The organism is Streptomyces sp. NBC_00259 (assembly GCF_036181745.1).
GTDB classification, from domain to species: domain Bacteria; phylum Actinomycetota; class Actinomycetes; order Streptomycetales; family Streptomycetaceae; genus Streptomyces; species Streptomyces pratisoli.
The window spans coordinates 3,318,472-3,433,814 of the sequence record NZ_CP108080.1; the positions used below are offsets into that span (position 1 = coordinate 3,318,472).

The following is a 115,343-nucleotide window of genomic DNA, read 5'->3' on the forward strand; positions in this document are numbered from 1 at the left end:
AGCTGTTGTCACGGAATCCGATCGGGACCTGGGCCGTGCCGTCGGAGAGTTCGATGATCTGCGTGCAGAGATCGTCGTAGAACTGCTGCACATACGCGTCCGAGTCGTCGATCCTCGCGTAACTCAGGAAGAAGTACGGCCCCACCGGCTCCCCCATGACTCCGGCTGCTCAACGCAGACTCACAGTGCCCCGGCAGGGGCTCGACACCCTTTGGGTTTGCTGGTTATTGCCCTCTCCGTGGAGGAGCTAAGCCGCCCGTCACGTTCTGGCCAGAAGTCGCCGCGTTTCTTTACCTGTCGCAGACGGCGCGGCGCAGCTCGATGACGAACTCCCGCCCGTCCTCGGTGAGTTCACCGGATTCCAGGAGGGTGTCGGCGGCTTCCAGGGTGCGGCCGCGCCAGTGCGCGTACTGCTCGGCGGCGAGAGGGCCCGACTCCCTCCGCCAGAAGTCCGACACCCCCAGATGCGCGTACGTCCCCTGGAGCAGCGCCCCGGCCGGGCGGGGGTCGGGCCGCCAGGGGGCGTGGTAGCGGGCCCCGGAATCCGGTCCGTGCAGCGGTACGAGATCGAGGAGCGCCCCGAGCTGGATGTGCAGGAACTCATGGACCAGGGCGAGCGCGAGCGGCTGCGGACCGGAGGGCAGCGACACCCCGATCGCGCCGTAGCCGCGCCGTACGGCCGACGACACGGCGGTCCCGTCGGGCGGCGGCCGCAGCGGCACCAGGGTGGACACGCCGGCACCGACGGCCTCCGCGTACCAGGGATGGCGCTCGGCGAGCAGTCGCCATGCCTCGGCGAGCAGCTCCCGCCAGGCGCGCAGCTCGTCCTCGCCGAGCGGGCCGGGCACGGGCTCGCCGTGCGCGTGCCGGTACGGGCCCCGGTCGTCGATCCGCAGCACGAGACGGTGCCCGGCGGCCTCCAGGCGTACGACGTGCCCGGTCGGCCGGAGGAAGCCGGCGAGCCCGCGCAGCCGGTCGCGGTCGGTGTCCTCGGACCGGTCCGGGTGTTGGTGCTGGTCCTGGTCAGGGGCCTGGTCCTGGTCAGGGGCCTGGTCCTGGTTCTGGGCAGGGGCCTCGTCCGCGTGGAGGCGGCGCAGACAGTCCGCCGCCCACAGGTCCAGATACGGCTGCAGCAGCACGGACTCCCACTGCTCCCGGGACCGCTGTCGGATCCGCTCGAACTCCTCGTACGTCTCGGCGAGCCGTACCTCACGGGCTTCGTCGGGCCGCCGCGCCTCTGCGGCCCGGCGCACCGCGCTCAGCAGCAGCCGTCGCTTGCTGAGCTGGCCGGCCCGAAGGACGGCGACGGCGTCGGCGCCGCCGCGCCCCCGGGCGAGGGCGAGGAAGGTCCGACGGGGGATGGTGTGCGGGGAGGCCGTGGTCATCGTGCTCCCACCTCCTGGTCGTGCGTCGCGCGTCGTGCGTTGAAGGCGGCGACATCGGCTTCCAGACGCCGCCGGATGTGCTCGATGAGAACGGCCATGTCGTGGCAGTACACGGTGGGCCGGTCGAACGGCTCGTCCGCTCCGGGGTGGTGGCGGTGCGCGTACAACCCGCCGCCGCAGACCGCCCACAGCGGGCACGCGCGGCACAGGGCCGCGGGCCGGGGCGTCCGGAACGCCGGATGCCGGGCGGCCTCGGCGAAGGAGTCACGGAAGACGCTGAGCCCGGTGTACGCGGCGCCGTCGTACGCCGCCTTCAGACTGTCCGCCAGCTCCAGCGATCCGTCCGTCTCCACGACCACCAGGTCCGCGGGTCCCGTTCCCACCATCTCGCTGCTCGCCCGGCCGCCCAGCAGCAGCACGATCAGCTCCTCGAACAGCCGGATCCCGGTCTCCCGGCGGGGCGCCCCGTACCAGCGGTCGAAGACGGCACACAGCCAGTCGGCGTACGGAGTCGGCTCCTCGGCGCCGGCGGGCGCGTGGGGGGCGGGTGCGGGAGGCGGCCCGGGCGCGGGCGGCCGCGGCACGGGAGACCCGGACGTGGGAGGCTGCGGCACGGGAGGCGCGGGCATGGGCGGCCGGTCCGGGGGCTGACGGCCCGCAAGCCCCGGTGGCGGATTGCCCCAGGTGCCGTGCGGCAGCAGCAGATCCATGCGGGGCGGCGCGAAGGCGAGAAGCGCCTCGTAGGTGGCCACGGGGTCGGTGGCCGGATCGACGGTGCACAGCACTCCGCCGAACAGGTCACGGTGCTCCTCCGTGCCGAGGATCCCGAGCGCCCCGGCGACCGCCGCATGGCTCCCCCGCCCGTCGGCGAACCGGCGGTAGCGGTCGTGGTCGGCCGCGGTCCCGTCCACGCTGACGCCGATCCGTACCCGGTGCCGTCGCAGCACGCGCAGCAGCTCGAGGTCGTCCCGTAACAGCACCCCGTTGGTCTGCACCGCGTACGCCACGTCGCCGGTGCCGTCCAGGGCGTCGCGCAGCACCGTCAGGGTCTCGTCGAGATGCCGGGGCCCGACGAGGAGCGGCTCGCCGCCGTGGAGGATGACCGCGATCGGGGCCGCGGCCCCTGGGGCACTCTCGTCCCGCCGGTACGCGGCGATCCGCTCGGCCACCCGGCGTACGGTCGCCAGTTCCATCCGCCGTGGCTTGGTGCGCCAGCTGTGGTCCGCGGCCTCGTACACGTAGCAGTACGTGCAGGAGAGATTGCACCGCCCGTGCAGTTTCAGCAGATACTGGCGGAACGTCACAACGTGTCTCAGGACACCGGGTTGAGCGCCGAGGTGAAGGCCGACACCGGCTCGCCGGAGGGATGGAGCGCATCGTCCCTGAGCCGCGCCACGATGGCCCCGAACACCGTGTCCGGAAGCTCGGCCAGTTCAGCGTCGCTCAGCTCACTGACATCCGCCAGGACGGAGACCAGTGGGGCGGAATTGGTCATCCACGATCCCCTTACCTACACGTTGCGGCGGACTATATAACACAGAGTCATTGATCGTTTGCGCACCCGGGACCCTCGTCCCCCGTGTGCGTCGAGACGCCGTCGGCCATGCGGGGGCGGCCCCGCAGGTGGTCCGCTGACAGGCGACGGGCGGGGGGTGCGGGGGGCGGGGATGCGCAGCCGGCGAGAGACCGTACTGCGGCGGCTCACGGACGAGGGCTGCAGCCTCGTCGAGGACGTCCGACCCGGCACGGCACGCGGGCGAGGCGCCTGGCGGGCCGAGAGCGGCGCCCACGAAGCTTCGACCCCGGGCAGCACACGGACACCATGATCATTCACCACGGCCACGGACCGGCGCCGCCCTGCTCAGCAGGTCCGTCGCTCCGGCCAAGATCACCCACACTCTCGCCGCCCGAGCCGGTCCGCTCGTATCCCCGTCTACGGATCATGCACCACCCGCTACACTGACCGCGGCGGCTGATCCCTCACCGGCTGCCACCACAACCTGTCGCAAGCAGGTCCGCAACAGTCCGCCCACCTCGGCAGACCTTCGGGCACGCTTTCGACGGTTCCCCGCCTTCGTAGCTCAGGGGATAGAGCACCGCTCTCCTAAAGCGGGTGTCGCAGGTTCGAATCCTGCCGGGGGCACAACGCATTTACGCCGCTGACCTGGGGTTTCTTCCCCAGGCAGGCGCTCTATTCGGCCTCGGACTCCCCGTCCGGGGCCGTTTGCGTGAGCGACGGGTACTGCTCGGCCTGTAGCGGGTCTGTATGCGCAGGTCTGGACGTCGGGCCCCTTTCCGGTTCAGGCCAGACCGAACTTCTCAGCGTGCACCTGTCGCGCAGGGACCCGCAGGTCGCGTAGGCCGGCGAGCACGGCCCTGGTCATGGCGGGCGGGCCGCAGACGTACACGTCGCGTTCGGTGATGTCGGGGACCAGCTGGTGCAGGCTGCCCGGGCCGAACGGCGGGGTGCCGCCCTCGCCGGTTCTGCCGGTGAGCAGGTGCAGCCGTCCGCCCCGTAGCGCGACCAGGTGGCGCACCTCGTTCAGCAGCACGGCGTCGGCCTCGCTGCGCACCCGGTACAGCACGACGACGTCGCCGGGCGCCGCCTCCTCCAGCATGGCCCGCACGGGCGTGATCCCCACACCCCCGGCGATCAACAGGGTGCCGGGCCGGGTCCGGTGCAGCGAGGTGAACGCCCCGTACGGTCCCTCGACGAAGGCGCGGCTGCCGACCGGTACGTTCCGCAGGCCGGCACTGGTGCTGCCCGCCGCCTTCACCGTGAGGCGCAGCCCTTGTCCGCCCGGCGCCGCCGACAGGGAGAAGGGGTTGGCCAGCCACCAGTGGTTGTGCCCGGGGAACCGCCAGATGCAGAACTGCCCCGCCCTGGCCGGGAGTTTGTCGAGGTGTCGGCCGGTGACGTATACGGAGACCACATTGTCCGACTCCGGTACCACGGCCGCGACGCGGAACCGGTGGTAGGCGTTGCGCCACAGCGGCACGGCGACACGCCCGGTCAGCAGGGCGCCGAAGGCGAACAGCCACAGAATCCACCAGTAGGCCGTGGCGAACGCGGAGGACGTGAACGTCGTGGTCTCCTGCAGCTGGTGGACGAACGACAGGCCCAGAGCCACGTAGAGCAGCAGGTGCAGACCGTGCCAGACCTCGTACCGCAGTCGCCGCCGCAGGGGCCGGGTGGAGATCACGGCGATCACGACGATGACGGTCGCGGCGAGCATGCCCAGCAGGGAGGCCGGCACCCCGCTCAGTGCGACGAACGTCTTCCCCATGGACGCGTCGTCGAGGTTCGCATAGCCGAGCACCACCAGCGTGGCGTGGGTGAGGACGGTCCACAGCAGCAAGAAACCGACCCAGCGGTGCCACACCGTGAGCCGGTCCATCCCGATGCGGCGGTCCAGCCAGGGCAGCCGGGCGACCAGCAGCAGTTGGAACAGCATCAGCAGGGCTGCGTGCAGTCCGAAGAACTTGGCGACCGTGAGCACCCCGTTCTTGCCTGAACCCGCGCTGAGGAACAGCGCCTCGACGGTCACCGCGTTGACGATGACGAAAGTCCACATCGCCCAGCGCGCCGCGTCCACCGGAAGCACGGTGCCTCTGCGCACCGTGTTACTCGCCACCGCCATGCTTTCCTCACATCCCCCGTGGCCGCTGCACTCGCGGCCGCATGCACTAACCTGATGAAGATCGAGTAATTCGTCCGGATACGCACGCCGATCGGATAAGCATACGGAGCGTGAGCCCGATCCGTTCACGCCAGAACCGTCGAATCCAACCGCTGTTCGGCGTTCGGTGCGTCCTGCGGCTCAGGGTTCCGCAATGGTTTACGTCGCCGGGTGGTGCAGCGCTCACCGGTGTGGCCAGCGCCGCGAACATCAGCTCGGCCGCGGTGTCAATCCGCTCGCAGCGTGGAGAGTTCCCACGCTGCTTCTTGCAAGACCTGCCCAGTACTGCCGTTCGAGCTCCACCGGGCTGAGGAACCCACACACGCTGTGCATCCGACGAGTGCCGTAGAAGTCCGCGATCCACGTGCCGGTCCTGATGCGCGCCTCGGCCCAGGTGCGGAAGTGCTGCCGGTGGACGTACTCCACTTCAGCACACTGTTGAATGCCTCTGAGACGGCGTTGTCGGAACACGACCCCACCCGCCCCATGGATTGCCACACGCCCCACCGGCGGCACGCGTCACCGAACCGCTTCGAGACGTACTCACTGCCGCGGTCCGAGTGGAAGATCACTCCGGAGACGTCGCCGGCGCAGGCCGCGGCCATGTTCAGCGCCGCGACCACCAGTTCTGCGTCGTGGTGGACGCCCATGGCGAACCCCAGCAGCCGGCGGGAGTACAGGTCGATGACGGTGGCCAGGTACAGCTTGCCTTCATCGGTGCCGAACTCGGTCATGTCCCCGGCCCAAACGGTGTCCGGGGCGGGCGCCCTGAGGTCGCGCCGCAGCCAGTCCGGGCGGCGCGCCGGCTGCCGGGTCTGGCCAGGCCGGGCCGGGCTCGCGGCGCACCGTGCGCGCCGCGAGCCCGAGCCCGGCCATGAGCCTGGCCACGGTGCTGCCCGACACCCGCCAGCCGGCGCGCATCAGCTCGTCGTGGGCTCGCTGGTCGGATGCTGGCGACGGGGAGGGGGGCGTGAGCGAGAGCAGCGTGCCGGACGGGTGGCAGACAGTACGCTGAATCCAGCGGGATCGGGCCCGCAGCACAGTGTCCGGGAGGCGCTTCATGACGGCCGAGATGGTGGCCCCGGCGTGGATGCATGAGCAGATCACGGCGGAGGAGTACGAGTCCTGGTCCGAGGAGCAGTGCGCCGGTATCGAGATCGTGGACGGGATGGTCGTCGTGAGTCCGAGTGCGTCCAAGCGGCACAACCGGCTGGCCCGGATTCTGGCGAACGCCCTGGATGCCGCCGCGGGCCCGGAGTGGAACGCCGACACGGACTTCGACGTCCGGCTTCAGGACGTCCCGCTCACCAATCGCCGCCCGGACGTCGTCGTGTACCACGCAGACACGATCGATATCACCCCTACCCGCCCTGAGCACGTGCTGCTGGTCGCGGAGGTGGTGTCGCCAGGCTCGGAGACCACCGACCGGATCGTGAAGGTCGACCAGTACGCCAAGGCAGGCATCGGCTTCTACTGGCGGATCGAGCAGGCCGCGACAGGCGTTCCTCTCGTGTACACCTACGTTCTCGACCCCGCGACGAAGACCTACCGGGACGGAGACATGTTCACAGGCGTCCTCAAGGTAGCGGCCCCCTTCGCGGTGGAGATCGACCTAGGCCAGGTCTGACCCACGCGCTGCTCAGCAGCTGTCAGCGCGTGAGCGATGCGTGAGCGGACGGCCCGATACCGGGCGGTATGAGCCGGATCAAGTGGCTCGCCGTGCGGTTCGGACCAGGGGAACCAGCACCGCGCGGCAGCGCCAGGCACCCCCCGGCAAGGATTCGATCCCACTCCTAAAGCGGGTGTCGCAGGTTCGAATCCTGCCGGGGGCACCACAACTCCGCAGGTCAGCATACTGAAGGCCTTCCAGGAAACCTCTCTGGAAGGCCTTCAGGCATGCAATGGGAACACCCTGGGAACACGGAACTGGGCATTGCGCATTTCGCATATCTTTGCGCTCCCTGGACCGGCTCATTTCAGTGACGGCGCTCACCGTTCACCGTGTCATTCCGCCCCGATGAGAATGTGGCGGTGTCGGTGCAGTCGGACATCCCTTCCGTGGCCATCACCACGACGAAATCCACGGCCGACGCCGTGCGCGTTTTTGTGACAGGGCCGACTGAGGGCGTCGCCGAGCCCGGCCTCACCCTCGAACCGCCATGACGTCGGCCCGAGGCGAAAGCCTCAGCACCGGGTCGAATGATCTTGCAATCCTCGGCTTGGCGACTCATCTGGCGACAGGACCGCCGCCGATCTGATCCTGGCCGCCCGACGTTCCTGGCGACAGTCGAGGGTCGGCTCAATCGCCGGACGTCTGCCCCCGGCCCGGCACCTGAGGCGCCCTCGCGGCCTCGGCCTCGGCCTTCGCGTCGCTCACTACGGCGGCAGCCTGCTTCGCGACCTCATCAGCAGCCGCGGCGGCATCGAACGAAAGCGACGAGCCCGCCTCGAGCTCCGCAGCCCCGCCTTCGTCCGACGCATCGTCGGCGTCGGCAGTGGTGGTTCCCTCCGGTTGTGCAGATGCGCGAAGACCCATCGTTGATTGATCGCCGAATGCGCTGGTGACGGCGCGAACTGCCTCGGTCAGCTCCCCCGGGATCACCCAGAACGTGTTGTTGTCGCTCTTCGCCAGGTGCGGGAGCGTCTCGAGGTACTTGTAGGCCAGGATCTTCGGGTCGGCATTGTTGCGATGGACGGCCTGGAAGACGAGCTCCACCGCCTTCGCCTCGCCGTCCGCCCGCAAGATCATTGCTTGCTGCGTGCCCTGCGCTTCCAGGATGTCCTTCTGTTTCGTGCCCTCCGCAGTAAGGATCTTCGCTTGCCGCTCCCCCTCGGCGTGCAGGATGGCGGCGCGCTTGTCACGCTCGGCCCGCATCTGCTTCTCCATGGCCTCTTTGATGGTGTGCGGTGGATCGATGGCCTTGATCTCGACGCGGTTGACCCGGATACCCCACTTGCCGGTGGCGTCGTCGAGGACGGTGCGCAGCCGGGCGTTGATCTCCTCACGTGAGGTGAGCGTCCCCTCCAGGTCCATGGAGCCGATGACGTTCCGCAGCGTGGTCACAGTGAGCTGATCGATCGCCTGCAGGAAATCGGCGACCTCGTAGGCCGCTGCCCGCGGGTCAGTGATCTGGTAGTAGAGCACCGTATCGATGTTCACCACGAGGTTGTCCTCAGTGATCACCGGCTTGGGGTCGGACGAATACACCTGCTCGCGCACGTCGAGTTTCGTGTTGACACGGTCCGCCACCGGCACGACGAAGTTCAGGCCGGGCTGCAACGTCCGCCGATACCGGCCGAACCGCTCGATGTTGTAGCGGCGCGCCTGCGGGACGATCCGCACCGTGGAGGCCACGAGGAAGACAACAACAATCGCCGCCACAAGAATCGGGATGACCACCGGATCCACACTTCCTCCGTTGAGATGTGTTCAGCCGTTCATGGCAGGAGTTCGCGGGGGTAGACGACAGCTGTAGCGCCTTCGATCTCCATGACATCCACCAGCGCGCCCACCGGGATGACCTGGCTTTCGTCGAGGGCACGGGCGGACCATTCCTCGCCGGATACTTTGATCAGACCGCGGGTCGCGGTGACCTCCCGCATGACCTCGGCCCGCCTGCCGATCAGCGCATCGCTGCCCTCACGCGTGAGTGGTGCCTGTGCCATATGCCGCAGCGCGACAGGACGGACGATGACGAGTCCCGCTGCCGCTGCCACTCCGAGCGCCACGAGCTGGCCGAAAAGGCCGATGCCCACTCCAGCGACTACAGCCGCAACCAATGCAGCCCCCGCCAGCAACCCGAGAACCAGCGTCAAGGTGAAGAACTCCGCGACACCAAGCGCCGCGGCGGCGAACAGCCATACGAACCACGGCATCGAATCAGCCTCCCTCAGGGGACTTATCCACCAACCTACCCCCCGGCACCGGGACAGATGCAGACTTGTCCCGCCTTGTTCAATGGAGCGCATCCCATCGGACGAGACGCGGAATCTGCTGGAACCCGCTTGGTCTGCGATCAGGACGCCTGGACGGCGACAAGGAGGTCCGACCGCGATGCCGGTGCTGATCGGCGCCCTCCGCCTGACGGCCGCCTGCTTGTCGTCCCGGCCGGCCGTCCGGTGCACCGGCCCAGCCGTCGGCTGAGTACAGAGCCCTCGACGGTGGGTCGGGCTGGATCAGCGAGCCCGGCAAGACCCACCGGACACCCCCTAAGCCTTCCAAGAGAGCGACCTCTCAAATGCACTGCAGTGGTCATGGAGTCAGCACTGTCGCAGCCGGGGTGGGCATCGCCTCAGGGCTTCACAACTCAAGCAGGGGTGCGGGCTCTTGTCGGACGGCACCCGTCCCCGGTCTTCTCGGGAGGGGTGCCGTCCGGGTGCCTGCCGGGCGGGCGCTCAGCTGACGAGGTACTTGACCGCGTCGACCACGTGTGGGCCGTGGCCGAAGGCCGCGGCCAGATGCTCGAGTCGCTCGTACGCCGCCGGGGTCAGTGGTGTGCCGAAACTGTTGACAGCACAGAGCAGGAACCGGAAGGCCAGTTCGGCGCAGACAACTTCTGCGCACCGCATCAGCGCGTGACGGGTGGCCGCTGACCGGGTGTCCTTGTCTCCGCCCTGGTCGAGCAGCCCGACCATGGCGACCACCTCCGCCGTCCGCCGGCGATGCTCGACCGCCGCCGGCGAGGCCCCGTCGGGCACGCACACGGGATACGTCGTGCAGGCGTCCTCCGAAGCGCCGCGTGCTCTCGCGATCGGCACGATCAGCGACAGCAGGCGGTCCACGGACGCGCGCTCCTTGCCGCCGATCTCAGGCTGGCCATCCATCGGTGTGCCCGTGGCCCGCCAGAGAACGCTCAGCTCCTCGCCGGTGAGGTCCGCATCCCGCAGCCGCAGTACGTCCTCGATGAGGAGCAGGACGCGGCCGGGTTCGAGATCCGGGTTCCGGCCACCTAGGTAGGCCAGGGCGTGATCCAGTGCCGTGTCGGCGTAGAGGATCCAGTCGCCGTGGAAGGACGTGCCGAGCTCGGTCACGCCGAAGTCGAAGGTCATGTCCTCGTGCTGTGCTGCGGGGTCGTGCATGGTTCTGCTCCCCTTTACAGCGGGTAGGCGGTCAGGACGTAGAAGCCGCCGGGCTTGTGGCCCTTTCTCGCGGCGAGGATCACCTTGAAGCCGTTGCTCGTGGTCGGACTGTAGTTGCCGAGGTGGTCCATGCTGTCGCCGAGCGATCCGGTCCCGTACGTGCCCTGGAGCGTGAGCTGCTGCGGCTTGCCCGGCTTGCCCGCGTCCTGCACGAACTTCGTGATGCGGTCCTTGTTCTGGTCGACCAGCTGGTCGACCGCCTTCTGGGCGAGGTCCGCGCTCTTCCAACGGGAGTTGGGCGTGGGCCTGCCCATCCGCCGGGTCTTGGCCTTCGCCAGGGCCTCCATCTTCTGCCGGTCGACGTTGACGTGCTCGTCCAGGGTGTGGGCGACGCCCGGGAACATCCGCTCGGCGCGCGCCAGGTCGGTGCAGTTGTGGACCAGGACGTCCTGGGCGCCGACTCGCACGTAGTAGCTGTCGATGCCGCTGACGTCGAGGTCGTAGGTGGCCTGCCGGCCGGCGGACCGTTCGGTCCCGGTGACGGTGGCCTCTGTGCCCTCGGCGGTGTGCAGGCGGTCGCCCGCGCGCAGCTCGCCCGCCGGGACCCACGCCTGCCGGTCCGGCAGCCAGTAGCGGTGCTGCTCGGTCGACGTGAGGTCGGAGACGTCGCCGTCCGCGCCGGCGACCGACAGTCGGACAAATGTCTTGTCGGTGTACTCGGAGGTATACGGCGTCGACATCACCGGGCGCGGCCGGGTCAGCTCGGCGAACTCGCCGCCCGGGTCGGTCGCGAGGACCTCGTCGCCCGGCCGGACGTCCTCGATCGGCTTGTGCGTGCCGTCCGCGAGGAGCACGGGGGTGCCGGCCGGAAAGCTGTTGCACTCGAAGACCACATCGGACTTGCGTGCCTTCGCGATGTCGTCCGGGATGAGCTTGCCGCCCAGCTTCAGCCAGCGCAGCACGGCGAGGGAACCCAGGGCCCGGTCGAAGCCGTCGACGTGCTCGCCGGTCATCATGTCCTTGCCGGTGATCGCCTCTACGATGCCCTTGCCGTCGCCGATGCCCGGCATCAGGCCGAGGACGACGGACATCCGGCGCTGCTGCTCCTCGCTGTCCAGGCCGGAGGAGCCGTCGCTCCAGGTCTCGCCGACGTTCGAGAAGTCGAACTCGAAGGCCGGAACCTCGCGGAGCTTCTCGGCGGCCTTCTTGATGCCCGGGACGACCTTGTTCATGTCGTCGACGGCCTTGTTGGCCTGGCCGATGCCCTCGTTGAGGGTGTCCATGCCCTTGTTGGCCTTGTTGATGGACTGGTTCAGCCCGCCCAGCGACTTGTTGATGTCGTCGACGGCATCATTCATGTCGCCAAGGGCGCGGTTCATCTGCGCGAACCCGGCGTTCATCTGGTCGAGCGCCTTGCCGATCCCGTCGAGGTTGTCCTTGACGCTCTTGACCGCGGCCTGGAACTTCGGGTCACCGACCAGCTGCGCGAGTCCGAGCGTCAGCCGGATCAGCACCAGGGTCATCTCGATGATCACGAGGATCGTCTCGATGGTCTCGAGGACGTCCTTGATCAGCTTGTCGATGTCCTTCTGCGCTCCGGCGGCCGTCGCGCGGATCCGGTCCTCGACCTGCTTGCGGTACTCAGGGTCCGCGATCTTGGTCGGGTCCTCCTTGAAGGCCTCCCTCAGCTTCTGGAGGCCGGCGGCTTCCTTCTTCACCGTGCCGAAGTGTTCGACGGTGTCCTTGTGGAGGTAGTGGACGCCGTACGCGAACATGCCGACGCCGGCACCGACCTTGAGGGCCTTCTGCGCGAAGTCGCGATAGCAGGCCGGTTTCTCCAGCAGCGACAGCTTGTCGCAGCCGGAGATCCTGGCGGTGCCCTTGACGATGGCGGCCAGGCGGTCGGTGTCGAGCTTCGCCTCGGCGGCCTCGAGTTGCGCCTCGGCGTGCGTCAGCCTGACGCTCTGTGCGGCCAGCGCGCTGTCCTCGCCCATCCCGAACGTCAGGAAGACGCTGAGAATGGTCAGCAGTGCGGCAGTTTTCAGTTTGAGCTGGCGGTGCATATACGTCCCGTGCCGGAGAGCAAGGCGCGCACGGATGGTCTCTCCGGCGCGGCCGGGCTCTGAATTCCCCCTGGTGGCCGTCCGCTTCAGGCAGCGACCCACCATTTACCGACCAGTAGTTTACGCGCAGCATCGATCACCGACGATCCACCCCACCAGGGGCCAGCTGGTTTCATGATGCTCTGCGGGTTTCTGTCGGCGGTGGTTCGGCGTCGTGATGTCAATGCGGCAGGTAGCGGCTTCTGCCGGCCCGGCAGGGCAAGCGGAAAGCGGCCGGCGACCTGGTGCGCCCTGCCCGCCACCCTCGGCGCGATCCGCCGGCCCCAGGTCATCAACAACGACCCACCATGCGCAACTCCGCAACACCGGCGAAAGTCGCTGACAGGCGCGCACACAGGGTGATTCAGCCGCTCAAGATCGCCCTACTGTCCCTTCCTGCTGCGTCTCGGCCGACCACCGAGCAGGACGCGTTCCGCGAGATGGCGCACCGGCGCGGATGCAGGCTCCGCACCGCCGTCCACACGCTCGCCGGCATGGAGCTGCCCCCCGCCGAAATGCTCGCCCGCCTCGACGACACGGTCCAGCGACTGGCGGAGGCGGACGCCATCGCCCCCGACCAGACCCCCGCGGTGGCGGGCGCCACCTGTCTGTATGTCATCTACGACCCGGTCACCCGGCGGTGCACGATGGCCACGGCCGGCCATCCGCCACCCGCGATCATCGACCCGCAGGGCCAGGTCACCTTCCCGGACCTTCCCACCGGGGCTCCCCTCGGCATCGGGCTGGGGATCCCGTTCGAGGCCGTGGAGCTGGAACTGCCCGAGGGGAGTCTCATCGCCCTCTACACCGACGGCCTGATCGAGGCCCGCGACAACGACATCGAGAACTCCACGACCCTGATCGTCAGCGAACTGGTCACCAACGCCGTCCGCCACAGCACCGGCCCGATCGGTCTGCGTCTGATCCAACATCAGGTCCTGACCGTCGAAGTGTCCGATGCCGGCGCCTGCACCCCGCGTGCGCGCAGCCCACGCACCATGGACGAGCACGGCCGCGGACTCTTCCTGGTCGCCCGGTTGTCCCACCGATGGGGCTCCCGCCCGGTGCCGGACGGCAAGGTCGTCTGGGCCGAGACAGACTTCGCCCGAACGCCCGGCAGCAGTGAGGTGGCTCTGCTCTCCGGGCCGTGACGGCCTCACTGTGCCGACGTCGACTTCGCAGGGCAGGCCGAACTCGGCCTGCGCTCCATGCCCATGGCCGGCCGGGCATCCGGGCCTCCCTCACGGGCGTGCCGCGCCCTCGGGTCGGGGCTCGCGGGTCAGGAGGTACGGATCGCCCGCGAGCCAGAGTCGGTTCTCGTCGTCCACGTGGCAGCCGAGGCGTTCCGGCAGGCCGCGCAGGTAGGCGATGGCGGGTCCGGTGAGGCGGACCCTGCCGTGGCCGAGGTGGGTGATGCCTTCGGGGACGTCGAGTGCGGTGAGCCAGGCGGCGTGGTCCCGGTGGAGTTCGGCGGTGTACGTGGTGTCGGAGCCGGTTGCGCGTTCCAGGGCGTACAGGACGTCGCCGTAGCGGGCGTGGTCGAGGACGGCGCGTACGGCCGTGTCGATGCTCAGCAGGTTGGCGTCGACCTGGTCGCACGTGAAGACGCGGCCGGGGCGGGCCCTGGCGTACGCGAACCAGGTTCCGGCGCGGGACGGGATGACGTAGCCGATCGGATAGCCGCCGGGAAGCCCGTCGTTCACGCATACGTACACGACCTCGGCGGCATCGCTCCGCTCCCGGGTGAGGAAGAGCCTCCGCTGTTTCAGCAACGTCGTGAGAGACCGGTCGATGACGGTCACGTTCGTGTTCCCTCCTCCAGTCGGGGCGGCGGCCGTTCCCCCGTCGACGGCCGCCGCACTTGCAAACCATCGGGGAAGGCGCTGCAATGCGGATGAAATTCTGATGATGCGCGGAGCGGGGCGGAGGCTTCGGGGTGGGCGCGGGATCTCGTCGGCGGTTACGGCTCACGGTGCTCGGGCCCGTACGGGCCTGGCGTGACGGTACGCAGCTGGCCCTCGGGCCGGTCCGGCAGCAGGCCGTGCTGGCGGCGCTGGCGCTGCGTCCGGGGATCCTGGTGAGCCGCGAGCAGTTGCTCGACGGGGTGTGGGGGGACAGTCCACCGCAGTCGGGCCGCAAGGTGCTGCCCAGCTATGTCTACGGGCTGCGCAAGACACTCGACGAGGAGGGTTCGGGGCCGGCGGATTCCGTGATCCGCGGGGAACGGGGCGGGTACCGGTTCGTCGCCGACGAGGTCCGGCTCGATGTGGCGGACCTGGCCGAGCAGGTCGACGGCGCCCGGCGCGCGAAGGCGTCCGGCGATACGGCCACCGCGGTGGACCGGTTGTCCGGGGCGCTCGCCCTGTTCGACGGTGAGCCGCTCGCCGGGCTGCCGGGCCCGTACGCCGAGGCCGAGCGGCAGCGACTCCTGGAGCGCGTGCGCACGGTGCAGCTGGAGCGGCTCGAATGCCTCGTACTGCTGGGCCGGTTCGCCGGGGCTCTCGACGAACTCGCCGCCCTGTCGGCGTCCGATCCGTGCGACGAGTCGCTGGCGGCGCTGCGCATGCGGGCCCTGTACGGCAGCGAACGCCAGGCCGAGGCGCTGAACGTCTACGAGGACACGCGCAAGCGGCTGAGCCACGAACTCGGCGTCGATCCCGGCGAGGAGCTCCAGCGAGTGCACCAGGCGGTGCTGCGTCAGGACGACGTACGCCTGCTCGGCGCGACGGCGGCGCGGTCCGTCGCTCCACCGGCTCCCCCGCCCACCCGGTCCGGGCCCCGCCGCGCCGTCAACGACCTGCCGGGCGACTCCGGTCGGCTGATCGGGCGGGAGGCCGAGCTGGCGCAGCTCGTCGCGCCTTCCGCGCCGGGGTCCGTGTCGATCGTGACGGTGGACGGTACGGCCGGGGTCGGCAAGTCCGCTCTCGTCGTACGCGCGGCCCGTGAGCTCAGCGCCCACTACCCGGACGGCTGCCTGTTCGTGGACCTGCGCGCGCACAGCACCCAGCGGCGGCAGTCGCCGGAGCAGGCGTTGCAGCGGCTGCTGCGCTCCCTCGGCGCGGCCAAGGGTGAGTTGCCCAGCGACCTCGAAGAGCTCACCGCCGCCTGGCGCGCGGCGACCAGCCCGCTACGGCTGCTCCTCGTGCTGGACGACGCCCTGGACGCCGAACAGATCCGGCCGCTGCTGCCCGCCGGGGCGGGAAGCAGGGTGCTGGTGGCCGGCCGGCGACGGCTGGCCGAACTGGACGCCGACCGACGGGTCACCCTGGAGCCCCTGCAGAGCGCCGATGCGGTGTCCCTGCTCACCCACCTCATCGGAGAGGGGCGTGCGAGCAGGGAGCCGGAGGCCACGCATCGGCTCGTCGGGCTGTGCGACGGGCTTCCACTGGCACTGCGCATCGCCGGGTCGCGGCTGCAGAACCGCCATACCTGGACGGTGGAGTACCTGGTGGGCCGCATGGCGGGCGATGAGCGTCTGCTCGGCGAGCTGAGCGTCGGGGATCGCAGTGTGGAAGCGGCCTTCCGCCTGTCGTACGACCAGCTCACACCCGAGCAGCAGCGCGGATTCCGCGCCCTGGGGCCGGCGCCGACGGTCGAGTTCGACGTACTGGCGTCGGCGGCCATGCTCGGATGGACGTCCCACGACACCGAGCGGGTCCTGGAGAGCCTGGTCGACACGAGTCTGCTGCAGCAGCCGCGTCCCGGCCGCTACCGGCTGCACGACCTGGTCCGCGTGCACGCACGACGCGTCGCGGAAGCCGTGCCCGAGGAGGCCGCCGCCACGCGTACGGCCGCGCTCCGTCTCTACCTGGACGCGGCCCGGATCACGAGTGACTGGGGCTCCAGCGGCTTCCCCACCGGGCCGGCGACCACCGGGCCCGCAACCACCGGGCCGGCGACCACCGGGCCCGCAGCCAACGAGCCCTGGTCCAACGCGCCCTGGTCCAACGCGCCCTGGTCCAGCGAGCCCTGGTCCGCCGACGCACCGTTCGCCGACTGGCAGGAGGCGGAGACCTGGCTGGACGCGGCAGGCGGGGAACTCGTCGACGTCGTCGGGCACGCCGCGGCCCTCGGCGAGGCCGACTACGCCTGCTGGATCGCCGAGGCGCTGTGCGACTACTTCGTACGCCAGGGCCGCTACCACGAGAGCCAGACCGCTCTCGAGATCGCGCTCGCGCACGTGGACGAGGCCACCGACCGGCGGATGGCGCACGCCCTGCGGAACTGCCTGGGCTACACCTGCGTGTACCAACGCCGGTACACGCAGGCGCGCACCTTGCTCACCGAGGCACTGCACCTCGGCCGGCGCCGGCCCGACCCGTACGAAGAGGCCAGGACCCTGGGCGGGCTGGGGGCCCTGTGTCTGAGTGTGGGCGAGGGCGACCGGGCGATCTCCCATGCCGCCGCGGCGGTGGACCTGTCCCGGCCGCACAACGACTGGGTCACCGCGATAGCACTCGTCATCCAGGGCCTCGCCCAGCAGTACCAGCGGCGGAACGAGGAGGCGCTGGCCAGCTTCGCCGATGCCCGTACCCACGCCGAGGCGGGCGGGCGCCCGCGCATGCTCGGCCGGGTCCTGAGCTGCGCCGCCGACATCCACCTCCGCCTCGGCCGGTACGACGAGGCCAAGCGCCTGCTGCGCCAGGCCGTCCACCTGGTCGAGCAGGGCGGGGACATCTTCCTCTGCGCGCGCAGCCTGACCCGGCTGGGCACGGCGGAGCTGGGCGAGGGGAACGCGAGCACGGCCATCGCCCTCCACCACCAGGCACTCCTGCAGCACCAGTTGCTGTCACGGCTCACCGAACCCGGCTACGACTGGCTGGAGATGGACATCCGCAGCCGCCTGGGCCGCGCGTACGTGGCGACGGGCCGTGTCCGCGAGGCGCGCAGACAGTTCGAGACCGTGGTCGAGGTGCACGACGCCCGTGCACGGCGCGCCGACCCCACAACGGGCCACTGACCTCCGAGCCCCTCGCCCGGCGGCGCTCGGACGCGACAGTGGCCCCGGCCCGACCGACCGCCGGGTGATCCGCCGCCTCGAGGAGAGCCCGGGAGCAGTCGGGCGCGGCCCGGAACGTTCAGTGCCGGCCGCGGCCCGGCCCCACCTCTCCGGTCACGCCGACGCGGATGCCCAGCCACGGGTAGGTGTGGCGGTAGAAGACGTTGTCCTGGGGCTGGAGGCCGACGGCCGAGGGCCACATCTGGAAGGCCGGCGCGTTGGACACCCCGCCGTGCAGCCGCCGCCAGACACGGGCGCCGCTCTGTCCGGCGGGGGGCGGGGTGATGGTGTCGGTCCATTCGACGGCGTTGCCGCCCTGGTCGAGGGTGCCCCATGGGGAGGTGGTCCTGGCCTCGCCGACGGTGCTGAGGCTGCCCTGGTAGACGGCGGGGTAGGTGAGAGGGTCCAGGCCGATCGGGTTGACGGTGGAGCAGACGTCGGCCGGCACCTGGGCGGGGCACCAGGTCGGGGCCGGGCTGCCGGAGGCGTGGTAGGAGGCGAGGGGCTGCGTCGACGCGTTGGTGACGGCACCGGTGCCGGGATGGAGGACGGTGGGCGCGGGGGCCGTCGCGTCGCCGTCACCGAAGACTCCGGCGTTGGTGGGGTACTTCCAGTAGGAGTACGTTCCGCCGCCCTTCGGGTCGTAGTAGGCGGCCTTGATCCACTCGTTCTGGCTCGGTACGACGAAGCCCGAGTCCTGGGTACGGGTGGTGTCGGGGCGGGCGAGGTCGTACATTCCGCGTTCGGTGCGGGCCGAGAGCCGCACCTTGTAGGTGACGTAGGTGAAGGCGCCCTCGCCGGTGGTCTCCTTGGAGAGGACCCGGCCGTTGTAGAGCGAGTTGACGAGCCGTGCCGCCTCCCGGAAGTCGGCGAAGCCGTACGGCTTGTCGGCCCACTGCGGGTAGGCGACCGAGTAGTGGCGGCCCCTTCGGGCGGCCTCGGAGAAGTCGACCTGGCCGTACTTCGGCCAGGCGGCGGCGCTCTCGTTCTCCTCGTACAGCGCGAGGCGGTCGCGGCCCTCCGGGTCGACGGTGTTCAGGAACGCCACCCACTGCCGGACGGTGATCTCGGTCCGCCCGATCTCGTAGGGGTCGTCGACCCGGCCCACCATCAGGCAGTCGTCGCCCTCGGGGGCGTCGGCGCACGACCGGTAGACGGCGTCGGTGAAGGGGACGATCCCCACGGCCGGGTTGCCGGGCGCGCCGACCCTGGCGGTGGTCAGCGTGATGACCTCACCCGTCGGGGGGCGGTCGGCGGCTGTCACGGTGGGGCCGAGCAGCGCCGACAGGCCGCCCGCCGCGAGGAAGGCCACGGCGAGACGGGGGCGGCGACGAGGACGGCGGGAAACGAGGTCCATGGGCATACTCCGCGCGTTGATCACGGCAACAGCTGGCGCCACATTAGCCCTGTATGTCACCTTTCGCCCCGAACGCTTCGTCTACGGAGCGGATTCCGTGCACCATGTGGGCCAGGTGCCGCGGGCCGGTACGCACCCCGACCTGCGGGCGGACGGCGCTACTTGTCGGACGCGGCCTGGGCCCGGCAGGTCAGTTTCATCTGGGCCGCCGCATGATGCGCCCCGAGGCGCGCCGCACTGCCCCAGTCACGGCCGCGGTCGAGGAGCTGGACCGCGAAGACCCCTTCGCCCTTGACCGGGTAGCTGCCGACCGGCACCAGTTCACCCCGGTGGGCGGTCTGGCGCACGCCGAAGCCCGTGTAGCCGGAGCGGACGTCGGTCGGGTCGGCGAGGACGCGGTAGAAGGTGGGGTCGCCGGCGGAGTCCGTGGCACGGTTCGTACGGGGCACGAACACCGCGAGCGAGCACTCCCGATGGCTCGCGTCCAGCTCCCAGCTCCAGATCGCCGTACCCCCGCGGTCCTTGGTGGCGCTGGCCGACATCGGGACGGCCGTGAAGCGGCCGTCGCAGGAGGAGTCGCGCTGGCCGCCGTCGCGGACGGTGTACCAGGCGGCGTCGCCGTTCTCGAAACGGCCCTCCTCCCGGTAGTGGCCCGTCTTGCAGCCCGGCCCCGCCCACTCCTCGAAGTCCTCGTCGCCCTCGCTGGGAAGCGCCGTCGGCCCGACCCGGGTCGGTACGCCGAGACCCGTGATGTCGTCGTCGGCGGCCTGCGCGTCACCGGTCCCGTCCGGTCCCATGAGCAGCGCCGTCGCGGCGATGAAACAGCCCAGGACGACCACGGCTCCGCCCGCCAGCAGGCCCTTGCGGAATCGGGAGAGCAGGGAGATCCGGCCGGAGAGGGTCTCCCGGGCGATCCAGGACGTGTCCGAACCACGATCGTCCCGGACCACGAATCCGCAGTCGGGACATCTCATGCCCGGCAGTGGGGTGTGCCTCTCACTGCCGCACTGTTCGCACGCCATAGCAGTTCACTATGCAGGAACCTCATGCGTCACGGGGCGGGAACGGGCTCATGATCTGCAGTCGGCCCGGATCTGGGCCGCCGCGTGATGCGCACCGTCACGGTCCCCGTACCCCCAGTCCCGGCCGCGGTCGACGAGCTGGACGCTGAACACCCCGTCCCGTACCGGAAGGTCGTGCACGACCACCGCCCCGCCGCGCATCGACCGCTGGCCGATGTCGAAGGCGGCGAGGACACTGCCGGAGTCCCGTGGGTCGGCGAGTACGTGGTAGCGCGTCGGATCACCGGCGACGTCCTCTTCGCGGGAGCTCCACGGAACACGTACCGCCACCGAGCAGCGCGCGTAACCACCGCCCGGACGCCAGGTCCAGGTGACCGTGTTGCCCCGGTCCCGGTCCGCGGCACCGGACATCGGCACGGCGATGAACCGGCCGTCGCACCCGTTGCCCTCATGGCCGCCGGAGTCCACGTCGTACCAGCCCTCGCGACCGTCCGAGTAACGCCCGTACGTCCGCGCCCCGTTCGGACAGCCCGGCCCCGCCCACTCGCTGAACCACGCACCGCGCCCGGCGGGCACGGGCCGGGGCGTCGGCTTCGCTTCCGGCTTCGGCTTCGGCTTCGGCTCGGCCGAGGGCTCCGGCTTCGCCACGGGCCCGGAGGACGAGGCGCCCGGCGCGGGCAGCTCCTCCGGAAGGAACGTCGGGCCGATCCGCTGCGGCATGCCGCCCAGTTCGATGGCGTCGACCGTCCGCACCGCGTCGTCGGCGCGGTCGTCGTCACCGCCGGCGGTCGCGAGAAGCGTGGCGCCCAGCGTCAGTACACACAGCGAGAGCACGCATCCGGCCCCCATGAGCATCTTCCGCTCGAGGACCGGCTCCCTCACCGCCGGCGCCCGACGCGCCGGCACGGCCTCCACGGTGCAGCTGTCCACCACCATCCCGGGCAGCGCGCCCCGGTGCGTGCCACCGCATCTCTCGCACACCATGCGGATCACTATGCAGGCCACCGGATACCGACCGGTAGGCATCCGCCGGTATCAACGCGGTATCGATCCACGCCCGTTGACCTTGCCCCAGGGGCAGGGCACATCGTCCTCGTGCCGGGCGGACCCCCCGCCCGGTGACGGAGGATGGGCCCGTGCACGACGACTCCCTGCTCACCATCGGCGCCTTCGCCACGCGGGCGCGGCTCTCGCCGAAGGCCCTGCGCCTGTACGACCGGCTCGGGCTGCTGGCCCCCGCGTACGTCGACGAGGCGACCGGCTACCGCTGGTACCGCACGGACCAGGTGCACCGCGCCCGGCTCGTCGCGCTCCTGCGGCAGATCGACATGCCGCTGGCGCGCATCGCCGACATGGTGGAACTGCCGGGGCCGCAGGCCGCGGAGGCGCTGGCCGCGTACTGGGCGGCGGTCGAGGAACGCCGCGCCGTGCAGGGCGCCGTCGTGGCCCACCTCCATGACCGACTTTCGGGCAGGAGACCGACGATGTACGAGATCAGGACCGTGGACGTACCCGAACAGGCGGTGCTCGCCGAGCGCCGGCACCTGCTGTCGGACGAGCTGCCCCGCTGGATCCCGGCGGCACTCGGGCGGCTGGAGGAGGCGGCCGCGGCATGCGGAGGCGTCGCGGCGGCGCCGTACGTGGCGTACCACGCCGAGGTCACCCCGGACAGCGACGGCCCGGCGGAGGCCTGCGTCCCCGTCGCCGACGCCCGCGCCGCGGCGGCCTGGACGGAGGAGAACAGAGCCGGGGTCGTGCTCCGCGTCGAACCCGCGGGCAGGCTCGCCCTCACCCGGGTCACCAAGGCGCAGGTGGCGTACCCGCAGATCGTCTCCGCCTACGACGCGGTCGAGCGGTGGATCGCCCAGGAGGGACTGACGATCACGGGCCCTTGCCGCGAGGTGTACTTCGCCGACTGGGAGGACGCCTCCGCGACGGACGAGGTCTGCGACATCGCGTTCCCGGTCGGTTGACGGGCGCGGTCCGCGGGTCGGTTGACGGGCCCGGCCCGCCGGTCACCTGACGGGCGCGGCCCGCGGAATCATCGCCGCGGGCCGCTCAGTTCCTCCGGGCACGGCGTCCCCCGCGGAAGCTGGTACGGCGCGGCCAGTCGGTACACGCCGGGGCGCGGGACGAGGAGTTCCGTCCATTCGTCGCCCTCCGCGTCCTCCTCCGCCTTCAGCAGACAGCCGGCCACGTTGACGAACGTCTTCGGCGTGTCGTCCTCCCGCAGCTTCGACGCCTCCGTCTCCTGCGGCTGCTCCACGCTGCGGCCCTTCTCGTCGACGAGGCCGAGCCACGGCGAGTACGGGACCCGGATCAGCACCCGGCCCGCCTCGCGCACGTGGATCGTCAGCTCGCCGGAGCCCGCCCGGTCCACCGTCGCCGGCGGGTCGGCCAGCGGCATCGGGTCGCTGACGGCGAACAGCTGCCAGTTCGCGTCCGACCAGACCCGCTTCAGATACGGCTGGCCGCGCTCGACCAGCTTCGCCTCACGCCCGGCGCCCGAGTCCGGTTCGCCCTTGGGCAGCACCACGTAGTGGACGGCCCAGCGGTCGAGCCACTCGCGGTAGTTGACCGCGTTGAGCGTGTCGTCGTAGAAGAGCGGATTACGCTCCATGTCCGCCTGCCGGTTCCAGCCGCGCGCCAGGTTGACGTACGGGGCGAGCGCCGACGCCTCACGGTGGCTGCTGGCCGGGACGACCTCCACCCGGCCCTTCTCCGCACCGACCTCCTGGAGCTCGTTCACCAGCGGCGCGAGTTCCCGCGTCCAGGACGCGGCCGGCGCCGTACGCACGATGTCGTCGACGCTCTTGAAGCCGATCCACGCGTTGAGCCCGACGAACGCCAGGACGAGCGCGTACCACCTGCGCGAGCGCGGCACGGCGTACGGCAGCGCCGCCAGCAGCACCACTCCCGCGAACAGCATCGCGAGCCGCGACACGTTCGAGCCGATCTGGGAGTCGACGAGGAACGTCAGCAGCGTGCCGAGGGCGTACACCGCGGCGGCGGTGCGGACCGTGCGCCAGTCCGCCGGTACGAGGACGAGGACGAGCACCCCGAAGAGGAACGGCAGCGACGTCGACCCCAGCGACATCGGCTGCGTACCGGAGAACGGGAACAGCCACGCCGACAGCGCGACGACGACCACCGGGGCGATACCGAGCGCGTACGCGCCAGGGCGGCGCCTGTTCAGGAACAGCGCCGCCGCGACGACACCGAGGAACAGCCCCGCGACCGGACTCGACGCGGTCGCGAGCCCCGCCAGTGGCGCCGCGACCGCCGCCTTCGCCCACCGTTTGCGCCGCCAGCGGTACGGCCAGCAGAACACCGCGGCGACCGCCCCCAGCGCGAACATCATCCCGAGCCCGAACGTCACCCGTCCCGACAGCGCGTTGCACAGGAACGCGAACACCCCGGCGAGCGAGCACGCCAGGGGGTTACGGACCGCACGCACCCTGGTCAGGATCAGCGCGGTCAGCGCGGCGGAGAGCGTACCGACGACCATCATCGTCGTCCGCACACCGAGGATCGACATCAGATACGGGGACACCACGCTGTACGAGACCGGGTGCATGCCGCCGTACCAGGCGAGGTTGTACGCCGAGTCGGGGTGCCGGCCGACGAACTCGGCCCAGGCGTCCTGCGCGGCGATGTCCCCGCCGCTGTTGGCGAAGTAGAAGAACCAGACGACGTGGAGGAGCGCGGCCACCGCGGTCGCGACGAGGACGGGACGACGGGAGAGCGCGCCGCCGGGACGCACGGGAGCACCGGAAGCATCGGGAGACGCCGCGGAGGCCGGGGACGCCGGGGGCGTGATCGCCCCTATTCGCGGGCCCTTCTCGGCTCCCGGCCCGCTCGCGGCGCTGCTCTCGCCCGCGTGTCTCGGCTCGACGGTGGTCACTGCGGCTCCCGTGTTCGCTTCCCGTGCTCGGGGACGCCGTCCCGGCGTCGCGAGTTGCCCCGGGATCCGGGGACGCTGGCGATCCGGGGACGCTAGCACGGTGCCGATGCAGCGGACGGGGGCACGAACGCCCGTGCCCCCGTCCGGCTGCCCGATGTCAGCCCACGCGGGTCAGCTTGGCGCCGAACCCGGGCTCCATGAGCTCCTCCTGGAGGGCGACCGGCACGGTCACCCGGCTCGCGCCCTCACCGACGGTCAGCGAACCGACGACCGTCCCGGCGGCGGCCGTGTGCGGCAGCGCCTTGCCGCCGTTCGCCAGCTTCAGCTTCACGGTCAGCCCGGACCAGCCCACCGCCTTCACGTCCTTGGTCGCGACGACCGGCACCGAACCGCCGAACCCGTCCTCGACCGTCCCGACGACCTGGCCCTTCTTGACGATCGTCGCGGACTTCAGCGCGTTCTGGGTGGCGATCATCAGGTCCCTGCTGGCATTGATCGCGGTGCCCAGGATCGGGGTGTCGTGCTGGGCGAGCACGGCGCCGACGATCAGCTGGTCCGTGTCGCCCACCATCTTGTGGGCGGCGAAGAGGAGATTGCCGCCGGCCTTGCTCGTGCTGCCGGTCTTGATGCCGAGCGCGCCGTCGAACGGGGGCAGTTCGTTGTAGTTCCGCCACTTCTTGCCCGACGGGTCCGTCCACTCGGGCAGCTTGGTGATGTCCATCAGCGCCGGGATCTCGACCAGCTTCAGACCCAGCTTGACCTGGTCCTCGGCGGTGCTGACCGTCGTCGCGTTCAGACCGGACGGGTCCGTGTACGTCGTGTTCGTCATCCCCAGCTCCTTGGCGGCGGCGTTCATCTTGTCGACGAACGCCTCCTCGGAGCCCGCGTCCCAGCGTGCCAGCTGACGCGCGATGTTGTTGGCGGACGGGATCATGATGGCCGACAGTGCGGCCTTCAGGCTGATCTTGTCGCCCTTCTTGACGGTGTTGAGCGTCGACTCGTTGTCCGTCTTGTCGAGCTGACCGTCGGACTCGCCCTTCGCGTCGATCTCGATCATCGGACCCTCTTCGCCCCGCTTCAGCGGATGCTCCTTGAGGATCACGTACGCCGTCATCGACTTGGTCACGCTCGCGATCGGCACGGGCTTCTGCTCACCGGAGGAGCCCAGCGTGCCGAGCCCGGACGCGGCCATGAACGCCTGGCCCTTGGCGGGCCAGGGCAGCTGCGGGGCCGAACCGTCGAAGCTGAACGTCGGCTTCGCCGTCAGCGACAGGGTGGGCTCGGGCAGCGGACGCACGGACTGCACGACCGCAAAGACGATCACGAGCAGGGCGACGAGAGGCGTCCAGATCTTGAACCGTCGCACCACGGTGCGGACCGGGGTCTGCGCGGGCGGCGGGGTGTTCGTCAGCTCGGCGAGCAGATCGAGCGGCGGCTTGGGCGGCAGCGGCTGCTGCTTGGTCCGCTCGGGCTCGGTGAGCGAGACGGGCGGGGCGGCGGCGACCGGCTTGGCGGGCGCGGTGGGCTCGGCGGGCGCGGTCTGCCTGGCGGGTGCCTGAGGAGCCGCGGGGGTGGCGGCGGCGGCCGGCTTGGCGGGCGCGGGTGCTGTCGGCGTGGCGGGCGTGGTCGGCTTGGCGGGCGCGACCGGCCGTCCGTCGTCGCGCCGCAGCGGCACGAAGGTGCTGGTCCGCTCGGCGTCCGACTCGGGGGCGGTGACCCTCAGAGCCGTGGTCCGCTCGGCCTCGGTCTCCGGTGCGGGCTTCGGGCGGGCGGAGGGTGCGGGGGGCGTGGGGACCTTCAGCGCGGTGGTGGGCTGGTCCACGGCAGGGCGGGGCAGCGCCTTGAACACGGCGGTCGGCTGATCGACCGGCGCGTCGTCTGCGGCCTCGTCGGCGTCCTCGGCAGCGGCGGCCTCGGGCTCGGTGTCGGACTCGGTCTCCGCGGCGGCGTCCTCGGGGCTCTCGTCTTCCTCATCGCCCTCCGAGTCGGCCTCGTCGGCGTCGGCGGGCTCCTCGTGGGCCTCGACGGCGGCCTGCGAGGCGTCGTCGTCCTCGGACGCGGCTTCGCCGGCCCCGACCTCGTCGGAAGCCTCGTCCGCGGGCTCCGAGGGCTCCTCCGGCTCCGAGGGCTCGTCCTCCGGCTCGTCGGCCGTGTCCTCGCCGGTGTCCTTGCGGGTGACCCATGCCGCCACCGCAGCACGGAGCCGGTCGTCACCGTCCGAGGTGCCACCGTCCGACGCTTCGCCGTCCGTCTCGGCGGACCCGGCCTCGGAACCGGAATCCGAACCGGAACCGGAATCCGAACCGGAACCGGACGCGGACTCGGGCGCGTCCCCGTCCGTGTCCGTTTCCGTGTCCGTTTCCGTGTCCGTTTCCGTGTCCGAAGACGACGGTTCCGACGACTCCGACGATTCCGACGGCTTCGACGGCTGTGTCCTGAACACCGCCGTCGGCTGGTCGACATGCCCCTCGGTGGACACTCCCGCCGAACGGGCCACGGCAAGCCGCGGATCACGTTCGTCCGGAGTCGTCTCCCCCGACGACTTCCGCTGCTCCGACTTGTCGGGGGACTCGCCCGCCACCGTGCCTCCTCCATGAGTCATACGTGCACCGCCCCGGCGCCGGCACCGCCCGCACCGCTGTCCGAACCATCTACCAGTGTCCTGTGTGAGCCCCTTGGCCCCCGTGCTAGACGAGAACGACATACCTACTGGTTCCCGTACGAAGCACCCAGGCGCTCTCGACAGACCAATGTGAGAGGCGTCACCCTGTCATTCATCCACGCGGGGAGGCATGGATGGGCAGGAGCCGCAGAACACTTCCGGAAGAGCTTCTGCTGCTCGCTCTGGACCCGACCACGGGTACCACAGCGCAGCCGCAGTCGCTCGACCTCGGCCTGGCCGGAGCACAGCTAGTGGAGCTGGCGCTGGCAGGACGGATAGCCCCTGACGGGGATCGTATCGCCGTGGTGATGCCACGGCCGACAGGAGATCCGACACTGGACTCCGCACTGGAGCTGTTGCGCAGACGCGGCAGCCCGGTCCGGGCCGTCCACTGGATCGGCGGGCCCCGGCTGGGGCTGCGCCAGACCTACCTTTCGCATCTGGAAAGGTGCGGCATGGTCCATGCCGTGGCCGGCCAGATGTGCGGGGTGCTGCCGACGACTCGCTACCAGGCGACGGACACGGCGATCAGCCGGGAAATCAGGGCCCGGCTGGACAGTGCGATCCGCACCGGCGTACCACCGGACCCGCGGACCGCGGCGCTCGCCGCGCTGGCCCATGCGGTCGGCCTGGGCAAGCACCTCTACCCCGGCAACGAGGGGCGGTCCTCCCGCTCCCGCCTCCGGGATCTGATCAGGCACGACCCCATGGGCGGCCTCGTGGCACACGCCGTGATGGACGTTCAGAACGGTGTGGGCGCGCAGCCACGCCGTAACCCGGCAGCGCCCGGCCGCCAGTCGGCCGTGCAGATGCCTCAGCGACGCGGCAGCATGGCCCGCGCCGCCGCGCACTAGCACGAACGAACACCCGGGCGTGAGCGCAAGTGAGCGCACGGGCACCCACTCGGTCGCGCGTACCCGTACGCGCGACCGTGATCAGGACCGCCGCACCGCCGTCGTCCCCCTGACCGGTCCGGGAGCCGCAGAGAGCGCGGAGCAGTCGTCACGACTGCTCCGCGCTCTCGCTTTGTCCCCCGCATTGTGCGCGCGTGTCGTCGTTTTCCAGCGCGAGCCGCACCTTTGGTGGCAGTCTGCTGAGACGTAGATACACACAGCAACAAGGACAACACAGCAGTCCACAGCCGGAGGTGCAGTTCCCGTGGCGTCCAACGTCAACCCCACCGTCAGGCGCCGCCGTTTGGGCCAGGAGTTGCGCCGGCTCCGTGAACTCAAGGGCATGACCGCGGAGGAAGTGGCGGACCGTCTGCTCGTCTCCCAGTCGAAGATCAGCCGACTGGAGAACGGCCGCCGGTCGATCAGCCAGCGCGATGTGCGCGACCTCTGCGGCGTGTACGAGGTCGAGGACCACCGGGTCGTCGACTCCCTGATGCAGATGGCCAAGGACTCCCGCCAGCAGGGCTGGTGGCACGCCTTCGGCGACATCCCGTACAGCGTCTACATCGGCCTGGAAACGGACGCGGCCTCGCTCCGCGTCTACGAGCCGCAGATCGTCCCCGGACTGCTCCAGACCCGGGAGTACGCGGAGGCCCTCATCACCGGCGCGCTGCCGGAGACCCCGGTCAGCGATGTGGAGAAGCGCGTCCAGGTACGGCTGCGCAGGCAGGAACGGATCTCCTCCCCCGACGGCCCGCTGCGGCTGTGGGCCGTGGTCGACGAGGCCGCGCTGCGGCGGGTGGTGGGCAACAAGGAGATGATGCGCGAGCAGCTGGAGTACCTCGTCGAGCAGTCGCAGCTGCCGCATGTCACGGTCCAGGTGCTGCCGTTCAGCATGGGCGCCCATCCCGGCATCACGGGGCACTACGCCATCCTGGAGTTCCCCGACGCCTCCGATTCGAGCGTCGTCTACATCGAGGGCGTCACCAGTGACCTGTATCTGGAGAAGGCGAACGACGTCCACAAATACACCGTGATGTACGAGCACTTGCGGGCCCAGGCGCTGAACGTGGACCAGACCCGCGAGTACATCGAAGACATCGCCAAGTCGTACGCGAAGTAAACGGAAGCCACTCGGGAAGTCGCGAGGGCGCACGGTACACCTTCGCGACCGTTTCCCGTAAGAGCGCAGCGAAATATGCCATCCGGTCGAGTGAACGGACGTTCTCAGCAGTCGAGGCTGCCAAGTAGCGTCCTGATCACGCCGTCAAGAACGTCGGCCACACCGTCGAAACACGGAACCGGAGAAAGACATGGCTATTCACCAGGGCGCCACGGACACTTGGACCAAATCCTCGTACTCCGGCGGAAACGGCGCGTGCGTCGAGGTCAAGTCCCCTGTTGTGCAGGCGATCGCCGTGCGGGACTCCAAGGCCCCTGAGGGCCCCTCCATCACTTTCGTCCCCGAGTCGTGGACCGCGTTCGTACACGGCGTGACCAAGGGCTCCCTCTAGGGTTCCGCTCCCGGGAAGCACCGGAAACGACAGAGCCCTCTCGACTGGTCCGCCGTCCCGGCCGAGGGGGCTCGGCCCTGTCCGGCACAACTCGTCACATGGCATGGTTCGTTGGACAGAGCGACTCGCCGTTCAGCGCAGCTCGTCCACGTAGCGGTCCGTACCCGGCACGGTCGGAATGAACGGCGCGACCAGCTCGACCCTTCCCCGCTCCCCCGCGTCGAGATCGGCGAAGTGCCCCTCCCAGCAGTCCCGCGGATCCCGCTCCAGGAACCACAGCAGCGTCAGCCGGGTGTCGACGCCCTCCACCTGCTTCACGTACGACATCCGGTCCAACGGCAGCGGCGTCGGCCGGAAGACCGTCACCATCGCCGCCGGGGAGCCCGCGAGCCGCTTCGGCAGCTCCCGCGACCGCAGCCACTCCAGCAGCTCGGCCCGCCCCTGCGGCCCCTCCGCGTCGATCACTTCCACGACCAGCCCCGCGTACGGATGGTCCAGCGCGTGGTAGTCACGCGGGCCCGCCGCACCGTCCCGGTAGACGGTCGCCACGTGGTCCTGGAAGGCGGTGAACACGTGGGTACGGGCCTGATGGACCCGACCGTCGCGATTCAGCCGCTTGTTGATGCCGACGGTCCACCTCATGTGGTCGTCGTAGCGCCCGTCGGTGATCCAGTACGTGGAGATGTAGCAGCCGGCCGTCACCGGCTGGGCGACCGCCGACTTCTCCGGATAGCGCAGCAGCTGGAGGTCCCGGGTGGCGACCCAGCGGCGCCCGGCGTACATCCAGGGCATCGCCATCGCGCCCGCGTAGTAGTGGTCGTCCTCGTACCAGCGGTTGTACGCGTACTCCTGGCCGGGATGCGGCTCGACCATGGTGATCAGCGCATGTCCGGGGCGAACCCCGTAGGGGCCGACGGCCGCCAGTTCCGCGTACACCTCGGACCGGGTGTCCTCACTCACGACGCTCCCCTTCCCTCCTCCGGTGGACGGACCTACTCTGACGCAGCGTCAGATAAAGGGCCAGAGCCGGGAGTCGCCGAGATGCTGCTGCAGGGGAAGACCGTCATCGTGTCCGGCGTCGGCGCCGGACTCGGACACCAGATCGCCGCGACCGTCGTCCGCGACGGGGGCAACGCCGTCCTCGGCGCCCGCACCGAGGCGAATCTCGCCAAGGCCGCCACCGAGATCGACCCCGAGGGCGCGCACACCGACCACCGCCCCACCGACATCACCGACGAGACGCAGTGCGAGGCGCTCGCGGCCCTCGCCGTGGAGCGCTTCGGCCGGATCGACGCGGTCGTCCATGTCGCCGCCTGGGACAGCTACTTCGGCGGCCTGGAGGACGCCGACTTCTCGACCTGGCAGCAGGTCCTCGACGTCAACCTGCTGGGCACACTGCGCATGACCCGCGCCTGCCTGCCGGCCCTCAAGGAGCGCGGCGGCTCGGTCGTCATCATCGGCACCCAGTCCTCGGTCGCCGCACCCTCCCAGGTCCGCCAGGCGGCCTACGCGGCCTCGAAGGGCGCGCTCACCTCGGCCATGTACTCCCTGGCCCGCGAGCTCGGCCCGCACCGCATCCGGGTCAACACGGTCCTGCCCGGCTGGATGTGGGGCCCGCCGGTCCAGGCGTACGTACAGTTCACCGCCCACACCGAGGGCGTCCCGGAGCCCGAGGTCCTCGCCCGGCTGACCGAACGGATGGCCCTCCCGGACCTCGCGACGGACGCGGACGTCGCGGAGGCCGCCGTCTTCCTCGCCTCCGACCGCGCCCGCTCGATCACGGGCCAGTCCCTCCTGGTCAACGCCGGCGAACTGATGCGCTGACAACTCCCCAGGGTCGCACGGGCAAACGCCCCGTGCGGCCCTTTTCTGCCCTCCAATCGTCCATGGATGTGAATGAAGGTCAATAACTCGAACGATTTTACCCCCTCTTGACCCAACGACTCGTTGTCGCGGGCGCTCACATGGCCACACCATGAACGGCGTTCACAAGGCGGACCCCTGGAGGGGGACATGAACAGTCTCGACTGGACCGTGCTCATCGGCTACTTCGGCGTGATGGTCGCCATCGGCATCTGGTCCCACAAGCGTGTGGACAACGTCAGCGACTTCTTCACCGCCGGCGGCAAGATGCCATGGTGGCTGTCGGGCATCTCCCACCACATGTCCGGCTACAGCGCGGTCATGTTCACGGGGTACGCGGCCATCGCCTACACCTACGGCGTGACGTCCTACGTGACCTGGTCCTTCCCCATCGCCATCGGCATCGCCATCGGGTCGCGGCTGTTCGCTCCACGCCTGAACCGGGTCCGCTCACGCCTGCACGTCGCCTCGCCGCTCGAATACCTCAAGGGGCGCTACAACCTGCCCACCCAACAGGCCCTCGCCTGGTCCGGCGTCCTTCTGAAGATCGTGGACGTCGGCGCCAAGTGGGCGGCCATCGCCACCCTGCTGTCCGTCTTCACAGGCGTCTCGCTCAACATGGGCATCCTGATCACGGGCGCGGTCACCGCCGTGTACTGCACCGTGGGTGGTCTGTGGGCGGACGCCCTGACGGAACTGGGCCAGTTCATCATCCAGCTCCTCGCCGGCATCGCGATGCTGGTGGCCGTCATGGCCGAACTGGGCGGCTTCAACAGCCTCTGGAACGTGTGGGACGAGCCGGTGCTGCAGGGCCACACCGAGCCGCTGGCAGGCCCGTACATGATGGTCTTCTTGATCGCCTACCTGTTCATCAAGACGTTCGAGTACTCGGGCGGCATGTGGAACCAGGCACAGCGCTACATGGCCACCGACTCCGCCGAGTCCGCCGAGCGTTCGGGCCGGTTGTCCGCCCTGCTCTGGCTGATCTGGCCGCTGGTGCTGTTCTTCCCCATGTGGGTGGCGCCCGTGATCCTGCAGAACGAGAAGAACGTCGTGCCGGCCGACTCGTACGCCATCATGGCCGAACAGCTCCTGCCGCACGGGCTGCTGGGCCTGGTCGTCGTGGGCTTCTTCTCCCACACGATGGCGATGTGCTCCTCGGACGCCAACGCCATCGCGGCGGTCGTCACCCGCGACATCATGCCCGCCGTCTCCCGCAAGGTCCGCGAGTGGGACACGCGTGCCGGACTGCTCGCCGCCCGCTGGTCGACGCTCCTCTTCCTCGGCCTGTCCATGGCCATCGCGACGCAGGTCAACTCGGCGTTCTTCGGCGACATCATCACCGTCGTCATCAAGTGGGTCGCGGGTCTGATGGGCCCGATCGCCATCCCGCTGATGCTCGGCCTGCTGCCCTGGTTCCGTAAGTGCGGCCCGACGGCGGCGCTGCTCAGCTGGGGCGTCGGTCTGATCACGTTCTGGCTGGTGAACTACCCGATCAGCTGGCAGGTCGAGGGCGGTGTGCCCCTGCAGTACCAGGTCTCGATCCCGCTCGCGGTCTCGCTGGTGCTCTTCATCCTCGTCGGCTACATCAAGCCGGAGGACACCCCGGAGCGCGACGGGATCCTCGCGCAGCTCAACCCTGGTGGCGGCGGCGGGCTGGCCACGGCGGCCGTCCCTGGGCCCACCCCGGCCGGGGACACGGTGGGTGACACGACGGCGCGGTCGGCGGCCAAGGAGTAGGGAGCGTTCTCACAGTCGGGGGTGGGCGGACCACGGGGCCGCCCACCCCCGACTGTGTGTCCACGGCCCGCCACGAGCGGAGGCGCACGGTACGCCGGCCCTGGCCGCTCAGCGACTCAGCGGCTCAGCCCCTCAGCCCCTCAGCCCCTCAGCCGCGCGGGTAGCGGTGCAGCCAGCCCTGGGCGGAGACCGACGGGCCGTGGAGGGCGGGGCCCTGGGTCATCTCCATGGCGAAGTCGTCGGCGAGTTCGAGGACCGTGGCGCGGCCCTCCAGCTCCGCCAGCCAGGCGGGGGGCAGGGCGGTCTCGCCGTGGAGGGCGCCGAGGAGGGCGCCGCAGAGGGTGGCGGTGGTGTGGGAGGGGCCGTCGTGGTTGACGGCGAGGCGGAGGCCGTGGCGGATGTCCTCGCTGACGAGGGTGCAGTAGACGGCGACGGCGAGGGCGTCCTCGGCGTTCTCCGGGTTGCCGAGGGCGGCGATCCTGGCCGGGCTCGGAATGCCCTGGCGTACGGCGCCGAGGGCCTGCTTGAGCGCGTCGGTCACGGGCTGGTGGCCCGGCCTGGGCGTGAGGAGCGAGAGGGCGCGCTGGACCGAGCCGTCGACGGTCTCGCCGCGGGCCAGCCCGTGCACGATGACGGCGAAGGCCCCGGCCGAGAGATACGCGGTGGGGTGGCCGTGGGTCTGCGCCGCGCACTCCACGGCGAGCTGGCAGACCAGCTGCGGCTCCCAGCCCACGAGCAGGCCGAACGGCGCGGAGCGCACCAGGGCTCCGGAGTCGCGCGCGGTCGGGTTCTTGGGCTTGTCGAGCGTGCCGAGGCTTTCGTCACCGAGCCCGGTGAGACAGGCGGGAGCCGGGTCGCGGCGGGCGTAGAGCCACTCCTCGCGGGCGAGCCAGCCGTTGTCCTTGCGGCGCTCGTCGGGCCCCCAGTCGCGCTGGGTGGCGGCCCAGCGCAGATGGGCGCGGTGCACGTCGGTGGGCGGGTGCCAGGCGCCGGTGTCGCGGCGGACCTGGGCGCGTATGAGGCCGTCGACGGTGAAGAGGGTCAGCTGGGTGGCGGCGGTGACGGCGCCGCGCCTGCCGTACGCGGGGACGAAGTCGGCGACACCGTCGGGGCCGTGGGCGGCCCGTATGTCGTCGACCGTCAGCTCGGCGACACCGGCGCCCAGCGCGTCACCGATGGCCCCGCCCAGCAGACAGCCGCGTACCCGGGCGCGGAAGTCCTGCTGTTCGGCACGGCCCCAGACTGCTGTGGCTGCTGTCGTCACGCGGCCTCCCCTCCCTTCTCGTGCGCAGAACTGTAATAGACCGCACGAGATCGCTTCATGGGCGCAATCCAGCCGGGAGGGCTTGTGAAGCGGTATGTGGGCGGTCGCCCTTCTGGCCGGTTTTGATCACTGTTCACGGTGGATTTCCGCGTGCGTCGCGCCCGGCTCGCAGGATCCGCCGCATGGCCCTGCTTACTCGTGTCACGAAGCCCGCTGTCGGCGCCTGACAACTGACCGCGGACAACTGACAGTCGCCTGCCTGCGTGCGAGCGCCGTCAGCTCGGCTCGTCCGCGATGTCGTCCGCCATGTCGTCCGCGATGTCGTCCGCGATGTCGTCGTCCGGCTTCAGCGCGTCCCGGACCTCCGTCACGCGCTGGAGCCGTTCGGCGAGCCGGGTGGTGTCGGCACGCGGGCAGCGCGCCAGTTCGGTGAGGTAGGCGGCTGCGTCGGCCAGCTCGTCGTACACGGACCCGGTGGCGAGGAAGAGGTCGAGGAGCCTGTCCGCTCGCGCCCAGTCGCCGAGCGCGCAGGCCGTCACGGCCAGCTCGCCGGCCTGGGTGCGGGAAGGCGGCGAGGCCGGCCCGGGCGGTTCCTCGTCCGTCAGGAGGAGGCGTTCGGCGTCGCGGAAGAGCGGGGCCGCGGACTCCAGGCCTTCCCGCAGGGCCAGTTCCATCGCGAGGTGGAAGGATCCCTCGCAGGGTTCGGTTTCGAGCAGGCGACGCGCCACCGCCCGCGCCTCGTCGTAGCGGCCGGACCGCCGCAGAGCCTCCGTCCTGGAAGCGAGGGCACGGGTCGAGTCGGCCCCTGCCTCCTCGGCCGTGTCCAGCGCGGCCAGCGCGTCCGGCATCCTCCCGAGCGAGAGCAGCACCGAAGCACGCCGGACGTGGGTCCGGGCCGGGTCGTGGCCGAGCGCGAGGCACCGGTCGAGATCGGCGAGGGCCCGCAGCGGCCTGCCGGTGCTCAGATGCAGGTGTGCCCGGGAAGCCAGCGCCCAGCGATACTGCGGATCCAGCTCGATCGCCCGGTCCAGATCCCGGTAGGCGGCCTCGAACTGCTCCACCGTCGCATGGACTTCACCCCGTTCGGCCAGCACCCATGCCGTCTCGGGCAACAGCCGTACGGCCATGTCCAGATCGGCGATCGCCTCGTCGTACTGCCCCAGGGCGTGGTGGGTCTGTCCCCGGCTCCCGACGGCCCAGCCGTCGTCGGGCGCCAGGGCGACCGCCCGGTCGAACGCGCTGACGGCCTCGGCCGTCCTGCCGATCAGCCGGAGGGTCTCCGCGTACTGGGAGAGCAGCCACGCGTGGTCCGGTTCGATCGTCCGCGCCCGTTCCAGGTCGGCCAGTGCCCCCGCGGTGTCCCCGGTGGCCCCCCGGCGTACCACGGCGCGGAGGACCAGCGCCCAGACATCGGACTCGTCCAGCTCCACCACCCGGTCCAGATCCGCCAGCGCCTCCTCGTGCCGGCCCAGCTCGCGCAGCGACATGCCGCGGCTCGCATACGCCCTGCCGTAGTCGGGCCTGATCGCGATGGCCCGGTCGAACGCGGTGACGGCCTCGTCGTGCCGGTCGGCGAGCGTGAGGGTCTCGCCCTGCTGGAAGAGCAGCCAGGCGTTGTCCGGCTCGATCGTCCGCGCCCGTTCCAGGTCGGCGAGCGCCGCGTCGACGTCGCCCAGGGCCCGGCGGACGCCGGCGCGGCGGATCAACGCCCAGGTGTACTCCTGGTCCAGTTCGATCGCCCGGTCCAGATCCGCCAGCGCCTCCTCGTGCCGACCCAGCTCGTGCAGTGACATGCCGCGGCTCGCGTACGCCCAGTCGTAGTCGGGCCTGATCGCGATGGCCCGGTCGAACGCCGGGAGGGCCTCGTCGTGCCGGTCGGCGAGCCGCAGGATCTCCCCGCGCTCCCCGTGGATCCACGCGTGGTCCGGCGAGACGCGGTCCGCCCGGTCCAGGTCGGCCAGTGCCGCCTCGACGTCGCCCAGGGCCCGGCGGACGCCGGCGCGGCGGATCAACGCCCAGGTGTACTCCTGGTCCAGTTCGATCGCCCGGTCCAGATCCGCCAGCGCCTCCTGGTACCGGCCGAGCTGGTTCTTGGCCTGGCCGCGTGAGGCCAGTGCCCATGCGTCGGAGGGATCGAGGGCGACCGCCCGGTCCAGATCGGCGAGCGCCGCCTCGTAGCGGCCGAACTGCCGTTTGGTCTCCCCGCGTTCGCCGATGATCCAGGCGGTGTCGGGTGACAGCCGCTCGGCCTCGTCCAGCGCTGTCAGCGCTCCCTCGACGTCCCCGGTCCTGGCCAGGGTGACGCCCAGACCGTAGTGGGCCCTGGCCAGTTCGGGGGCCAGAGTGAGCGCCTCGGTGAAGTCGGCCAGTGCCGCCTCGAACTCGTCGGCATCCCGGTGGTCACGGCCGCGGACGACGAGCGCGGTGGCTCGTGCTTCGGGGGTCAGCCGTCCCCGGGCGAGGAGGATCCCGAGCACGCGTATCGTGCCGCCCTGATCGCCCTGATCGCCCTGGTCGGACTGGTCGGACTGGTCGGACTGGGTGGACTGGTCGGACTGGTCCGACCGTCCGTGGCGTTCCTGCCCTTCGTGCCGTTCGTCGGTCAGCGCCTCCAGGCAGTCCTGCCCCCAGCGGCGGAGGACCTCCGCATCGGAGTCCTCCCCCGCCTCGGCGAGCGTCCGCGCCCAGCGGCGCACCGCGGCCGCGCCCTCGTCGCAGGCGTCGATGCCGTCACGGAGCGCCTGCGGCAGTGCGGGCGCGGGACCGGCGCACAGCCGGTGGTACGTCTCGGCGAGGCGGAGTTCGCGCCAGGGCTCGTACGCCCACAGCTCGTCGGGGTCCTGGCCCTCGGCGGCCCGCTCACGCCATCCCGCGAAGGCCTCCGCGAGGCGGGTGTGCCGCTCCCGCCAGCGCTGCGGTGAACTGATGCGCTGGAGTCGCAGCATGGGGGCGCGTACGACGTCGTGGTACTGGACCCGGCCGCCGCGTTCGCTGACGAACGGCAGCGCCCGCAGCCGGCCGAACAGCCCGGCCGCGTCGGTGTCGACCACGGCGCGGAACCCCTCCTCGTCGACCGCCACCCGGAACACGTCCTCGTCGAGCCGTCGCGGCAGGGCGCAGGCCAGCGCGGCCGCCCGGCGCACCTCGTCGTGCTCGCCCCTGAGGAAGCCCTCCACGGCGGTGACGCTCGGGTCGGCCGCGTCGTCCGGGTCGGTGGGCGGATTCTCGGCCAGGGTGCTGACCAGCACGGGCAGCCGGCCCGAGAGCCTCAGCACGTCCTGTACGACGCGTTCGTCCACCACGCCCTTCGCGGTGAGGAGCGTGCGCGCCTCGGACTCGGTGAAGGGGGCGAGCGGCAGGTCGCAGACGAAGTCGGCGCAGTCCGCCCAGCAGCGCGGGTCGAGCCGTCCCTGCCCGGCCAGGGTGATCACCACATGTGCGGGGAGTGCGCCGTACCGGTCGCTCGTCATCAGATCGCGCAGCCAGGTGTCCAGGAAGGGACCGGTGCGCTCGTACGTGTCGAAGAACAGCGCGATCCAGGGCGCGGTGTCCGTGGCGACCCTCTCCAGCTCGGAGACCAGCACGGGGGTGAGGACCTGGAGCGGATCGAGGACCAGCTGGACGTCCTCCTGTTTGCCGAACCGCGCGCTGAGCGCTGCCCGCAGCCGGTCCGTTCCCCGGGCGATCTGCGCCGGGTCGGCGGCTCCCGCGAAGGCGCCGATGGCAGGCAGCATGCCGAGGCCGATGAGTCCGGCCTGGGCCACGATCATGCTGCTCGGCGTCGGCATCGGCGGGGACAGCGGGTTCAGGGGCGCCGGGAGGGCGCCGCCCTCGGGCCCGGCGGGCGATTCCTGCTGCCCGATCAGCGCGGCGGACGCCGATTCCGCTTCGTGCCGCCGCTGTCGGTACGTCGCCAGCATCCGGTCCAGGGCCTTCAGCGGACGGCCCTGTCTGCCGAACTGCTCGCTGATGGCGGCCATGGCCTCGGGGACGCTGCTCACGGAGTCGTCGACGGTCGCGGTGACGGCGGAGCGTTCCTCCGCGAGCTGCAGCAGCTCCTGCACGAGGGAGCTCTTGCCGACCCCGGCGTCACCGTGGATGTGGAACAGGAACCGGTGCCGCTCGTCCTCCGGCGGTACGTCGAAGTTGTCCCGGAACACCGCGAGTTCATCCCGACGACCCACGAATCCGGCGCGTCTGCGGCGCCGGATCAGCTCCTGCATCGACGGTCGAGCGGAGCGCGAGGAGCGAGAAGCTCGCGACGGTGTGGAGGGTGTGGAAGGTGGTGAAGGTATGGAAGATCGTCCCCCGGCCATGCGGCCAAGTGTCCCAGCCCATAGGGGCCGTGTCAGCAGGTCTCAGCCCGAACCGGCCGGTCAAGGCCACACAACCCGAACCGGCCGGTCAACGCCACTCAGCCCGAACTTGCCGCTCAGCGGACCTCAGCCCGAACCGGCCCGTCTCGCCGGTCTGGCCGGTCTGGCCGGTCTGGCCGGTCCAGACGGCCCAGACGGCCCAGCCGGACCAGCCGGTCAGGCCGTCGCCCACGCGTCTCAGCCCTGCTCCAACACCGGCAGCAGCTCCGGCAGATGCCCGTCGGACGCCACCGCGGTCCGCTGCCGCTCGGCCGGGACCTCCCCGTACAGCGTCGTACGGGGCCTGGCCGGCCTGCCCGCGGCCTCGGCGATGGCGGTCAGGTCCTGGATGGAGCGGTACGAGCCGTAACTCGACCCGGCCATGCGGGAGATGGTCTCCTCCATCAGCGTGCCGCCGAGATCGTTGGCGCCGGAGCGCAGCATCTCGGCCGCGCCCTCCGCGCCGAGCTTCACCCAACTGGTCTGGATGTTGGGGATGTGGGGGTGCAGGAGCAGCCGGGCCATGGCCGTCACCGCGCGGTTGTCGCGGGTCGTCGGCCCGGGCCGGGCGATTCCGGCCAGGTACACCGGTGCGTTGGTGTGGATGAAGGGCAGCGTCACGAACTCGGTGAACCCGCCCGTCTCCTGCTGGATCCGGGCCAGCGTACGGAAGTGGCCGAGCCAGTGCCGGGGCTGGTCGACGTGCCCGTACATCATCGTCGACGACGAGCGGATGCCCAGCTCGTGCGCCGTCGTGATGACCTCGATCCAGGTGGCGGTCGGCAGCTTGCCCTTGGTCAGGACCCACCTCACCTCGTCGTCGAGGATCTCCGCGGCCGTGCCGGGGATCGAGTCGAGCCCGGCCTCCTTCGCGGCCGTGAGCCACTCGCGGATCGACATCCCGGTGCGTGAGGCCCCGTTGACGACCTCCATGGGTGAGAAGGCGTGCACGTGCATGTCGGGGACCCTGGTCCTGACGGCCCGCGCGATGTCGAAGTACGCCGTGCCGGGCAGGTCGGGGTGGATGCCGCCCTGCATGCACACCTCGACCGCGCCGACGTCCCACGCCTGCTGGGCCCGGTCGGCGACCTGGTCGAGCGAGAGGGTGTAGGCGTCGGCGTCCGTGCGCCGCTGGGCGAAGGCGCAGAAGCGGCAGCCGGTGTAGCAGACGTTGGTGAAGTTGATGTTGCGCGTGACGATGTACGTGACGTCGTCGCCGACGACATCGCGGCGCAGCTCGTCGGCGATGCGGCACAGCGCGTCGAGGGCGGGCCCGTCGGCGTGCAGCAGGGCGAGGGCCTCGTCGTCGGTGAGCCTCGTCGGGTCGTCGGCGGCCGTGGCCAGGGCCTGCCGTACGTCGGTGTCGATGCGCGACGGCACCATGCCGGGCGCGGCGGCCTCGCGCAGGGACTCCCAGTCGCCGTACACGTCGTCGAAGTCGTCGCGGCGGTCGGAGGTCCGCCCATCGGTGTCGATGGTGCGGTGCAGATCGGTACGGCCGCTCGCCGTGAACCCCTCGTCCGGCTCCTGCCACGGCAGGCCCACGGGCATGGCGTCCGCGTCGGCCAGGCCCGTCGCCGGGTCGGCGAGCGCCCGTACGTGCGGCAGGAGCCTCGGGTCCAGCCAGGGCTCGCCGCGCTGCACGAACTCCGGGTAGACCGCGAGTCGTTCGCGCAGCCGGAAGCCGGCGTCGGCGGATCGCTCGGCGAGCAGCTCGATCTGCGGCCACGGCCGCTCGGGGTTGACGTGGTCGGGCGTCAGGGGCGACACGCCGCCCCAGTCGTCGATACCGGCCGCGATGAGCCGCCCGTACTCCTCGTCCACCAGGTTCGGCGGGGCCTGGAGACAGCCGGACGGTCCCATGATGTGCCGGGCGACGGCGATGGTCGCGACGAGGTCGTCCAGCTCGGCGTCCGGCATGCCACGCATCGCCGTGTCCGGCTTGGCGCGGAAGTTCTGGATGATCAGCTCCTGGATGCCGTGGTAGGCACGGGAGATCCGGCGCAGCGCGAACAGCGACTCGGCGCGCTCCTCGTACGTCTCACCGATCCCGATCAGCAGCCCGCTGGTGAACGGCACCGAGCTGCGTCCGGCGTCCTCCAGCACCCGCAGCCGTACCGCCGGCTCCTTGTCCGGCGATCCGTGGTGGGGGCCGCCCGGCTCGGACCACAGACGGGTGGCGGTGGTCTCCAGCATCATGCCCATGGAGGGCGCGACGGGCTTGAGCCGCTGGAAGTCCGTCCAGGTCATCACCCCGGGGTTGAGGTGCGGCAGCAGCCCGGTCTCCTCCAGGATGCGGATCGCCATGGCCCGTACGTACGCGATGGTGTCGTCGTAGCCCTCGGCCTCCAGCCACTCACGCGCCTCGGGCCAGCGGTCCTCCGGCTTGTCCCCGAGCGTGATCAGCGCTTCCTTGCAGCCCAGCTCGGCCCCGCGCCGTGCGATGTCCAGCACCTCGTCCGGCGACATGAACATCCCGTGGCCGGCCCGCCGCAGCTTCCCGGGGACGGTCGCGAAGGTGCAGTAGTGGCACTTGTCGCGGCAGAGCCGGGTCAGCGGGATGAACACGCTCTTCGAGTACGTGATCACCCCGGCCCGCCCGGCCGCCTCCAGCCCCGCGTCCCGCACCCGCGCCGCGGACGCGCACAGGTCCGCGAGATCCTCCCCGCGCGCCTGCAACAGCACGGCGGCCTCGCCGGTGTCGAGGGCAACACCGTCCCTGGCACGCCTGAGGGCGCGGCGCATGGCGTTGGCGGTGGGACGTCCGGGCTGTTCTCCAGCCTGGTCTGCGGCCTGGTGATCCGTCATGCAGCGAGCATACGAGCGCCCACCGACGGGGAAGGTCACAGGCCCGGACGTATGCCTCGAAATCACCGGGCACGGAGGAACGCGCACCGTTCCCGGAAACCTTCCGGACGAGGCGTCCGGGGGAGGCGCTCGGGCGAGGCGTCCGGGGGAGGCGCTCGGGCGAGGCGCTCCCTGACCTCCAGCCTGGCCCGGACCGCCGGTTTTACCCCGTAAACGCCCGATACAGTTCGTTGCGTTCGGGAAGAGGCCCATGACAGCATTCCGCGTGTGACTGACAACGGGGACGACATACCAGGGCGCGACCAGCCCTCAAAACTCGCCGAGTTGGCGGACTGGACGATATCCCCTCCGTCACCTCCGCAGGCCGAGGCGCCCACACCCGACGCCGGACAGGCGCCCTCGGCGAGCGCGCCGCCGGTGACGAGCACGTCCCGCGTCCAGACTGCGGACGATGCGCCGGCCGCCGCCCGACGGGGGTTTGCGCGGTTGCTCGGGGAATTCCGGCGTACCGCCGTGCTGGTGCCCTTGGATGCTTACGGCAGCCTCTGGACCGCCGACCAGGGCGGTGTCCGCTGGATCTGCGCCTTCTCCGACGAGGAGGCTCTGGCGCGGTTCGCCCAGGTCCAGGGAAACACCCGGCGCGAGTGGAAGTACCGGACGATCCTCGGCGCGCGGCTGCTGGACGTGATGGTGCCCATGCTGGCCGGGCCCGGCGGCGTGGCGCTGGACGCGGGCAGCGACGACGGCATGTTGTTCCCGCCGGTCGAAGGCATCGTGCCCGACGCGGCGGCAGTTGATCTCGGTGATTCGGGGGGTACGTGATGAGCGGGAAAGACGCTGACCTTCAGGCGCCGCCGGAGGCGCTCGCCAACATCGTGAAGGGCATCGATCTGGCCCATTCCGAGCTGAAGGACCTCGGCATGATCGGCGAGGCGTCCGCCGGGCGCGGCTTCTCGGAGCTTGGCCTGTCGGGGCTGGAGCTGGGACACGGCGGGCTGACGGACCAGTTCCGGACGTTCTGCGACCGCTGGGAGTGGGGCGTCCGGGCGCTGACCCTGAAAGGGAACGGGTTCGCGCAGGCCGTGGGCCTCTCGGCCGGCTCCTTCGCCGAACAGGAGCAGTACGTCAAGGACTCGATCAAGATCGGCGTCAATTCGGTCAACGGGAATCCGCACCTGAGCGAGGACGAGGTCAAGGCCAAGGACTGGGACGAGATCAGCACCCAGACCTGGTTCGACGACGCGGACTGGAGTGCCGAGTCGTTCTCCGAGGCGCACGGAGAAGTGAAGGAGACCTGGAAGAACACCGGTTACGACGTCATGGACGCGCAGCTGGACTCCTGGGAGCGCTCGGGCCTGATCGACTCGAAGGAACGTGACGCCGCGGACGCACAGCTGCGCGAAGCGCTGGACCCGTCCGAGGAGACGATCGCGCAGGCCGAAGAGCCGCGGTGGGGGGAGCACGGCTGATGGTGGACCTGGGGGACTGGGGCAAAGCCCTCGACAAGGGCATCGAGATCGTCGACGACGGGATCGACACGGCCAAGGAGAAGGTCGGCGAGGGGATCGACTGGACGACGGACAAGGTCGGCGAGGGCCTGGACAAGGTCGGTGCGCACGACTGGGCGGACGGCGTCGAGGACTGGGGTGACGAAACCGCCTCCTCACTGGGTGCGGAGGTGGGCGAGCAGCAGCTCGGACAGACCGAGGAAGCCGACGAACTCATCCACGGCAACCCCGAGAAGATCGCCTCGACGGTGAAGAACCTGCGGGACTTCCAGAAGGCGTTCGAACTCGTCGGCGGAGGGATGAAGAAGCTCGACTCCAGCCACTGGAAGGGCGAGGCGGCCGACGCGTTCCGTAAGAAGGCCCAGACGCTGCCCACCGACTGGCTGCACGCCGCCGACGCCTTCGAGACCGCGGCGAAGGCCCTGGAGACGTATTCCACTGCGGTCATCAGCGCCCAGAGCAAGGCGAGGGAGGCGATCGCCCTCTACAAGGAGGGCGACGCGGATTCCAAGACGGCGGCCGACGCGTACAACAAGAAGGTCGACGCCTACAACGCCGCCCGCAACAACGACAACCCGCCGCCTCGGCCAGGCCCCTTCACCGATCCCGGCAAGGCGAAGCGCGCGCGGGCGCAGGAGGTCCTCAAGGAAGCCCGTCGGCACCGCAACGAGGCAGGCGAGACGGCGAAGACGGCCGTCACCGAGGCATTGGCCCATGCCCCGAAGGAACCCACGGGTCGCGAACAGCTCAAGCTCGAACTCCTGGACTACGGACTCGCCCAGGGCATCGAGACGACCCATCTGGCCGGTGGCGTCATCAAAGGCACCGCGGGACTGCTCAACTTCGTCCGCTCCATCAACCCGACCGACCCCTACAACCTGACCCACCCCGCCGAGTACTACAAGGGTCTCAACATGACCCTGGCCGGGCTCGCCTCCACCGCAGCGAACCCGGACCGCGCCCTGAAGGGCGCGTGGGAGTCGCTCAAGAGCGACCCGAGCGAGTTCTGGGGCCGGCTCCTCCCGGAGGCGGTCGGCACGAAGGGCGGTGGTCTCCTCCGGGGCGGGCTCAGGGCAGGCATGAAGGACCTCGCCGACAGCCCGCCGACCAAGGCACGGGACGGTCACACCAAGGATCCCGACGGCAAGGGCAAGCAGTGCAGTGAGACGAAGTGCGACGGAGACCCGGTCGACGTCGCGAGCGGGCGGGTGCTGCTGCCGCAGACGGACATCGTCCTGCCAGGCTCCCTGCCTCTGGTGTTCCGGCGTTCCTTCGACTCCTCGTACCGAGCGGGTGGCTGGTTCGGTCCGACCTGGTCCAGCACCGTGGACCAACGCCTGGAGATCGACTCCGAGGGCATCGTCTTCGCCTGCGACGAAGGCAGTCTGCTCGCCTACCCCCACCCCGCGCCGGGCATACCCGTGCTGCCCACGCACGGCAGGCGCTGGCCCTTGGACCGTACGGACGACGGCTACACGATCACCGATCCCGACACCGGACGGGTCTTCCACTTCGCCGACCACACCGACGAACTGGCGCTCCTGGCTCAGATCGACGACCGCAACGGCCACTGGATCACTTTCGACCACGACGAATCCGGCGCACCGACGTCGATCGTCCACCACGGCGGCTACCACCTGAAGATCACCACCGACGAGGACAGGGTCTCCGCGCTGCACCTCGCGGGAGCGGCCCCGGACGGCTCGGACCAGGAGATCCTGCGGTACGGCTACACGGACGGCCATCTGACCGAGGTCATCAACTCCTCGGACCGGCCCGTGCGTTTCGGCTACGACGACCTGGGCCGCATGACGTCATGGACCGACACCAACGGCAGCCACTACGACTACGTCTACGACGACCTCGACCGGTGCGTGTACCAATCCGGTACGAACGGCCATGTCGAGTCCCGCTTCACCTGGGACGACACCGACCCGGACACCGGCCTGCGGACGACCTCGATGACCGACGGTCTGGGCAACACCAAGCGCTACGTGATCAACGAGCGTCAGCAGGTAGTCGCCGAGATCGACGCGAACGGGCACGTCTCACGCTTCGAGTACGACCGCCACAACCGGCTCCTGGCCGCCGCCGACCCGCTCGGCCGTGTCACCACGACGACCTACGACGCGGACGGCAGACCGATCACCGTGAGCCGTCCGGACGGCCGGGAACTGTCCGCGATGTACGACGGTCTCGGGCTGCCGGTGCGCATCCGGGGAACGGACGGCACCGTGACCCGCCAGACGTACGACGAACGCGGCAACCGCACCTCGGTGACGGACGCGTCGGGTGCGACGACACGGTTCACATACGACGAAGTCGGTCACCTGGCATCGGTGACGGACGCTCGTGGCCACACCAGTCACGTGCGCTGTGACAAGGCGGGACTTCCCGTCGAGATCACCGATCCACTGGGCGCCACGACTCATTACGAACGGGACGCCTTCGGCCGGCCGGTCGCCCTCACCGACCCGCTCGGGGCGGTCACCCGCCTGGAATGGACGGTCGAGGGCAAGCTCGCGCGACGCGTAGAGCCGGACGGCAGTGCGCAGTCGTGGACCTACGACGGCGAGGGCAACTGCACCGGCCACACCGGCGCCATGGGCGGTGTCACCGCATACGAGTACACGGACTTCGACCTCCTCGTGGCCCGGACCGGGCCGGACGGTGTGCGGTACGAGTTCTCGCACGACACAAATCTGCGTCTGACCCGGGTCACCAATCCGCAGGGCCTGACCTGGTCGTACGAGTACGACGCGGCGGGCCGGCTCATATCGGAGACCGACTTCGACGGCAGGGCCCTCGGCTACGCCTACGATGCGGCGGGGCGGCTGACTTCCCGGAAGAACGGTCTCGGCCAGAGCGTGCGGTTCGAGCACAACGCCTTGGGCCAGATCACCCGCAAGGACGTCGAGGGCTCCGTCACCACGTACGAGTACGACATCTTCGACGAACTCGCGACGGCGGCGAACCAGGACGCGACGCTGACCCGGTTGCGCGACCGCTACGGCCGTCTCAGGTCCGAGACGGTGAACGGCCGGAAACTCGCCTTCCAGTACGACGTTCTAGGCCGCCGGACGGGCAGGACGACACCGGGCGGGGCCGTCAGCAGCTGGTCGTACGACGCGGCGGGCCGCCGTACGGAGCTGACCACCTCGGGCCGCACCCTCACCTTCGAACGTGATGCGATAGGCCAGGAGTTGGCGCGCCACATCGGCGAGACCGTCTCGTTCACCCACGCCTTCGACGCGATGGGACGTCTCGTCGACCAGCACGTCACTGGCGCGAGCGGCAGCCTCCAGCGGCGCGGCTACACCTACCGCGCGGACGGTTACCTCGTCGGCATCGATGACCAGCTCTCTGGTGCGCGAACGTTCGACCTGGACGTGGACGGCCGCGTCACCGCCGTCCACGCCGCGAACTGGACCGAGCGCTACGCCTACGACGCTGCGGGCAACCAGACCGAGGCGTCCTGGCCCTCCGCCCATCCGGGCCACGAGGCGACAGGCGCGCGTGCCTACACCGGCACCCGCATCACCCGCGCGGGCAACGTCCGCTACGAACACGACGCCCAAGGCCGCATCGTCCTGCGCCAGAAGTCCCGCTTGTCGCGCAAGCCCGACACCTGGCGCTACGAGTGGGACGCGGAGGACCGCCTCGTCTCGGCGACCACCCCGGACGGTGCGGTGTGGCGCTACCAGTACGACGCCCTGGGCCGCCGCGTCGCGAAACAGCGCCTCGCCGACGACGGCGTCACCGTCATCGAGCAAGTCTCCTTCACCTGGGACGGCGCAACCCTCTGCGAGCAGACGACCGCGTCCGCGGAGCTTCCCAACCCGGTCTCCCTGACCTGGGACTACGACGGCCTGCACCCCCTCACCCAGACGGAACGCATCCTGTCGGCCGATGCCCCACAGGCGGCGATCGACGAGCGCTTCTTCGCCATCGTCACCGACCTGGTGGGAGCCCCCACCGAACTCGTCGACGAGTCGGGCACCCTGGCCTGGCACACACGGAGCACTCTGTGGGGTACGACAACGTGGGCGAACTCAAGCACGGCGTACACGCCACTGCGCTTTCCGGGGCAGTACTTCGACCCGGAAACGGGGCTCCACTACAACTTCCACCGCCACTACGACCCCGAGACGGGGCGGTATCTTTCCGCAGACCTTCTCGGCCTGGCACCCGCTCCAAATCCGGTGGCATACGTCCCCAATCCGCACACCTGGAGTGATCCACTTGGTCTCGCTCCGTGCAACCAATACTTCGACAAACGGACTGAAGCCTTTAACACCGCGCGTGAACGAGCAGGAGTACCAAACAGTCAGCAGCCGGTCAAGCAGTGGGAGGTAGGCGCCGATCAAACGCAGCGTCACCGGACGAGCAATTACATGTACGACCCGAACCCGGGCGCCCACGGACGCTACTACCAATACGAAACGCCACAGGGCACTCGGGTGATCGCCGAGCACACAAATGACCCAAACGCCCCCTATCCACATTTCCATGCCGGACAGCCGAAGGGCGGCGGTCATAACGTGGATATGATGGGAGAGCGGTACCAACAGGTCGGCGACAAGCATCACATCTACTACAAAGAGCGATAGGACGTCGGGGCATGAGCGAGGAATTGAGAGGTAAGCTACTTCTCGCGAAGGAAAAGAAGCAGAAAGCGCAAATCGCGCAAGACTTGCCGGCGGACGTTTTCCAGGGATTTGCAACCGACTTCGATACCCCGGACTGGGTAAACGAGGCGTTGTCGATATTTCGGCGTACGGATTCTCGACCGGAATATTCGACCATGACGGAAAATCTGGTGGACCTGGGATCCTGGATTGAATCCCTGGCACGTCGCACCAACCTGGGGGACGAATTGCTCACCCAGACCGGACTGCGGAACTTTCCATGGTTGAAATGCTCCTGCAAGTCGCCAGGGTGGGCGGAGGCGCTACTCAAGACAATCGGTCGAGATCTCACTCTCCTGTCCCTGGAGCGGCACAGGATGATCGTCATCTTCGAGGAAGAGTACGAATACATCGCTTTCACGGCAACGAGCCCCAAATGATCCACGGGTCGATGGGTGCACTGCAGCTTTTCCTCTGCGCGTTGCAGCAACCGAGGGACTGATGAACAGTACTCTTGACCGGCAACGCTCCCTGGAGGAACTCGAGGGACATCGATGGCCAGAGCCTCCACCAGACGCCACCGGCCTGGTAAAGGCAGTCCATGCCCTGCGAGCCCTCCCCATAGGGAGCCTCACTGTCGAGGAACTAAGACGACTGATCGGGCAGAACGTCGGAGTTCCCTTTCTGCTTCCACTAGCACTGGAGAGCCTCCGCAAAACCGCTCCGGCACAAGCGGAGGGCGGATTCTACGATGACGACTTGCTGTCCGCGGTCCTGACTGTCAATCCAGCAGCTTGGACCCGTTCACCGCAGTTCGCGCAGGAACTCAAGTGCATTGTGGCGTCACTCAGAGACGTGTCGCCGTATATCGAGTCCGACATCCAGGCGTTTCAACGAGCACTCCCGGATGACCTGTGACAGGCCAGCATCGACGGGAGAACGAACACGCACTGCCGGCCGACCAGTTGTCGGAGCTGATTCGTCAGGTCACCGACAGGGACACGCGGCAGCGTGAGCTTGCCGCGGACAGGGTTCCGGACTGGCTCGGCAGCTATTCACTCGCCGACGGAAGGTTGCTGGCCGGTGTGCTGTCGGCCGCCGCGAGCGCGTCCAGGAGCAGAGGGATGGAGAACTGGCGAGCACTGGCGAAACCTGGTGGGGACGGCTGATCGAGCACCCCGGGGTCGCGGACATCTTCCAGTACGCCGATCTCATGCATCACCGACACACGACCCCCGCCACGTCGGGCACCCAAGTGCCCGTAATGCATGACAACGGTCCTTGTGACACCTCACATTGAGCCCAGACCGATGCCTGGAGGGAGTCCCGAGGGGCCACCGTGGCTCCGCGCGGCAACCGCGGTGGCCCCTCGGGCCACGACGTGGCACCGCGTCAGACGTACTCGGCGTACGCGTCCAGCACCCTCAGGACCTGCGCCTCCTCCGCCGGCGGCAGTTGCAGCACGACCTCCCCGAAGCCCAGTTCCGCGTAGTGGGCGAGCTTGCCCGGTGAGGGGAGGACCGCGTAGGGGACGATCTGGAGGGCGGCCGGGTCGCGGCCCGCCTTTTCCCAGGCGTCGCGCAGGACCGGGACCGATTCCGTGAGGCCGCGGCCGCCGATCGGCATCCAGCCGTCCGCGTAGTCGGCGATGTGGGAGAAGAGCTTCGGGCCCGCCGCGCCACCGACGAGCACACGCGGGGCACCGCCGCTGCACGGCTTCGGGTAGGCGTACGAGGCGCGGACCGACCCGAAGTCGCCCTTGTACGCCGTCGGTTCGGCCGCCCACAGCGCCCGCATCAGGCGCATCCGGTCCAGGCTCAGCTCGCGCCGGGTGGCCCACTCCACGCCGTGGTCCGCGGCCTCCTCCCTGTTCCAGCCGAAGCCCACGCCGAGCGTGAAGCGGCCGCCGCTGACGTGGTCGAGCGTCGCGATCTGCTTGGCGAGGGCGATCGGGTCGTGCTGGGCGAGGAGCGTGATGCCGGTGCCGAGGCCGAGGGTCGTCGTGACCGCCGCGGCCTGCGCCAGGGCGACGAAGGGGTCGAGGGTGCGGCCGTACTCGGGCGGGAGGTCGCCGCCCGCGGGGTACGGGGTGGTGCGCTCGACCGGGATGTGGGTGTGCTCGGGCAGGTACAGACCGGCGAAGCCCCGCTCCTCCAGCTCACGCGCCAGCCGTACGGGCGTGATCGTCTCGTCCGTGAGGAAGATCGTGGTCGAGATCCGCATTCCGGCGCCTCCGCCTTCGTCGACTCTGCTGCGTGGTGCGCGGGATCAAGCTACGCGCTGCGGCGGGAGATTCCGAGGGTCCCGGCGCGGCCGGGTGCCCCCGAGGGTCCCGGAACGCCATGTGGCGGCAACCGGCCAACCCCCTCCCCTTGCCGCGGGGTTCACGGCCGGGTACGAGGTTGTTCGGCACCACTGCGGCACCACTCCTGTCCCTCTCACCACCACCCCGGGGAGCCGACGGCATGTGCAACGACGACTCGTTCATCAGCAGACGCGGACTGTTCGTGACGGGAACCGCCGCGGCGCTTACGTTGAGCAGCGTGAGCTTCGCCGAAGCGGCCGACGCGGGAACGACGGCCACCACCAAGGTCGTACGCGGCACCCTGCCGCCCGGCTCGCCCGACTTCGTGTACCTCCCCGTCGAGATCCCGCGCGGCGTCGCGGAGATCCGGGTGTCGTACACGTACGAGAAGCCGCAGGTCCCGGCCGGCACCCAGGGCAACGCGCTCGACATCGGCATCTTCGACGAGCGCGGTACGGCACTCGGCGGCGAGGGCTTCCGCGGCTGGTCGGGCGGCGCTCGGAGCGAGTTCTTCATCCGGGGGGACGAGGCGACGCCCGGGTACATCGCGGGACCGGTCCGTGCGGGCACCTGGCACATCGCGCTGGGCCCGTACACGGTGGCACCGGAGGGCCTCCCGTACGCGGTCACGATCACCCTCACGTACGGCCCCCGGGCCGCGACGCCGAAGCCGGTGTACCCGCCGGAGCGGGCCAAGGGGCGCGGCCGGGCCTGGTACCGCGGCGACTGCCATCTGCACTCCTGGTACTCGGACGGCCGCCGCACGCCCGCCGAGATCGCGGCCCTCGCCCGCGCCGCCGGGCTGGACTTCATCAACAGCAGCGAGCACAACACGCATGCGGCGCACGGTGCGTGGGCGGACGTGGCCGGGGACGACCTGCTGATCCTCCTCGGGGAAGAGGTCACCACCCGCAACGGGCACGTCGTCGCGCTCGGCACCGACCCGGGGACGTTCGTCGACTGGCGCTACCGGGCGCGGGACAACCGTTTCGGCCACTACGCCCGCGAGATCCGCCGTGCCGGCGGCCTGGTCGTACCCGCCCACCCGCACGCCACCTGCATCGGCTGCAACTGGAAGTTCGGCTTCGGCGAGGCGGACGCGGTGGAGGTGTGGAACGGGCCGTACACCCCCGACGACGAGGTGTCCCTCGCCGACTGGGACAGCATGCTCGTCGCCTCCGTGCGCTCGGGCCGCCGCTGGACCCCGGCGATGGGCAGCAGCGACGCCCACCGCGATCCGGATCCCGTCGGCACCCCGCAGACCGTGGTCCTCGCCGACGACCTGACCCGTGAGGCCGTCCTGGACGGCATCCGCGCGGGCCGCTCGTACGTCGCCGAGTCGTCGGCCGTCTCCCTCTCCTTCGCCGCGTACGGCGGCCGCGGGCGTCACGCGGGCATCGGCGAACGGCTCCGTGTCGACGCCGACGACCCGGTGACGGTCCGTCTGGAGGTCACGGGCGCGCCGGGTCGCACCGCCCGCATCGTCACCGACCAGGGCGTGCTCCACACGGCGACGCTTCCGGCGGAGGGCACGGGCACGGTGGAGTGGCGTACGACGGCGGCGTACGCGGCGTACGTACGGGCGGAGGTCCGGCACCCGGCGGTCGTGCCGATCCCGGGGCTTCCCGGGCCGCTGGCGGCGTTCACGAACCCGGTGTTCCTGGGGAACGACTGACAAGGTCGACGGGCGGTGGTCGGGCGGTGGTCGGTCAGAGACCTGACCTGCGCGCGCGTATCCACCGTCCGATCGCGGCCGGTACGACGTAGAGCAGGGCCAGCGAGCCCAGGGCGAGGAAGAGTTCCAGGGCCTTGAGGAAGCCGCCGACGACGATCTGGAGGCCGGATATGTCGCTCCTGCGGCCGACGGCCTCCAGCAGGTCCTTGTCGTACTCGGCGACCGCGGACCAGCCCTGGAGGGTGAGAAGGCCGAGCGTGAGCCAGTAGGTCTGGTTGAGCCGGAACCAGCGGACGCGGTCCGTGCGGTTGCGGTCGGCGGCCAGCCAGAAGCACAGGCTCATCAGGGCCGCGGCCGCGAGCAGGCGCAGACCGCCCATGGCGCTCGGCAGCGCGAAGGCGAGGAGGAACGAGCAGACCCCGAGGGGTGCGAGCCAGATGAGCCCGATGCGGGGCCGGCCGAGGAATCCGCGGTACAGCCAGTCGCCCATGGCGGGTTTGCGCGCCGAGGGCGGCCCCGCCGCGACGGCCGCCCGAGGCGGCCATGCCTGCGCCTTGACCGGAGGGGGGCCCGGGGCGCTGGGGGCTCCGAGGGCGCTCGGATACGGGTTCTCGTACACCCGGGTCCTGGGCAGCGGAGGCGGAGCCGACAGCCGGGTCGCCGCCTCGTGAAAGCCCGCAGCGGCACCGGACGCAGGAGCCCAGACCGCGCCCGAGCCCGAGGCCGGGCCGGGGACCGGTCCCGGAAGCGGACCCGGCGCACGCCCCGGGCCCTGATCCTGATGCTGACGCTGACCCGGGCCTGTGTCCGGGGCTGCGTCCGGAGAGCGCACAGAGCCCGAGTGCCCGGCCGATGCCTCCGCCGGGAGCCGGGGCGGGGTCCCGGGTCGGTCGGGGGTCGCCTGGGCGTCCAGGTTCAGGAGTTCCTCGGACGTGCGGGCGATCAGCGACGCCACCGGCGCCGGGAGCCAGGTGTCGGTCGTGTTGTCGAGCGCCCTCGCCCGCGCGAGGAGGTCCCCGGCGGCCGGCCGGCGGCCGGGGTCCGGGTCGAGACAGTGCCGGACGAGTTCGTCCAGCGCCGGGTCGACGCCCGGCAGCGGGCCTGCGAGCGTGCCGCGCAGCGGGACCCGGCCGGTCGCCGCGAAGGCCACGGTCAGCCCGTAGCTGTAGATGTCGCTCGCGGCCGTGACCTGCTCGCCGTACGCCTGCTCGGGCGACATGTAGGCCGGGGTGCCCAGACGCTCACCGTTCACCGTCAGGACGGTGTCGAGGGCCGCGCGCACGATGCCGAAGTCGATGAGCCGGGGCCCGGCCGTGGAGAGCAGGACGTTCGACGGCTTGAGGTCGCGGTGGACGAGTTCATGGCCGTGTACGTGCTGCAGCGTCGCGGCGAGATCGGCGGCGAACCGCCACAGCGCGTCGGCGGGCAGCGGCCCGAAGGTGTCGACGGCCTCCTGGAGCGAGGGGCCCGGCACGTACTCCGAGGCGTACCACGGGTGCCGCTCGTCGACCCCGGCGTCCACGAGCGGCACGGTGCCCGCCCCGGCGACGCGCCGGACGACCTCCACCTCGCGGCGGAAGCGTTCGCGGAAGCCGGGGAGGGCCGCCATGTCGGCGTGGACGAACTTGAGCGCCACGGACCGGCCGCCGGCGTTGCGCGCGACGTAGACGCGGCCCATGCCGCCTTCGCCGAGCCGCCCCAGGATGCGGTACTCCCCCACCGTGCGGGGATCCCGCGCGTCCAGTGCCTCCATCGGCTGTCCCTCGCGTGCCTGCCTGTCGTCGGACGGGGCATTGTCACACGCGCGGGTGAAGGGACACCCTCGCGACCGGACGGGACGGGACCGGACGGGACCGAACCGGACCGGGTCGGGTCGGGTCGGGTCGGGTCAGGCCACCCAGCCGCTCGTGACGCCCAGCACCGCGGAACCGTCGAGGTCGGCGAGCTTGGTGCCGGTGAAGCCCCGCGCCCAGTCGGAGGTCTGGAGACGGAACGCGGGGCGGTCCGCGGTCAGGGCCTCCAGTACGGTCTCGGCGACCTGCGCCGGGGTCTGGGCGGCGTTCAGGAACTGGGCGACGGTGCGGTTCACGTAGGCGTCGAGCGCGGGGGCGTACGGACCGGCGTCGGCGATCTCGGCCTCCAGGTCGAGCCCGATGTTGTTGACGAACTCGGTGGCCACGGCGCCCGGCTCGACGACGGACACGGCCACACCGACGGAGGCCGCCACCGGGGCGAGGCTCTCCATGTAGCCCTCGACGGCGAACTTCGCCGCGCAGTAGGCCTCGTTGAAGGGCTGTCCGACGACACCGCCGACGCTGGTGACGGTGATCAGCCGGCCGCCGGCGGAACGCAGATGCGGGAAGGCCGCCTTGGAGAGGTTGAGGACGCCGAAGAAGTTGACCTCCATGACGTCGCGGACGTCGGCGACGGAATCGTTCTCCAGGGTGCCGAGGTGTCCGGCGCCGGCGTTGTTGATCACGGCGTCGAGCCGGCCGTAGTCGGCGATCACGCCGTCGACCGCGGCGGTCACCGAAGCCTCGTCGACGACGTCGAGCTGTCGGATGTCGAGCTCGACCCCGGCCTCGGCCGCGGCCTTGCGCAGGGCGTCGGCGCGGCCGGTGTCGCGGAGGGTCGCGACCGTACGCCACCCGGCCTGCGCGGAGGCCACGGCGGCGGCCAGGCCGATGCCGGAGGAGGTGCCGGTGATCAGGACGACCTTGGAGGAGCTGGCAGAAGACATGGGGATCCCTTTCCGCAGGAGCGAGCACCGCTCCGTATTTCAGTGCGTGTACACACACCTTAAGCATTGTGTGTGCACACACGCAACCCGGTATGATCGGAGCATGGCGACCAGGAAGCTCACCCCGGCGGAGATGTCCGAGGCCGACCACGCCTTCTACGGCCTGGTCTGGGCCGGAACCGTGCTCACCGAACGCGTGGACCGTGCCCTCACCAAGGCGCACGACCTGCCCGTCTCCTGGTTCGAGGTGATGCTGTGGCTCGCCAACAGCGAGGAACCGGTCGCCGCCTCCGTGCTCGGGAACAGCACCATGCTGAGCCGCAGCCAGGTCTCCCGCGTCCTCGACGCCCTTCAGGCACGTGGCCTGGTGTCCCGTACGCCCTCCGCGAGGGACGCCCGCTCCATCGAGGTCGCGCTCACCCCGGAGGGCCGCCGGCTCTTCGAGGAGGCCGACGCGACCCGGCGCGCCTGTCTGGCGCCGGTCTTCACCGATGTCCTCGACCGGCAGGACCTCGAAGCCCTCGGTGCGGTGTGGCGCAAGCTCAAGGCCCACAAGGACGCCTGACCGCCCGGACGCCCGGCGCCGGTGCCGGTGCCGCGCATACGGAAAGGGCCCGGCCCACGAGGGATGTGGGCCGGGCCCTTTCGGGCGGGACGACGCGTCAGTCCGCGATCACCAGCGAGGGGGTGTCCTTCGTCAGGACCTCGCCCCGGAAGAACGCCGGGCTGCGGCGCTGCATGACCAGCATGATCACCGCACCCAGGACCAGCAGGCCGACGCCGATCACGAAGACCGAGCCGACACCGAAGACCGCGGAGCCGGAGCCGTACGCCGGGTCCCACATGTCGTAGAGCGTCTTGCCGAAGACCGCCGCGAGCAGGACGCCGCCGAGGACCGGGAAGAGACCCTTGAAGACGAAGTCGCGGCCGGAGCGGAAGAGTTCGCGGCGGAAGTACCAGGCGCAGGCGAAGGCGGTCAGCGCGTAGTAGAAGCAGATCATGAGGCCGAGCGCGTAGATGGTGTCGACCAGGACGTGCTCACTGACCAAGGTCATGATCGTGTAGAACGCGCCGGTGGCGATGCCCGCGACGACCGTGGCCTTGCCGGGGACCTTGTGGCGCGGGTGGACCTTCGCGAAGGACGCGGGCAGGGCCTCGTACGCGGACATCGCGAGCACCGTGCGGGCCACCGGGATGAACGTGGTCTGCAGGCTCGCGGCGGCCGAGGCGAGGACGGCGACGAAGAGCGCGATGCCGAGGACCGGGCCCATCACCGGGCCGGCCAGCGCGGCGAAGACGTTGTCGGAGGTCTCCGGGTTGGCGAGGCCGAGGCCCTTGTCGCCGGAGCCCACGGCCATCTGCGCGGCGACACCGGTGGCGAGGTAGGAGCCGACCAGGACGACCATCGCGACGAGCGCGGCACGGCCGGGGGTCCGGTCGGAGCCGGTGGTCTCCTCGTTGGTGGAGAGGCAGGCGTCCCAGCCCCAGTACATGAAGATCGACAGCGACAGGCCCGCGGTGAAGGCCGCGAAGGACTGGACCGCGAAGGGGTTCATCCAGGACCAGGAGAAGTCGAGACCGGTGTCGAAGGCACCGCTGCCCGCCTTCTGGAGGGCCATCGCCACGAACACCGCGAGGACGACGAGCTGGAGGCCGACGAGCGCGTACTGGAGGCGCTTCGTGGCGGTCATGCCGCGGTAGCTGATCGCGGTGGCGACGGCGATCAGGGTGAGGCAGGTGAGGATGTGGACGGCCTTGTTGCCGTCGAGTGCGGCGATCGACTCGCTGCCCGTGATCTCACCGGCGAGCAGCCAGAAGTAGGACGTCGCGACGCCGGCGAGGTTGGAGAGCACGATGATCGTGGCGATCACCAGGCCCCAGCCGCACATCCAGCCCACCCGCGGACCGAAGGCCTTCACGGTCCAGGTGAAGGAGGTGCCGGAGTCCGGCATCGCCCGGTTCAGCTCGCGGTAGGCAAAGGCGACGAGAAGCATCGGCAGGAAGCCGGCGAGGAACACGGCGGGCATCTGCAGGCCGACCTCGCCGGCCGTGGAGCCGAGCGTGGAGGTCAGGCAGTACACGGGGGCGACCGTCGAGATGCCGATGACGGCACTGCCGAGGAGGCCGACGGAATTCTTCTCCAGCCCCTTGGCGCGGACGCCCCCATCAGTGCGTCCCCGTACCGTGTCTCCGACCTGGGGCCGCGTCTCCAGCTGAGTCATGAACAGGACGTTAAACGCTGCGGTTCCCGTATCCGGAAGCCCAACCTCCGGATACGGCGCCTTCGATGCCATGACCATAACCGGAAGTCGACCGATGGTCGAAAGGTGAGGCAAGGAGGATGCGAATCATTCACAGGCGCCGGACGGGTGGCGCCGGATTACGGAAACCGCAGCCATGACCGCTTTGTCCTATTTCGAAAATTTCCCGTGCGGTTCACATCTCATCCACCGGGCCAGACGATCGCCTGCAGCTCGCTGTACGCGTGCAGCGCGTACGAGCCCACGTCCCGCCCCACCCCGCTCTTCTTGAAACCGCCGAACGGCGCCTCCATGTTCCGGCCGATCGTGTTGATCCCGACCCCGCCGGCCCGCAGCCGCCGCGCCACCCGGAAGGCCCGCGCCACGTCGCCCGACCAGACGTAGTCGATCAGTCCGTAGTCGCTGTCGTTGGCGAGGGCGATGCCCTCCTCCTCGTCGTCGAACGGCACCACGACCACCACCGGGCCGAAGATCTCCTCCCGCACCACACGCATTTCGTTGGTGCAGTCCGCGAAGAGCGTCGGCGCGACATAGAAACCGCGCGCGGCATCGGGACGCTCGCCGCCCACGACCAGTCGCGCTCCCTCCTTCTTGCCCAGCTCGACGTACGACTCGATCCGCTCCCGGTGGGCCGCGGAGATCACCGGGCCGACCACCGTGCCCGGCTCCGCCGGATCGCCGACCTTCATGAAGCCGACGAAGCCCGTCAGCTTCTCCACCAGCCGCTCGTAGATGCCCCGCTGGGCCAGCACCCGGGTCGGCGCGGTGCAGATCTGGCCGCTGTAGAAGGCGAACGTCGTGCCGATGCCCATGACCGCGGAGTCGAGGTCGGCGTCGTCGAAGACGACCGCCGCGCCCTTGCCGCCCAGCTCCATCAGCTGCCGCTTCATGCCGCGCCCGCACACCTCGCCGATGCGCTGCCCGACGGCCGTGGAGCCGGTGAAGCTGACCATGTCGACGTCCGGTGAGTCGACCGCCGCCTCCCCCACCTCCCGACGGGAGCCGCTCACCACGTTGACCACCCCGGGCGGCGCGCCCGCCTCCGCGAGCGCCTCCGCCATCCGGTAGACCGACAGCGGGTCCTGCGGCGCCGGCTTCACGACGACCGTGTTGCCGATCGCGAGCGCCGGCGCGACCTTGCCCGCCGGATTCGCCCAGGGGTTGTTGTACGAGGTGATGCACGTGACCACACCGACCGGGCGGCGGGCGGCGAGCGCGCCGAAGATCCCCGCCCGGCCCATCGGGCCCGCCTCGTTGATCTGCGGCGGCAGGCCCTGCTCGACCGGCTCCAGCGCGCCCTTGGCGTACCGGCGGAAACGGGACACCCCGACCGCGACCTGCATCCCGCGGGCCGTGCCGGTCGTCGCGCCCGTCTCGGCGCGTGCGAGGTCGGCGTACGCGTCGAACTCCCGCTGGATGACGTCCGCGGCGCGGTCCAGGACGGCCGCCCGCTCCTCGGGAGCCGTACGGGACCATGCCTCGAAGGCGTCCCGGGCGGCGGCCGCCGCCTCGTACACCTGGTCGCGGCTCGCCTCGGGAGCGAGACCGACGACCTCCTCGGTGGCCGGATCGACGACCTCGTAGTGGCCGCGGTCCGGCTCGACCCACTCCCCTCCCACGTACAGCCGCTGCGCCGGCCTCTTCATGGTCACCTCGTGCTTCGCGGTCACCTCGTGCTCACCGTCCTGGTGTCGCGGCCCGAGCGCAGCACCTTTCCGGGCACCGCGCCCGTCACCTCGTCGTCGCGGATCGCCTCGACGCCGTTGACGCGTACGGACACGATGCCGATCGCCCGCGAGTCCAGCCGCGGGCTGTCCCCGGGCAGATCGTGGACCAGGGTGGCCGGGCCCGCGTCGATCCGCTCCGGGTCGAAGAGGACCAGGTCCGCGTGGAAGCCTTCGACGATCCGGCCCCGCTCACGCAGGCCGAACAGCTGCGCCGGGTCGTCGGTGAGCATCTTCACCGCCTCTTCGAGGGTGGCGAGTCCGCGTCCGCGCAGACAGTCGCCGATGAAGCGGGTCGTGTACGGCGCCCCGCACATCCGGTCCAGGTGCGCGCCCGCGTCCGAGCCGCCGAGCATGACGTCCTCGTGCTGCCAGGTCTCGGCGCGCAGCGTCCAGCTGGCCGGATCGTTGTCGGTGGGCATCGGCCACAGGATCGTGCGCAGCTCGTCGTTGGCGCAGATCTCGACGAGGCACTGGAAGGGGTCCTGGCCGCGTTCCGCGGCGATGTCGCGCACGACGCGTCCGGTGAGGCCCTCGTTCTCCGCGGAGTACGTGTCACCGATGACGTACCGCTCGAAGTTGGCGAGCCGGCGGAACACTCCGGCCTCCTTGGAGGCGGCGCGGCGCAGCATCTCCGCGCGGACCTCCGGGTCGCGGAGCCTCACGATCCGCTCCGGGACGGGCAGCGCGAGGATCTCGCCCCAGCCGGGGATGAGGTTGAGCGCGCAGAAGGTGCCCAGCGACATGTTCATTGGGGTGAGGATCGGCATGGTGAGCGCGACGATCCGGCCGCCGGCCTTGCGGGCGCGTTCGGAGGGGATGAGCTGGCGCGGTACGCGTTCGGGGACGGCGGCGTCGATGGTCAGGACGTTCCAGTTGAGCGGGCGGCCCGCGGCGGCGCTCATCTCGACGAGCAGATCGATCTCGTCGTCCGAGAACTGGTCGAGGCAGCCCGCGACGATCGCCTCCAGCTGGGTGCCTTCGTGGTCCGCGACGGCCCGGGAGAGGGCGAGCAGTTCGGCGGGCTCGGCGTGGCGGGAGGCGACGGGCTTTCCGTCCCCGTCGGAGTGGGTGGACGACTGGGTGGTGGACAGTCCCCAGGCGCCGGCGTCCATCGCGTCGTGGAAGAGCGTGAGCATCTGCTGCAGCTGCTCTTCGCTGGGCCGGCCGCCGACGGCGTCCGGGCCCATGACGTGCCGGCGCAGGGCGCAGTGCCCCACCATGAAGCCCGCGTTGACGGCGATACGGCCGTCCAGCGCGTCCAGATACTCACCGAACGTGTGCCAGCTCCAGGGCGCGCCCTCCTCCAGGGCGACCAGGGACATGCCCTCGACCTTGGACATCATGCGGCGCGTGTAGTCGGCGTCCTCGGGGCGGTCGGGGTTGAGCGGCGCGAGGGTGAAACCGCAGTTGCCGCCGGCGACGGTCGTCACGCCGTGGTTCAGGGAGGGAGTGGCGTACGGGTCCCAGAACAGCTGGGCGTCGTAGTGCGTGTGCGGGTCGACGAAGCCGGGGGCGAGAACGAGCCCGGTCGCGTCCTCGACCGTCCCGGCCTCCTCCGTGACGGTGCCGGGCTCGGCGATGACGGCGATGCGTCCGTCACGGATGCCGACGTCGGCGCGGTAGGCGGGAGCGCCGGTGCCGTCGACGACGGTTGCGCCCTTGATCAGGTGGTCGAGCATGACGTGGCGTCCCTTCGTGTGCGGTGAGCCGGGGTGCGGTGAGTGGGGGTTTGCGGCCACGGGCGTGGGCGTGGCCCGGTCGGAGGGCGCCGCGGCCGGCCGCGGCCGCGTGGCCCTCCGGCCGGGCGGCGCGGACGGCGATCCGGGAAGACGCCGCCCGCGGTCTGTGGTGGGGCGGGGAGGAGCCGCTGAGGGGGCGTTCGCCCCACCCCGCCCCTTCCCGTGACCGGGGCTCCGCGCCCGTACCCCCGCGCCTCAATCGCCGGCGAGGCCGGAGCGCAGGGCTCCGTACCGGCATCCGGGCAAACGGCCCGTCAGGAAGCCGGGCCCCCGCCGGACGGTGCGGGGGTGGAGCACCCGGTCAGGCGGACTCGCGGAAGCGGGTGGTCCGGTGCACCGGGTCCGTGTCGATCTTCGGGATCACATGCTCGCCCACCAGCCTGATCGTCTGCAGCGTCGCCTCCTTCGAGATCCCGATCGGCAGCCCGAACGACAGCTGGTCCGCCCCCGCCTGTTCCCAGCGCTTGCACTGCGCCAGCACCTCGTCCGGGTCGCCGCAGATCAAGAGCTCCTCGGCGATGAGGAGTTCGATGATCTCCTCGTTGTACTCGGGCAGCGTCTCGGGCCAGGCGGGGAAGCCCTCGGGCCGCGGGAAGGTGTCGTGGTAGCGGAAGACGAGCGACGGCAGGTAGTGCAGTCCGCCGCCGACGGCGATCCGTACGGCCTCCTCGTGCGTCGGTGCGCAGATCGCCGTCGTCGTCACCATCACGTTGTCGTTGACGTAGTCACCGATCGGCTCGGCGTCGACGATCGCCGTCTTGTACTGCTCCAGCACCCACTCCATGTCGGAGACCTTCTGGACGCTGAAGCCCAGCACCCCGAGCCCCTTCTTCGCGGCCATGGCGTACGAGGGCGGGGACCCGGCCGCGTACCACATCGCCGGGTGCGACTTGCCGTACGGCTTCGGCAGCACCTTGCGCGGCGGGAGCTGCCAGTGCTTGCCCTGGAAGCCCTGGTACTCCTCCTGGAGCCACATCTTGGGGAACTCGGCGATGGTCTCTTCCCAGATCTCCTTGGTGTAGTTCATGTCGGTCACACCAGGGATGAACCCGAGGATCTCGTGCGAGCCGGCGCCGCGCCCGGAGCCGAACTCATGGCGTCCCTCGCTGAGATGGTCGAGCATCGCGACCTTCTCGGCGACCTTCACCGGGTGGTTGACCTGCGCGAGCGGGTTGAAGATGCCGGACCCCAGGTGGATCCGCTCGGTCGCGTGGGCGAGATAGCCGAGGAAGACATCGTTCGCGGAGAGGTGCGAGTACTCCTCCAGGAAGTGGTGCTCGGAGGCCCAGGCGTACTTGAAGCCGGACTTGTCCGCCTGGATGACGTACTCGGTCTCCTCCATCAGCGCCTTGTGCTCGGCGAGCGGGTCGGTCTCGGCGCGCTTGCCGACGTAACCCTGAACAAAGAGCCCGAATTCCATGGGGGTCCCACCACCGTCCCTACGTTTCTGACGTACCGTCAGATCTGACGGCACCGACTGTTCCACCGTGCGACCGCACCGTCAATAGCTGACGAAGCGTCAGAACACGCTGACTCCGGCCAGCCAGCCGCCATCGATGACGAACGGCTGGCCCGTGATGTACGAGGAGTCCTCGCAGGACAGGAAGAGCGCGAGCCGCGCCACCTCCTCCGGCTGCCCGACCCGGCCCAGCGGCACCAGCTTCCGGTACAGCTCGTCCAGCGCGTCCGGGTCCGCGCCGTCCGGGTTGCTCATCGGGGTGTCCACGGCGCCCGGGCACACGGCGTTGACCCGGATCTTCCTCGGCGCGAGCTCCATCGCGGCCACCCTGGTCAGACCGAGGATGGCGTGCTTGGTCGCCGCGTAGGCGCCGACGTAGGACATGCCGGTGAGCGCCGTGTACGAGGCGGTGTTGACGATCGTGCCGCCGCCGGCCGCCTCGATCTCGGGCGCGAGGGTCTTGATGCCCAGGAAGGCGCCGATCTGGTTGACCTGGATGATCTGCTGGAACTCTTCCAGGGGCGTGCTCACCAGCTCGTTGAAGCGCAGGATGCCGGCGTTGTTCACCAGTCCGTCGATACGGCCGAAGGCGTTCTTGGCGGCGGTGACGGCGGCGCCCCAGTCGGCCTCGCGGCTCACGTCGAGATGCACGTACAGTCCGCCGAGCTCCTTGGCCACGGCCTCGCCCTGGTCGTCCAGGACGTCGCCGAGGACGACCTTCGCACCCTCCGCCGCGAAGAGCCGGGCCTCCTGCTCACCCTGTCCGCGCGCCGCGCCCGTGATGAGGACGACGCGTCCGTCCAGCTTTCCCATGCCCGTACTCCTAACGATCGAGGTCGAGGTGCGGAGCGACGTCGGCGGCGAAGGCCGCCATCTGGTCGGTGAGTTCACTGCGGCTCCGGCTGCGGAACCGCACCTGGATCTGGTCCACGCCCATCGCGCCGTATTCGCGCAGCGACTCGGCGAGGGCTTCCGGCTTGCCGGTCAGCGTGCGCCGGCCGACGTCCCAGCCGGCGTCGCCGACGTACAGCGGCTCGGTGATCGCGCCGATCTCGATCGGATCGGTGACGCCCGCCGCCTCGCGCAGCGCCCTGAGTCTCGCGATCTGGGCGGGAAGCCGGTCGCGCGGATCACCCTGCGGCAGCCAGCCGTCGCCCCTGACGGCCGCGCGGCGTACGGCGGCGGGCGAGGAGCCGCCGACCCAGACGGGTATGCGGGCCTGGGCGGGCCTGGGCTTCTGCCCGAGTCCCTCGAACGCGAAGCGCTCGCCCGCGAAACTCGGGAACTCCTCCGGCCCGAGCGCCGCCCGGAGCGCGTCGATCGTCTCGTCGAGCACGGGCCCACGCCGCTCGAAGTCGGCCCCGAGCACCTCGAACTCCTCCTGTACGTGCCCGGCACCGACGCCGAGGATCAGCCGGCCGGCGGAGAGGTGGTCGAGGGTCGCGTACTGCTTGGCGCTCAGGAGCGGGTGGCGCAGCCCGACGACGGCGACATGGCTGAGCAGGCGGACCCGCTCGGTGGCCGCGGCGAGGAAGGAGAGCGTGGCGACGGGGTCGTACCAGACCGTGGACATCGCGCCCGCGAGCCTGCGCGGGATCGCGACGTGCTCGCAGACGGCGATGTACGCGAAGCCGGAGCGGTCGGCGGCACGGGCGATCTCGACGAGATCGCCGGGTCCGGCGGCGGCCTCCCAGGACTCGGCGTAGATGGTGCTCTGCGACTGGACCGGGAGCTGCATCCCGTAGACCACCATGATCGGCCCCCTTGATCTGACGATCCGTCATATTCGATGGATCCCCATGGTCTTGGCTGACGCGTCATCAGACAAGGGGTGTGCGGGCCTCCGGCGTTCCGGACCTCGGCCCGCGGGCGAACGTGGGCCCCGGGGACCACGACCCGGGCGGCCGCGGGGCCGGGGCCGGGGGCCGGGGCCAGAGCCGGGGCCGCAAGAGGCCCCGGCCGCGCTGGCCGTGTCCGTGGCCGTGTCCGTGTCCCTGGCCGCGCGAGGAGCCCGGCCGTCGGTGGTCAGCCCAGCAGGGCGTACACCGTCGAGGCGCGGGCGGCGGGCTCGTTCGCGCCGGTCGCCGTCATGGTGATGTCCGCGAAGGCCATCCGCTTGCCGAGCTTGGAGAGGCGGGCGTCGATCAGGACATCCGCCCCGGTCACCGCGCGCTGGAAGGTGGTCGACTGCTGGACCGTCGTCATGGGGACGAAGGCACCGCGGGCCGAGGAGACGGCGACCACCGTCGCGGTGTCGGCCGCGGCCATCAGCGCCTGGCCGGACAGGGCGCCGCCCTCACGGGCGAGGCGGTCCGTCCAGGGCAGCCGCAGGACGGCGTGGAGGGCACCCGTCTCGACCACGGCCAGCCCGAGGTCGAGCACCCAGGGGGCGAAGTTGTCGGCGAGGATCTTGTCGGCGTCGGCCGGCGTGAGCGTCATGTGCCGATGGTGGCGCCGTCCGTGGGCGGGTGTCCACGACATGCGCGCAATGACCCCGACCCGTCCGGAACGGCCATGCCCCGTCCGGAACGGCCACGCCACGTCCTGAATAGCTGTGCCCCGTCCGGAATGGCCGCGACCCGTCCGGAATGGTCGCGGCCCGTCCCGGGCCTGTCTCAGGGACGTAACCGGGTGAGAGGGGCCGGAAGCCCGCCCCGTACCTCGTGGCGAAGGCTCCGGAGGGACCGGAGCACACCATGCGAGGAGACCCTGATGGCCATCACCAAGCGCTTCGGAATGATCGCCGGTGCCGCCGCTGCCGGCGCCCTGCTGCTGACCGCCTGCAACGGGGACGTCGACGCCGACGGAACGGGCGCCGCGGCCCCGTCCGCGACGGCGGCCGCGGAACAGGCGGCCGAGCAGGCCGGCGCGCAGAGCGCGAACTTCCTCAGCGGCACGGCGAAGCAGAACAACGCGCCCTCGGGCACCGGCGACTGGGCCAACCCGCCGGGCAAGCCCGCGGTGAAGCCGGTGGCGAAGAAGTGGGTCCAGCTCAGCGCCGCCAAGGCGGGCACCCTCGACCCCGTCGTGGTCAACGGCGCGGGCTTCACCCTCTACCGCTTCGACAAGGACACCGCGGACCCGTCGAAGTCCAACTGCAACGGCGAGTGCGCGACCACCTGGCCGCCCGTCGTCGTCGCCCCCGGCGGCAAGATCTTCATCGACGGGGTGAAGAAGTCCGATGTCGGCGTCGTCAAGCGGGACGACGGCAACCTCCAGGTCACGATCGGCGGCTGGCCCGTCTACCGCTTCAGCAAGGACCTCAAGCCCGGTGACACCAGCGGGCAGGGCGTCGGCGGCACATGGTTCGGCGTGACGCCGGACGGCCGGAAGGCGGGCGGCGGCCAGGGGGCCGACGACGCGTCGGGCAAGCCGGCCACCAGCGTCACCCTCTCCGACGAGAAGAACTTCGGCGACCCGTCCGAGGGTCTCGCCGGTGCCGGCTGCCAGAACGCCGCCCGGGCTGGCTCGGCCTCCTCCCTCCAGGCGTCCGGCTCCCTGAAGATCTGGTCCGGGAAGGACTGCAAGGGCGCGTCCAAGGTCGTGAACGGCAACGTCGCCGACCTCTCCGCCATCGGCTTCGACAACAAGATCGCGTCCGTGTTCCTCGGCTGACCCTCACGCCGCGACGGCACGCCGGACGGCGGTCGCTCCCCTCCCCGGGCAGCGGCCGCCGTCGCACGCCGCCGTCGCACGTCGCCCAAGTGTTACCGGCGGTCATGTGATCTGCGCCACAGCGAGAAGCCCACGCGCGGGCGGAACGGATCACTCTGTCCAACTCGGTTCCGTTTGGCGGCAGTTGACGCACGAATCCAGGGTGCCGGAAGGTCGTGTCACACCCCCCGCGGCTTCTCCTCGCATACCTCCGTATGCCTCCCTGACCTGGAGTCCCGTATGCGTACGCCCGCTGTCGCCGCGCTGCTCGCGATGACCGGATCCTTCGCCCTCAGCTGGGCACCCGCCGCCTCCGCTTCCCCCGGCTGCGAGACCGGTCCGCTCGGAGCGGCCGGCAACTACGCCGAGTTCGTCGAGCACGACGCGACGCGCTACGCCGACTCCGAGGGCGCGGTCGCGATCGGCGGTGAGGCGCACCTCGGTGACGCCGGCACCGGCCAGGGCTTCTCCGTCGGCAGCAAGCTCACCGGTGGCGACCTGAACAAGCTCCCCGGTGGCCACAGCCTCGTCGTCGGCGGCACCCTGCACGCCAACCAGGTCGTCCTGACACAGGGTTCCGGCGTCTACGGCAAGCTCGCCCCCACCGCGTCCCAGGGCAGCTTCGCCCTCGACGGCAAGCACGCGCAGGGCTCCTCCCCGGTCGACTTCGGCCAGGAGTTCGCCAAGCTGCGCGCCCTGTCGGCGGCCTGGGCCGCCACCACGCCGAACGGCACGGCCGCCCGCCCCGAGGGCTCCACCGCCCTTCTGCTCACCGGCGAGGACTCCACGGTCAACGTCTTCGCCGTCAACGCCACCGATCTCCAGCAGGCCACGGAGATCAACGTCAAGGTGCCGGCCGGCTCCTCCGCGCTCGTCAACGTGCTGGGCTCCTCGTACAACATGAACTCGGCGCCGACGTACGGAGTGAACCTCTGGGACGCCCAGGCCGGCGCCTTCGTCCAGGACGACTACGCGGCCGGCGGTCCGGGATTCAAGGACGCCCGGTCCAGGCTGCTGTGGAACTTCCCCGAAGCCGCCTCGGTGGTGAAGAACTACACCTCCTGGCCGGGCACGATCCTCGCCCCGAACGCCACCGTCGAGCTGGGCCGCAAGGGCCCCGGCGGGGAGATCGGCCCCGGCCATGTCAACGGCTCGGTGATCGCGCGGGAACTCAGGTCCGTACCCGGCGCCGAGACCCACCACATGGGCTTCACCGGCTGCCTGCCCACGGCCCGTGCCGCGAGCGGGACGACCGAGACGAGCGAGACGACCGAGACGAGCGAGGCGCCCGCGCCTCCCGCCCCGGCGCCGGCCGCGTCCCCGGAGCCGACCCCGGTCAAGGTCCCCGAGCAGCCCAAGCCGACGCCGAGCGCGACGGAGACGTCGCCCGAGCCGGACCCGGGCCCCTCGGTGCACGGCGGTGGCGACGACCTCGCCAGCACCGGTGGCGAGATCGGCCCCGGAGCGTTCGGGATCGGCGCGGCGGTGCTCCTGGTGGGCGGCGGGCTCGTCGCGTACTCCGTGCACCGCCGTCAGGCCCGTACCTCAGCCTGACCGAGAAGAGCCCCACGGTCCCCCGCGGAGTGGCGCCGCCCCGCCGCTCCGCGGGTCGACGGGCGGGCCCGTGCCGTGAACCACATCCGGCACGGGCCCTGCCCGCAGGTCCCTCAGGGGCCTGCCCAGAGGCCGTCCTCCGTCAGCCCCAGCAGCTCGATCGCGTTCCCGCGGACGATCCGCTCCACCACATCCGGCGCCAGGTGCCCCATCTGGGCCTCGCCGACCTCACGTGACTTGGGCCAGGTGGAGTCCGAGTGCGGGTAGTCCGTCTCGTACAGGACGTTCCCGACGCCGATCGCGTCCAGGTTCCTCAGCCCGAAGGCGTCGTCGAAGAAGCACCCGTAGACGTGCTCGGCGAAGAGTTCCGACGGCGGCCGCAGGACCTTGTCCGCGACGCCGCCCCAGCCGCGGTTCTCCTCCCAGACCACGTCCGCGCGCTCCAGGATGTACGGGATCCAGCCGATCTGGCCCTCCGCGTACATGACCCGCAGGTTGGGGAAGCGCTCGAACTTGCCGCTCATCAGCCAGTCGACCATCGAGAAGCAGCAGTTGGCGAAGGTGATGGTCGAACCGACGGCGGGCGGGGCGTCCGCGGACGTCGACGGCATCCTCGATGAGGAGCCGATGTGCATGGCGACGACCGTCCCGGTCTCGTCGCACGCCGCCAGGAACGGGTCCCAGTCGTCGGTGTGGACGGACGGCAGGCCCAGGTGCGGGGGTATCTCGGAGAACGCCACCGCCCGCACCCCGCGCGCCGCGTTGCGCCGCACCTCGGCTGCGGCCAGCTCCGCGTCCCACAGCGGGATCAGCGTGAGCGGGATCAGCCGGCCCCGCGCGTCCGGGCCGCACCACTCCTCCACCATCCAGTCGTTGTACGCCCGGACGCCGAGCAGACCCAGCTCACGGTCCTTGGCCTCGGTGAAGGTCTGGCCGCAGAAGCGCGGGAAGGTCGGGAAGCAGAGCGCGGACTGGACGTGGTTGACGTCCATGTCGGCGAGCCGGTCCGGGACGCTGTAGGAGCCGGGCCGCATCTGCTCGTACGTGATGACCTCGAGCCTGATCTCGTCGCGGTCGTAGCCGACGGCGGTGTCGAGCCGGGTGAGCGGCCGGTGCAGGTCCTCGTACACCCACCAGTCCCCGACCGGTCCGTCGTCGCCCTGCGCGCCCATGACCGGCGCGAACTTCCCGCCGAGGAACGTCATTTCCTTCAGCGGCGCCCGGACGATGCGCGGGCCGGTGTCCCGGTACTTCGACGGGAGCCGGTCCCGCCAGACGTTGGGGGGCTCCACCGTGTGGTCGTCCACCGAGATGATCTTCGGGAAGGTCTCCATGCGTTCCACGGTAGCGCTGATCTGACGACCCGTCAGTAGTTGATGTCCCCCAGGTGGAGAGGATCCTGCAGATCCTGTGCAGAGCGTCACCCACTACTGACGAGTCAGTGCCTCACAAGGCAGACTGTCGGGGGCGGGACCCGCCAAACACGCAGGACGAGCAGGACGAGCAGGACGAGCACGGCATCAGGACGAGCAGGCGAGCTGGCGAGCTGGCGAGCAGGGCATCGGCACGATCGGCAGGACGAGCGGCAACGTGAGTGGCGACGCGAGCGGATCGAAGCGGTACCGGCAGGGGGAAGCTATGCACCGTGAGGACGGGCCCTCCGCACAGGCACGCGTTCCGGAGCCACGGACCCCGGACCAGCCGGGTGGCGGCGGCCTGCGCTTCGGTGTGCTCGGCCCCGTACGAGCCTGGCGGCCCGGCCAGGCCCTGCCGTCCGGATCACCGCAACAGCGTGCCCTCCTCGCCGCCCTCCTGCTGCGCGAGGGCCGCACCGCCACCGCCGCCGAGCTGATCGACGCCATCTGGGGCGACGAACCGCCCTCCCAGGCCCTCGCGGCGGTACGGACGTACGCCTCACGGCTGCGCAAGATCCTCGACCCGGGTGTCCTCGTCAGCGAGTCCGGCGGCTACGCCGTCCGCATCCCCTCCGACGCCCTCGACCTCCACGTGGCCCAGGTACTCGTCGCCGACGCCGAGAAGGCACGCGCCGGCGGCGACCGGTGCCAGGCCCGCGCACTGATCAACAAGTCCCTGGGGCTCTGGGACGGCGAACCGCTCGCCTCCGTCCCCGGGCCCTACGCCGAGGCCCAGCGCGCCCGCCTGGAGGAATGGCGGCTCCAACTCCTGGAGACCCGCCTCGAGATGGACCTCGACCTCGGCTGCCACGCCGAGGCCGTGTCCGAACTGACCGCGCTCACCGCCGCCCACCCCCTGCGGGAACGGCTGCGCGAACTGCTGATGCTCGCCCTCTACCGCAGCGGACGACAGGCGGAAGCCCTCGCCGTGTACGCCGACACCCGCCGGCTCCTCGCCGACGAACTCGGCGTCGACCCCCGGCCCGAACTGTCCGCCCTGCAACAGCGCATCCTCCAGGCCGACGCCGAACTCGCCCGCCCCGTCGAACAGCCCACACCGGCCACACCCCAGCCCGCCCGGCCCCACCAACTCCCGGCCACCGTTCCCGACTTCACCGGACGCTCCTCCTTCGTACGGGAACTCGGCACCCGGCTGGCCGCCGCCGAAGGCTCCGTGATGGCCGTCTCCGCACTCGCCGGCATCGGCGGCGTCGGCAAGACCACCCTCGCCGTACACGTCGCCCACGAAGCCCGGCCCCACTTCCCCGACGGACAGCTCTACGTCGACCTCCAGGGCGCCGGCCCACGCGCCGCAGAACCCGAAACCGTCCTCGGCGCCTTCCTGCGCGCCCTCGGCACCGCGGACTCGGCCATCCCCGACTCCCTCGACGAACGCGCCGCGCTCTTCCGCTCCCTCCTCGACGGCCGCCGCATCCTCGTCCTCCTCGACAACGCCCGCGACGCCGCGCAGATCCGGCCCCTGCTGCCCGGCACCGCGGGCTGCGCCGCCCTGATCACCAGCCGCGTCCGGATGGTCGACCTCGCCGGCGCGCACCTCGTCGACCTCGACGTCATGTCCCCCGAGGAAGCACTCCAGCTCTTCACCCGCATCGTCGGCGAGGAACGCGTCTCCGCCGAGCGCAAGGCCGCCCTCGACGTCGTCGCCGCCTGCGGCTTCCTCCCCCTCGCCATCCGCATCGCCGCCTCCCGGCTCGCCGCCCGCCGCACCTGGACCGTGTCCGTCCTCGCCGCCAAACTCGCCGACGAACGCCGCCGCCTCGACGAACTCCAGGCCGGCGACCTCGCTGTCAAGGCCACCTTCGAACTCGGCTACGGCCAGCTCGAACCCACCCAGGCCCGCGCCTTCCGCCTCCTCGGCCTCGCCGACGGCCCCGACATCTCCCTGCCCGCGGCGGCGGCCGTCCTGGACCTGCCCGTCCAGGACACGGAGTACCTTCTCGAAGCCCTCGTCGACACCTCCCTCCTGGAATCCGCGGCCCCCGGCCGCTACCGCTACCACGACCTCGTCCGGCTCTACGCGCGTGCCTGCGCGGAACGCGACGAACAGCCCCCGGCGGAACGGGAGGCGGCGCTGTCCCGGCTGCTGGACTTCTACCTGGCGACCACAGCGGGCGTCTTCGCCCTGGAACGCCCAGGCGACCGCCTCGTCGACCACCTCGCCTCGACCGACTACGAAGGCCTCACCTTCACCGACCGGCACGAGGCCCTGGACTGGCTCTACCGCGAGGCGAACTGCCTGCTCGCGTGCGCACGGCAGTCCTTCGTGGGGGCGAGGCTGCGCAGGGCGGTGGACCTGCTGTGGGCGGCGAAGGACCTCGCGGAGTCGGGCGCCAACGCCAAGCAGTACGAGTCGACGGCAGTGGCCGCACGGGGCGCCGCGCGGTCGGCGGGCGACACCCGCGCGGAGGGCCGCGCGCGAACGACACTCACGAGCGTGCACCTCGTCGCCGGACGCTACGACGAGGCGGACGACGAGGCGCGCAACGCCCGGCTGCTGGCCGTCGAGGTGGGCGACACCGCACCGGTGTTCTGGTCGGACAACGACCGGGGAATCATCGCCATCGTCCAGGAGCGGTACGAGGAGGCGGAACAGCACCTGCTCAAGGCCGTGGAAGGCTTCCGTGCCGACGCGAACCTCGTGGGCGCCGCCAGCGCGCTGTGCAACCTGTCCCGCGTCCATCTCCTCCTGGGGCGCACCGCCAGCGCCATAGACCTCGCGCAGCAGGGCATCGCCATCTACGACGGCATGGGACTGACGGTACGGCTCGCCAACGGCCGCTACGCCCTCGGAGTCGCACTCACCCACGCGAAGCGTCACCCCGAGGCCCTGGAACAGTTCTCGGAAGCCCTGCGCATGTTCGCCGAGGACCGCCAGCGCCTGTGGGAGGGGACGACCCATTTCCGCATCGCCGAGGCCCAACTCGGCTCCCGTAGGCCCGCGGTCGCTGCGCAGCACGCCGAGCAGGCCCTCGCGAACGGCTGCATCGGTGGCGACCGGATGCGGGGCAACGTTCTGACGGTCCTGGGTCGGGCTCTCGACGCCCTGGGACAGACGGACCGCGCCCGCGCCTGCTGGCGCGAGGCCCTCGCCGTCTACGAGCACCTCGGGGTCGCCGACGCGGATCAGGTGAGGGCGCTGCTCACGCCACTCGCCGCCGCCTGACGCGCGGCCGCCTACCGCGCGTTCAGCGTTCGTTTATGCCTGCACGGCACTCTCTTACCAACGGTCCGTCGCGTCGGGGGGCAGACGGGTCACGAGGGGCTCGCCGCTAAGGTGAGCGATCCCGAGACGCCCGTTCGGCGACCCACGGGGGAGTTGCCGAACGGGCGTCACCGACTGGACCCGACATCACTGGGGAGCTGACGACGATGAGCGAAGCGAAGAAGAACGAAGAGACCATCACCACGATGGACAACCACGTGCCCGCCCCTCCGAAGGACGGCGGCATCACCACTCAGGACAACCACGTGCCGGCTCCGCCCAAGGACGGCGGCGTGACCACCCAGGACAACCACGTCCCGGCTCCGCCCAAGGACGGCGGCATCACGACGATGGACAACCACGTCCCCGCCCCGCCCAAGCCCTGACCACACACGACGGGGAGCGGCCGCGGCGGCGCGGAGGGGGAGCCGCCGCGGCCGCTGTGTGTTCAGCGGGCGTGGGCCTCGGCCCGCGTCCGCAGTTCCGTCTTCAGGACCTTCCCGCTCGCGTTCCGCGGCAGCTCCGTCACGAACTCCACCGACCTCGGCACCTTGTAGTTCGCCATCTCCCGCCGCGACCAGGCGATGAGATCGTCCGCCGTCAGCGTCGATCCGGCTCGGCGGACCGCGTAGGCCCTGCCGACCTCGCCCAGCCGGCCGTCCGGGACGCCGATCACCGCGACGTCGGCGATGTCCGGGTGCAGCCCGAGGAGTTGCTCGATCTCCGCCGGGTACGCGTTGAAGCCGCCGACGATGAACATGTCCTTGATCCGGTCGGTGATCCGCAGATTGCCCGCGTCGTCGAGGACACCCACGTCGCCCGTCCGCAGCCAGCCCTCCGCGTCGAGGACCTTCGCCGTCTCCTCCGGGTCCTCGAAGTAGCCCCGCATGACGTTGTGACCGCGGACCAGGACCTCACCGGGCTCGCCCGCGGCGGCGAGGACGCGGACCTCGGTGCCGGGGATGGCGCGGCCTGAGGTCGAGGCGATCGTCCCGGGGGCGTCGCCGCGGCGGCACATCGTGACGATGCCGGACGCCTCCGAGAGTCCGTACGCCGTGAGGACCGTGGCGATGCGCAGTTCGCCACGCAGGCGTTCGACCAGGCGCAACGGCACCACCGCGGCGCCGGTGACGACCAGCCGCAGCGCGGACAGGTCATGGGTGTCGCGCCCCGGGTGGTCCAGCAGGGACTGGTGCAGCGTCGGCGGGCCCGGCAGGACCGAGATGCGTTCGGACGCGATGTTCGCCAGCACCGTGTCCACGTTGAACACCGGCTGCGGCACCATCGTCGCGCCGCGCATCAGGCACGCGATGATGCCGGCCTTGTAGCCGAAGGTGTGGAAGAACGGGTTCACGATCAGATAGCGGTCGCCCTCGCGCAGACCGGCCAGTTCGGACCAGATCGCGTAGCAGCGCAGCGTCTGCGCGTGGGTGATCACCGCGCCCTTCGGCGCGCCCGTCGTGCCCGAGGTGAAGATGATGTCCGAGGGGGCCGAGGAGGCCACCGCGTCCGCACGGGCCCGTACCGTCGTCGCCGGCACCCCGTCGCCGCCCGCCAGGAAGTCCTTCCACGTCCGGTAGTCCTCCGGCGCGCTGTCCGCCAGCACCACCACCTGTTCCAGGTGCGGGAGGTCGACCTCGGCGCGGCGCAGCGACGCCACGTACGACGTCCCCAGGAACGTGCCGGTGATGAACAGCAGCTTCGCGCGGGAGCGTTCGAGGACGTACGCCGCCTCCGTGCCCTTGAAGCGGGTGTTCAGCGGGACGAGCACCGCGCCCGCGGACACCGCCCCGAGCGCGGAGACGATCCACTCCAGGGTGTTCGGCGCCCATACGCCGACCCGGTCACCGGGCTCGACGCCCGCCGCGATACAGGCGGCGGCCGCGCGCTCCACGCGCTCCCCCAGCTCCGCGTACGAGACGCGGGTGCGGCCCTCGACGACGGCCTCACGTTCCCCGTACCGTTCCGCGGCGCTCCGTACCAGCCTCGGGATGGAGCCCCACTCAAGGTCGCCGCGCATCGCCCGTCCTCCCGTCGCAGTAGCTGACTGTCCGTCAGATTAGCTGTACCCTCGCCCGCATGGCGAGCCTCAAGGACGCAACCGCGATAGCCGGGATCGGACAGACCCCCTTCGCGAAACACCTCCCCGAATCCGAGAAGACCCTGGCCTGCCGTGCCATCCTCGCCGCACTCGACGACGCGGGACTGAGCCCCGCGGAGGTCGACGGTTTCGCCTCGTACACGATGGAGGAGACCGACGAGGTGGAGGTGGCCAAGGCGATCGGCGCGGGCGACGTCACCTTCTTCAGCAAGGTCGGCTACGGCGGCGGCGGATCGTGCGCGACCGTCGCCCACCTCGCCGCCGCCGTCGCGACCGGGCAGGCGAACGTCGGCGTCGCCTGGCGCTCACGCAAACGCGGCTCCGGGCCGCGGCCCTGGAAGAACACCGCCGTACAGCTGCCCACCCCCGGCCAGTGGACCCGCCCCTTCGGACTGCTGCGGCCGGCCGACGAGATCGGCATGCTCGCCCGGCGCTACATGCACGAGTACGGCGCCACCCGCGACCACCTCTTCAACGTCGCCCTCGCCTGCCGCAACCGCGCCAACCAGAATCCCGCCGCGATCATGTACGACCGTCCGCTGACCCGCGAGATGTACATGACCGCACGCTGGATCAGCGAGCCCCTGTGCCTCTTCGACAACTGCCTGGAGACGGACGGGGCCCTGGCCTGCGTCATCGTCGGCGCCGAGCGCGCCCGCGACTGCCGGCACCGGCCCGTGTACGTGCACTCCGTCGGGCAGGGCCTGCCCTCCCAGCACCACGGCATGGTCAACTACTGGAACGACGACCCGCTCACCGGCCCCGCCTGGACCGCCGCCCGACACCTGTGGAAGCGGGCCGACTTCGGGCCGCAGGACGTCGACGTCGCCCAGATCTACGACGCGTTCACCCCGCTCGTCCCCCTGTCCCTGGAGGGCTACGGCTTCTGCGGGCGCGGCGAGGGCGGCGCGTTCACGGAGGGCGGCGCACTGGAGATCGGCGGCCGGCTGCCGATCAACACCGGCGGCGGCGGGCTCAGCGAGGCGTACGTCCACGGCTTCAACCTCATCACCGAGGGCGTGAAGCAGCTACGCGGCACCTCCACCGCACAGGTGCCGGACGCCGCGACCTGTCTGGTCACGGCGGGCGAGGGAGTCCCGACGTCGGCCGTGCTTATGAGGAGTTGAGATGACAGATGACAGACTTTGACATCGGCTATCTGACACCCGTCATCGACGATGACGGTGCGCCCTTCTGGGAGTACGCCGCCCAGGGCCAGCTCCGCATCCAGGCCTGCGGCTCCTGCGGCGAGCTGCGCTTCCCGCCGCGGCCCTGCTGCCCGCACTGCCGGTCCTTCGACAGCGAGTGGCGCCGGATGAGCGGCCGCGGCCGGATCTGGTCCTATGTGCGGCCGCATCCGCCGCTGCTGCCCTTCTACGCCGAGCAGGCACCGTACAACGCGGTCGTCGTCGAACTCGCGGACGCCCCGCACATCCGGCTCGTCGGGAACGTCGTGGCCGCGCCGGACGCCGCGCTGAACTCGGTCGACCCGGCGCGGCTGCGCATCGGGGCGGCGGTGAGGGTGGCGTTCACCGAGCAGGGCGGCGGTGTGACCGTGCCGCGCTGGCTGCTGGAGCGGTGATGGGCGCTCCCGGGGTCCGCGTCGAGCGGGACAAGGAGACCGGCGTCGCCGTCGTCACCCTCGACCGGCCCGCCAGGCACAATGCCATCGACCTCGCCACGTCCGCGGAACTGACGGCCGTCTGGCGGGAGTTCCGTTTCGACGAGACCGTACGGGCCGTGGTCGTGACGGGCGCCGGGGAGAAGGCGTTCTGCACCGGCATCGACCGGTCCGTGGAAGTGCCGCAGCCGGCGTCGCCCTACTCGGTCGACGATCCGCTGATCGCGATCGGGCCGAAGGCGAACGACCTGTGGAAACCGGTGATCGCGGCGGTGCGCGGGCTCGCGTGCGGCGGCGCGTTCTATCTGCTGGGTGAGGCGGAGTTCCTGATCGCGGCCGAGGACGCGGTCTTCTTCGATCCGCACACCACGTACGGCATGGTCAGCGCGTACGAGTCGGTGTACATGGCGATGCGGATGCCGTTCGGGGAGGCGGCCCGGATGGCGCTGATGGGCACCGCCGAGCGGGTCTCGGCCCGGCGCGCGTACGAGACCGGGCTGGTCAGTGAAGTGACCCCGCCCGGTGAGGAGGTGGCGGCGGCGGTGCGGTGTGCCGCCGTCATCGCCGCGTATCCGACGGAGGCGGTGCAGGGGACGGTCCGGGCGGTCTGGGCGGCGAAGGAGGCGGTGCGCTCGCAGGCGCTGGCGCACGCGCCGCAGCTCGTCGCGCTCGGCAATCTGCCGCCGGAGCGGCAGGCGGAGCTGTTCTCCGCCCGCGGGAGCGGGTTCCGGATGCGGTGAGTGGCCGTTCTCAGGCGCCGGGTCCGGCGGCCAGGAACCGGTGGAGGGAGGCCGTCATGGCGGCGACGAAGGTGTCTCGGGTCCGGTCGTCGACGTGGTCCAGGGACAGGTAGGGGTTGAGGTCCTCCAGCTCGACCAGGAGCAGGTCGCCGTCCTGGGTGCGGCAGGCGTCGACGCGCTGGATGCCGTGGTCGAGGGTGTTCCAGTCGATGAAGCGCCGGGCGAAGTCGAGGTCGGCTCCGGTGGGTTCGTAGGGCTGGAGGACCCAGCGGCGCTCGGGGTCGGGGGCATGGAGGGCGTACTGGAAGGTGTCGTCGACGTAGTAGAAGGACACCTCGTAGCGGAAGTCGATGCGCGGCTGGACCAGGATGTCGCCGTAGTCGAGGCCGGCGAGCCGGTCGTGGGGCAGGAAGGTCAGTCCTATGGAGTCGGCACCGGCCTTGGGCTTGACGGCGTAGAGGCCGGTGTCGGGCAGCCGGCCGAGGTCCTGGGGCCGGTCGACGGTGGGGATGACCGGGTATCCGGCTGCGGTGAGGTCCAGCAGGTACTGCTTGCCGGCCATGTCGCCCCGGCCGGTCAGGGGGTTGTAGACGCGGGTGCCGTGTGCGGTCGCCTGTGCGCGGAAGGCGTCGTACTCCTTCTGGTAGTGCAGTACGGGTCCGCTGTTGCGGACGACGACGGCGTCGAAGCGGTCCATGAGCGCCGTGGCGTCGAGCGGGTGGCACAGGGCGATGTCGAAGTCCGTGCGGAGCCGGGAGGTCAGGAGGATGTCCTCGTCGCAGTAGCGCCGTCCTCGGGCCGGGTAGGCGAGGTCGGTCACGTACAGAACGCTGGGGCGGGCGGGCACGGTGCATCTCCTCCGTCGGCGGCCACCACGGTAAGCGAGCCTGCGAGGGTGCGGTCCTCCGGGGTCCGCCGCGGTCCTCCGGGGCCTTGAGGGTCCCTCGCCGTCCCCCTTCGCGAATCTTGATGTACGCGCGACAATTCAACGGTCGCGAAGCCGCACCCGCGGGCGTAGCGTCATGGTCCGGAGAGGAGGCCGGCGATGGTCCGCAATGTCATCGGCTCGGTCCTGGCTCTCGCCGGAGCGGCGGCCGCCGTATGGAGCCCCTTCCGTGCCTGGTACGACGGCCGCCCCGGCGGCGACTACCGGATCCAGGACCTGTTCGGCGGCATCACCGACGCCCAGACGGAGATCACGACGTCGATCCTGTTGCCGTTCGCCTTCGCGGCGCTGGTGACGCTGATCGGCGTGGTGCTGCGTTCGCGGGTGCTGGTGGCGCTGGCCGGGCTGGTCGTCCTCGGCTTCACGATCCTGTGGATGGTGCGGCAGGGGCAGGCGGCGGGGAGCCTCACGGTCGGTGGGGAAGGCCCCGTGCTCGGGGACGGGGTGGCGGCGGCGCTGGGTGGTGGGCTGCTTCTGCTGCTGGGTGCTCTGGTGATGGCCGGGCGCTCGCCGAGGGTGGAGGGGTTCGAGGAGGAGCGGGACTGGGACGAGTCCGGGTATCCGCCCGCGGCGGACGAGCCGTACGGGTGGGCGCCGGGGCCGGGTGACACTCAGCCCCTGCCGACGTATCCCCCGCAACCGACACAGCCGTATCCGTCACAGCCGACGCAGCCGTATCCCTCGCAGCCGTATCCGTCACAGCCGACGCAGTCGGGGTATCCGGTGGATCCGGCCGGCCCTTCGACGCCGCGACGGCCGCGGCCGGACCCGTACGGGGCGGGCCCCGGCCAGGACCCGTTCCGTGAGGACGGTCCTCCGCGCTAGTCGCGCGCGAGCGGCCCGCCGCTCGAACGGCGGAGCAGCGGGGATGCGGGGATCCGCCCCGGGCGAGGCTGCCCTCGTGCCGGTCCGGCACCCGGCGGTCCGGTGCCCGCTGGCCTAGCGGCCCGCGCCCGCCCTGCCCGTCGCCGTGCCCTTCGCCGCGTCGAGTGCGTACACGCAGCGGTCCTTGGAGCAGGCGTAGACGACGCCGCCTCTCGCGACCGGGGAGCCGGTGATCTCGCCGCCGGTGGCGAGCTTCCAGCGGAGCTGGCCGCCGTTCGCGTCCAGGGTGTAGAGCACGTGGTCGGCGGAGCCGAAGTGGACGCGGCCGTCGGCGACGACGGGGGTGCCGATGACCTCGCCGCCCGCGGCGAAGCGCCACTTGGGCGTGCCGGTGACCGCGTCCAGGGTGTAGAGCGCGCTGCCGCTGCCGACGTGGACGCTGCCGTCGGCGACGAGGACGGGCTCGACGGACTGGCGGGACTCGGTGGCGATGCGCCAGCGGTCCTTCCCGGTCGTGGAGTCGAGGGCGTACACCGTGCCGAGGTAGTCGGCGAGGTAGATCCCGCCGCCGGTCACGGCGGGCCCGGGGGCGTAGGCGGGCGGGGAGAGGAAGACCGCGGGCGCTTCGAAGTGCCAGCGCACCTGGCCGTTCATGGTGTCGACGCAGAGCACACGGGTTCCGGCCGCGATGTACGTGCAGCCGTCGGGGGCGTGGGTGACGCGGACGGGTACGCCGCCGCAGGAGGCCGCGTCGCCGACGGGGTAGGACCAGCGTTCCGTGCCGGTGCGGGCGTCGAGGGCCTGGAGCCGGGCGTTGCGCCAGGCGTAGACGGTGTCGTCGTGCAGCGCGGGCCCGGCTTCGGGTGTTTCGAAGTCGGTCTGGGCGCCGTTGACCTCCCAGAGTTTCTCGCCGTTGGAGGCCTCCCAGCCCTGGATGCCGCCGCCGCGGGTGGCGGTGACGACGGTGCCGCGGGCGGCTTTGAGGGAGTACACCCAGGCGTCGGTCTGCAGTCGCCACCGTTCGGTGCCGTCGGTGGCGTCGAGGGCGTAGAGGGTGGGGCCGTCGGAGCCGTGGATGCGGCCGCCGGTGACGGTCATCGCCCAGGCCACGTCGCGTGTCTTGAACTGGCGGCGGCCGCTGGCCACATCGAGGGCGTGGACCTCGAAGGAGGTGACGTAGAGCAGGTCGCCGTCCACGACGGGGGTGCCCCAGACGTCGTTGGACATCCGGAACCGCCAGGGCCGCCAGCGTGCGGGGCCCGCGTCGTCCGGGGCTGCGGCGGGTGCGGGGACGGGCGGGGCGGCCGTGGGGGCGGTCATGGCGCTGGTGGCGACCTCGCCTCCGGGCGGGCGGATCCAGCCGGTGGCGGGTCCGGCGTCCACGGCGACGGCGCTGCGGGCGTCGGCGCGGGGGCCGGGGCCGATGGGGACCTTGCTGCCGGGGAGTTGCACGGGTCCGGCGCCGTGGTCCGCGGGGGCGGCGGGCCGGGGGCCGTGCTGCCCGGTGTCGCGGGGTGCGGCGTGGGCGCCGTGCCGGCCGCCGTCCCGGTCGCCGCGGGCGGGGGCGTGCTGTGGCTTGGGCGGGGTGGCGGGTGCCTGGGGCCGGCGTCCGCCGGCGGGGCCGCCGCTCGCGTTCGGCAGGCGCCCGCCGCGTCGTGTCTCGATCAGTGACACGGCACGGCCGGGGAGCCATGCGGAGGCCGTGCCGCTGTCGTCGCTGCCGGAGGAGAACAGATGGGGGGCGAGCTGTGCCTGCAGGTCCTCGGGGGTGGGGCGCCGCCCGGCGTCCATCTGCATGCAGGATTCGATCAGCGGCCGCAGCTCGTCGGGCAGGCCGGCCAGGTCGGGGCCTTCGCGGAGCAGCATGAAGACCGTTTCGACGGGGTTGGCGCCGTGGAAGGGCGCGTGTCCGGTCGCGGCGAAGACCAGGGTGGAGCCGAGTGAGAAGACGTCGCTCGCGCCGGTCACGCTGCGCGAGTCGCGGGCCTGTTCGGGCGACATGTAGGCGGGGGTGCCGACGGCGACGTTGGTCATGGTCAGCCGGGTGTTGGAGACGCCGGAGGCGATACCGAAGTCGATCACGCGCGGGCCGTCCTCGACGACGAGGACGTTCGACGGCTTCAGGTCCCGGTGGACGAGGCCCGCGCCGTGGATGGACTGGAGGGCCTCGGCGATGCCGGCCGCCAGCCAGCGGACGGCCTGGGCGGGCATCGGCCCGCATTCGTTCACTATTTCTTCGAGCGAGGGGGCGGGGACGTACGCGGTGGCGAGCCACGGCACGGCCGCGCGCGGGTCGGCGTCCACGACGGCCGCGGTGTAGAAGCCGGAGACCGCGCGTGCCGCCTCCACCTCGCGGGTGAAGCGGACGCGGAACAGCTGGTCCTCGGCGAGCTCGGTGCGCACCGTCTTGATCGCCACGCGCCGGCCGGACGCCGACCGTGCGAGATAGACCAGCCCCATGCCGCCGGCGCCGAGCCGTCCCAGCACCTCGAAGGGGCCGATCCGCCTCGGGTCGTGCTGCGTCAGCTGCTCCACTTCGCCTGCCACCTCCCCGTACGGGCCATGTAGGTACGGCCCCGTCGACCCTGATTGTTCCTGCCGGAGGGCAGGGTTGCGAACCCGGGGCGGTATCGGGGTGTCCCGGGCTATTTTGACGTGCTGCTCAGGTGTCGGTGGTGGTGGAGGGGGCGGAAGTGGTGTCCGGCTCGGCGAGGACGGCGAAGGCGGCGCCCTGGTTGTCGGTGAGGACGGCCATGCGGCCGTACGGGATGTCGAAGGGGGGTGCCGTGACGCGGCCGCCGAGGCGGGTGACGGTTTCGACGGTGGTGTCGCAGTCCTCGACGGAGAAGTAGACGAGGAAATGGCCGGGCATTTCCGCCGGGAACGCGTCGGTGATCACGCTGCGTCCGCCGATCGCGGTGTCCTCCCCGGGCTCCGTTCCGGCGGGTGACCACATCAGGTAGTCGACGGTGTCGTCGGGCAGCGGGGTGCCCTGGAAGCCGAAGACCTCCGTGTAGAAGCGGTCGACGGCCTCCTTGTCCCGTGTGTAGACCTCGGTCCAGCAGAACGAGCCGGGGCTGCCCTGGAGCTCGAATCCGGGCTGCTCGCCCGGCTGCCAGAGGCCGAAGACGGCGCCGCCGGGGTCGGCGGCGAGCACCGTCGTGCCGGCGCGGCCGACGGGCGTCGGGGCGGTGATCACTTGTCCGCCGGCGTTTCTGATCTTGCCGGCGGTGGCGGTGGCGTCGGCCGTGGAGAAGTAGACGCCCCAGGTCGTGGGCATGCGGCCGTCGCTTTTGGGGGCCAGGACGGCGACGAGTTTCCCGTCGAGGAGTGCGGGGGTGGGGTGTGCGTGGTGGCCGTACCGCTCGGCAGGCTTCCCGGCGGCTTCCGCGTCGGTCTCCTTGCCGTACGTCCAGCCGAACAGTTCGCCGTAGAAACGCTTGCCCGCTTCAAGATCGGGCAGCTGGGCGTCCACCCAGCAGGGCGCGCCCTCCGTGAATGCGGCCATGGTCCGACCCCTTCCTCGACGCGGAGTCGGCATGGCGCGGGGCTCTGGACGGTGCAGATCCGCGGCGCAGACTCCTCAACACAGAGTGTGACGTCAGCCACAGTCAAACCGACTGTGGCATGCGCCGCACGCAGAGGGGGGCCGTTCGTTGAGTTGTCCACCGAAATTATCCACAGGCTGTTGATAACACTATTGGCCCACGCGGGGGGCGCGGTGGGCGCACCCCATTTGCAGTCGGCCGAATCGCGCGCCGATCACCCCTCGGTAAGCTGACGGCATGACAGGACAAGTACGCACCGTCGACGGCCGGGTTGCCGGCAGACGCGGCCAGGCGACGCGGCAGAAGCTGCTCGACTGCCTCAGCGAGATGCTCAGCTCCTCGCCGTACCGGGACGTCAAGGTCATCGACGTGGCCCGGAAAGCGGGGACTTCGCCCGCGACCTTCTACCAGTACTTCCCGGACGTCGAGGGCGCGGTCCTCGAGGTCGCGGAGGAAATGGCCACGGAGGGCGCGGCGTTGACCGAGCTCGTGTCCGGCCGTTCCTGGGTCGGCAAGGCGGGCTGGCAGACCTCGGAGCAGCTCGTCGAGGGCTTCCTCGACTTCTGGCGCAAGCACGACGCGATCCTGCGTGTGGTCGACCTCGGCGCGGCCGAGGGCGACAAGCGCTTCTACAAGATCCGCATGAAGATCCTGAACTCGGTGACCAACTCCCTTACGGACGCGGTGAAGGACCTGCAGTCCAAGGGCAAGGTCGACAAGGACGTGAGCCCGGCGGCGATGGCGGGCTCGCTGGTCGCGATGCTGGCGTCGGTGGCGTCGCACCAGAAGGGCTTCCAGACCTGGGGCGTCAAGCAGGCCGAACTGAAGCCGAATCTGGCGCTCCTGGTGCATCTGGGCATCACGGGCAAGAAGCCGACGAAGTAGCGGGCGGCCGTATGCGATGACGGGCGCGCCCGCGCCAAGTCCTGTCACAGGCACGCCCGTTCCGTCCCGCTGCCGACCGCGTTCCCGGCCGTTCCCCGGATCAGCCGGTACGCGTACGTCCTGCGGCTCCGCCGCCCGCCGGGTCGGCCCCCGACCGCCGGCGCCGGGTCAGGCGGAAGACCCGTATCTCCCGCTCCACCCTCGCCTGGTACGTCGCGTACGGCGGCCAGAACGTCAGCAGGGTCCGCCACACCGCCGCGCGTTCCTCTCCCGTCAGCAGGTCCGCCCGGACGGGGATGTCCTCGCCCTTCCAGCTGACCTCCGCCTCGGGGTGCTTCAGCAGGTTGCCGGTCCAGGCCGGGTGGCCCGGGCGGCCGAAGTTGGAGCCGACCAGGATCCAGGTACCGGCGTTCTCCTCCGGCATGCAGGCCAGCGGTGTGCGCCGCGGCAGGCCGGAGCTCGCACCCCGTGCGGTGAGGACGACGCCGGGCAGCATCTGGGCGCTCAGCAGCACTTTTCCACGGGTGAGCCGGTGGACGGCCCGGTCCATGGCCGGGATGACGTGCGGGGCGATCTTCGCGAAGGTACGGGTCGAGGACACCTTCTGGACCATGCGGAACCCGGGTCGCATCAGACACCGACCGCCTTTCGGGTTCCCGCCGCGGGGACGAACAGCCCCGCCGTCTCCGCGGCGCGGGCCCTCAGCCGGTGGACCGGCCCGAAGAGCAGTTCGTCGGAGGCGGCCCGCTTGAAGTAGAGATGCGCCTCGTGCTCCCAGGTGAAGCCGATGCCGCCGTGCAGCTGGATCGCCTCGCCGGTGACGATCCGGAGCGCCTCCAGGCACTGGGCGAGGGCGAGCCCGCCGGCGCCCGGGTCCCAGGCCGCGTAGTAGGCCGCGGACCTGGCCGACTGGACGCGTGCGTACAGGTCGGCGAGCCGGTGCTTGACCGCCTGGAAGGAGCCGATGGCCCGGCCGAACTGCTCGCGTTCCTTGACGTAGGCGACCGTGCGGTCCAGGGCGGCCTCCGCCGCCCCGGCGGCCTCCGCCGCGAGCAGCGTGGCCGCGGTGCGTCCGGTCGCGGCGAGCGCGGCGGCGACGTCCGCGTGCGGGTCGTCGCCGAGCAACTCGGCCCGGGTGTCGCGGAGTTCGACGCGAGCCTGCGGCCGGGTCTCGTCGAGCGCGGTCCAGCGGGTGCGCCGCAGCCCCCGCGCGGTGTCGGCGCGGACGAGGAAGAGCAGGGTGCGGCCGCGTGCGAAGCCTCCGGCGTGCGCGGCGACGAGCAGCAGCCCGGCACTGTGCCCGTCCAGGACCTGTGCGGCTTCCCCGTACAGCAGCCAGCCGCCCTCCCCGTCGGGCCTGGCCTGGACGCCGCCGGCCCGGCCGCCACCGGCCCACGCGCCGTCCGCGTTGTCGCCGGTGAGGGCGAGCGCGGTGGCGATGCCGCCGCCGGGGACGGCGAGCGTCGCGGTGAGCGCACCGCGGGCGATCGCCGGCAGCAGCGTGGTGCGCTGCCGTTCGCTCCCGAGCGCCGTGATCAGCGACGCCGCGAGCCCGGCCGTCGCGAACAGCGGCAGCGGTACGAGGGCCCGCCCCACCTCCTCACAGGCGAGGGCCAGCTCCACGGTGCCGCAGCCGACGCCTCCGTACGCCTCGTCGAGCGCGAGCCCCGGCAGCCCGAGCCCGTCGGCGAGCCGCGCCCACAGTCCGGCGTCGTACCCGGGTCCTGCCGCATGGCCGCCTGGGCCGGGAGGCCCCGGCGGCACACCCCGGGAGAGGGCCGTGTGCAGTGTGCGGCGGATCTCGGACTGCTCCGTCGTGAAGGCGGCGTCCATCGGCGGCTCCCCTCGGCGTCTGACGGGCCGTCATGATAGGGACGGAGCCCCCAGAAGCCCAGAGCCGGGCGCACGGGAAGCAGAGGTGCCGGAACCGGAGACCGGGACCGGAGGTGCCGGAACCGGAGACCGGGACCGGAGTTGCCGGAACCGGAGACCGGACCGGAGCCCGGACCGTCAGCAGACCTCGCCCGGCCTCGCGGCGACCGCCTTCAGCAGGTCCCGTACGAGATCGAAGTCGATCCGCTCGGTACGGCGGAAGCGCAGGCAGCCCTTGCCCATCTCCTGGCCGGCGAGCCGCTCCTCGAAGCCCTCCCGGACGTCCGGACGCATCAGATAGAAGGAGATGTACTGCTTCTGGTTGGCGAAGGCGATCTCGGGCTCACCGCCGGGGCGGCGGTACGCGGGCATGCCGTACGCCATGAGTTCCTCGTGGCCGCCGAGCTCGGTCCGGCACAGTTCACGGATGCGGACGAGCGCGGTCAGCCGGTCGGGATCGGCCACCTCCGCGAGGTAACCGTCGACGTCTTCGGCATGGGACTGGACCATGCGACGAGCGTACCGCCGGCCCCATAGATCTGATGTACCGTCAGATTCATGCCCATCAGTCAGCGCAGCCCTCGCGCCCCCCGCAAGGTCGCCGTCGTCGGCATATCCCTCTCGGACTGCGGCCGCGTCGACGGCCCGACCCCGTACGCCCTGCACGCCCAGGCCGCCCGCCGCGCCCTCGCCGACTCGGGGCTCGGCCGGGACATGGTCGACGGTTTCGCCTCGGCCGGGCTCGGCACCCTCGCGCCGGCCGAGGTGGCCGAGTATCTCGGCCTGAGGCCCCGCTGGGTGGATTCCACCTCAGTCGGCGGCGCCACCTGGGAGGTCATGGCCGCGCACGCCGCGGACGCCATCGCCGCAGGTCACGCCAATGCCGTACTCCTCGTCTACGGGTCCACGGCCCGCGCCGACATCCGCGCGGGACGCCGCACCTCCAACCTCTCCTTCGGCGCCCGCGGGCCGCTGCAGTTCGAGGCCCCGTACGGGCACACGCTGATCGCCAAGTACGCGATGGCCGCCCGCCGCCACATGCACGAGTACGGCACGACGCTGGAGCAGCTCGCCGAGGTCGCCGTCCAGGCGCGGGCGAACGCCGCGCACAACCCCGACGCGATGTTCCGCGAGCCGATCACCGTGGACGACGTGCTGGCCGGCCCGGTGATCGCCGATCCGTTCACCAAGCTGCACTGCTGTATCCGCAGCGACGGCGGCTGCGCGGTGCTGCTGGCGGCGGAGGAGTACGTACCGGACACGGCGAAGGCGCCGGTGTGGGTGCTCGGCGCCGGCGAGAACGTCTCGCACACGACGATGTCGGAATGGGAGGACTTCACGGTCTCGCCCGCCGCGGTCAGCGGACGGCTCGCCTTCGAGCGGGCCGGGGTGCGGCCGGCGGACGTCGACGTCGCCGAGATCTACGACGCCTTCACCTACATGACGCTCGTGACGCTGGAGGACCTCGGCTTCTGCGCGAAGGGCGAGGGCGGGGCGTTCGTCGAGAAGGGCCGGCTGCGGCTGGACGGCGAGCTGCCCGTGAACACCGACGGCGGCGGGCTCTCGGCCTGCCATCCCGGGATGCGAGGGCTGTTCCTGCTGGTCGAGGCCGTACGGCAGCTGCGCGGCGAGGCGGGCGGCCATCAGGTACGGCGCCCGGACGGCAGCCTTCCGGAGCTGGCCGTCGCCTCGGGCACGGGCGGCTGGTTCTGCTCCGCGGGAACGGTGGTGCTGGGCCGCTGAGCCGGTCCGGACGGCGCGCCGGGGGCCGGCCCGGGGCCGGGTCCGTCCGTCGCCGCAGGTCAGGACACGCCTGCGCGCGTCCGCGTTCGCCCGGGGCGGTCGGTGCGGCACAGTGGGGTGGAGTTCATGCGACCCGCAAGCCTGTCGACCGCACGAATCGGCGCGAAGGAGACTCCGGTGGCCCTGACCCTCGAAGAGCGCGAACAGTTCCTGGCACAGCCGCATGTGGCGGCGTTCTCGGTGGACGGTGGAGAGGGCCGCGGGCCGCTCACCGTGCCGATCTGGTACCAGTACGAGGCGGGCGGCGAGGTCTGGATCCTGACCGGGCGGGACTCGCGCAAGCACCGGCGTGTCGACGCGGCGGGGCGCTTCTCGCTGCTGGTCGACCGGATCGAACCCACCATCCGCTACGTCTCCGTCGAGGGCCCGGTGACCAGGACGGCGCCCGGGACGCCCGCTCTGCTCCGGGAGATGTCGGCCCGCTACCTGCCGGCGGAGAAGGTCGACGGCTACGTCGAGTTCGCCGCGAAGAACCACGGCGAGCAGGTCGTGATCCATATGCGCCCGGAGAGGTGGGTGTCGGCGGACCTGGGCCAGGTGTGAAGATCGGGGCATGACGCACGAGCACGGCAGCACCGGCCCCAGCTCCAGCACCGGCACCGGCACCGGCACCGGCACCGGCACCGGCACCGGCATCAGCTCCGGCTCCGGCTCCGGCACCAGCTCCGGCCAGGACTTCCACAGTCTCCTCAGGTCGCTGCGGGTGTGGGACACCGAACTGCCCGCGTTCGACCCCGCGGACGCGCCCGGCGACCCGCTGCCGCTCTTCCACCGCTGGTTCGTCGAGGCCGCGGCCGCCGGCCAGCCCGAGCCGCACACCATGACCCTCGCCACCGTCGACGAGGACGGCCGTCCGGACGTCCGGACGCTGATGCTGCACGACGCCGACGAGCGCGGCTGGCACTTCGCCTCCCACTCGACGAGCGCGAAGGGCCGCCAACTCGCCGCCCGCCCCGACGCGGCGCTCGGCTTCTACTGGCCCGCGCAGGGGCGGCAGATCCGCGTCCGCGGACGGGTCGTCCCGGGTACGGCGGACGAGGCGTACGCCGATCTGCACGCGCGCTCGACGGGTGCACTGGCAGCGGCCCTGGTCGGGCGACAGAGCGAACCACTCGTCGCTTACGAGGAGTTGGAGCGGGCGAGCGAGGCGGCCTGGGAACGGGCGGCGGCCGAGCCGGACGCGACGTCGGGCACCTGGACGGTGTACGTGCTCGAACCGTCCGAGGTGGAGTTCTTCCAGGGCGAGGCACGTCGGCGCCACGTACGCCTGCGCTACCTGCACGAAGGGAAGGGCTGGGCACGGGAATTGCTCTGGCCGTAGTCCGAACGACCGGACCGGCCCCGCCGCCTGAGCAGCTCCGCTGCCGGACCGGCTCCCCCTGCCAGGCGGGCCCCCGGATGTCGTGACGCCCCCACTGCCGTGACACCCCCGGACGGAAAAACGGCCCCTCCCGGCCTACATCCGGGGGACCATTTCCTCACGCCGGTTCGTACGCCTGCGGTCGGACGCACCTTGCCCCGTTGATGGATTCGCCGAACTCCGCTGCGCGAGAGGGTGGATGGGAACCATCCAACCCCCCTCACGAGGACCGGCATTCACTGTGCGTAGAAGTCGAATAGCACCCGTCCTGGCCGTCAGCGCCCTCGCGACCCTCATACCCGCGCTCACGCCCGCAACAGCATCCGCGGCCCCGGCGGCGCCCGCCGCGGCCGCCGACCCCATGAAGCAGTACACGCAGCAGAAGCCCCGATGGCAGCGCTGCGACGCCCAGGGTCCCGCCGCGCACCAGTGCGCGATGATCAAGGTGCCGCTGGACTACGGGCGCCCCGGCGGCAAGAAGATCGAGATCGCGATCTCGCGGATGAAGGCGAGCAGTTCGTCGGAACGCCGCGGCGCTCTGCTGCTCAACCCCGGCGGCCCGGGCGGTGAGGGCCTCGGCATGCCACCGCTGATGGCGCTGGAGCTGCCCGCGGCCGTGACGAAACAGTACGACCTCGTCGGGTTCGATCCGCGAGGTGTCGGCCAGAGCTCCCCGGTCAGCTGCGGACTGAAGGACGACGAACGGAACTGGGAACGGCCCTACAAGGCCGCGACGTTCGCCAAGGACGTGGCGTGGGCCCGTACGGTGGCCGAGAAGTGCCGGGCCAAGGGCGGTGACGCGCTGCTGCACTTCACCACCCGCAACACCGCTCGCGACATGGACGTCGTCCGCGCCGTGCTGGGCGAGAAGAAGATCTCCTACCTGGGCTACTCGTACGGCACCTACCTCGGCGCCGTCTACACGCAGATGTTCCCCCAGCGCGCCGACCGGTTCGTGCTGGACAGCGCCGTCGACCCGCAACGGATCTGGCGGGGCATGATCCAGGTGTGGGCGGAGGGGGCCGAGCCCGCGTTCACGCACTGGAGCGAATGGACCGCGAAGCGGCACGCACAGTACAAGCTCGGTGACACCCCGGCCAAGGTCCGCAAGACCTTCTGGGACCTGGTCGCCCAGGCCGACCGCAAGCCCATCGACGTGGACGGGACGCCCATGACCGGCGACGACATCCGCGCCGGGCGGGCGATCTTCTTCGACGCGGACGTCGCCGCCCAGCAGGTCGCCGATCTGAAGAAGGCGGCCGCGGGCAAGAAGCCCGCGCCGACCCGCGAGCGCGGCTCCTCGCCGAGTCCCGTCCCGCCGTCGTTCGCCCGCGCCGTGCCCTCGGACAACGGGGACGCGAGCTTCTGGGCCGTGGTGTGCGCCGACACCCGCTCCTGGCCGCGCGATCCCGAGCAGTACCGCCGTGACGCCGTCCGCGACAAGGCCAAGTACCCGCTGTACGGCGACTTCGCGTCCAACATCAAACCGTGTGCGTTCTGGAAGAACGGCCCCGAGCAGGCCACCACGATCGACAACAAGGTCGGCGCGCTCGTCCTGCAGAACGAGTGGGACTCCCAGACGCCGCTGACCAGCGGTCAGGGCCTGCGCCGGGCCATGAAGGGCTCCCGGATGGTCACGGTCCTCGGCGGCGAGGGCCATGGCATCTACGGCTCCAAGTCCTGCGCCGACAAGACCGCCACGGCCTACCTGACCACGGGCAAGCTCCCCGCGAAGGACCTGACCTGCCGCACCCCGGCCGGCCAGCGCAAGGACCGGCTGCAGCTTCCGCTGCCGACGCCTCCGGGAATCCCGGGGCTGCCCGGAACCCGCGACCGCTTCTGACGCGGCACCTCCGTCCGGTCGAACACCGTGGGGCCTTCCGGTACGGGAGGCCCCACGTCACGTCACGTCACGTCCGCGGCACGGCACCGGCACCGGCACCGGCACCGGCACCGGCCACCGTCGCGGACTCCGGGTCCGGCGCTCAGCCCCGGCGCGCGCCCCGCACCGCGCGGTCCCGCCAACCGCAGTAGACGGCGGCCGGATCGGTCCAGTACCGCCACGGCAGCGCGTCGACGTACCCGTCGACGAACCGGAACTGCTCCAGCGCCGCGTCGTACCGGCCCTGCCGGGTCAGGAAGTACGCCAGGAGATGCCGCACCTCGGCCGTGTTCGGATGGTCGGGCCGGGCCGCCGCCACGTCCACCAGTACGGCGTCGACCATGCCCACCAGGTCCGGCGTGCGGAAGTCGGCGGGCTTCGCGTCGCTGTCGCGGTGCTCGTACCAGGCGATCAGCGGTATGGCGGTGAGCAGGCTGCCCGGGGGCGCCGACGCGGCGGCCTCGCGGGCGAAGGACGTGGCCAGTTCCTCCGAGCCGCGCCACTTCCTGCACCAGAACTGGAGCGCCGCGTAGTGCGCGCCGTAGTGGTGCGGGTCGCGGACGGTGATCTCCTTCCAGATCCGCCGCATGTCCTCGTGGGAGTGGCCGAGACCGAGCCCGGTCCAGATCTCGGCGACGTACGGCGTCGGGTCGTCCGGGTTCAGCTCCGCGGCCCGCGCGTTCTCCTGCGGGGCGCGGGCGAGCGTCGCGTGAAAGCCCGCGAACTGCTCCCTGCTGGTGTCCTTCGCCCAGGCGCCGCCCCTGAAGTGCCAGGCCAGGCTGACCGTCGCCCTCGCCCGTACCACCGCCAGGTCAGGGTCGTCCGGACCGGCCGCGGCCTCCCACACGTCCAGCAGACCGCCCGGAACGGCCGACTTGTGCGAGCCGAACGCGTCGGCGTAGTGGGATCGGCGCTCCCAGTCCCGCTGCTCCCGGGTGGCGGCCATCAGCCGCGCCGCCTCCTCCCACCGGCCTCGCCCGGCGGCGGCCCGGGCCCGCTCCAACTCCGGTTCGGGAGCCGACCGAAGGGTGTTCTGCCGGGACTCCGGAAGCAGTCCGAGCCGCTCGGCCTTCCGGGACGACCCCAGCCGTCCGGAGGGGGAAGGGCCCATGATGCGGCGGTAGAAGCCCATGGCGATCGCGATCGCGATCCCGATGACGACGATGCGGGCGATGTCCACGGTCACGCACCGCCCTTGCCAGCGGCGGCGCCGGCCGTGACGGACTCGACCGGCGCCGACGGCGCGAAGGCGAGAGGGGTCGGGGCGACCCACGGAAGGAGCTTCACAAGGACCTCGGTGATCAGTGGCAGCCGGTGGCCGGCTGCGCGGTGTCGGAGCTGAACGGTGGCCGCCGCACCCCGCTGCGGGCGCGACGTGGCACCCGGACACCGCGTTTGGGCGCGGTGGAGCGCATCGGGCGCGCGGCGGCGTGCGGTTTCACGCACAGAAGTACGCAACGGGCGGAATCCCCCGAAGGCCGGAAAAGGTTCACGAACAAAGGTGTTGGGGGGAATCGGAGTATCACCCGCGCACGCCTTGTATCGCAAGCGCGTTCCCCTGTCACCCGGCACGGGCGAGCGGGGCCGGGGCCGGTGCGGTCAGTCCTCGGCGGTCACGAGGTCGGCGACGACGGCGGCGTGGTCGGAGGGCCAGACGCCCTCCACCGGTCCGAAGCCCGCCCGCCGGACGGAGCGCACATGCCCGAGCCCACCGGGTCCGGGCGGGCCGACGTGGATGTAGTCGATACGGACGCTCGGCCCGAAGCCGGACAGGTACGGATTGGCCGTGTCCCAGGTCGCGGACGGGGCCGACGGGTCCGCGTACTCCCAGGCATCGAGGAACACCTGCCCCGCGACGGCGGGCGCGGTCCTGAGTCCGCCGAGCAGCCGGATCTCGTCGGAATCCGGCCAGGCGTTGAAGTCCCCCGTGATCACCGCCGGATGAGGACTGTCGCCCCGGTGCCGGGCGACGAAACCGACCAGTTCGCGGACCTGTGCACAGCGCACGGCCGAGGCGTCGGGGTCCGACGTCAGATGCGTGGTGAAGAACGGCACGGGCGGGCCGCCGGGCACGTCCAGCCGGGTGTGGAGCACGAGGCGGCCGTCCTCGTACCTCGTGGCCGGCGGCAGCCGCAGGACCTCGCGGCCGGCGATCGGCCACCGGCTGAGCACGGCGTTGCCGAAGTCGACGTCCGGCTCACCGTTCCTCCGCTGCCAGCGCTGCGGGGCGTCGGAGGCCGCCCACGTCCAGTGCAGCCCCAGCTCCTCGGCGAGCCACTGCGCCAGGTTCTCGTCGCCCTTCGCCCACACTTCTTGGAGGCCGACGACATCGGGCCGCAGCTCGCGCAGGACGGCCAGGATCGCTTGGCGCCGCTTCTCCCAGGGCCCGAAGCGCCACCACACGTTCCACGTCACTACGCGCATGGCGGAAGCTATCGCGCCGTGCGGGGGACGTCGGTTGTGGCGACGAACGCGGCCCAGGCGGCCGGGGCGACGGTGAGCATGGGTCCGCCGGGCACCTTGGAGTCGCGGACATGGACGGTGTGGGGGCAGGCGGCGACCTCGACGCACGCATCGCCCTCGTTGCCGCTGTAGCTGGAGGTGCGCCAGGCGTAGGCGACTTCGACGCAGTTGCCGCCCTCGTTCGTGCTGTAGCTGCTCTTGAACCACACCAGCCCGGAAGTCATAGCTTCGCCGCCATCCTTTCGATCAGAGCCGCGGACTCCCAGGGACTGAGGGCCTGGGCACGCAGCACGCCAAAGAGATCGATCAACCGGTTCACCTCTTCGGGCTTGGAGATCAACGTATCTCCGCCTTGCCCTTCCGCGAAGCCCAAGTTCCGACCTTTCGCGGTACTCAGCAGCTGCAACGCCCCATGCAGGCCCGCATGTACGGGACGGTGAGTGGGCATCACCTGCACCGTCAGATGGTTCCTCGTCCGCACCGACTCCAGAAGATGCGCGAGCTGTTCCTTGAGCACGGCGTCGCCGCCGATCGGCCTCTGAAGTGCTGCCTCTTCCACGACGTAGCTGACCGTGGGCCTCGGCTTACGGTCGAGTACGGCCTGCAACTCAAGCCGCACCTCGACATACCGGTCGATCTCCTCCGGCTCGTACGCCGGAACCCGCACCTCGTACAGCGCCCGCGCATACGCAGGGGTTTGGAGCATGCCGGGAACGACCATGGTCTCGTAGGCATTGATGCTCACCGCGTCGACCACCGTCCGCACCCAGTTGAGGAACTTCGGCGAGTACTTCTCCTCCTCCATCATCGCCACGCACGACGCCAGCACCCCCTTCGCCCCCAGCGCCGCGTCCGCCTCCACCAGGAACGCCGTCGTCGGGATGCGCTCGGCCCGCTCGTACGCGCCCACCAGCGACTCCGACATCAGCAGCCGTTCCGCCAGATCCCGCTGCGTCATGTCCGCGAGGCCCCGGAACAGCTTGACCAGCTCGCCCACGTGCCGCCGCGCGGGCGAGGGCTCCTTGCCCGACCCCACAGCTCCCACCGCCCTTCCCACATCCGCCCGATGTGGACCGTGTCCCTCTGGTCACGCTACGCAACCAAGACGATCCTCGGGGGCATGACCAGCGAGAAACTCCCCGATTGGGTCCCGGCATCCGGTGTGCAACTACGCCTCGCGGGGATCCACTTCGACGCCGTACGCGTCCACGGCGTCCGCGGCGAGGCCGTGCTGCACCACCTCGTCCGGGTCACCGGCGGTCATCCCGGGCCCGTGGTGCGGGAGATGTGGCGCGGGCGGTGGACGTACTTCCTCATCCCGCCGGGCAGCAGCAAGGAGCATCCCTGGCCGCCGGGAGCCGCCTGCTTCGGCCCGTGCGCCCGGGACCAGTACGTCGGCGTCCCCGCCGCGTACGGCAACACGTATCCGCTGTCGTGGCGCGCGGGGCCGCCGGCCGTCGGCGAGTTCGTCGACCCGGAGCTGCTGTTCGCGGTGGTCACCGCGCAGCTGTGCCTGTCCCCGGAGGGCTGAGCCGGGGATCATGGCCGGTATGACGGGGTGGAGAGAAGAGTTCGCCGGGCTGATGGAACGCGCCGGGCTGGAGATCGTGGGCGACTGGCCCCGTGACGAGGATGCCCTGCCGCCGCGGGCCGCGTGGCGGCCGGTCGCCGCGATGGGCGCGGAACCGACCGCGTCCGTGCGCTTCGATCGGCCGGACCTCGTCTCCGAGATCAACGCGCAGTGGCACCGGCTCGCCGCCGAGTACGGGGTGATCGGCGCGGACGGCGTGTTCCTCATCGACGTCGGCGATTCCCGCAGTGGTCCGAGGCGTTGGGTCCGGGTGCGGCTCGGCGTCGAGTGGGACCTCGCGGGCGTCCTCGGCGAACGGCCGGGGCGGCCCGAGTTCGTGACCGTGGCGGTCGACGGCGAGTCGCTGCTCGGCGTCACCTGCGAGGAGTACGACGTCTGGCTGGTCGCCGTGGACCGGATCCGGGAGCGGCAGGAGGAGGCCGCGCAGGCGGAGGCCCGGGAGACGCCCGAGGAGCGCGAGGCGGCGTGGACGTCGCTCTTCGAGGGGCCGATGCGGCCCACGGAGAAACTGCGCGCGGGCTGGCGTGAGTGGCTCGGGTTCAACCGGTCGGTGCCCGAGGACATGCTGGTGCGGCTGCTCGACACGGCGCCAGGGTTGCTGTGGCGCAGGGACCTGCCGCCGGGGGTGGTGGACGCCGCCGTCGGCCATCCGGACCGGAACGTACGGGCGCAACTTGCCGAAGTCCGGCACCCGCTGACCGCAGGGCAGTGGACGCGGCTGATCCTGGGCGAACCGGGTTCCGCGCGCCGCGCGCTGCTCGCCGAGGACGCCGTCCGGGCGGGCGCGGAGCTGACCGCGGAGGGGTACGAGCGGCTCGCCGGGGACGCATCGGCCCTCGTACGCGCCGAGGCGGCCGGTTTCCCGACGCTGCCCGGCAGGCTGCGGGCCGCGCTCGCCACCGACCCCGACGCACGGGTCCGCGCCGCCACGTGCACGGCGTGGGAGGACTTGGCTCCCCCGGCGCGGGAGGCGCTGCTCGGCGACGCCGACTCCGGTGTGCGTGCCGCGGCCTTGCTGCGGCACCACGCGACGCACCCCCTGCCCCGGTCGGTGTTCGAGGAACACGGCTTCGACGACGAGGCCGTGGAGACGTGCCGTCTGGAGCGCGGGTTCGCGGAGTACCTGTGCGGGCACGAGGACGCCGCGCGGCGGCGGTCCGTGGCGCGCAATCCCCGTCTGGACCCGGACCTGGTGGCCGTGCTCGCCGAGGACGACGACGACAGCGTTCGCTTCCAGGTGTCCGTACGGCCCGAGCTCACCGAGGAGCGGCGGGCGGCGGTCCGGGCGGACGTCGATCCGGACGGTATACGGCACACCCTGCCCTGGGTCCATGCGCTCCACGACGATCCGGAGGCCATGCGCCGCTGCGCGGCCTCGTCGCATCTCCTCCTGCGCAGCAGCGCCGCCCGTGCGAAGCGTCTCCCGCCCGACGTCGTCGAGCGTCTCGCCCTGGACGAGGACCCGGTCGTACGGCTGTTCCTGGCCGAGTCCTGCGACGACGCGCCCGCGGACATGCTGCTGGAGGTGTGGCTGTGGTGGAACGGCAGCTTCAGCTTCCCGGGCAGGCCGCGCTCGCACCCGAACTTCCCGCGCCGGGATCTGCTCCGGTACGCGGACGACCCGCACCACCGGCTCCGTCAACTGGCCTTGGACGACCCTGACTCGACGCCCGAGCTGGTGGAGCGCTTCAGCCGGGACCCCCACTGGGAGGTGCGGCGTCGGGCGGCGGAGGACCCACGGCTGTCGCCTGCTTCGGCGGTACGGCTGCTCGACGACCCTCACGAAGGGGTGCGCCTGACGGCGATCAGGCATGCGCGGCTGCCCGCGCGGACGCTGGTGCGGCTGCTGCGGGACCTGAAGACGTTCCGCGAGGCCCTGGTGAACCCGACGCTTCCCGTCGCCGTCATGCGCCGGATCGCCGAGCCGGCCCACTGATCTGCGGGGCCGGGCGGAACACCGGTACCGTCGCTCCCTCTCCGTCCTCCTCCCGGAAGGCCACCTCCAGCTCCATGCCGATGCGCAGGTCCGCCTCCGCGCACTCGACGATCTCGGTCATCATCCGCGGCCCCTCGGCGAGATCGACGACGGCCGCGGTGTAAGGCGTGCGCGCGTCGAAGGGCGGGAGGTCGTTGCGGTGGACGACGGACCAGGAGTAGAGGGTCGCCCGGCCGCTCGCCCGTTCCCAGGCGGTGTCCTCGCTCCAGCAGTGGGGGCAGAACTCGCGCGGGTAGTGGTGGGCTCGCCCGCAGGTGCCGCAGCGGCGGATGAGCATGCGGCCCTCGGCGGCGGCGTCCCAGTACGGGCGGGTGAAGTCGTCGATGTCGGGGGTGGCGGCGTTCACAGGAAGAGTCCGATCGCGCTGTCGAGGGACCAGGTCTGCCAGGACATGGCGAAGAGGGCGACGAGCGAGACCAGCGCCATCATCGCGTTCTGTCCCTGCTCGGCCCAGTCGTGGATCATCAGGACGAGGTAGAGGAGGTTGAGGACGAGCCCGCCGATGAGGGCGATCGGTGTGAGGAAGCCGGTGACCAGGCCGAGGCCGAGGGCGAGTTCGGCGTAGACGACGACGTACGCCATGGCCTTGGGGCGTGGTGCGACGACGCGGTCGAAGCCGTGCTTCACGACCGTCCAGCGGTGCTTCGCGGCCACGTCGGCGGCCCAGGTGATGCCCGTGCCGCGCTCGAACCAGCCCTTCCTGTCCTTGTGCCGCCAGCTCTCCAGCCACCACAGCCCGAGCCCGATGCGGAGGACGGCGAGCCATTCGGCGCCGGTGAGCCAGATGGTCTGCATCCCGGGGACCCCTCCCTCGATTCTGACGGTACGTCAGTTCACCGGACGGGAAGCTGTACGCGCAAGAGGTAGGCGACCGTGACCGATTCGCAATGGTGCGCCGTTACGCTGTGCGCTCATGCCTGATCACAGAGCCATGGATCTCACGAACGACCGCCCCGTGTACGTCATCGGGGCCGGACCCGGCGGTCTCGCCGTCGCCGCAGCCCTGCGGGAGCGGGGCGTACGGGCGGTGGTGCTGGAGAAGTCGGAGTCCGTCGGGGCGTCCTGGCGCGGGCACTACGACCGGCTGCACCTGCACACCACCCGACGGCTGTCGGGGCTGCCGGGACTCCCGATGCCCCGGCGGTTCGGGCGCTGGGTGTCGCGGGACGACGTGGTCCGTTACCTGGAGAAGTACGCCGATTTCCACGAGCTGGAGCTGGTGACGGGAGTGGAGGTCACCCGGATCGAGCCCGCCGGGTCCGACTGGGTGCTGCACGCGTCCGGCGGGCGCCTGCTCACCGGGCGGGCCGTCGTGGTGGCGACCGGCTTCAACCACACCCCGCGCCTGCCGGACTGGCCGGGCCTGGACACGTACACGGGCGAGCTGCTGCATGCCTCCGCGTACCGCGACGCCGCCCCGTACGCAGGGAAGGACGTCCTGGTCATCGGCGCCGGCAACACGGGCGCCGAGATAGCCGTCGACCTCATGGAGGGCGGCGCCGCACGGGTGCGGCTCGCCATACGCACCGTTCCGCACATCGTGCGCCGCTCCACGGCCGGCTGGCCCGCCCAGCGCACCGGCATCCTGGTCCGCCGACTGCCGGTCCGGCTGGTCGACAAGGCGGGCGGCCTCATGGGCCGGATCTCCGTGCCCGACCTGTCGGCCCACGGCCTGCCCCGCCCGGACACGGGCCTCTACTCCCGTGTGCGGCAGGGCGCGATCCCGGTGCAGGACGTGGGGCTGATCGACGCGATCCGGTCCGGACGCGTCGAGGTCGTCACGGCGGTCGAATCGTTCGACGAGTCCAAGGTCGCCCTCGCGGGCGGCTCACCCATCGCCCCCGACACGGTCATCGCCGCCACGGGCTACACCCGCGCCCTGGAACCCCTGGTCGGCCACCTCGGCGTCCTGGACGACCGTGGCCGCCCTCTCGTCCACGGCGCCCGGGCCCCGAAGCAGGCACCCGGGCTGTACTTCACCGGCTTCACCAACCCGATCAGCGGGATGTTCCGCGAGATGGCCCTGGACGCCCGGAAGATCGCGAAGGCGCTCTCCCGCTGACGCCCCGGGGACACGGACGGCCGCGCCGGACCCCGGCGCGGCTCCCTTCTCCGGGGCGGTGCGGCAACCTTCTCCGGGCGGTACGGCAACCCTCTCCCGGGCGGCGCGGCAACCCTTTCCGGGCGGTACGGCCGGCCGCCTCGGCGCGGTACGGCCGGCCGCCTCGGCGTGGTACGGGCGGCCCCCCGTGGGCTTTTGGCGCGTTTCCGAGGATGCGACATGCCCCGGACGGGGCATGGATTGCATGCACGACGGGTTCCTGACTGTCCGTCAGCTCTGTAATCTGACTATGCGTCAGTTGACGGCTTGGCCGACGAGCGCCGACGAGCAAGGAGCGGGCGGAACGATGCTTGGATCAACCCATGGCACCTTCACCACCGATCTCCGCGCCCGAGTCGTGGCCTGCGGGGAGCAGACCGGGCCCACTGTCCACGGCATCGCCGCGAGCGAGGGCGACCTGGACGTCAGCGGCCGTCCGCTGTTCGCGCCCGTCCCCGATCTCGACCGGTTCTTCCGGCCCGAGTCGGTCGCCGTCGTCGGCGCGTCCGACGCCGAAGGGCGGCCCAACACCGGGATCACGCGGCAGCTGATCGCCTGGGCCGAGCGGGTCGGCGCGCGGCTGCATCCCGTGCATCCCAGCCGGACCGCCGTCTTCGGGCGGCCCTGCGTGCCGTCCGTCGCGGATCTGCCGGAGCCCGTCGACCTGGCCGTGCTGCTCGTCGGCGACCCGCTGCCCGTGATCGAGGAACTCGGGCAGGCGAAGGTGAAGTTCGCGGTGGCCTTCGCCTCCGGGTTCGCCGAGACCGGCGAGGAGGGCGCGGACGCCCAGCGACGGCTGGCCGCGGCCGTGGAGCGGTCCGGGGTGCGGATGCTCGGGCCGAACACCAACCTCAACGCCTTCGAGCGGTTCCGCGACGACCTCGAAGGGCCGGCCATCGCGCTGATCACCCAGTCCGGCCACCAGGGCCGCCCGGTGTTCACCATGCAGGAGCTGGGCGTACGGCTCTCGCACTGGGCGCCGACCGGCAACGAGGCCGATCTGGAGACCGCCGACTTCATCTCGTACTTCGCCGGGCGGCCCGAGGTCGGCGCGATCGCCTGCTACGTGGAGGGGCTCAAGGACGGCCGGTCGTTCCTGCTCTCTGCGGACCGGGCGGCGCGCGCCGGCGTGCCCGTCGTGGCCGTGAAGGTCGGCCGCACCGAGGCCGGCGCGCGGACGGCCGCCTCGCACACGGGCAAGCTCACCGGCGCCGACCAGGTCGTGGACGCGGCGATGCGCCAGTACGGCGTGATCCGCGTCGACGGGCTGGACGAACTCCAGGACACCGCCGCCCTGCTGGCGCGGGCGCGCCGGCCCCGGGCCGACGGGGTCGTCGTCTACTCGATCTCGGGCGGGACGGGCGCGCACTTCTCGGATCTCGCGACCGCGGCGGGGCTGCGGCTGCCGCCGCTGTCCGGGGCCAAGCAGGCCGAACTGCACCAGTGGATACCGGAGTACCTGAACGTCGCCAACCCCGTCGACAACGGCGGCCACCCGGTCGGCGACTGGCGCGGCCGGAAGATCATCGACGCGATCCTCGCAGATCCTCAGGTCGGCGTGCTGATCTGCCCGATCACCGGCCCCTTCCCGCCCATGAGCGACAGGCTCGCCCAGGACCTCGTGGACGCGGCGGAGGAGACGGACAAACTGGTGTGTGTGGTGTGGGGTTCGCCGGTCGGCACGGAGGAGGCCTACCGGACGACGCTGCTCGGGTCGTCACGGGTCGCCACCTTCCGTACGTTCGGCAACTGCATCACCGCCGTCAAGGCGTATCTGGACCACCACCGCTTCACCACCGGCTACCGCTCGGCCTTCGACGAGGCACCCCGCACCCTCTCCCCCTCCTTCCGCAAGGCCCAGGCGCTGCTGCGCCCCGGCCACCGGCTGAGCGAGCACGCGGCGAAGCAGCTGCTGCGGGCGTACGGCATCCGCGTACCGCGCGAGCAGTTGGTGACCAGCGCGGCGGCCGCGGTCCGGGCGGCGGGGCTGGTCGGCTATCCGGTGGTGATGAAGGCGTCCGCGCCGCAGCTGGCCCACAAGACCGAGCTGGGTCTGGTGAAGATCGGGCTGACCTCGGCGAGCCAGGTCCGCGACGCCTATCGCGAACTGACCGACATCGCCCGCTACGAGAACATCGACCTGGACGGCATTCTGGTCTGCCAGATGGTCGAGCGCGGCGTCGAGATGGTCGTCGGCGTCACCCAGGACGCGCTCTTCGGGCCGACGGTGACGGTGGGGCTGGGCGGGGTGCTGGTGGAGGTGCTCCAGGACGCGGCCGTGCGGGTCCCGCCGTTCGGCGAGGAGCAGGCACGCTCGATGCTCGGCGAACTCCGCGGGCGGGCCCTGCTCGACGGGGTCAGGGGCGGGCCACCGGTGGACGTCGACGCGCTCGTCGAGGTCGTCCTGAGGATCCAGCGGATGGCGCTGGAGCTCGGCGGGGACCTCTCCGAGCTGGACATCAACCCGCTGATGGTGCTGCCGCGCGGGCAGGGCGCGGTGGCGCTGGACGCGCTCGCCGTGTGCCGCTGATCCGACGCCGACTGATCCGACGCCGACGTATTGGAGCCGTACCCCCATGACTTCCTCCCCCGAAGAGTCCGTCGAGTCATTGGTACTGCACGCCACCGACAACGGCGTCTCGTGGATCACCCTCAACCACCCCGAGGCCATGAACGCCGTCACCTGGGACCAGCGCGAACGCGTCATCGCGCTGCTCGCGGACGCCTCGGCCGACCCCGGTGTACGGGCCGTCGTGATCACCGCCACGGGCAAGGGGTTCTGCGCGGGCGCCGATCTGCGCGGCGCCCCGGCGGGCCGTGCGGTGCCGGTCGCGGGCGATGTGGCCCGGACGATCCGGCTCGGCGCACAGCGGTTCGTCGCGGCCGTCCTCGACTGCGAGAAGCCCGTGATCGCGGCGGTGAACGGCGTCGCGGCCGGTATCGGCGCGCACCTCGCGTTCGCCTGCGATCTGGTCCTCGCCGCCGAATCCGCCCGCTTCATCGAGGTGTTCGTACGCCGCGGACTCGTCCCGGACGGCGGCGGCGCGTATCTGCTGCCGCGACTGGTCGGGCCGCAGCGCGCGAAGGAGTTGATGTTCTTCGGCGACGCGCTGTCCGCGGCCGACGCCGAACGGATGGGCCTGGTCAACCGGGTCGTGGCGACGGAGGAGCTGGAGAAGACCGCCCGCGAGTGGGCCGGCCGTCTCGCCCAGGGCCCGACCCGCTCCCTGGCCCTCACCAAGCAACTGGTGAACGCCTCCCTCGACACCGACCGGGCGTCGGCCTTCGCCGCCGAAGCCGCGGCGGTCGAGATCGCCATGACGACCACGGACGCCAACGAGGGCGTCGCGAGCTTCGTGGAGCGACGCACGCCGGAGTACCGGGGGCGCTAGGCCGTGTCTGACAAATCCCGCCTGGCGCGCGACGCCCGGCACCCGCACTCGCTGCGTTGTCGGAGCCATCCAAGTACGTCCAGTACGAGGATGCCCTCCCCCAGCCTTCGGCCGGGGGCACCCCCACCGCCTTGCGATTGCACGCACCGGACGCCGCGCACCCCGCCCTGCGGGCGGACGGCGCCATTTGTCAGACACGGCCTAGGACACGCCCCCGGCCCGTCAGCGGCGCGCCGTGAAGGCGGACGGTTCGGGGAAGGTGACGTCGGTGCAGCCGCGGCGGCGCGTGATGTCGTCGACGTAGGCGCGGAAGAGGGCGGGCAGGCGGTCGAGCACGACGTCGTCGTAGGTGAAGCTGACGGTCAGGGTGTGGAGCGCGGGCTGCCCGTCGCACACGGACGAGGCCCACCACACGCCATGGTCCTTCTCCCCGCCGGCGGTGCCCGGCCCGAGGTACGCGTACTGACGGCGGTCCCCGTAACCGACCGATGCGGTCCCGGCGCCGAAGACCGAGGTCGTCCGCATCCACCAGGGAGAGTACGTGAGGGCGCCTTCCACGTACTTGCGGGAATCCCATGGAAGTTGCGGCGTCATCCCACGCACCGCGGCCGGGCTGACGGCCAGCAGGCAGGTCTCCTTCCCACTCCTGGGGGCGGTGGGTGGCTCCAGCATGCGGTCGGGCAGCCGGCCGCTCGCCGTGGCGCCGAGGTGTCTGCCGTACCAGGCGCAGGAGGTACGCGCCGACGTCGGGGCGCCGAGAGCACGCCCCGGCGCCTCGAACCGGGCGGGAAGGTGCGGAAGCCGTACGGCGCACCGCAGCCGGGCGGCGGCCTCCTCCATCGTTCCCCGGGCGAGCACGGCGAGGATGCGGCGGTCCTCGTCGGACACGCCGTCGTACCGGGCCGTGGCCGTGACCTCCAGGGCGGTGGGCTCTCCGGAGGGACAAGCGGCCCGGATCGTGACGGAGTTGTCGCTCCGGTCGCCGAGCGACCCGTCACCCAGAGGGTGAGGCTCGGCGTGGTCGGCGAGGCGGGTCGGGTCGTCCAGCAGGCGGCCGCGGTCGTCACGCGATCCGAACGGCTCGTTCCCCACCTCGTCACCGACGACGAGCAGCGGCGTCACGGTCTCCGAGCGGCGGACCGCGACCACGACGAGGTCGTCCGACCTCCCCGGCTCCAGCATCCGGTCGACGATGCACGTGTCGGGCCGCGCATCGAACGGCGGGCCGTCCTGGTCACCGGCGGACACGGAGGCCCTGACCACTCCGCCACGCAGGTCCATGGCGGCCTCGGCGTCCACGAGCCCGTCGCAGACCGTGGCGATCTCGTCCTCGCTCGCGGCCCGGTCACGCACATCCGTGTACGTGAGCCAGTACGCCCACAGGCTCACCCCGGTACCGACCACGGCGGCGACGTAGAACAGCTTGTTGAGCCGGTGCCGCCAGGGCCCGTGGCCGGGCAGCCGTGGCACCCGGATCATCCGGGACAGCCCGCGCGGCCGAAGCGGCGGCACGCCTTCGGGCAGTCGTGTTCCCGGCCCGTCCTCGCCATGGTGGCTCATGCATCCCCCGTGCGTTCTTCCATCGTTCTTCCATGCTCATGCCGGCAATTCGCTGAAGCTATCAGCCACTTCGGGTGGCGCCGCGAGCTGCCGGGCCGGAGCTACTCGGCGGCGGCACGGGCCGCCTCGATGAACGCGGCGATCAGTGCGGGGCTCTTCACGCCACGGCTGATCTCGATCCCGCTGGAGACGTCCACGCCCCACGGGCGGGCCGCGCGGACCGCCTCCGCGACGTTGCCCGGGTCGAGGCCCCCGGCGAGCAGCCACGCCAGGCCGGGCTCCGGCAGCCGCTTGCCCGACCGGTCCCACACCTCGCCCGCGCCCGGTACCGGCGCGTCGAGCAGCAGGATGTCCTCGCCGCGCTCGCCGTGCCGGGGTGCGTCGCCCCGTACGGAGACTCCCCGGATCAGGAGCCGCCCGTCCGGCCGCAGGGCGTCGTAGAAGGCGAGGTCCTCGTCACCGTGCAGCTGTACGGCCCGCATCGCGCTCGCGTCCAGCAGTTCCCGGACCTCGGTGAGCGGCTGGTTGCGGAAGACGCCGACCGTCGTGATCCCCTCCGGCACGCGCCGCGCCAGCCGCGACGCGGTGCCGGCGTCGATGCGGCGCGGGCTCTCGGCGAAGACGAAGCCGATCGCGTCGGCACCGGCCTCGACGGCCGCGTCGACGTCCTGCTCGGTCCGCAGACCGCAGACCTTGATGAACAAAGGGGTGCCCACTTCTCGTGCTCCTCGACTCCCGGGACCGTGTGCACGGCAACGCTACTGGCCGCACCGGCCATGGACCGTTCCCCGCACCTTCCTATCTGACGATCCGTCAGCTTCAATGGGTGTCGTGATGGGACACGCAGGGATGGCCGCCACCGCCGTCCGCTACCTCAGGTCCGTCGGCGCCGCCACGGCAGCCGAGCCGTACGACGCCCTGCCGCGACCGGAGTTGCGGACCGTGCGGGACGACGAGCGGCTGCCGGTCGACCCCGCCGAGTTCCGCCGGGTGCTCGGGCACTTCGCGAGCGGGGTCACCGTCGTCACGGCGTACGACGAGGAGGGCGGCGGGCCCACGGGGTTCGCCTGCCAGTCCTTCGCCTCGCTCTCCCTCGATCCGCCCCTGGTCGCCTTCATGGTCGCGCGTACGTCGACGACCTGGCCGCGTATCGCCCGCGCCGGGGCCTTCTGCGTCAACGTCCTCGGCGCGGATCAGGGCGGACTGTGCCGCGCCTTCGCGGTGAGCGGCGCGGACAAGTTCGCGGGCGTCGGCCACGCCCCCGCCCCCGTGACGGGCTCGCCCCGGCTCGCCTCCGTACCGGCCTGGATCGACTGCACGATCAGCGCGGTCCACACGGGCGGCGACCATCTGATCGTGGTGGGGCGGGTGGAGGCGCTGGGCGCGGAGGAGGAAGGCGATCCGCTGCTGTTCCACCGGGGACGGTTCGGACGGCTCGGCGCGTAAGCGTCGGCGTCGGCGTCGGCGTCGGCGTCGGCGTCGGCGTCGGCGGCCGCGCGTGACCGTCCGCGTCGGCGGCCGCGGCCCGCGTGACCGTCGGCGGTCAGGCCACGGCCGCAGGAGCCGGTACCGCCGGGCGGCGGGTGATCACCAGGGCCATCAGCGCCGCCGCCGCGCACAGCGCGCCCGAGGCGTACCAGACCACGTCGTACGAGCCGAAGACGTCCCGCGCCGCGCCTCCCGCGAAGGCGACGATCGCCGCGCCGACCTGGTGGGAGGCGAGGACCCAGCCGAAGACGATGGCGCTTTCGTCGCCGTAGTGCTCACGGCACAGGGCGATGGTCGGCGGGACCGTCGCGACCCAGTCGAGGCCGTAGAAGACGATGAAGAAGATCATCGGCGGGTGGACGGAGGGGGCCAGCAGCATCGGCAGGAAGAGCAGTGAGACGCCGCGCAGCGCGTAGTAGACCGCGAGCAGCCGGCGGGCGTCGTAGCGGTCGGTGAACCAGCCGGAGGCGATCGTGCCGACGACGTCGAAGACGCCGATGACCGCGAGCAGCGAGGCGGCGGCCGTGATGGGCATGCCGTGGTCGTGGGCGGCGGGGACGAAGTGGGTCTGGACGAGACCGTTCGTCGAGGCGCCGCAGATGGCGAAGGTGCCCGCCAGCAGCCAGAAGGGGCCGGTGCGGGCGGCCGAGAAGAGGACCGTGAGCGTGCGGCGGGCCGCGCCCGCCACCGGGGCCGGCTTGGGGACGAACTCCTTCGCGCCGTACGGGGCGAGGCCCACGTCCGCAGGATGGTCCCGCAGCAGCAGCCAGACGAACGGGACGACGGCGAGCGCGGCGAGCGCGACCGTGACGGCGGCGGGACGCCAGTGGTGCTCCTGGACGATCCATGACAGCAGCGGGAGGAAGATCAGCTGTCCGGAGGCGGCGGCCGCGGTCAGGATGCCGGTGACCAGGCCGCGGCGTTCGGTGAACCAGCGGTTGGTCACCGTCGCCGCGAAGGCCAGCGCCATCGACCCGGTGCCGAGCCCGACGAGCAGTCCCCAGCAGAGCAGCAGCTGCCAGGCCGCCGTCATCCACACCGTCAGGCCCGAGCCGATCGCGATGATCGTCAGCGCGACGGCGACGACCTTGCGGATGCCGTACTTGTCCATCAGCGCGGCGGCGAACGGTGCCGTGAGCCCGTACAGCGCCAGGTTGACGGAGACCGCGAGCCCGATCGTGCCGCGCGACCAGCCGAACTCCGCGTGCAGCGGGTCGATCAACAGCCCGGGCAAGGAACGGAAGGCGGCCGCGCCGATGATCGTCACGAACGCGACGGCGGCGACGAACCAGGCGCGGTGGACACGGCCGGGGCGGCGGGGAAGGCGGGGCGCTTCCTGTGCGGGGGCGGCGGGGACAGCGTTTGTCTGGGTCACGTCACCCAGGATCGGTGCCCCGGCGATCGCCGACGAGTGGCCCGGAGGACAGCATTCGATATGATCGGGCCATGGCCTCCGTGAAGCCGCACCGCGTCGTCGTCCTCGCCCTCGACGGCTGCCTCCCCTTCGAGCTGGGCATTCCCCAGCGCATCTTCGGCCGCGCGGCCGACGCGGCAGGCCGGAAGCTGTACGAGGTGGTCACGTGCTCGGTGCGGCCACCGGGCCCGGTGCGTACGGACGCCGACTTCGCCGTCCTCGTGGAGAACGGCCCGGAGGCGCTGGCGACCGCCGACACCGTGATCGTGCCCGCGTCGTACGAACTCGGCACCGTGTACGAGAAGGGCGTGCTCACCCCCGAACTGACCGCCGCCTTCGCGCTGCTGCGGCCCGGCACCCGGATGGTGTCGATCTGCACCGGCGGGTACGTGCTGGCCGCCGCCGGGTTCCTGGACGGGCGGCCCGCGACGACGCACTGGTCGGCCGCCGCGCACTTCCAGCGGCTGTTCCCGCGGGTCAAGGTCGACGCGGAGGTGCTCTTCATCGACGACGGGGACGTCCTCACGTCCGCCGGGGTGGCCGCGGGCATCGATCTGTCGCTGCACATCGTGCGTCGCGACCACGGCACGGCGGTCGCGAACGACGTCGCGCGGCGCACGGTCGTGCCGCCGCACCGCGACGGCGGCCAGGCGCAGTACATCCGCCGGCCCGTGCCCGAGCCGCAGACCGCGACCACCGCGGACGCGCGGGCCTGGGCGCTGGAGCACCTCCACGAGCCGATCCAGCTGCGTGACCTCGCCGGGCAGGAGGCGATGTCCGTACGGACCTTCACGCGTCGCTTCCGCGAGGAGGTCGGGGTGAGTCCGGGGCAGTGGCTGGCCCAGCAGCGCGTGGAGCGGGCACGACAGCTCCTGGAGTCCACGGAGCTGTCCATGGACCAGGTGGCGCGTGCAGCCGGCTTCGGTACGGCGCAGTCGATGCGCCAGCACGTCCTGACGGCGCTCGGCGTCGCGCCGACGGCGTACCGGCGCGCCTTCCGCGCGACGGCGTCGCGCTGACGCGAGCGGCCGCGGCCGGAGCCGGCGAGGAAGGCACGTCCGCCGCCACGGCCTGCCTTCGGCACGACGGCCTCCCACAGACGCGGGACTCCGCCTCCCGCACTGACGCGGAAGTCCGTGTCCCGCGCCACGGCCTGCCCTCCGGGCAACGGCGTCGCTGACGCGAGCGGCCGCGGCCGGAGCCGGCGCCGGGCGGATCGCGTGCGCGGGGCACGCTCGTGCCGCACCAAAGGCCCCGCGGGCGGCCGGACCCGCCCGGGGTCAGAACGTGAGCACCCCGCGTGCCACGCGGCCCCCTTCCGCGTCGTCCGCCGCCTTCGCGAAGTCCTCGACCGGGTAGGTCTCCGTCACCAGCTCGTCGAGCAGCAGCCGCCCCTCCCCGTACAGCCGGGCGTACAGCGCGATGTCGTGCTGCGGGCGCGAGGAGCCGTAGCGGCAGCCGAGGATGGACTTGTCCAGGAACATCGCCGCGGGCAGGAACGTCGCCTCCGCCGTCGGGGCCGGCATGCCGAGCAGCACCGCCTGGCCGTGGCGGTCCAGGAGGTCGATCGCCCGGCGGACGAGCCCCGTGTGCCCCACGCATTCGAAGACGTGCTGCGCACCGTCCGGAAGGATGTCCCGTACCGCGTCCACCGCCGTGAGGAAGTGCGTCGCGCCGAAGAGCCGGGCCGTCTCCTCCTTGGCCGGGTTGGTGTCGACCGCGACGATGGTGACCGCACCCGCGAGCCGTGCGCCCTGGAGAACGTTGAGGCCGATGCCGCCGGTCCCGATGACGACGACCGTGTCACCGAGGGCGACCTTGGCCCGGTTGAGTACGGCGCCCACGCCCGTGAGCACCCCGCAACCGATCAGTGCCGCGGAGGTGAGCGGGATCTCCGGCGGGATCCGCACCGCCTGCACGGCCTTGACCAGGGTCCGTTCCGCGAAGGCGGAGTTCGCGGCGAACTGGTACAGCGGCTTCCCGCCCCGCGTGAAGGGCCGCTCCGGCCGCCCGATGGCCTTGCGGCACATCGTCGGCCGCCCACGGTCGCACTCCGCGCACGCCCCGCAGTTGGCGAGCGTCGACAGCGAGACGTGGTCGCCGGGCACGACATGGGTGACGCCGGAGCCGACGGCCTCGACGACGCCCGCGCCCTCGTGGCCGAGGACGACGGGCACCGGGAACGGGATCGTGCCGTCGATCACCGACAGATCGCTGTGACACAGCCCCGCCGCGGCGATCGCCACCAGCACCTCGCCGGGGCCCGGGTCCCGTATCTCCAGGTCGTCCGCCACCTCGGCCCGCTCACCGTCGAAGACGACACCTCTCACCGCAGCTCCCTGGGTAGGCCGAGCACGCGCTCGGCGATGATGTTCCGCTGGATCTCGTCCGAGCCGCCGTAGATCGTGTCGGCGCGGCTGAAGAGGAACAGCCGCTGCTGTTCGTCCAGTTCGTACGACGGTGTCCACGCGCCGGGTCCTGACGCCGCCGCCGCGCCCCTGATCCGCATCGCCAGCTCACCGAGCCGCTGGTGCCAGCCGCCCCACAGCAGTTTGGCGACGCTCGGCGCACCCGGGTCGCCGCCGGAACCGCCCAGGGTGCGCAGGGCGTTCCAGCGCATGGTGCGCAGCTCGGCCCACTGGCGTACGAGCCGGTCCCTGAGCACCGGATCGTCGTCGACGGCGCCGCTGTCGACCGCGGCCCGTACGATCCGGGCCAGCTCCTCCTCGAAGCCGATCTGCTGGACGAGCGTCGACACACCACGCTCCAGGGCGAGCAGGCCCATCGCCACCTGCCAGCCGTTGCCCTCGCCGCCGACCGCCTCGACGGCCTCGGCCCCGTCGAAGAAGACCTCGTTGAACTCGCTGGTCCCGGACATCTGGCGGATGGGCCGTACGTCGATCCGGCCGCCGGGCTGGTCCATCGGCACGAGCAGGAACGTCAGTCCGTGGTGGCGGCCGGAACCGGGCTCGGTGCGGGCCAGTACGAAGCACCAGTGGGCGTCCGCCGCGAGCGAGGTCCAGATCTTCTGGCCGGTGACCCGGTAGCCGGCGCCGTCCTTCACCGCGACGGTACGCAAGGAGGCGAGGTCCGAGCCGGCGCCGGGTTCGCTGTAGCCCTGGCACCAGAGTTCCTCGCCGCGGGCGATGCCCGGCAGGAAGCGGGCCTGCTGTTCCTTGCTCCCGTACGCGATGAGGGTCGGGGCGAGGAGGTTCTCGCCGATGTGGCCGAGGCGGGCGGGGGCGCCGGCGCGGGCGTACTCCTCGGCCCACACGACCTGCTGGGTGAGGGTGGCGCGGCGGTTGCCGTGGTCGGCGTCCCAGCCGAGGCCGATCCAGCCGCCGGCGCCGAGTTCCCGCTCCCAGGCGAGGCGGGTGCGGTCGGTGGTGAGGTGGTCCTCCAGCCAGCCGCGCGCGTCCCGCCGGAAGGCCTGGTCCTCGGGTCCGAACTCGAAGTCCATGTACGCCTCCTGATCGTGGGGCGGGCGAGGGAGGGTCCTGCCCCGCCCCGGCCCTTCCGGACCCGCGTCCGTCGCGGGCGGCCGCTACTGGTTCGGCCGAGCGCCCGACGCCGCGGCCTTGGCCATCGCCTCCAGCTGCGCCAGCATCGGCATCGGGTCCGTGCCCACCGTCCCCGGGAGGAAGTCCGCGATCTTCTCGGGGGTCCACGCGCCGTCCGCGTACCCGGCGCGCAGTTCCCGCGGCTGGGCCCAGACCGCGATCTTGGGGCCGGCGATCGTGTAGACCTGGCCGGTGATGTTCTCGGCGCGGGCGCGGTCGGAGAGGAGGTAGACGACGAGGGCCGCGACGTCCTCGGGCTCGCCGATCTCCTTCAGCTCCATCGGCACGTTCGCGGACATGCGGGTGCGGGCCACGGGCGCGACCGCGTTGGCCGTCACCCCGTACTTGTGCAGGCCGAGCGCCGCGCTGCGCACCAGCGAGATGATGCCGCCCTTCGCCGCCGAGTAGTTGGCCTGGGCGACGGAGCCCTGGTGGTTGCCGCTGGTGAAGCCGATCAGCGTCCCGCCGCCCTGCTTGCGCATCACGGCGGAGGCGGCGCGGAAGACGGTGAAGGTGCCCTTCAGGTGGGTGGCGACGACCGGGTCCCACTCCTCCTCGGTCATGTTGAACAGCATGCGCTCGCGCAGGATGCCCGCGACGCAGACGACCCCGTCGATCCGCCCGTATCGCGCGAGCGCCGTGTCGACGACCCGCCGGCCGCCCGCCATCGTCGAGATGTCGTCGGCGACGGCGACCGCGTCGCCGCCCGCCGCCACGATCTCCTTCACGACCGCCTCGGCGACCTCCGAGGCGGGTTCACCGCCCTCGACGGAGACGCCGTAGTCGTTGACGACGACCTTCGCGCCCTCGGCGGCGCAGGCGAGGGCCACCGCGCGTCCGATGCCGCGCCCGGCGCCGGTCACGGCGACGGTCCTGCCTGCCAAGAAGTTCCCCACGTCCGGCCCCTTCCCGCGATTTCTGACGGACCGTTAGATTTTATGGGCCGTCAGACACCTCAGCACAAGCCCCGGGGAGGGCCCGATGTCACTGCCGGAGGAGTTCCACGAGATCGCCAAGCGCGTGAACAACTGGGGCCGTTGGGGCGCCGACGACGAGATCGGGACGCTGAACCTGATCACGGACCAGGTCGTGCGGGAGGCGGCGGCGCAGGTACGGGCCGGCCGCCGCGTGCCGCTCGCCCTCCCGCTCCAGCAGGACGGCGTCCAGACCGGGATGATCCCGGGCCGGGTGAACCCGCTGCACACCATGGTCCAGATCAATCAGGAGCTGTTCGGCCCGGGTACGGTCGCGACCAGCGACGACGCCGTGACCCTGGGGCTGCAGGCGGCCACGCACTGGGACGCGCTCACCCATGCCTCCCACTCGGGAAAGATCTACAACGGCCGCCCGGCGGACACCATCACGGCCCACACCGGCGCCCGCTTCAGCGGCATCGACACGGTACGCACCCTCGTCTCGCGCGGCGTGCTGCTCGACGTGGCCCGCGCCAAGGGCGTGGACCGGCTGCCCGGCGACCACGCCGTCACGCCGGAAGACCTGGCGGAGGCGGAGGAGTTCGGGGGCGTACGGGTGCGGTCCGGGGACGTCGTCCTCGTCAGGACCGGGCAGATCCAGGTGTATCTCGGCGGCGACAAGCACGCGTACGGCTATCCCTCGCCCGGGCTCTCGATCCGTACGCCCGAGTGGTTCCACGCCCGCGATGCCGCCGCCGTCGCCAACGACACCCTCACCTTCGAGATCTTCCCGCCGGAGATCGAGGACCTCTGGCTGCCGGTGCACGCGCTGGACCTGGTGGAGATGGGCATGCTGCAGGGCCAGAACTGGAACCTGGAGGAGCTGTCCACCGCCTGCGCCCAGGAGGGCCGGTACGCCTTTCTCCTGTCGGCGACCCCCGAGCCGTTCGTGGGCGGCACGGGGACACCGGTCGCACCGGTGGCGGTGCTCTAGCCGGGCGGGCCCGGCACCGGGCAACGCGCCGGACCTCAGGCCGAGTACGCGCCCGGCCTCAGGCCGAGTACGCGCCGGGCACCATGGCCGCCGGCACACCCGGGCCGACGGCGACGCCGCCCGGCGCCGGCGACCGGGGCGCCACGCAGCGGTCCACCTCGCACCAGATGCTCTTTCCGGCGCCCTCGGGTCTCCAGCCCCAGCGGTCGGCGAGCCCGTCGACCAGTTCGAGACCGCGGCCGTTGGTGTCGTCGCCGTCCGCGTGGCGCGGCCGCGGGGGCCGCGCGCAGCTGTCCGCGACCTCGACCCGGACCGTGCCCGCCTCCGCCGCACCCGCCCCGAAGAGCATCCGCAGCACGGCCGGACACCCGGTGTGGACCACCGCGTTGGTGACGAGTTCGGAGATGAGCAGCACCAGCGTCTCGGCCAGCGGCTCGTCGTCCCCTATTCCCGACCCCGCGAGCCGCGAACGGGCCCACCTACGGGCCCGTCCCACCTCCGCGGGATCCGGCCCGACTTCCAACTGAACCTGAAGCACCTGCACCGCTCACACCATCCGAACCGGCGGACACATCGCCTCGCGCCTCACAGCAATCACGGAACGTGATTTCCTTGTGACACAGCATGGTTGACGTACAGTCACCGCAACAAGCGCTTCGGGCATATTCCAGCGCGAAGGAGTACCCGTGGTGCATACTGTGCGGCGCTCGTTGCGGAAAGTCGAACACCCTGTGCGAGCGGCGCATTCTTCTCCGGCGGCCACGCCTGGACCGGGCCGGAGGTTCGGGGTTCGCACCCCGGGGCAGCACGCATCTCGCACTCGACGGAGCGTACCGGAGGGCGGACCCGACTCCGGGCCGTGACGACCCCGGCGAAGGACACAACCCGATATCGACGCACAGTGATCTCCGACGGGGGATCTTTCACGGGCATCTCCCACGGCGTCTCCTACGGGGCTCCCACGAGTTCGACGGGTTCCACGGGTTCCGCGCGTTCCACGCGTTTCACGGGTTCCTCAGAGCGCGGCCGCCAGCAGTTCCTCGGCCTGCGCGGCCGGCTGCCCCAGCTCGGCGCGCACCCAGGCCCGTTTGAGGTGCAGATGCACATCGGCCTCCCAGGTGAACCCCATGCCGCCGTACACCTGCAGGCAGTCCCGGGCGCCCTGGACGGCGGCCTCGTCGGCGAGGAGCTTGGCGCCCGCGGTCTCGACGGGGTCGCCGGTCACGGCGGCGGCGTACACGGCCGCGCGGGCCAGTTCGGTGCGTACCAGCATCTGTGCGCAGAGGTGTTTGACCGCCTGGAAGCCGCCGATGGGCCGGCCGAACTGCTCGCGTTCCTTCGCGTACCGCACGGCCAGCTCGGTGGTGCGGGCGGCGGAGCCCAGCTGCTCGGCGGCGGTGAGCAGAACGGCCTCCGGGCCCGGGCGTTCGACGGAGGCGACCCGGTGCAGCGGCGTGAGCGGGTCGACCGACCGTACGGGCACCGCGTCCGCCGCGTCGCCCAGCACCACGTCGGCCTCCTCCAGCCAGGCCACGAGCCCGCCGTCGACCCGGGTCACGACACTCTCGCCGGTCGCCGCGCCCGCCACGGTCCCCGCGGCGAGATGCGTGGCCACGAGCGGCCCCGGCAGCAGCACCCGCCCCGCCTCCTCGAAGGCCAGCACGGCCTCCGGCAGTCCGAGCCCGACGCCGCCCTGCGACTCCGGCAGCCGCAGCGCGAAGAACCCGGCGTCCCCGAGTTCCCGCCACAGCGCCCGGTCCAGGCGGGCCCCCGACGCCCGCAGGGCCTCGCGGCCGAAGCGTGCCTCCAGCAGCTCCCGTACACCCGTGCGCAACGCGCGCTGGTCCTCGGTCGGTTGGAAGTGCACGGCCGGTCACCGTTCCTTCGGCAGGCCGAGGATCCGCTCGGCGACGATGTTGCGCTGGATCTGGGAGGTGCCGGCGGCGATCGTGTACGACAGGGACGAGAGCCGGTCGAGGGTCCACTCCCGTGACAGGTCGAGCGCGTCCGGGCCGAGCACCTCGGCGGCCGTGTCGTACAGCTCCTGGCGGGCGTGCGAGTAGCGGAGCTTGAAGACCGAGCCACCGGTGCCGGGGACGCCGCCCGTGGCCTCCGCCTCGCTGACGTTCCACTGCGTGAGCCGCCACAGGGCGGTGAACTCCGCGTTCAGCCTGCCCAGCCGGCGCCGCAGGACGGCGTCGTCCCAGCGGCCGTTCTTCCGTGCCGTACGGGCCAGCTCGGCGAGGGTGCGGCGGCAGGCGACGACTTCGCCGACGAAGGCCGTGCCGCGCTCGAAGGACAGGGTCACCATGGTGACCCGCCAGCCGTCGTTCTCCTCCCCCACCCGGTTCACGGCCGGCACCCGCACCTCGTCGAGGAAGACCTCGGCGAACTCGGTCGATCCGGCGAGGGTGCGCAGCGGCCGTACGGTGATGCCCGGCGCGTCCATCGGCATCGCCAGCCAGGTGATCCCGCGGTGCTTGGGCGCCTCGGGGTCGGTGCGGACCAGCAGCTCGCACCAGTCGGCGACCTCCGCGTGCGAGGTCCAGATCTTCGAGCCGGTCACCACATAGGAGTCGCCGTCCCGGACGGCCCTGGTGCGCAGCGACGCCAGATCGGAGCCCGCACCCGGCTCGCTGAAGCCCTGGCACCAGATCTCGTCACCGCGCAGGATCGGCGTGAGCCAGCGCGCCCGCTGCTCCGTCGTCCCCTCGGCGGCGATGGTCGGCCCGGCGTGCAGCAGCCCCACGAAGTTCGCCCCGACATAGGGCGCTCCGGCCTTCTCGGTCTCCTCCAGGAAGATCAGCCGCCGGGTCGGGGACGCGTCCCAGTGCACGTCCGCGTATCCGGCCTCGAAGAGCGCCCGCTGCCAGGCGGTGTCGTAGGCGCGCCGTCCCGGCCAGTCCTGCGGCGGGGGTTTCGGCGGCAGCCCGGGCAGGGCGGCGGTGAGCCAGTCCCGCAGCCGGGCCCTGAAGGCTTCCTCCTCCTCGGTGCAGGTCAGGTCCACTACGTGAGGTCCAGGTCGAGCATGCGGATCGCGTTGCCGCGCATCAGCTTGTGGACGGTCTCGTCGTCGAGGTCCTTCACATGGTCGAGGGCGACTTCCTTGGTGTGCGGGAAGGTCGAGTCGACGTGCGGATAGTCGGTCTCGAAGGTGGCGTTGTCCCGGCCCACCACGTCGAGCGAGGCGACGCCGTGCTTGTCGCGGAAGAAGCAGCAGAAGATCTGCCGGTAGTAGTACGTGGACGGCGGCTCGGGGACGAGGTCCCGCACCCCGCCCCAGGCCCGGTGCTCCTCCCACACGTCGTCCGCCCGCTCCAGCGCGTACGGGATCCAGCCCATCTGGCCCTCGCTGTAGGCGAGCTTGAGCGCCGGGAACTTCACCAGCACCCCGCTGAAGAGGAAGTCCATCATCGAGGCCATGGCGTTGTTGAAGGACAGCGACGCCTGGACGGCGGGCGGCGCGTCGGGCGAGGCGGCGGGCATCTGCGAGGACGACCCGATGTGCATGTTGACGACCGTCCCGGTCTCCTGGCAGACCGCGAAGAACGGGTCCCAGTAGCCGGAGTGGATCGACGGCAGCCCCAGGTGGGTCGGGATCTCGGAGAAGGTGACGGCCTTCACGCCGCGTGCCGCGTTCCGCCGGATCTCGGCGACGGCGAGATCGATGTCCCAGAGCGGGATGATGCAGAGCGGGATGAGCCGGCCGCCGCTGTCGCCGCACCACTCCTCCACCATCCAGTCGTTGTAGGCGCGCACGCAGGCGAGCGCCACCTCCATGTCCTTCGCCTCGGCGAAGGTCTGGCCGCAGAAGCGGGGGAAGGTGGGGAAGCAGAGGGAGGCCTCGACATGGTTGAGGTCCATGTCCTCCAGCCTGGCCTTGGGGTCCCAGCAGCCGCGCCGCATCTCGGCCCGGGTGATGCCCTCCAGCGTCATGTCGTCGCGGTCGAAGCCGACGGCGGCGATGTTCCGCTTGTACGGGAACTTCAGGTCCTCGTAGATCCACCAGTCGGTCGGCGGTCCGTCCGGGTCCATCGTGATCTGGTACTTGCCGCCGACGTAGGCGAGCTCGCCGATGCCGGCGGTGAGCGGCTGGGGCCCGCGGTCGCGGTATTTCGCCGGGAGCCAGGTGTCGAAGAGATGCGCGGGCTCGATCACATGGTCGTCGACGCTGATGATCCGAGGCAGTTCCCGTTCCATCGGGCCCTCCGTTGTCTCACGTTCTGACGGTTCGTCAGATAGCAGGCTAGCCCCGCACCCCTGGACCGACAAGGCGACCGGGCCTACGCTCTCCGCACGATCTGACTAACCGTCAGGCAGAGGGGACGGCCGTGACCGACACCGCACACGCCCTGGGCGCCTCCCGCACGCTCTGGGAGCTGATCGACCGCCGCGCCGCGCTCACCCCGGACCGCACCGTGCTGATCCAGGACGACCGGAGCATCGGCTTCGGCGAACTGCGCACGCGGTGCGAACGGGTCGCCGCCGGGCTGTACGGGCTCGGCGTACGCCCCGGCACGGTCGTGGCCTGGCAGCTGCCCACCCGTATCGAGACCGTCCTGCTGACCGGGGCGCTGGCCAGGCTCGGCGCCGTCCAGTCCCCGGTGATCCCCTTCTACCGGGACCGCGAGGTCGGCTTCGCGCTGAACGCCGCGAAGGCGGAGTTCTTCGCCGTACCGGGCCTCTGGCGCGGCTACGACCACGCGGAGATGGCGCACCGGATCGGCGCACGCGGCGTCTTCCAGGCGTACGGCGACCTGCCCGAGGGCGATCCGTCCGTCCTGCCCGCACCACCCTCCGAAGGCACCTCGGTGCGCTGGATCTACTGGACCTCCGGCACCACCTCCGACCCCAAGGGCGTCCTGCACACGGACCGTTCGCTGATCGCCGGCGGATCCTGTCTGGCCCACGCCCTGCGCCTGACACCCGACGACGTCGGCTCGATCGCGTTCCCCTTCGCCCACATAGGCGGCGCGGACTATCTGGTGATGCTGCTGCTGTACGGCTTCCCGGCGGTCCTCTTCGAGACGTTCGCGCTGCCCCAGGCGCTGGACGCCTACCGCAAGCACGGGGTCACGACCGCCGGCGGATCGACGGCCTTCTACTCGATGTTCCTCGCCGAGCAGCGCAGACAGCCCGGCGAGCCGGTGGTCCCCACGCTGCGGCTGCTGGCGGGCGGCGGCGCCGCGAAGCCACCGGAGCTGTACCACGCGGTCGTTCGGGAGATGGGCGTACAGCTCACCCACGGCTACGGGATGACCGAGGTCCCCATGATCACGATGGGCGCGCCGGACGACACCCCCGAGAACCTCGCGACGACGGAAGGGCGGCCGCCCGAGGGCATGGAGATACGGATCGTCGACGGCGAGGTACGGCTGCGCGGCGAGGCCGTCTGCCGGGGCTATCTGGACCCGGAGCAGACCGCGGCGGTCTTCGACGCCGACGGCTTCCTCATCACCGGGGACCTGGGGCATCTCACCGCCTCCGGCCATCTCGTCCTGACCGGCAGGCTGAAGGACATCATCATCCGCAAGGGCGAGAACATCTCCGCCAAGGAGATCGAGGACCTGCTGCACGAACACCCGGGCGTCGGCGACGCGGCGGTGATCGGGCTGCCGGACCCGGAGCGCGGGGAGCGGGTCTGCGCGGTGATCGAGCAGCCGCGGGGCGCGGCGCCGCTGACCCTGGAGGAGGTCACCGCGTACCTGCGGGGCGCGGGGCTCTCCGTGCACAAGCTGCCGGAACAGCTGGAGGTCGTGGCCGAGCTGCCCC

General features: G+C 71.3%; 91 protein-coding genes, 1 tRNA gene and 1 pseudogene (2 of these 93 only partly in view). 39 read left to right on the forward strand and 54 right to left on the reverse strand.

Annotation, left to right across the window (positions count from 1 at the left end; genetic code table 11):
* From OG766_RS14770 to fxsA, 4 genes are all read right to left on the reverse strand, one after another.
* Positions 1-157: the start of a TIR-like protein FxsC gene (locus OG766_RS14770; protein WP_266379004.1), read on the reverse strand. 1,256 nt of this gene lie to the left of the window's left edge; 157 of the gene's 1,413 nt are visible here — the first part of the coding sequence; its start codon is at positions 155-157; its stop codon lies off the left edge, out of view.
* A 133-nt stretch (positions 158-290) separates the two neighbouring features.
* Positions 291-1,385, reverse strand: coding sequence for an aKG-HExxH-type peptide beta-hydroxylase (locus OG766_RS14775; protein ID WP_328725521.1), 1,095 nt, complete (start codon positions 1,383-1,385; stop codon positions 291-293).
* Entirely contained in the window at positions 1,382-2,689 is a 1,308-nt protein-coding gene (locus OG766_RS14780) for a radical SAM protein (RefSeq protein ID WP_328725522.1), read from the reverse strand. Before OG766_RS14780 ends, OG766_RS14775 begins: the two co-directional genes overlap by 4 nt.
* An 8-nt stretch (positions 2,690-2,697) precedes the next feature.
* Positions 2,698-2,880 carry an FxSxx-COOH cyclophane-containing RiPP peptide gene (gene fxsA, locus OG766_RS14785; RefSeq protein WP_266379009.1) on the reverse strand — a complete coding sequence of 61 codons (183 nt, stop codon included), beginning with the start codon at positions 2,878-2,880 and terminating at the stop codon, positions 2,698-2,700.
* Between the two features lie 575 nt (positions 2,881-3,455).
* Between fxsA and OG766_RS14790 the strand changes: the two genes are divergently transcribed.
* Positions 3,456-3,528: transfer RNA gene (locus tag OG766_RS14790), tRNA-Arg, on the forward strand.
* Positions 3,529-3,685: 157 nt separating this feature from the next.
* On the opposite strand, the gene OG766_RS14795 is transcribed toward OG766_RS14790, so the two are convergent.
* Both OG766_RS14795 and OG766_RS14800 read right to left on the reverse strand, forming a co-directional pair.
* The gene (locus tag OG766_RS14795; protein WP_423247048.1) at positions 3,686-5,026 is read right to left on the reverse strand and encodes a ferredoxin reductase family protein; all 1,341 of its coding nucleotides are present in this window, start codon (positions 5,024-5,026) and stop codon (positions 3,686-3,688) included.
* Positions 5,027-5,292: 266 nt separating this feature from the next.
* On the reverse strand, positions 5,293-5,850 hold the full coding sequence (locus OG766_RS14800; RefSeq protein WP_443045605.1) for a transposase: 558 nt from the start codon (positions 5,848-5,850) through the stop codon (positions 5,293-5,295).
* A 275-nt stretch (positions 5,851-6,125) separates the two neighbouring features.
* On the opposite strand from OG766_RS14800, the gene OG766_RS14805 reads away from it, so the two are divergent.
* A complete protein-coding gene (locus tag OG766_RS14805) occupies positions 6,126-6,692 on the forward strand; it encodes a Uma2 family endonuclease (protein WP_266379015.1) in 567 nt (188 codons plus the stop codon).
* 672 nt (positions 6,693-7,364) lie between these two features.
* Here OG766_RS14805 and OG766_RS14810 read toward each other — a convergent pair.
* The 4 genes from OG766_RS14810 to OG766_RS14825 all read right to left on the reverse strand — a co-directional run bounded on the left by OG766_RS14810 (position 7,365) and on the right by OG766_RS14825 (position 12,207).
* Positions 7,365-8,474 carry an SPFH domain-containing protein gene (locus OG766_RS14810; protein WP_328725523.1) on the reverse strand — a complete coding sequence of 370 codons (1,110 nt, stop codon included), beginning with the start codon at positions 8,472-8,474 and terminating at the stop codon, positions 7,365-7,367.
* 29 nt (positions 8,475-8,503) lie between these two features.
* Complete coding sequence (locus OG766_RS14815) at positions 8,504-8,941, reverse strand: NfeD family protein (protein ID WP_266379019.1); 438 nt, start codon at positions 8,939-8,941, stop codon at positions 8,504-8,506.
* Positions 8,942-9,460: 519 nt separating this feature from the next.
* A complete protein-coding gene (locus OG766_RS14820; RefSeq protein ID WP_266379021.1) occupies positions 9,461-10,144 on the reverse strand; it encodes a hypothetical protein in 684 nt (227 codons plus the stop codon).
* Positions 10,145-10,158: 14 nt separating this feature from the next.
* Positions 10,159-12,207, reverse strand: a complete 2,049-nt coding sequence (locus OG766_RS14825; protein WP_328725524.1) for a pre-toxin TG domain-containing protein — start codon at positions 12,205-12,207, stop codon at positions 10,159-10,161.
* Between the two features lie 500 nt (positions 12,208-12,707).
* Between OG766_RS14825 and OG766_RS14830 the strand changes: the two are divergent.
* Positions 12,708-13,397, forward strand: a pseudogene (locus tag OG766_RS14830) (ATP-binding SpoIIE family protein phosphatase); the annotation flags it as partial.
* A 90-nt stretch (positions 13,398-13,487) separates the two neighbouring features.
* On the opposite strand, the gene OG766_RS14835 reads toward OG766_RS14830, so the two are convergent.
* Positions 13,488-14,048 carry a hypothetical protein gene (locus tag OG766_RS14835; RefSeq protein ID WP_266379025.1) on the reverse strand — a complete coding sequence of 187 codons (561 nt, stop codon included), beginning with the start codon at positions 14,046-14,048 and terminating at the stop codon, positions 13,488-13,490.
* 134 nt (positions 14,049-14,182) lie between these two features.
* Between OG766_RS14835 and OG766_RS14840 the strand changes: the two genes are divergently transcribed.
* On the forward strand, positions 14,183-17,206 hold the full coding sequence (locus OG766_RS14840) for an AfsR/SARP family transcriptional regulator (RefSeq protein ID WP_328725525.1): 3,024 nt from the start codon (positions 14,183-14,185) through the stop codon (positions 17,204-17,206).
* Positions 17,207-17,324: 118 nt separating this feature from the next.
* On the opposite strand, the gene OG766_RS14845 is transcribed toward OG766_RS14840, so the two are convergent.
* From OG766_RS14845 to OG766_RS14855, 3 genes are all read right to left on the reverse strand, one after another.
* The gene (locus tag OG766_RS14845) at positions 17,325-18,602 is read right to left on the reverse strand and encodes a hypothetical protein (protein WP_328725526.1); all 1,278 of its coding nucleotides are present in this window, start codon (positions 18,600-18,602) and stop codon (positions 17,325-17,327) included.
* 158 nt (positions 18,603-18,760) lie between these two features.
* A complete protein-coding gene (locus tag OG766_RS14850) occupies positions 18,761-19,576 on the reverse strand; it encodes an adhesin (RefSeq protein WP_328725527.1) in 816 nt (271 codons plus the stop codon).
* Positions 19,577-19,672: 96 nt separating this feature from the next.
* A complete protein-coding gene (locus tag OG766_RS14855) occupies positions 19,673-20,608 on the reverse strand; it encodes an adhesin (RefSeq protein WP_328725528.1) in 936 nt (311 codons plus the stop codon).
* A gap of 134 nt (positions 20,609-20,742) precedes the next feature.
* Between OG766_RS14855 and OG766_RS14860 the strand changes: the two genes are divergently transcribed.
* Positions 20,743-21,597, forward strand: coding sequence for a MerR family transcriptional regulator (locus tag OG766_RS14860; RefSeq protein ID WP_423247049.1), 855 nt, complete (start codon positions 20,743-20,745; stop codon positions 21,595-21,597).
* 68 nt (positions 21,598-21,665) lie between these two features.
* On the opposite strand, the gene OG766_RS14865 is transcribed toward OG766_RS14860, so the two are convergent.
* Positions 21,666-23,387, reverse strand: a complete 1,722-nt coding sequence (locus tag OG766_RS14865; RefSeq protein ID WP_328727478.1) for an MFS transporter — start codon at positions 23,385-23,387, stop codon at positions 21,666-21,668.
* Positions 23,388-23,685: 298 nt separating this feature from the next.
* Complete coding sequence (locus OG766_RS14870) at positions 23,686-26,130, reverse strand: hypothetical protein (protein WP_328725529.1); 2,445 nt, start codon at positions 26,128-26,130, stop codon at positions 23,686-23,688.
* A 194-nt stretch (positions 26,131-26,324) separates the two neighbouring features.
* On the opposite strand from OG766_RS14870, the gene OG766_RS14875 reads away from it, so the two are divergent.
* From OG766_RS14875 to OG766_RS14885, 3 genes are all read left to right on the forward strand, one after another.
* Positions 26,325-27,044, forward strand: a complete 720-nt coding sequence (locus tag OG766_RS14875) for a GOLPH3/VPS74 family protein (RefSeq protein WP_266379042.1) — start codon at positions 26,325-26,327, stop codon at positions 27,042-27,044.
* 304 nt (positions 27,045-27,348) lie between these two features.
* Positions 27,349-28,206, forward strand: a complete 858-nt coding sequence (locus tag OG766_RS14880) for a helix-turn-helix domain-containing protein (protein WP_266379044.1) — start codon at positions 27,349-27,351, stop codon at positions 28,204-28,206.
* 190 nt (positions 28,207-28,396) lie between these two features.
* Entirely contained in the window at positions 28,397-28,597 is a 201-nt protein-coding gene (locus tag OG766_RS14885; RefSeq protein ID WP_266379046.1) for a DUF397 domain-containing protein, read from the forward strand.
* A gap of 132 nt (positions 28,598-28,729) precedes the next feature.
* Here the strand turns inward: OG766_RS14885 and OG766_RS14890 are convergent, their stop codons facing one another.
* The gene (locus OG766_RS14890) at positions 28,730-29,557 is read right to left on the reverse strand and encodes a hypothetical protein (RefSeq protein ID WP_266379049.1); all 828 of its coding nucleotides are present in this window, start codon (positions 29,555-29,557) and stop codon (positions 28,730-28,732) included.
* Positions 29,558-29,638: 81 nt separating this feature from the next.
* On the opposite strand from OG766_RS14890, the gene OG766_RS14895 reads away from it, so the two are divergent.
* Together OG766_RS14895 and OG766_RS14900 are read left to right on the forward strand one after the other, a co-directional pair.
* Positions 29,639-30,421 carry an SDR family oxidoreductase gene (locus OG766_RS14895; RefSeq protein ID WP_328725530.1) on the forward strand — a complete coding sequence of 261 codons (783 nt, stop codon included), beginning with the start codon at positions 29,639-29,641 and terminating at the stop codon, positions 30,419-30,421.
* Positions 30,422-30,610: 189 nt separating this feature from the next.
* A complete protein-coding gene (locus tag OG766_RS14900; RefSeq protein ID WP_266379056.1) occupies positions 30,611-32,200 on the forward strand; it encodes a sodium:solute symporter family protein in 1,590 nt (529 codons plus the stop codon).
* Between the two features lie 148 nt (positions 32,201-32,348).
* Here the strand turns inward: OG766_RS14900 and OG766_RS14905 are convergent, their stop codons facing one another.
* The 3 genes from OG766_RS14905 to OG766_RS14915 form a co-directional block, all read right to left on the reverse strand.
* Positions 32,349-33,464 (reverse strand): ADP-ribosylglycohydrolase family protein, encoded by a 1,116-nt coding sequence (locus OG766_RS14905; RefSeq protein ID WP_266379059.1) that lies wholly within the window; start codon positions 33,462-33,464, stop codon positions 32,349-32,351.
* A 275-nt stretch (positions 33,465-33,739) separates the two neighbouring features.
* A complete protein-coding gene (locus OG766_RS14910; RefSeq protein WP_328725531.1) occupies positions 33,740-37,687 on the reverse strand; it encodes a tetratricopeptide repeat protein in 3,948 nt (1,315 codons plus the stop codon).
* Between the two features lie 330 nt (positions 37,688-38,017).
* Positions 38,018-40,627, reverse strand: coding sequence for a bifunctional FO biosynthesis protein CofGH (locus OG766_RS14915; protein ID WP_328725532.1), 2,610 nt, complete (start codon positions 40,625-40,627; stop codon positions 38,018-38,020).
* Positions 40,628-40,894: 267 nt separating this feature from the next.
* On the opposite strand from OG766_RS14915, the gene OG766_RS14920 reads away from it, so the two are divergent.
* The 5 genes from OG766_RS14920 to OG766_RS14940 all read left to right on the forward strand — a co-directional run bounded on the left by OG766_RS14920 (position 40,895) and on the right by OG766_RS14940 (position 47,681).
* Positions 40,895-41,449: an SseB family protein gene (locus OG766_RS14920; RefSeq protein ID WP_266379067.1), complete on the forward strand. Its 555-nt coding sequence runs from the start codon at positions 40,895-40,897 to the stop codon at positions 41,447-41,449.
* Positions 41,449-42,096, forward strand: a complete 648-nt coding sequence (locus OG766_RS14925; RefSeq protein WP_266379070.1) for a hypothetical protein — start codon at positions 41,449-41,451, stop codon at positions 42,094-42,096. Before OG766_RS14920 ends, OG766_RS14925 begins: the two co-directional genes overlap by 1 nt.
* Positions 42,096-46,745 (forward strand): putative T7SS-secreted protein, encoded by a 4,650-nt coding sequence (locus OG766_RS14930; RefSeq protein WP_266379074.1) that lies wholly within the window; start codon positions 42,096-42,098, stop codon positions 46,743-46,745. Before OG766_RS14925 ends, OG766_RS14930 begins: the two co-directional genes overlap by 1 nt.
* An 11-nt stretch (positions 46,746-46,756) precedes the next feature.
* Positions 46,757-47,203, forward strand: a complete 447-nt coding sequence (locus tag OG766_RS14935; RefSeq protein WP_266379077.1) for a hypothetical protein — start codon at positions 46,757-46,759, stop codon at positions 47,201-47,203.
* A 61-nt stretch (positions 47,204-47,264) separates the two neighbouring features.
* Positions 47,265-47,681 (forward strand): contact-dependent growth inhibition system immunity protein, encoded by a 417-nt coding sequence (locus tag OG766_RS14940; protein WP_266379080.1) that lies wholly within the window; start codon positions 47,265-47,267, stop codon positions 47,679-47,681.
* Between the two features lie 474 nt (positions 47,682-48,155).
* On the opposite strand, the gene OG766_RS14945 is transcribed toward OG766_RS14940, so the two are convergent.
* Entirely contained in the window at positions 48,156-48,986 is an 831-nt protein-coding gene (locus OG766_RS14945) for an LLM class F420-dependent oxidoreductase (protein WP_266379083.1), read from the reverse strand.
* A gap of 242 nt (positions 48,987-49,228) precedes the next feature.
* Between OG766_RS14945 and OG766_RS14950 the strand changes: the two genes are divergently transcribed.
* Positions 49,229-50,743: a CehA/McbA family metallohydrolase gene (locus tag OG766_RS14950; RefSeq protein ID WP_328725533.1), complete on the forward strand. Its 1,515-nt coding sequence runs from the start codon at positions 49,229-49,231 to the stop codon at positions 50,741-50,743.
* Positions 50,744-50,777: 34 nt separating this feature from the next.
* Here OG766_RS14950 and OG766_RS14955 read toward each other — a convergent pair whose 3' ends face one another.
* Complete coding sequence (locus tag OG766_RS14955) at positions 50,778-52,496, reverse strand: serine/threonine-protein kinase (RefSeq protein WP_328725534.1); 1,719 nt, start codon at positions 52,494-52,496, stop codon at positions 50,778-50,780.
* Positions 52,497-52,631: 135 nt separating this feature from the next.
* Positions 52,632-53,483, reverse strand: a complete 852-nt coding sequence (locus OG766_RS14960) for an SDR family NAD(P)-dependent oxidoreductase (protein ID WP_328725535.1) — start codon at positions 53,481-53,483, stop codon at positions 52,632-52,634.
* A gap of 103 nt (positions 53,484-53,586) precedes the next feature.
* Between OG766_RS14960 and OG766_RS14965 the strand changes: the two genes are divergently transcribed.
* Positions 53,587-54,048: a MarR family winged helix-turn-helix transcriptional regulator gene (locus OG766_RS14965; protein WP_266379094.1), complete on the forward strand. Its 462-nt coding sequence runs from the start codon at positions 53,587-53,589 to the stop codon at positions 54,046-54,048.
* 97 nt (positions 54,049-54,145) lie between these two features.
* Here OG766_RS14965 and OG766_RS14970 read toward each other — a convergent pair whose 3' ends face one another.
* The 7 genes from OG766_RS14970 to OG766_RS15000 all read right to left on the reverse strand — a co-directional run bounded on the left by OG766_RS14970 (position 54,146) and on the right by OG766_RS15000 (position 63,108).
* The gene (locus OG766_RS14970; RefSeq protein WP_266379098.1) at positions 54,146-55,705 is read right to left on the reverse strand and encodes an APC family permease; all 1,560 of its coding nucleotides are present in this window, start codon (positions 55,703-55,705) and stop codon (positions 54,146-54,148) included.
* Positions 55,706-55,926: 221 nt separating this feature from the next.
* The gene (locus tag OG766_RS14975; protein WP_266384153.1) at positions 55,927-57,390 is read right to left on the reverse strand and encodes an aldehyde dehydrogenase family protein; all 1,464 of its coding nucleotides are present in this window, start codon (positions 57,388-57,390) and stop codon (positions 55,927-55,929) included.
* 20 nt (positions 57,391-57,410) lie between these two features.
* A complete protein-coding gene (locus OG766_RS14980) occupies positions 57,411-59,150 on the reverse strand; it encodes an N-acyl-D-amino-acid deacylase family protein (protein ID WP_266379100.1) in 1,740 nt (579 codons plus the stop codon).
* Between the two features lie 361 nt (positions 59,151-59,511).
* Positions 59,512-60,630, reverse strand: a complete 1,119-nt coding sequence (locus OG766_RS14985; protein ID WP_266379103.1) for an LLM class flavin-dependent oxidoreductase — start codon at positions 60,628-60,630, stop codon at positions 59,512-59,514.
* A 99-nt stretch (positions 60,631-60,729) separates the two neighbouring features.
* Positions 60,730-61,482: an SDR family NAD(P)-dependent oxidoreductase gene (locus tag OG766_RS14990; RefSeq protein WP_266379106.1), complete on the reverse strand. Its 753-nt coding sequence runs from the start codon at positions 61,480-61,482 to the stop codon at positions 60,730-60,732.
* 10 nt (positions 61,483-61,492) lie between these two features.
* Entirely contained in the window at positions 61,493-62,422 is a 930-nt protein-coding gene (locus tag OG766_RS14995) for an LLM class F420-dependent oxidoreductase (protein ID WP_266379108.1), read from the reverse strand.
* Positions 62,423-62,694: 272 nt separating this feature from the next.
* Positions 62,695-63,108: a PaaI family thioesterase gene (locus OG766_RS15000; protein WP_328725536.1), complete on the reverse strand. Its 414-nt coding sequence runs from the start codon at positions 63,106-63,108 to the stop codon at positions 62,695-62,697.
* Positions 63,109-63,381: 273 nt separating this feature from the next.
* Here OG766_RS15000 and OG766_RS15005 point away from each other — a divergent pair, with 273 nt between their 5' ends.
* Positions 63,382-64,284: a hypothetical protein gene (locus tag OG766_RS15005; RefSeq protein WP_328725537.1), complete on the forward strand. Its 903-nt coding sequence runs from the start codon at positions 63,382-63,384 to the stop codon at positions 64,282-64,284.
* A gap of 279 nt (positions 64,285-64,563) precedes the next feature.
* Positions 64,564-65,877, forward strand: coding sequence for a choice-of-anchor A family protein (locus OG766_RS15010; RefSeq protein WP_328725538.1), 1,314 nt, complete (start codon positions 64,564-64,566; stop codon positions 65,875-65,877).
* 113 nt (positions 65,878-65,990) lie between these two features.
* Here the strand turns inward: OG766_RS15010 and OG766_RS15015 are convergent, their stop codons facing one another.
* Positions 65,991-67,211 (reverse strand): amidohydrolase family protein, encoded by a 1,221-nt coding sequence (locus OG766_RS15015; RefSeq protein WP_328725539.1) that lies wholly within the window; start codon positions 67,209-67,211, stop codon positions 65,991-65,993.
* A 304-nt stretch (positions 67,212-67,515) separates the two neighbouring features.
* Here OG766_RS15015 and OG766_RS15020 point away from each other — a divergent pair, with 304 nt between their 5' ends.
* On the forward strand, positions 67,516-70,476 hold the full coding sequence (locus OG766_RS15020; RefSeq protein ID WP_328725540.1) for an AfsR/SARP family transcriptional regulator: 2,961 nt from the start codon (positions 67,516-67,518) through the stop codon (positions 70,474-70,476).
* A gap of 206 nt (positions 70,477-70,682) precedes the next feature.
* On the forward strand, positions 70,683-70,901 hold the full coding sequence (locus OG766_RS15025) for a hypothetical protein (RefSeq protein ID WP_328725541.1): 219 nt from the start codon (positions 70,683-70,685) through the stop codon (positions 70,899-70,901).
* A 62-nt stretch (positions 70,902-70,963) separates the two neighbouring features.
* On the opposite strand, the gene OG766_RS15030 is transcribed toward OG766_RS15025, so the two are convergent.
* Positions 70,964-72,535 carry a FadD3 family acyl-CoA ligase gene (locus OG766_RS15030; RefSeq protein ID WP_328725542.1) on the reverse strand — a complete coding sequence of 524 codons (1,572 nt, stop codon included), beginning with the start codon at positions 72,533-72,535 and terminating at the stop codon, positions 70,964-70,966.
* A gap of 59 nt (positions 72,536-72,594) precedes the next feature.
* On the opposite strand from OG766_RS15030, the gene OG766_RS15035 reads away from it, so the two are divergent.
* From OG766_RS15035 to OG766_RS15045, 3 genes are read left to right on the forward strand one after another with little or no spacing between them, the layout of a single operon-like run.
* On the forward strand, positions 72,595-73,743 hold the full coding sequence (locus tag OG766_RS15035; protein WP_328725543.1) for a lipid-transfer protein: 1,149 nt from the start codon (positions 72,595-72,597) through the stop codon (positions 73,741-73,743).
* Positions 73,744-73,751: 8 nt separating this feature from the next.
* Complete coding sequence (locus tag OG766_RS15040) at positions 73,752-74,198, forward strand: Zn-ribbon domain-containing OB-fold protein (protein ID WP_328725544.1); 447 nt, start codon at positions 73,752-73,754, stop codon at positions 74,196-74,198.
* The gene (locus OG766_RS15045; RefSeq protein ID WP_328725545.1) at positions 74,198-74,977 is read left to right on the forward strand and encodes an enoyl-CoA hydratase/isomerase family protein; all 780 of its coding nucleotides are present in this window, start codon (positions 74,198-74,200) and stop codon (positions 74,975-74,977) included. The genes OG766_RS15040 and OG766_RS15045 overlap by 1 nt, the downstream gene beginning before the upstream one ends.
* 10 nt (positions 74,978-74,987) lie before the next feature.
* On the opposite strand, the gene OG766_RS15050 is transcribed toward OG766_RS15045, so the two are convergent.
* A complete protein-coding gene (locus OG766_RS15050) occupies positions 74,988-75,824 on the reverse strand; it encodes a hypothetical protein (protein ID WP_328725546.1) in 837 nt (278 codons plus the stop codon).
* Positions 75,825-76,022: 198 nt separating this feature from the next.
* Between OG766_RS15050 and OG766_RS15055 the strand changes: the two genes are divergently transcribed.
* Positions 76,023-76,748, forward strand: a complete 726-nt coding sequence (locus OG766_RS15055; protein ID WP_328725547.1) for a hypothetical protein — start codon at positions 76,023-76,025, stop codon at positions 76,746-76,748.
* A 114-nt stretch (positions 76,749-76,862) separates the two neighbouring features.
* Here the strand turns inward: OG766_RS15055 and OG766_RS15060 are convergent, their stop codons facing one another.
* Together OG766_RS15060 and OG766_RS15065 are read right to left on the reverse strand one after the other, a co-directional pair.
* Positions 76,863-79,283 carry an outer membrane protein assembly factor BamB family protein gene (locus tag OG766_RS15060; protein ID WP_328725548.1) on the reverse strand — a complete coding sequence of 807 codons (2,421 nt, stop codon included), beginning with the start codon at positions 79,281-79,283 and terminating at the stop codon, positions 76,863-76,865.
* Positions 79,284-79,410: 127 nt separating this feature from the next.
* Positions 79,411-80,256 (reverse strand): VOC family protein, encoded by an 846-nt coding sequence (locus OG766_RS15065; RefSeq protein ID WP_328725549.1) that lies wholly within the window; start codon positions 80,254-80,256, stop codon positions 79,411-79,413.
* A gap of 277 nt (positions 80,257-80,533) precedes the next feature.
* Here OG766_RS15065 and OG766_RS15070 point away from each other — a divergent pair, with 277 nt between their 5' ends.
* Entirely contained in the window at positions 80,534-81,181 is a 648-nt protein-coding gene (locus OG766_RS15070) for a TetR family transcriptional regulator (protein ID WP_266379154.1), read from the forward strand.
* Between the two features lie 100 nt (positions 81,182-81,281).
* Here OG766_RS15070 and OG766_RS15075 read toward each other — a convergent pair whose 3' ends face one another.
* The 3 genes from OG766_RS15075 to OG766_RS15085 all read right to left on the reverse strand — a co-directional run bounded on the left by OG766_RS15075 (position 81,282) and on the right by OG766_RS15085 (position 83,563).
* Positions 81,282-81,812 carry a nitroreductase/quinone reductase family protein gene (locus OG766_RS15075; protein WP_266379157.1) on the reverse strand — a complete coding sequence of 177 codons (531 nt, stop codon included), beginning with the start codon at positions 81,810-81,812 and terminating at the stop codon, positions 81,282-81,284.
* Entirely contained in the window at positions 81,812-83,014 is a 1,203-nt protein-coding gene (locus tag OG766_RS15080) for an acyl-CoA dehydrogenase family protein (protein WP_328725550.1), read from the reverse strand. Before OG766_RS15080 ends, OG766_RS15075 begins: the two co-directional genes overlap by 1 nt.
* A 177-nt stretch (positions 83,015-83,191) precedes the next feature.
* Positions 83,192-83,563 (reverse strand): iron chaperone, encoded by a 372-nt coding sequence (locus tag OG766_RS15085; RefSeq protein WP_328725551.1) that lies wholly within the window; start codon positions 83,561-83,563, stop codon positions 83,192-83,194.
* Between the two features lie 48 nt (positions 83,564-83,611).
* Here OG766_RS15085 and OG766_RS15090 point away from each other — a divergent pair, with 48 nt between their 5' ends.
* The 4 genes from OG766_RS15090 to OG766_RS15105 all read left to right on the forward strand — a co-directional run bounded on the left by OG766_RS15090 (position 83,612) and on the right by OG766_RS15105 (position 88,059).
* Positions 83,612-84,796 (forward strand): thiolase C-terminal domain-containing protein, encoded by a 1,185-nt coding sequence (locus tag OG766_RS15090; protein ID WP_328725552.1) that lies wholly within the window; start codon positions 83,612-83,614, stop codon positions 84,794-84,796.
* A 177-nt stretch (positions 84,797-84,973) separates the two neighbouring features.
* Entirely contained in the window at positions 84,974-85,399 is a 426-nt protein-coding gene (locus OG766_RS15095) for a pyridoxamine 5'-phosphate oxidase family protein (protein WP_328727479.1), read from the forward strand.
* A 10-nt stretch (positions 85,400-85,409) separates the two neighbouring features.
* Positions 85,410-86,177 (forward strand): pyridoxine/pyridoxamine 5'-phosphate oxidase, encoded by a 768-nt coding sequence (locus OG766_RS15100; RefSeq protein WP_328725553.1) that lies wholly within the window; start codon positions 85,410-85,412, stop codon positions 86,175-86,177.
* A 280-nt stretch (positions 86,178-86,457) separates the two neighbouring features.
* Entirely contained in the window at positions 86,458-88,059 is a 1,602-nt protein-coding gene (locus OG766_RS15105) for an alpha/beta hydrolase (RefSeq protein ID WP_328725554.1), read from the forward strand.
* 142 nt (positions 88,060-88,201) lie between these two features.
* On the opposite strand, the gene OG766_RS15110 is transcribed toward OG766_RS15105, so the two are convergent.
* The 4 genes from OG766_RS15110 to OG766_RS15125 form a co-directional block, all read right to left on the reverse strand.
* Complete coding sequence (locus OG766_RS15110) at positions 88,202-89,284, reverse strand: hypothetical protein (RefSeq protein WP_328725555.1); 1,083 nt, start codon at positions 89,282-89,284, stop codon at positions 88,202-88,204.
* A gap of 413 nt (positions 89,285-89,697) precedes the next feature.
* Complete coding sequence (locus OG766_RS15115; protein ID WP_266379179.1) at positions 89,698-90,522, reverse strand: endonuclease/exonuclease/phosphatase family protein; 825 nt, start codon at positions 90,520-90,522, stop codon at positions 89,698-89,700.
* Between the two features lie 8 nt (positions 90,523-90,530).
* Positions 90,531-90,785: a DUF397 domain-containing protein gene (locus OG766_RS15120; RefSeq protein WP_266379182.1), complete on the reverse strand. Its 255-nt coding sequence runs from the start codon at positions 90,783-90,785 to the stop codon at positions 90,531-90,533.
* Positions 90,782-91,558, reverse strand: coding sequence for a helix-turn-helix domain-containing protein (locus OG766_RS15125; protein WP_266379184.1), 777 nt, complete (start codon positions 91,556-91,558; stop codon positions 90,782-90,784). The genes OG766_RS15120 and OG766_RS15125 overlap by 4 nt, the downstream gene beginning before the upstream one ends.
* Before the next feature lie 123 nt (positions 91,559-91,681).
* On the opposite strand from OG766_RS15125, the gene OG766_RS15130 reads away from it, so the two are divergent.
* Positions 91,682-92,092, forward strand: a complete 411-nt coding sequence (locus tag OG766_RS15130; RefSeq protein ID WP_266379187.1) for a hypothetical protein — start codon at positions 91,682-91,684, stop codon at positions 92,090-92,092.
* 19 nt (positions 92,093-92,111) lie between these two features.
* The gene (locus OG766_RS15135; protein WP_328725556.1) at positions 92,112-94,088 is read left to right on the forward strand and encodes a PE-PGRS family protein; all 1,977 of its coding nucleotides are present in this window, start codon (positions 92,112-92,114) and stop codon (positions 94,086-94,088) included.
* Here the strand turns inward: OG766_RS15135 and OG766_RS15140 are convergent.
* Both OG766_RS15140 and OG766_RS15145 read right to left on the reverse strand, forming a co-directional pair.
* Positions 94,057-94,494, reverse strand: a complete 438-nt coding sequence (locus OG766_RS15140; protein WP_328725557.1) for a Zn-ribbon domain-containing OB-fold protein — start codon at positions 94,492-94,494, stop codon at positions 94,057-94,059. The genes OG766_RS15135 and OG766_RS15140 overlap by 32 nt on opposite strands.
* Entirely contained in the window at positions 94,491-94,943 is a 453-nt protein-coding gene (locus OG766_RS15145; RefSeq protein WP_328725558.1) for a DoxX family protein, read from the reverse strand. Before OG766_RS15145 ends, OG766_RS15140 begins: the two co-directional genes overlap by 4 nt.
* A gap of 118 nt (positions 94,944-95,061) precedes the next feature.
* Here OG766_RS15145 and OG766_RS15150 point away from each other — a divergent pair, with 118 nt between their 5' ends.
* From OG766_RS15150 to OG766_RS15160, 3 genes are all read left to right on the forward strand, one after another.
* Positions 95,062-96,210: a flavin-containing monooxygenase gene (locus OG766_RS15150; RefSeq protein WP_328725559.1), complete on the forward strand. Its 1,149-nt coding sequence runs from the start codon at positions 95,062-95,064 to the stop codon at positions 96,208-96,210.
* Between the two features lie 346 nt (positions 96,211-96,556).
* Positions 96,557-98,779, forward strand: a complete 2,223-nt coding sequence (locus OG766_RS15155) for an acetate--CoA ligase family protein (RefSeq protein ID WP_328725560.1) — start codon at positions 96,557-96,559, stop codon at positions 98,777-98,779.
* A 46-nt stretch (positions 98,780-98,825) separates the two neighbouring features.
* Positions 98,826-99,641, forward strand: a complete 816-nt coding sequence (locus tag OG766_RS15160; protein WP_328725561.1) for an enoyl-CoA hydratase/isomerase family protein — start codon at positions 98,826-98,828, stop codon at positions 99,639-99,641.
* 222 nt (positions 99,642-99,863) lie between these two features.
* On the opposite strand, the gene OG766_RS15165 is transcribed toward OG766_RS15160, so the two are convergent.
* Together OG766_RS15165 and OG766_RS15170 are read right to left on the reverse strand one after the other, a co-directional pair.
* Positions 99,864-101,201 (reverse strand): hypothetical protein, encoded by a 1,338-nt coding sequence (locus tag OG766_RS15165; protein ID WP_266379209.1) that lies wholly within the window; start codon positions 101,199-101,201, stop codon positions 99,864-99,866.
* Between the two features lie 101 nt (positions 101,202-101,302).
* Positions 101,303-101,917, reverse strand: a complete 615-nt coding sequence (locus tag OG766_RS15170) for a phosphoribosylanthranilate isomerase (RefSeq protein WP_328725562.1) — start codon at positions 101,915-101,917, stop codon at positions 101,303-101,305.
* Between the two features lie 133 nt (positions 101,918-102,050).
* Between OG766_RS15170 and OG766_RS15175 the strand changes: the two genes are divergently transcribed.
* Positions 102,051-102,647: a flavin reductase family protein gene (locus OG766_RS15175; RefSeq protein WP_266384162.1), complete on the forward strand. Its 597-nt coding sequence runs from the start codon at positions 102,051-102,053 to the stop codon at positions 102,645-102,647.
* A gap of 97 nt (positions 102,648-102,744) precedes the next feature.
* Here the strand turns inward: OG766_RS15175 and OG766_RS15180 are convergent, their stop codons facing one another.
* Positions 102,745-104,064, reverse strand: coding sequence for an MFS transporter (locus tag OG766_RS15180; RefSeq protein ID WP_328725563.1), 1,320 nt, complete (start codon positions 104,062-104,064; stop codon positions 102,745-102,747).
* Positions 104,065-104,135: 71 nt separating this feature from the next.
* Here OG766_RS15180 and OG766_RS15185 point away from each other — a divergent pair, with 71 nt between their 5' ends.
* Complete coding sequence (locus OG766_RS15185) at positions 104,136-105,122, forward strand: GlxA family transcriptional regulator (RefSeq protein ID WP_266379217.1); 987 nt, start codon at positions 104,136-104,138, stop codon at positions 105,120-105,122.
* 261 nt (positions 105,123-105,383) lie between these two features.
* Here OG766_RS15185 and OG766_RS15190 read toward each other — a convergent pair whose 3' ends face one another.
* The 3 genes from OG766_RS15190 to OG766_RS15200 form a co-directional block, all read right to left on the reverse strand.
* Positions 105,384-106,433 carry a Zn-dependent alcohol dehydrogenase gene (locus OG766_RS15190; protein ID WP_266379220.1) on the reverse strand — a complete coding sequence of 350 codons (1,050 nt, stop codon included), beginning with the start codon at positions 106,431-106,433 and terminating at the stop codon, positions 105,384-105,386.
* Positions 106,430-107,563, reverse strand: coding sequence for an acyl-CoA dehydrogenase family protein (locus tag OG766_RS15195; protein ID WP_328725566.1), 1,134 nt, complete (start codon positions 107,561-107,563; stop codon positions 106,430-106,432). Before OG766_RS15195 ends, OG766_RS15190 begins: the two co-directional genes overlap by 4 nt.
* Before the next feature lie 84 nt (positions 107,564-107,647).
* Positions 107,648-108,559 carry an SDR family oxidoreductase gene (locus OG766_RS15200; protein WP_266379225.1) on the reverse strand — a complete coding sequence of 304 codons (912 nt, stop codon included), beginning with the start codon at positions 108,557-108,559 and terminating at the stop codon, positions 107,648-107,650.
* Between the two features lie 85 nt (positions 108,560-108,644).
* On the opposite strand from OG766_RS15200, the gene OG766_RS15205 reads away from it, so the two are divergent.
* Positions 108,645-109,571 (forward strand): cyclase family protein, encoded by a 927-nt coding sequence (locus OG766_RS15205; protein WP_266379227.1) that lies wholly within the window; start codon positions 108,645-108,647, stop codon positions 109,569-109,571.
* A gap of 58 nt (positions 109,572-109,629) precedes the next feature.
* Here OG766_RS15205 and OG766_RS15210 read toward each other — a convergent pair whose 3' ends face one another.
* From OG766_RS15210 to OG766_RS15225, 4 genes are all read right to left on the reverse strand, one after another.
* Entirely contained in the window at positions 109,630-110,115 is a 486-nt protein-coding gene (locus tag OG766_RS15210; RefSeq protein WP_266379230.1) for an ATP-binding protein, read from the reverse strand.
* A gap of 471 nt (positions 110,116-110,586) precedes the next feature.
* Positions 110,587-111,438 carry an acyl-CoA dehydrogenase family protein gene (locus tag OG766_RS15215; RefSeq protein ID WP_328725567.1) on the reverse strand — a complete coding sequence of 284 codons (852 nt, stop codon included), beginning with the start codon at positions 111,436-111,438 and terminating at the stop codon, positions 110,587-110,589.
* A 6-nt stretch (positions 111,439-111,444) separates the two neighbouring features.
* Positions 111,445-112,578, reverse strand: coding sequence for an acyl-CoA dehydrogenase family protein (locus tag OG766_RS15220; protein ID WP_328725568.1), 1,134 nt, complete (start codon positions 112,576-112,578; stop codon positions 111,445-111,447).
* Complete coding sequence (locus OG766_RS15225; protein WP_266379240.1) at positions 112,578-113,771, reverse strand: amidohydrolase family protein; 1,194 nt, start codon at positions 113,769-113,771, stop codon at positions 112,578-112,580. Before OG766_RS15225 ends, OG766_RS15220 begins: the two co-directional genes overlap by 1 nt.
* 131 nt (positions 113,772-113,902) lie before the next feature.
* Between OG766_RS15225 and OG766_RS15230 the strand changes: the two genes are divergently transcribed.
* Positions 113,903-115,343 carry the 5' portion of a class I adenylate-forming enzyme family protein gene (locus OG766_RS15230; protein WP_328725569.1) on the forward strand. It continues 80 nt past the right edge of the window, so only the first 1,441 of its 1,521 coding nucleotides appear in the window; it begins with the start codon at positions 113,903-113,905; its stop codon lies beyond the right edge, outside the window.

Excerpts from the sequence above, each read along its gene's own strand:
- OG766_RS14805 (WP_266379015.1), top strand. The coding sequence starts at position 6,126 with ATGACGGCCGAGATGGTGGCCCCGGCGTGGATGCATGAGCAGATCACG.
- OG766_RS14950 (WP_328725533.1), top strand. The coding sequence starts at position 49,229 with ATGTGCAACGACGACTCGTTCATCAGCAGACGCGGACTGTTCGTGACG.
- OG766_RS14940 (WP_266379080.1), top strand. The coding sequence starts at position 47,265 with ATGAACAGTACTCTTGACCGGCAACGCTCCCTGGAGGAACTCGAGGGA.
- OG766_RS15000 (WP_328725536.1), bottom strand. The coding sequence starts at position 63,108 with ATGACGCTCACGCCGGCCGACGCCGACAAGATCCTCGCCGACAACTTC.
- OG766_RS15005 (WP_328725537.1), top strand. The coding sequence starts at position 63,382 with ATGGCCATCACCAAGCGCTTCGGAATGATCGCCGGTGCCGCCGCTGCC.
- OG766_RS14875 (WP_266379042.1), top strand. The coding sequence starts at position 26,325 with ATGGGCAGGAGCCGCAGAACACTTCCGGAAGAGCTTCTGCTGCTCGCT.
- OG766_RS15040 (WP_328725544.1), top strand. The coding sequence starts at position 73,752 with ATGACAGACTTTGACATCGGCTATCTGACACCCGTCATCGACGATGAC.
- OG766_RS15165 (WP_266379209.1), bottom strand. The coding sequence starts at position 101,201 with ATGAGCCACCATGGCGAGGACGGGCCGGGAACACGACTGCCCGAAGGC.
- OG766_RS15115 (WP_266379179.1), bottom strand. The coding sequence starts at position 90,522 with ATGCGCGTAGTGACGTGGAACGTGTGGTGGCGCTTCGGGCCCTGGGAG.
- OG766_RS15080 (WP_328725550.1), bottom strand. The coding sequence starts at position 83,014 with ATGGACGCCGCCTTCACGACGGAGCAGTCCGAGATCCGCCGCACACTG.
- OG766_RS14960 (WP_328725535.1), bottom strand. The coding sequence starts at position 53,483 with ATGTCTTCTGCCAGCTCCTCCAAGGTCGTCCTGATCACCGGCACCTCC.
- OG766_RS14915 (WP_328725532.1), bottom strand. The coding sequence starts at position 40,627 with ATGACGGATCACCAGGCCGCAGACCAGGCTGGAGAACAGCCCGGACGT.
- OG766_RS15195 (WP_328725566.1), bottom strand. The coding sequence starts at position 107,563 with ATGGACTTCGAGTTCGGACCCGAGGACCAGGCCTTCCGGCGGGACGCG.
- OG766_RS15160 (WP_328725561.1), top strand. The coding sequence starts at position 98,826 with ATGACTTCCTCCCCCGAAGAGTCCGTCGAGTCATTGGTACTGCACGCC.
- OG766_RS14850 (WP_328725527.1), bottom strand. The coding sequence starts at position 19,576 with ATGAGATGTCCCGACTGCGGATTCGTGGTCCGGGACGATCGTGGTTCG.
- OG766_RS14970 (WP_266379098.1), bottom strand. The coding sequence starts at position 55,705 with ATGACTCAGCTGGAGACGCGGCCCCAGGTCGGAGACACGGTACGGGGA.
- OG766_RS14775 (WP_328725521.1), bottom strand. The coding sequence starts at position 1,385 with ATGACCACGGCCTCCCCGCACACCATCCCCCGTCGGACCTTCCTCGCC.
- OG766_RS14980 (WP_266379100.1), bottom strand. The coding sequence starts at position 59,150 with ATGCTCGACCACCTGATCAAGGGCGCAACCGTCGTCGACGGCACCGGC.
- OG766_RS14935 (WP_266379077.1), top strand. The coding sequence starts at position 46,757 with ATGAGCGAGGAATTGAGAGGTAAGCTACTTCTCGCGAAGGAAAAGAAG.
- OG766_RS14945 (WP_266379083.1), bottom strand. The coding sequence starts at position 48,986 with ATGCGGATCTCGACCACGATCTTCCTCACGGACGAGACGATCACGCCC.
- OG766_RS15130 (WP_266379187.1), top strand. The coding sequence starts at position 91,682 with ATGACCAGCGAGAAACTCCCCGATTGGGTCCCGGCATCCGGTGTGCAA.
- OG766_RS15035 (WP_328725543.1), top strand. The coding sequence starts at position 72,595 with ATGGCGAGCCTCAAGGACGCAACCGCGATAGCCGGGATCGGACAGACC.
- OG766_RS15075 (WP_266379157.1), bottom strand. The coding sequence starts at position 81,812 with ATGCGACCCGGGTTCCGCATGGTCCAGAAGGTGTCCTCGACCCGTACC.
- OG766_RS14855 (WP_328725528.1), bottom strand. The coding sequence starts at position 20,608 with ATGGTGTGCGAGAGATGCGGTGGCACGCACCGGGGCGCGCTGCCCGGG.
- OG766_RS15175 (WP_266384162.1), top strand. The coding sequence starts at position 102,051 with ATGGCCGCCACCGCCGTCCGCTACCTCAGGTCCGTCGGCGCCGCCACG.
- OG766_RS15085 (WP_328725551.1), bottom strand. The coding sequence starts at position 83,563 with ATGGTCCAGTCCCATGCCGAAGACGTCGACGGTTACCTCGCGGAGGTG.
- OG766_RS15150 (WP_328725559.1), top strand. The coding sequence starts at position 95,062 with ATGCCTGATCACAGAGCCATGGATCTCACGAACGACCGCCCCGTGTAC.
- OG766_RS14825 (WP_328725524.1), bottom strand. The coding sequence starts at position 12,207 with ATGCACCGCCAGCTCAAACTGAAAACTGCCGCACTGCTGACCATTCTC.
- OG766_RS15070 (WP_266379154.1), top strand. The coding sequence starts at position 80,534 with ATGACAGGACAAGTACGCACCGTCGACGGCCGGGTTGCCGGCAGACGC.
- OG766_RS15155 (WP_328725560.1), top strand. The coding sequence starts at position 96,557 with ATGCTTGGATCAACCCATGGCACCTTCACCACCGATCTCCGCGCCCGA.
- OG766_RS14870 (WP_328725529.1), bottom strand. The coding sequence starts at position 26,130 with ATGACTCATGGAGGAGGCACGGTGGCGGGCGAGTCCCCCGACAAGTCG.
- OG766_RS14955 (WP_328725534.1), bottom strand. The coding sequence starts at position 52,496 with ATGGAGGCACTGGACGCGCGGGATCCCCGCACGGTGGGGGAGTACCGC.
- OG766_RS15205 (WP_266379227.1), top strand. The coding sequence starts at position 108,645 with ATGTCACTGCCGGAGGAGTTCCACGAGATCGCCAAGCGCGTGAACAAC.
- OG766_RS15010 (WP_328725538.1), top strand. The coding sequence starts at position 64,564 with ATGCGTACGCCCGCTGTCGCCGCGCTGCTCGCGATGACCGGATCCTTC.
- OG766_RS15045 (WP_328725545.1), top strand. The coding sequence starts at position 74,198 with ATGGGCGCTCCCGGGGTCCGCGTCGAGCGGGACAAGGAGACCGGCGTC.
- OG766_RS15185 (WP_266379217.1), top strand. The coding sequence starts at position 104,136 with ATGGCCTCCGTGAAGCCGCACCGCGTCGTCGTCCTCGCCCTCGACGGC.
- OG766_RS14895 (WP_328725530.1), top strand. The coding sequence starts at position 29,639 with ATGCTGCTGCAGGGGAAGACCGTCATCGTGTCCGGCGTCGGCGCCGGA.
- OG766_RS15145 (WP_328725558.1), bottom strand. The coding sequence starts at position 94,943 with ATGCAGACCATCTGGCTCACCGGCGCCGAATGGCTCGCCGTCCTCCGC.
- OG766_RS15025 (WP_328725541.1), top strand. The coding sequence starts at position 70,683 with ATGAGCGAAGCGAAGAAGAACGAAGAGACCATCACCACGATGGACAAC.
- OG766_RS15120 (WP_266379182.1), bottom strand. The coding sequence starts at position 90,785 with ATGACTTCCGGGCTGGTGTGGTTCAAGAGCAGCTACAGCACGAACGAG.
- OG766_RS14845 (WP_328725526.1), bottom strand. The coding sequence starts at position 18,602 with ATGGACCTCGTTTCCCGCCGTCCTCGTCGCCGCCCCCGTCTCGCCGTG.
- OG766_RS14815 (WP_266379019.1), bottom strand. The coding sequence starts at position 8,941 with ATGCCGTGGTTCGTATGGCTGTTCGCCGCCGCGGCGCTTGGTGTCGCG.
- OG766_RS14925 (WP_266379070.1), top strand. The coding sequence starts at position 41,449 with ATGAGCGGGAAAGACGCTGACCTTCAGGCGCCGCCGGAGGCGCTCGCC.
- OG766_RS15065 (WP_328725549.1), bottom strand. The coding sequence starts at position 80,256 with ATGGCCGCATTCACGGAGGGCGCGCCCTGCTGGGTGGACGCCCAGCTG.
- OG766_RS14990 (WP_266379106.1), bottom strand. The coding sequence starts at position 61,482 with ATGGGAAAGCTGGACGGACGCGTCGTCCTCATCACGGGCGCGGCGCGC.
- OG766_RS14900 (WP_266379056.1), top strand. The coding sequence starts at position 30,611 with ATGAACAGTCTCGACTGGACCGTGCTCATCGGCTACTTCGGCGTGATG.
- OG766_RS15135 (WP_328725556.1), top strand. The coding sequence starts at position 92,112 with ATGACGGGGTGGAGAGAAGAGTTCGCCGGGCTGATGGAACGCGCCGGG.
- OG766_RS15100 (WP_328725553.1), top strand. The coding sequence starts at position 85,410 with ATGACGCACGAGCACGGCAGCACCGGCCCCAGCTCCAGCACCGGCACC.
- OG766_RS14965 (WP_266379094.1), top strand. The coding sequence starts at position 53,587 with ATGGCGACCAGGAAGCTCACCCCGGCGGAGATGTCCGAGGCCGACCAC.
- OG766_RS15090 (WP_328725552.1), top strand. The coding sequence starts at position 83,612 with ATGCCCATCAGTCAGCGCAGCCCTCGCGCCCCCCGCAAGGTCGCCGTC.
- OG766_RS15015 (WP_328725539.1), bottom strand. The coding sequence starts at position 67,211 with ATGGAGACCTTCCCGAAGATCATCTCGGTGGACGACCACACGGTGGAG.
- OG766_RS15225 (WP_266379240.1), bottom strand. The coding sequence starts at position 113,771 with ATGGAACGGGAACTGCCTCGGATCATCAGCGTCGACGACCATGTGATC.
- OG766_RS15020 (WP_328725540.1), top strand. The coding sequence starts at position 67,516 with ATGCACCGTGAGGACGGGCCCTCCGCACAGGCACGCGTTCCGGAGCCA.
- OG766_RS14995 (WP_266379108.1), bottom strand. The coding sequence starts at position 62,422 with ATGGTGGTCTACGGGATGCAGCTCCCGGTCCAGTCGCAGAGCACCATC.
- fxsA (WP_266379009.1), bottom strand. The coding sequence starts at position 2,880 with ATGACCAATTCCGCCCCACTGGTCTCCGTCCTGGCGGATGTCAGTGAG.
- OG766_RS14820 (WP_266379021.1), bottom strand. The coding sequence starts at position 10,144 with ATGCACGACCCCGCAGCACAGCACGAGGACATGACCTTCGACTTCGGC.
- OG766_RS14985 (WP_266379103.1), bottom strand. The coding sequence starts at position 60,630 with ATGGAATTCGGGCTCTTTGTTCAGGGTTACGTCGGCAAGCGCGCCGAG.
- OG766_RS14930 (WP_266379074.1), top strand. The coding sequence starts at position 42,096 with ATGGTGGACCTGGGGGACTGGGGCAAAGCCCTCGACAAGGGCATCGAG.
- OG766_RS14795 (WP_423247048.1), bottom strand. The coding sequence starts at position 5,026 with ATGGCGGTGGCGAGTAACACGGTGCGCAGAGGCACCGTGCTTCCGGTG.
- OG766_RS14910 (WP_328725531.1), bottom strand. The coding sequence starts at position 37,687 with ATGCAGGAGCTGATCCGGCGCCGCAGACGCGCCGGATTCGTGGGTCGT.
- OG766_RS14885 (WP_266379046.1), top strand. The coding sequence starts at position 28,397 with ATGGCTATTCACCAGGGCGCCACGGACACTTGGACCAAATCCTCGTAC.
- OG766_RS14975 (WP_266384153.1), bottom strand. The coding sequence starts at position 57,390 with ATGAAGAGGCCGGCGCAGCGGCTGTACGTGGGAGGGGAGTGGGTCGAG.
- OG766_RS15055 (WP_328725547.1), top strand. The coding sequence starts at position 76,023 with ATGGTCCGCAATGTCATCGGCTCGGTCCTGGCTCTCGCCGGAGCGGCG.
- OG766_RS15030 (WP_328725542.1), bottom strand. The coding sequence starts at position 72,535 with ATGCGCGGCGACCTTGAGTGGGGCTCCATCCCGAGGCTGGTACGGAGC.